The sequence below is a fragment of the Pseudomonas frederiksbergensis genome (genome assembly GCF_003732705.1).
Taxonomy (GTDB): Bacteria; Pseudomonadota; Gammaproteobacteria; order Pseudomonadales; family Pseudomonadaceae; genus Aquipseudomonas; species Aquipseudomonas frederiksbergensis_F.
The window spans coordinates 57,672-173,014 of sequence record NZ_MOBR01000020.1 but is presented as its reverse complement, the minus strand read 5'-3'; the positions used below and the strand labels follow the sequence as shown (position 1 = coordinate 173,014).

Below are 115,343 nucleotides of genomic sequence, written 5' to 3'. Positions count from 1 at the left end.
GAGGTGCCTTCGAACACGCCGAACAGGCCGAAACCGGCGTTATTGACCAACACATCGATTTGGCCGAAACGCTCGACTCCTGCGGCAATCGCGGTGTCGATGCTGGCAGGATCCTGGACGTCGAGGCGGGTCACCAAGACGTTGTCGAGGGTTGCCAGTGCTGCACCGGCGCAAGGGTCGCGCATGGTAGCGATGACGTTCCAGCCCTGGGCTGCAAACAATTGCGCGGCGGATTGGCCGAAGCCGGTGGAGGCGCCGGTGATGAGGACGGTCTGGGTCATGAGAAATTCCCGATCAAGATGATGTCCCTTGTAGGAGCGAAGCTTGCTCGCGAAGGCGGTGTGTCAGCTGGCATTGATTTGACTGAAACACCGCTTTCGCGAGCAAGCTTCGCTCCTACAGGGGATTGGTGGTGAGTTCGGGATCAAGGTAGGCGCCAGCCATCCTTCAAACAATCGGGCTAATATGGGATGAACTGATGCAGGAAACAGCACAATGCAAAAGATGGGTTTGCTGGAACTCAACGCGGTAGTCGCCGTTTCGACCCACCGCAGTTTCCGCCGTGCCGCGGATGAGCTGGGCATGTCGCCTTCGGCCATGAGCCATGCCATCGCCGCGCTGGAGCAGCGCATGGGCGTGCGGTTGTTCAATCGCACCACTCGCAGTGTGTCGCTGTCGGAGGCCGGCGAGCAGTTTCTGGCCCGGGTGCGGCCGGCGTTGCACGAGATCTCGGCGGCAATGGAAGCGGTGAACCAGTTTCGTGACACCCCGAGCGGCACCCTGCGCATCAACGCCTCCGAAGCCGCGGTGCAGATGATCATGACGCCGGTGGTGGTTGAGTTCCTCAAGCGTTACCCGGACATGCGCCTGGACATCGTCACCGACAGCGGGTTGGTGGACATTGTCGCCGACGGTTTCGACGCCGGCATTCGCCTGGCCGACAGCGTGCCCCTGGACATGATTGCCGTGCCTTGCAGTCCGCCGTTGCAGTTTGCGGTGGTCGGTTCGCCCGACTATTTCGCCCGCCATGGCAAACCCCGTTCACCGACAGACCTGGCCGGGCACAGCTGCATTCGCACGCGATTTGCCAGCGGCACGCTGTACCGTTGGGAATTCGAAAAACGTGGCCAGCAGCAGATCATCGACGTCAACGGCCCGCTGACCCTCGACAGCCATCAACTGATCGTTGACGCGGCGCTTCAGGGCGTCGGACTGGCCTGTACCAGCGAACACTCAATTGCCGGGCATCTGGCCGCCGGTCGGCTGATTCGGGTGCTGCAAGACTGGCTGCCGCCCTACCCCGGCCTGTGCCTGTACTACCCGGCCAACCGCCACGTACCCGCCGGTTTGCGCGCGTTTATTGACTTGGTTCGCGAGGTTTGCGGAAGAAAAACCGCCGAATGACGTTTTTTGCGCGTTATCTGCCGCTTTCTGCCTTGCCCTGAAGGCTTGCGTCTACGATTCTTCAAGAACAATCACAACACCAGAGAAGCCGCCATGAAAACCGTCGCCCAACTGCTCAAGTTAAAGGCCGATGAAAACCACGAAGTCCATACCATCGCCCCGCATCAAATGGTGTTGGAAGCGCTGATGGTCATGGCCGCGAAAAACGTCGGTGCGCTGCCGGTGCTGGCGAATGGCGAGGTCGTGGGCATCATCAGTGAGCGTGATTACGCGCGCAAACTGGTGCTCAAGGGGCGGTCCTCGGTCGGCACGCCAGTCAGCGAAATCATGGTGTCGCCGGTGATTACCGTGGACACCCATCAAAGCGTCGAAACCTGCATGGGCATCATGTCCGACAAACGCCTGCGGCACTTGCCGGTGGTGGAAAACGGTAAGCTGCTGGGCTTGTTGTCGATTGGTGACCTGGTCAAGGAAGCGATTGCCGAACAGGCGGAATTGATTCGACAGTTGGAGCAGTACATTCGCGGGGAATGATGTTCCCCCTGTAGGAGCGAAGCTTGCTCGCGAAAGCGGTGTGTCAGTTGCTATAGATTTGGCTGACACACCGCTTTCGCGAGCAAGCTTTGCTCCTACGGGAGGTCGCTGTAAGTTCAGGTCGGCCAATGCCTGGCGAAGACTGGCGCCAAGGTCGGATGCCGATCAATTCGCGTCAGCCAGGCATAGAACCCGGGCCGGGCGTTGCGTAAATGCTCGCGGCTGCCGGCCCAGCGCGACACCACTGCCGCCAGCACATCCAGCGCCCCCGGCGTTTCTTCGCCCAGGTACAGCTCGCCGGAAAACTCATCGGCAAACACCTCCCAACTCCAGTGCAGTCGTGCACGGGCGCCGGCCATGAGGTTTTCCCTGGACGCCTCATCCGCCTCGATCAACCAGCGCTCGGGATAGTCGATGATGCCGATGGCCGAATAGCAATTGCTGACGATGTACACCAGGCCGCGAATGGCTTGATCACGTTCTATCGGGTCGTCCGGCAACAGGCCCGACGAGGGAAAGGTCAGGCCCAAGTGAATCAGGATCGCCGCGCTTTCGGTGAGGATGCTGCCGTCGGGCAGTTCCAGGGCTGGAATCTGCTTGAGCGGGTTGAGTTTTTCCAGCGCATGCGCGGCCTCGGCAGACGCGGCCACGTCGATGAAGCGATAAGGAATCGCGCAGAGTTCGAGGGCGGCTTCGATCGCCGCCGCACCGGAATTCGGGTGTCCGTAAAGCTGATACATGTCGCGCCCTCCCGGCGATCAAACTGTCAGTCGGTAGACGGCTGGCCACGGGAGCATGTTCCCTGCCATTTGGCCGAATGATGCAGGTAAGATGCGCCATCCCGGGACGCACTGCCGACGTCCCGTTGCACACTTCAAGGAAAGAATATGCGCCAACCGGATGGCAAACCCGCCTCACTGCCTCGCGTCTATTGGTTTGTTCTGGCCTGCCTGGCCTTGGGCGGCTGCTCGCCGAGCGAACGGCCGTCATCGGCCAGTCTAGCCGGTGAACAAGGACGGGGCGGCGCGATGCTCGCCTATGAGCATGATGTGCAGTTATTGCTGCCACAAGCGCAAATCGCGCCGCGCTTGCAGGCCACCCGCGAGGCTTGCGAAACCGCGCGCTTCGGCGCCTGTAATGTGTTGCGCATCGAGCAAGGCGCCGGCCGGGCCGAGATCACCTTGCGCATCGCCCCCGTCGGTGTCGAGCCGTTGGTCGCCATGGCCGCCGAGGGCGGTGAAATGGGCCAGCGAGTCACCACCGCCGAAGACCTGGCCGATGCCGTGGACGACACCCGCCGCCGTCAGGAACGCCTCCAGGCCCAGCAACAGCGCCTGGACCAACTGGCCAGCCGCAAAGACATCAGCGTCACCGACCTGATCGCCCTGAGCAAGGAACAGGCCGGCATCGAAAACGACCTGCAAGCCCTGGCCCAGGTGGCCGCCGGGCATCAGCGCCGACTCGACACCAATCGGGTGACCCTGTCGTTCCAGCCGACCGGCGCCAGCAGTCGCTCGTCGCACCTGAGCCAAGCGTTCAGCAACTTGCTGGACAACCTGGCCGATGGCGCCGTCGACGCATTGGAAAAAGGCAGTTACGCGCTGCCGTTCCTGATCCTGGCCTTTCCGCTGTTGATGCTGTGGGTCTGGCTGTGGCGCAAGTTTGTTCGTCGGCGCACCTGAGCCAGGAGACCCTCATGCAGACACCGGCACTTCCACTGTGCAGCGCCTCGCAAATAGGCGTGCGTGAACTGACCGTCGAGGATGCAACGCTTCTGCAAGCCTTCTTCGAGGCCAATCCGGATTACTTTCTGATCGTCGAAGGTGAACCCGCGGGCCCCGACAAGGCCCGCGAAGAACTGCTCGGCGAACTGCCACCCGGCTGGAGCTTCAGTAAAAACTGGATGCTGGGCTATCAGGCCGAGGATCGTCCGTTAGTGGCGGCGTTGCAGTTCGTCTCGGACTTGCTGGCGCCGAAGGTGTGGCACATCGGTCTGTTCATCATTGCCAATGACCTGCATGGCTCTGGCATCGCGCAGACGCTGTATCGCGACGTTGAAACCTGGGCCCGCGCCAATGGCGCCGATTGGTTGCGCCTGTGCGTGGTGCGCAGCAACGTGAAGGCCGGGCGCTTCTGGCGTGCGCTCGGTTTTGCCGAGGTTCGAACACGCGAAGGGATCGAGATGGGCAGACTCAGCCATAGCGTGGACATCCTGATCAAACCGTTGAATGGCGGTACGCGTGAACAGTATCTGTCGCTGATCGAGCGTGATCGTCCCGAACACTGCGATTGATAAGCTTTGGCGAAACCTTGTGGCGAGGGGGCTTGCCCCTCGCCACAGGGATCAATCAGCCCAGTGCTGCAAAGTGTAGAACCGGCCACCGACCCCATCGGGCCCAGCCGACGACCGCATCATCAACCTCGCAATAAGTGCCTCGCGCCAACCATCATTGCCGTCGATGGTCACCATCACGTCAATGAAGTTCTCATAAAAAATCCGGGGCGTAACATCGCCTCCATACCAACCAATAAACACCCCGGAGCACACCATCATGAAACGCCAAATCCTTCTCAGCATCGCTTTCTCGGTTTTTGCAGTTAACGCTTTTGCCGCTTCTCACACCATGATCGCTGAAGGCGGCTCGGATCGTCTGATTGAAAGCCGTGTGGCTGAAGGTGGTTCGGATCGTCTGATCGAGAAACGCGTTGCTGAAGGTGGTTCCGATCGTCTGATCGAGAAACGCGTTGCTGAAGGTGGTTCCGATCGTCTGATCGAGAAACGCGTGGCTGAAGGTGGTTCCGATCGTCTGATCGAGAAACGCGTTGCTGAAGGTGGTTCCGATCGTCTGATCGAGAAACGCGTGGCTGAAGGTGGTTCCGATCGTCTGATCGAGAAACGCGTTGCCGAAGGTGGATCCGATCGATTGATCCAGAACCGCACCGCATAAATGAATGGCTTCACAGCGGTACTCAACGAAAAACCCGGCCTCATCAGCCGGGTTTTTTTATGCCTGCGAATACCGTTGGCCATGTAGCGTCTGCGAACTTTTGATGTTCAACGCCCCTTCGCCATACACCGCTGATACCGCTCATCGACCCGTTTGGCGAACCAGGCCGTTGTGAGTTTGCGGGTGATTTTCGGGCTTTCCAGCACAATCCCCGGCAACACCGCTCGGGGTAACGCCCGGCCTTCAGCCTTCTCCGCCAGGGCGAAGACCTTTTGGTAGAGCCTCGTCTCTTCGAACTCCAGGCTTTTACCCGTTTCCAATTGATCGCGAATCGTCGGATTGCGCATGCCCAGTTGCTTGCCGAGGGTGCGCACCGCCAGTTCCGTGGTGCCGGGCATGATTGAATCGTAGCGAATCAAGTCACCGTCCAGCGCCAGCGGGATGCCCGACACGCGGCTGACGGCGTTTTGAAACGCGGCATTACGGCTGGCGTACCAACCGGCATTGAAATCGGCAAAGCGATACAACGGCTGTGTGTAGCTCACCGGATAACCGAGCAAATGGGCAATGCCGAAATACATGCCGCCGCGACGACTGAACACTTCATGGCGGATCGAGCCGGTGATCGGGTAAGGATAATTGCGGGTTTCTTGCTCGGCGAATTCGATGCTGACCTGCATAGGCCCGGCGGTGTGCACCGGGTTGAATTCACCGAACAGGGTCTTGCCCATGGGCACCATGCCGATGAAGTCATCGAAAATCGCGCTCAGTTCTTTTTCACTGCGGGCGGCGTTCAGCCGGTCGCTGTAGCTTTTGCCAGTGGGCGAGCTGACCTGCAATGCACCGCTCACCAACAGGCTCGGGATATGCGCCTTGGCGGCGCGGCGGTCGATTTCGTCCCGGGCGATCTTGCCCAAACCCGGCACGGTTGGATCTACCTGAAAGGTTGATTCCTGCTCGGTGACGGCCAGCACCGCACACAGGTTTTGCGTGGTCGGCGAAATCTCCTGAGCGGCAAACGCTGCGTAGATATCCGTCGCCCAACCCTCACGGTCGACGGTTTTCGCCGGCAACAGACGCACGATCTGCGCCTTGACCTCAGCAGGCTTGCGGGCCGGTGCTTCCTGGGTCTGCCGGGTACCGCAACCGGCCAGGACCAGCAAGGCAGCGAGACTCATGATCAATCGGTGGGCGTGCATGGTGCTCCAAAAATCCGTTTAGCCGGGTTAACCATACGATCAATGGCCGGGTGCAGGCTATGACTGTGCTGATGGGCGGCTGTTCCACCCAATCCTTCAACTCAACACACAACCCTGTGGGAGCGAGCCTGCTCGCGAAGGCGGTGTACCAGTCAATACAAATGGCGACTGATCCAACGCCTTCGCGAGCAGGCTCGCTCCCACAAGGTTTGTGCAGCTTTTCCATCGTGTTCGTCCACTGATGACAAACTCATTGCAGAACGTTACTGCGAAAACATATCATTTGCGCCTGGAGTCGCATTTGCGCAAGGAGCTCCCCGCGCCGTTATCTCTTTTTCTCATCGGCGGCGCGCCGCCAGGATCGAACATGCCCACTCCAGCCCGACTCGGCGTTCCCTATCGCCCGACACTTCTCGCCCTGTTTTGCGCCCTGTCCGTCTCTGCCCACGCCGCCACCAATAATGACGATAAAGCGCTGGTGCTGGACGAAGTGAACGTCAACGCCCAAGCCCCGACCGCGACGGCTGCCCTGCCCCCGGTGTTTGCCGGCGGTCAGGTGGCTCGCGGCGGCCAATTGGGCGTGCTGGGCAATCAGGACATGATGGACGTGCCGTTCACCATGGCCGCCTACACCGAACAACTGATCCAGGACCAGCAGGCCGAAGACGTCGCCGACGTATTGCTCAACGATTCCTCGGTGCGCCAGGCGTCCGGTTTTTCCAACCAGGCGCAGATCTTCATGATCCGCGGCTTGCCGCTGACCGGCGACGATATTTCCTATAACGGCCTGTACGGCGTGCTGCCGCGGCAGATCATTTCCACCGACGCCCTGGAGCGCGTGGAAGTGTTCAAAGGCCCGAACGCCTTTATCAACGGCGTGACCCCGACCGGCTCCGGCATCGGCGGCGGCGTCAACCTGCAACCCAAGCGTGCCGGTGACGTGCCCACACGCCGCTTCACCACCGACATCAACGACGAAGGCCGCGTCGGTCAGCACCTCGATCTCGGTCAGCGCTTTGGTGAAGACAACCGATTCGGTGCACGGGTCAACCTGGCCCAGCGTGAAGGCGACACCGGTATCGATCACGAAAACCAGCGTTCGAAACTGTTCTCCATCGGCCTCGATTATCGCGGTGACGCCCTGCGTATTTCCGGTGATTTTGCCTACCAGAAAGAGCGCGTGAACGGTGGCCGCAACAGCGTGAACCTCGGCACGGCCACGCACATTCCGGATGCGCCATCGGCCGACACCAACTACGCGCCAAAGTGGGGTTTCACCGACATCGAAGACACCTTCGGCATGTTGCGCGCCGAGTACGACCTGAACGACAACTGGACGGCCTACGCCGCGGGCGGCGCCAAGCACACCCGTGAAGTCGGACGCTACAACTCGACCACGCTGGTGGGCAACGACGGTGCATCTACCACAACCGGCTCGTTCATCCCCCACGATGAAGACAACACCAGCGTCATGGCCGGCCTCAACGGCCGATTCGCCACCGGCCCGGTCACGCATAAACTCAATTTCGGCCTGGCCGGGATCTGGACCGAACAGCGCAGCGCCTACGATTTCGACCTGACCCGCTACTCGAACAACATCTACCATCCGGTGCAAACCCCATCGCCGGTCGGCAACTTCTCCGGCGGCGACCTGAGCGACCCGGGCATCGTCGGCAAAACCTTCAACCGCAGTGCGGCGGTGTCCGACACCCTCGGTTTCTTCGATGACCGACTGCTGCTGACCGTCGGCCTGCGTCGCCAGCAATTGGTGGTGCAAGGCTACGGCTACGCGCCTTACGGTTCCGGCAGCCGCACCTCCGCGTATGACGAATCGATCACCACACCGGTCTACGGCATCGTCTTCAAGCCGTGGGAGCATGTGTCGTTCTACGCCAACCGCATTGAAGGCCTGGCGAAAGGCCCGATCTCGCCACTCACCTCCGGCAACCGCGTCGTCACCAACGGCAACGAAGCGTTCGCCCCGGCCCGCTCCAAGCAAATCGAAGCCGGTGTGAAAGTCGACATGGGCACCTACGGCGCCAGCCTGGGTGTGTACCGCATCGAGCAACCGAGCGATGGCTACTCGGTGATCACCAGCGCCACCACGGCGGAGTTTGTGCGCCAGGGCGAGCAGATCAACAAAGGCGTCGAACTCAACGTCTTCGGCGAGCCGATCGACGGCCTGCGCCTGATCAGCGGCCTGACCCTGATGGACACCGAACTGAAGAACACCCAGAACGGCGCCAACGACGGCAACCGTGCCATCGGCGTACCGACCTTCCAGTTCAACGCCGGAGTGGATTGGGACGTACCGGGCCTGCAAGGCGTAGCGCTGAACGCGCGGATGCTGCGTACCGGCGGCCAATACGCCGACGCGGCGAACAACCTCAGCCTGCCAACCTGGAATCGCTTCGACGCCGGCGCCCGCTATGGTTTCAAAGTCGACCAGAAAGACATCACCCTGCGCCTGAACATCGAGAACCTGGCGAACGAGAAATACTGGGAATCGGCCCAGGCCGGCTACCTGACCCAAGGTGAGCCGCGGGTGGCGAAGCTGTCGGGCACCATCGACTTCTAAGCCCCTTCGCTCCACGAAAAGGCCCCGCAGCTTCACGGCTGCGGGGCCTTTTTGGTTGACTGAAAAAGCAAAGCCAACATAAGACCCTGTGGGAGCGAGCTTGCTCGCGATGGCGGCGGTTCAGTCACATAGATGCTGGATGTAGCGACGCCATCGCGAGCAAGCTCGCTCCCACAGGGTTTTGTATTCACAACGCTCGATTGCCCTGTCTGGACCATACTTGCCCGACACACCCCTCGGAGAATGCCCCCATGAACCGAAGTGACGTGCTGATCATCGGCGCCGGCCCGACCGGTCTGGTGCTGGCGCTGTGGCTGAGCAAGCTCGGCATCCACGTGCGCATCATCGACAAGACCTCCGCGCCTGGCACCACCTCTCGGGCCCTGGCCGTTCAGGCGCGGACCCTTGAGTTGTATCGTCAACTCGACCTGGCCGATGCCATCGTGCAGAACGGCCATCGGGTGGCGGCGGCGAATTTCTGGGTCAAGGGAGAAGCCGTGGCGCGCCTGCCGTTGACCCGCATCGGCGAAGGTTTGACGCCTTATGCGTTCCTGGAAATCTTTCCCCAGGATGAACATGAAGCCCTGCTGATCGAACGCCTTGAAACCTTCGGCATCCGCGTGGAACGCAATACCGAACTGGAAAGTTTCACCGAAACCGGCGACGGCATCACCGCGCAGTTGCGCCTGCCCGATGGCCAGGAGGAAACCTGCCAGGCCTGCTATATCGCGGGTTGCGACGGTGCCCGGTCGATCGTGCGTAAAACCCTCGACAGTGGTTTCCCCGGCGGTACCTATCAGCAGATTTTCTACGTCGCCGATGTCCAGGCCAGCGGTCCGGCGTTCAACGGTGAACTGCACGTGGACCTCGATGAAGCGGACTTTCTCGCAGTGTTTCCGTTGGCCAGCGAAGGTCACGCGCGGTTGATCGGCACCGTGCGCGATGAACGGGCCGAGCACGCCGAAACCCTGAAATTCGAAGACGTCAGCAGCCGGGCCATCGAGCATTTGAAGGTGCAGGTCGAACAGGTGAACTGGTTCTCGACCTACCGCGTGCATCATCGGGTGGCGGAGTTCTTTCGCAGCGGCCGGGCGTTTCTGCTCGGCGACGCGGCCCACGTCCACAGCCCTGCGGGTGGCCAGGGCATGAACACCGGCATTGGCGATGCGATCAACCTGGCCTGGAAACTGGCTGCGGTCCTGAGCGGCGGCGCCACCGCGAAACTGCTCGACAGCTACGAAACCGAGCGCATCGCCTTCGCCCGGCGCCTGGTGTCGACTACCGACCGGGTGTTCAGCTTCGTCACCGCCGAGGGCAAAGTTGCCGATCTGCTGCGCACGCGGCTGGCGCCGTTCCTGATCCCCAAACTGACGTCGTTCGGGGCGAGCCGGGAGTTTCTGTTCCGCACCATCTCGCAAATCACCGTCAACTATCGCGGCATGCCGCTGAGCGAAGGCGTCACCGGCCATGTCCACGGCGGCGACCGCTTGCCCTGGGCTCATGATGGCGAAGGTGACAATTACGAATCACTGAAAAACCCCACGTGGCAAGTGCATGTCTACGGCGACACCAGCGACGAAATGATCGCCTGGTGCATCGAGCATCATCTGCCGCTGCACGTGTTCGACTGGCGGCCGGCGTTTGACGCGGCGGGGTTGGCGCGCAACGGGTTTTATCTGTTGCGGCCGGATACCTATGTGGCGATTGCCGACAACAGCGCCGATCCGAAGGTGATCGAGCGGTATTTCCGCGATCATGGGATACGGCTGTTTTTTGGATCGCCCTGATTCACCTAATTCCAATGTGGGAGCGAGCCTGCTCGCGAAGACGGTGGATCAGTCGCCCTATGTATTGGCTGACAAACCGCTTTCGCGAGCAGGCTCACTCCCACAGGGGGCTGTGTCCGGCACAGCAATTGTGGCCATCACCCAACAAATGTGGGAGCGGGCTTGCTCGCGAAGGTGGCGGGTCAGTCGCCCTATGTATTGGCTGACAAACCGCTTTCGCGAGCAAGCCCGCTCCCACAAGGGATTTAGGGTGCTGGTTAGATTCCGGCCAATGCCAGATCCATCGCGAAATAGGTGAAGATCAAATCCGCCCCCGCTCGCTTGATCGCCCCAAGGCTTTCACGCACCACACGATCTTCATCAATCGCCCCGGCCTGGGCGGCGAATTTGATCATCGCGTACTCGCCACTCACCTGATACGCGGACAGCGGCAAACGCGAGGCTTCGCGGATGTCGCGGATGATGTCCAGGTAGGCGCCGGCCGGTTTGACCATCAGCGCATCGGCGCCTTCCTGTTCGTCCAGCAGCGATTCGCGCACGGCTTCGCGGCGGTTCATCGGGTTCATCTGGTAGCTTTTGCGGTCGCCTTTCAACGCGCTGCCACCCGCTTCACGGAACGGGCCATACAGGGCCGAGGCGAATTTGGTCGAGTACGCCATGATCGCAGTCTGGGTGAAACCGGCTTCGTCCAGCGCCCGGCGAATTGCCTGGACCTGGCCGTCCATGGCCGCCGACGGGGCGATCACATCAGCGCCGGCACGGGCCGCGGCCACCGCTTGTTTACCCAGGTTGATCAGGGTTTTGTCGTTGTCGACTTCGTGGTTGTGCAACACGCCGCAGTGGCCGTGGTCGGTGTATTCGCAGAAGCAGGTGTCGGACATCACAATCATCTCCGGCACCGCATCCTTGGCGATACGCGACATGCGCGACACCAGGCCGTTGTCGTTCCAGGTGTCGCTGCCGCTGCTGTCCAGATGATGGGACACGCCGAACGTCATCACCGACTTGATCCCGGCACGGGCATAACGCTCAATCTCGCCGGCCAGTTTCGACTCCGGAATCCGCACCACACCGGGCATGCTTTTGATCGGCACAAAGTCGTCGATTTCTTCTTCGACGAAAATCGGCAGCACCAGGTCGTTCAGGCTGAATTCGGTTTCCTGGAACAGGCTGCGCAGGCTCGCATTGCGGCGCAGACGGCGTGGACGTGCTTCGGGGAACTGGCTGGACATGGGTTTTCCTGAGACAAAAGTCGTAGGGGGCGAAGCTTATGCCCTGCGCGGCGCAGGACACAAACGTCAGTTCAGGAACAAACCTTTACCTGCCAGGCAACAATCCCCCTATGTGGGAGCGAGCCTGCTCGCGAAGGCGGCGGCACATTCAACATCAATGTGATTGACCCACCGCTTTCGCGAGCAGGCTCGCTCCCACAAGGATTTATGCCGAGCCTGGATCAAATGAACGACGCAGGACTACTGTGGGAGCGAGCTTGCTCGCGATGACGGCGGCACATCCAGCATCAATGTGGCGGGTCCACCGCTATCGCGAGCAAGCTCGCTCCCACAGGGGGATTGTGTCGATTTCACAAACCGGGTTACAGATTCAAAGTCCCATCAATGCAGGTCACCACCGCGCCGCCGATCCAGATCTCGTCACCGACCTGATCCACCTGAATCCGCCCCGCACGCCCCATGGTCAGGCCCTGGCTGACCACATAGGACGCCGGTGCCAACCCTTCGGCGAGCAGCCACTGGGCGATGCCGGCGTTCAGGCTGCCGGTGGCCGGGTCTTCCGGCATGCCGTCGCCTGAGATGAACGCGCGCACTTCGAACTGCGCCTCATCGCCATCACGCTCGGGATGCCACGGAGCAATAACCCCGACGGCCAAACCCAGCATTTGCGAATGATCCGGTTGCAAATCGAGCACCTGCTGCCGATCCTCGACCATCACCGTCAGCCATCCAGCGCCGTTATCGACCCATTGCGTGCGCACGATTGCCTCCGCAGCCAGACCGAGCCCGAGACGAACCCGCTCCACCACATCGGCATCCACCGGCCCGGTCCTGAGCAGCGGCGGCGCCAGGAACGCCAGCTCCGCGCCTTGCCGGCGAACCCGCACCAACCCGACGCCGCACTCTTGAATGATCTCCTCGCCCTTGGGCACGCCACCGGCCTCTAGCCACGCATGACACGTGCCCAGCGTCGGGTGACCGGCGAATGGCAGCTCTTGCAGGGTGGTAAAAATCCGCACCCGATAGTCGGCTCGCGGATCCCGGGGCTCCAGGATGAACGTGGTTTCGCTGAGGTTGGTCCAGGTCGCGAACGCCGCCATCCGCTCATCGCTGAGTTCGTCAGCGCCGAACACCACGGCCAGCGGGTTGCCTTTTAGCGGTGTTCGACTGAAGACATCGACTTGTTTGAACGGAAATGAGCGCATGGCCTTCCTTGGTTATAAAACTTACTTGGGAATTTCCAGCCCGCGGATCACCGCCGGCCGCGCCAGGAAGCGCTCCAACACGCGAGTGATGTTGGGGAAATTCTGAATCCCCACCAGATCACCGGCCTCATAGAAGCCGATCAGGTTGCGCACCCACGCAAACGTCGCAATGTCGGCGATGGTGTAGCGCTCGCCCATGATCCAGTCGCGTCCTTCCAGGCGTTTATCGAGGACGCTGAGCAGGCGCTTGCTTTCCTCGACATAGCGATCACGGGGCCGCTTGTCCTCGTAGTCCTTGCCGCCGAATTTGTTGAAGAAACCAACCTGGCCGAACATCGGCCCGATACCGCCCATCTGAAACATCAACCACTGGATCGTCTCGTAGCGCGCCGCCGATTCCTGGGCCAGCAGCTGGCCACTTTTGTCGGCGAGGTAGATCAGAATCGCCCCGGACTCGAACAGCGGCAGTGGCTGATCGCCTGGGCCATGGGGATCGATGATCGCCGGGATCTTGTTGTTGGGGTTCAAGGACATGAACGCCGGCGACAGCTGATCGTTGGTCTCGAAGCTCACACGGTGCGGCTCGTACGGCAGGCCGATCTCTTCGAGCATGATCGAGACCTTGACGCCGTTGGGGGTCGGCAAGGAGTACAGCTGAATCCACTCGGGGTACTGGGCCGGCCATTTTTCGTTGATCGGGAACGCAGAGAGATCGGTCATGGGAGCATCCACGCAGACATTGGAGCTGCTGATCATAATGTAGGTCCGGGGCGTTCTGGCGCAGAAATGTACCGGTATCCATAAATCCGCAACATCCTGTCGATAACCTTCCGCCAACCCGCCAAAGGTTGCAGCTAAAGTGCTGCGAACCTGCCGGGATCGAACCAAATGGGCTTCAGAGGACTCTGAGCAATGCCCTTCACGAAAACGGACTGGCTCAACGACATGGAAAACACCCGACGCTGGGAGCGCGGTGTAAAGGTTTGTCAGCCTTAATCGAATGCGCTGAAGAACCCATTATTCAGATGATGAACCCTTTGAAATTCGCTCAACGCTTCAAGCATCGCGCGTACATTTTCCTGCCCACGTTGTTGGCGGCCAGCGCCCTGTTCCTGTCGCTTGAGTCCAGTGAAAGCCGCGCCCAACCGGCCGATGGCACCCAGACCCTGGTATTCCTGCGCCACGCGGAAAAACCCGAAGGCGGCCTGGGCCAACTCAATTGCCAGGGGTTGAACCGCGCGATCAACCTGTCCACCTTGCTGCCGGAAAAATTCGGCAAGGCCAACTACGTATTCGCCGCCAACCCGACGCGTAATGTCGAGGAAGGTGAACTGGACAATTCCTACAGTTACATCCGCCCGTTGATGACCATCAGCCCCAGCGCGATCAAGCTCGGGTTGCCGGTGAACATCGATTTCGCGGCCAACGACACCAGCGATCTGGCGGATGAACTGCTGCACGACAAGTATCACAACTCGATCATCTACACCGCCTGGTCCCACGGTTACCTGCCCGAGTTGATCAACAAGGTTGCGGGTGACGCGGTTGGCAAGAAACAGAACATCACCGACGACTGGGAGTCCAGCGACTACGATTCGCTGTACGTGCTGACCCTGACCTGGCACAACGGCAAGGCCAGCCTGGTCAGCCACACCTATAAACAAGGGCTGGATAACGGCTCGCAGAACTGTCCTACATAAGAGGTCCCACAGGTCCCACGCATTGTAGGGATCACGTGTACGAAGGCGCTGGGCTATCATGACTTCATCTCCCCCTTGCCCGGAACCTCGCCATGTCACTCTCATCCACAGCCATCCCCGTCCGGGGCTGGTCGTTCTGGTGGAAACCCGCCCTGTTCCTGCTGGTCGCCTGCGTCGGCCTCTACTACGTCAAATGGTCGCCCTACTACCTCAAGGCCTTCGTTGCCGCTGACAACCACAGCATCGGCGCCTCGATCATCAACGACCAACAATCCGACCCCCTGATCGCCGCCCTGGCATATGCCAAGGTGTATTTCCTGGCGATCTGGAAGGCCGCGGTGCTGGCGGTGATCCTCGGCTCCTTGCTCCAGGTGTTGATTCCCCGGGACTGGCTGTTGCGCCTGTTCGGCCGCGCCGGTTTCGCCTCGACCCTGCGTGGCGGGTTGTTCGCGTTGCCGGGCATGATGTGTTCGTGCTGCGCCGCCCCGGTGGCGGCAGGCATGCGCCGGCAGAATGTTTCGGTGGGTGCGGCGCTGGCATTCTGGATCGGTAACCCGGTGCTCAACCCCGCCACGCTGGTGTTCATGGGTTTCGTGCTCGGCTGGGGCTTTACCGCGTTGCGGCTGGTGGCGGGTATCGTGCTGGTGTTTGGTGTGTCGATGGTGGCCCAGCGTATCGCCGGCCCGGAGAACTTGCCTGAAGCCGCCGTCGAGGCGGTGGTCGAGGCCCGCGAGACCGACACGCAGCCGTTCCTGTCCCGTTGGGGCCGGACGATCTGGCAGCTGTTCTGGAGCACCATTCCCATCTACATCCTGGCGGTGCTGGTGCTGGGTGCGGTGCGGGTCTGGGTGTTTCCGCACATCGATGGCGCCATGGCCAACAGCCTGTTGTGGCTGGTGCCGCTGGCGATCATCGGGACGCTGTTCGTGATCCCGACCGCCGCCGAAATCCCCATCGTGCAAACCATGATGACCCTCGGCATGGGCACTGCCCCGGCGGTGGCGTTGCTGATGACCCTGCCGAGCATCAGCCTGCCGTCGCTGCTGATGCTGCGCAAGGATTTCAACACTCGGGTGTTGGTCAGCGTGGCGCTGATGACCATGGGGATTGGGGTGATCAGCGGGTTGATCGGGGCCGCATTGCTTTAAGTAATTTGGCGCCTGTGAGGACGCCTTCGCGGGCAAGCCTTGCTCCTACAGGTTTTGCGTCGGCCGCATGATTCGGGCACGACGCATGACCTGTAGGAGCATGGCTTGCCCGCGATGAGGCCGGCAAAAACACCATCAAACCCGCTGACTGCCGCGCTCGCGCAGATACTCAAACACCGCCCCGCGCTCCCCGGCAAACTCGATCCGCGCGCCTTTCTTCTCGCGCTGAAATGCATACATCGGGTCGTAATACTCGCTCAGCAACCCTTCGATCCACCCCCGATGCAGATCCACCGCACCGTTGCGCGCCTGCTCGGCCAAGGCATCTTCCATCAACAGCAACATTCGCCGATGACGCTCCCCGCCCAGGCGCTTCTGCACGTTATTCAGGCTCTCCAGCAAGCGCTCGGAAAACAGCGCAAAACCATCCTCGCCATGCACGCCGATAAACTCGGCACACAGGTCCACCACGTAATCGCGCAAAATCCGCTCGACCCGCCCTTCCAGACTGTCTTCCAGCCAGACCATCGGAAACTGCTGCATGCCCTGAAACAACGGTAGCGGCAAGGCACAACTGCCGACCGCACGGCTTTCGTCTTCCAGCACGAATTGCTCGATGCCCCGGGCGCGTTTCTTCAACAGATCCACAGCCAGCCGGTTTTCAAAGTCGATGTTGGACGGTTGGCCCGTGGCGCGTTTGCCAAAACTGGAACCCCGGTGATTGGCATAGCCTTCCAGGTCCAGCCCGTTGCTCAGTTGCGTCAGCACTTCAGTTTTACCGGTGCCGGTCATGCCGCCGAGCAAGACGAAATCGCATTGGGCAACCGCCTGATCCGTGGTCTCCAGCAAAAACGAACGCATGGCTTTGTAGCCGCCACCGACCCTCGGGTAGTCGATGCCCGCCTCGTCCTTGAGCCACTGCTGGACGATCTGCGAGCGCAAGCCGCCGCGAAAACAATACAAAAAACCCTCAGGATGAGCCCGGGCAAAATCGGCCCAGGCCTGGATGCGCTCGGCCTTAATCTCGCCGGACACCAATTGATGCCCCAGGGTAATGGCCGCTTGCTGGCCGTGCTGCTTGTAGCAGGTGCCGATCCGTTGCCGTTCGTGGTCATTCATCAGCGGCAGATTGACCACGCCAGGGAACGAGCCCTTGAGGAATTCCACCGGCGCGCGGGCATCCATCATCGGCCGGTCGTTGAGGAAAATGTCGCGGTAATCGGTGCAGTCGATTGACATCAAAACACCTCGACCGCGTTGGTCTGTCGCTCAACCAGTTCGCCGATTGGCTCAAGGCTCAGGCCCAGTTCGGCAGCGACCGCGAGGAATTGTTCATTGCCCGCCGGCGTGACCGCGATCAGCAGGCCGCCACTGGTTTGTGGATCGCACAGCACGCGTTTATGCAGCTCCTGCAAGCGTCCGAGTTTGCTGGCGTAACTGTCGAAGTTGCGCAAGGTGCCGCCCGGTACGCAGCCTTGTTCGAGGTAATACTCGACACCCGCCAGGCGTGGCACGCGGTCGTATTCGATGCGTGCGGTGAGTTGGCTGCCGTCCGCCATTTCCACCAGGTGCCCGAGCAAACCGAAACCGGTGACGTCGGTCATCGCCGTGACGCCGTCGAGTTTGCCGAAGCGGCTGCCGGGTTTGTTCAGGGTGCACATCCAGTCGCGGGCCAGGCCGATGTCGGCGTGGCGCAACTTGCCCTTCTTCTCGGCGGTGGTGAGGATGCCGATGCCCAGGGGTTTGGTCAGGTACAGCAGGCAACCGGCGGTGGCGGTGTCGTTGCGTTTCATGTGGCGTTTTTGCACCAGCCCGGTGACGGCCAGGCCGAAGATCGGTTCCGGCGCGTCGATGGAATGCCCGCCGGCCAGGGGAATACCTGCCTCATCGCAGATCGAACGGCCGCCGCGAATCACTTCCCGGGCGATTTCCGGGGCCAGCACATTGACCGGCCAGCCGAGGATCGCAATCGCCATCAACGGATCGCCGCCCATGGCGTAGATATCGCTGATGGCATTGGTGGCGGCGATGCGGCCGAAGTCGAACGGGTCGTCGACGATCGGCATAAAGAAGTCAGTGGTCGAGACCACGCCGCGCTCGTCGTCGATGGCGTACACCGCCGCATCATCGCGCGAGGCGTTGCCGACCCAAAGCTTGGGATCGAGATTCTGCGCGCCGCTGCCGGCCAGGATCACTTCCAGGACTTGAGGGGAAATCTTGCAACCGCATCCTGCGCCGTGGCTGTATTGGGTCAGGCGAATCGGCTCGCTCATGGGGGTGCACCTTGTGGGGTCAATGCGGGCGATTCTAGCAGACCGGACGGCGGCGACTGTGAAGGCCTCTTCGCGAGCAAGCACGCTCCCACATTGGATCGCATGTGGACATAAATTCTGTGTCCACCATAGATCAACTGTGGGAGCGGGCTTGCTCGCGAAAGCGGTGTAACAGCCAAATCAGATGTTGGATGTAATGCCCTCTTCGCGAGCAAGCTTTGCTCCTACAGGGGTGGTTGCAGTTTTCGGGGCAAAAAAAACCGCCCTTGCGGGCGGCTAAAGCACTTCGACCATGATCCTCGTTTGATTCCAGAGCCGAACGCAGAGCGTCCGTTGAGGCATTCCCACGCAGAGCGTGGGAACGATCACCGCCCTTTCGGGCGGCTAAAGCACTTCGACCATGATCAGAAGCCGAGGGTGAAGCTGACGGTCATTGCATGATCTTCATTCTTGCCCGACACCTGTCCCGAGTAGCCGAGGCCGAGTTTGCCGGTCGGGCTGATCTGGAAGTCCACACCCGCTTCAAGCAGCGCGCTGTCCTTGGCAATCGGCACGCCTTGGGTGCTGAACGAGGCGCCACCATCGATAAAGCTCAGGTCGGCGTCCGGTTTGGTGTCGCCGAAGGCATGACGCCAGCCGATGGCCGCACGCGGGGTGAATTGCCCACCGTTGGACAGGGTGATGACTTTGCCGGCACGCAGGCCCAGGGTGGAGAAGGTGATGTCCTGGCTGGAATCAGCTTTCAGACGCCCTACCCCGCCTTTTTCATGCACGGTATCGCTGTCGTAGTTGACGTAGGACAGGCCGGCGAACGGTTCCAGGGCAATCCCGGCCGCTTCGACGGTGTAACCCACTTCACCGAACACTTGGGCGCTGCGGGCATCGTAATTACCTTTCAACCGGTCGTTGTACCCGCCGACGGCGACATCACGTTTGGTCTCGATGTCGTGCCAGCTGTAAGCAGCACCCAGGCGCACGGCCAAGGCGTCGAACTGCGAGTTGAGGTACGCCGCAAGGTGGTAGCTTTCAACCGTCGCGTCGGAGCGCAGGTCGTGGGCATTCAGGTCGCTACGGGTGTAACCGGCGGCCATCCCGGCACGCCATTGATCGTCGATCTGTTTATCGGTGCCGAGCATGAAGCCGCTGAGGTTGCGATCAAGTTTGGTGCTGTTGCTGTCACCATCCATCTCACCCCAGGCGCCCAGTGCACGCATCCAGCCCACCATTTCACCGTGGCAGCCACCGCTGGTCAGGCGATTTTCGCTTGGCGCCAGCGCGCGGCGAGGATCGTCAGGCCCACTGCAGGACGGCTGGCGCATGCGGTCGTTGACGGCGTCACGGATGTAACGCGAATCTTCAAGAATGGCGCTGGCGGTACTGGCGTGGATTTCCCCGGACAAGCTGTCGAACGCCGCACGGGCACCGCCAGTGCTGAGGTTGATGATTTCGGTCTGCAACGCCGCACCGGCCACGCCATTGCGGCTCAGCGCGGACGCCGTGGCCCGTTGGTTGCCCGTGGCCGCGATGGTGGCGAAGGACGTCTGGTTGCGACTGACGGCCAGATCGACTTCATTGGCGCTGTACACCAGTGATGTGTCGAGGAACGCGCGTTCCGGCAGATCGGTAGCGCTGAACGTACCGTTGACGCCGCCGCCCGCCGTAATCAGCTTATACGTGGTGTCGCCGCTGTACGGCAGCAGATTGGTCACTTGCAGAGCGCCATCAAGGGTTGCCGTACCACCCACGACCATCGGGGTGATGGTCGGCGAGGTGATGGTCAGTGCCAGCAGGCCATCCGCAGCGTTGGTCAGGTTGCCCGTGACGCTGAGGGTTTCGCCATTCGCGCCGGACGAGAACACCCCGTGGTTGACCACCGAACCGACGCTGCCGTTACCGGTTAACGCGGCACCGTGGAACACGGTGACCTGCCCGGCCAAGGTTGCCGGTGGATCACCGACGATCAACAGGCCCTGCTCGACTTCAACGGTGCCACTGAACGGATGATTACCCTCTAACAGCAGCGAACCGCTGCCTTGTTTGACCAGATCACCGGTGCCGCTGAGTACGCCGTTGAAAAAGCCGTTATTGGCCTGGGCAAACAGCACCCGCGCATTGTTGAGGATGCTGCCCTGCAGACTGGTGCTATTACCGACCAGCGTACCGCCGCTGACGGTGGTGCCGCCGCTGTAGGTGTTGGCGCCGCTGAGCACCAGGGTGCCGGAGTCGAGTTTCTCGATGCCGCCGGTGCCGACCAGAGGCGCCGAGATTTCAGTGGTGACGCCGGAGTTGATCCGCACGGCAGCCAGGCTGCCATCGGCCGCATTGATAGGGGTCAGGCTGCCATCTGCGCCCGGCACCAGGCGGTAACCGCTGTCGAGGACTTGCAACCCGGTGAAGCCCTGGTTGCCAGCAACCGTCACAGTGCCGCCCTGGCCGCCAAATACGGCGAACCGACGGGCCGAACCCTGGCTCGCCGTACCACCGGCGTCCGTCCAGTTGGTGCTCGAGCCCCAGGTGCCGTCGCCGCCGCTGATCGTGCCGTCAGCGTTGGTTTTGCCGCCGTTCCAGAACTGCACTTCACCCTGGCTGCTTTGCACCAGCAAGTTGACCTGATTGGCCAGCGCGGTTTGCAGGGTCAGGCTCGCCGGCAATACACCGCCCGGCAACGTGCCGTAGGTCAGGCCGTTGTCGGTCAGGTCGCCGCCGTAGCGGAACAGTTGATAGACGCCGGTGCCGAAGCCGCCGGCATCGCTGACGTTCAGCGTGCCGTCGAGGGTCAGGTTACCGGCGACGTTGACCACGTTGGTCGAGCTGGTCGCCGAACCGAGGCTGAAGTCCAGGTTAGTGCCCGACGCCAATGCCAGGGAGCCGAACGACAATGGCGTGACGCTGCCACCGCCAACCAGGGTTGCACCGCTGGCCAGTTGGACCGCGCCAGCGATTTGGCCCGAGCCGCCGATTTTCGCCCCGCTCGCCACGTTCACATTCGCGCTGTTGAGCGTGCCGTTGACCAGCAACGAACCGGCCTGGACATTGGTGTCGCCAGTGAGGCCGTTGGTGCCGGTAAGCAGCAATTCCCCGGTGCCGTTTTTAGTCAGCGTACCGTTGCCGGTGAGGTTGCCGGTGTAAGTGCCGTCGTTGGATTGCTCGAATACCAGCGCGGCGTTGTTGAGGATCGCGCCTTGCAGGCTGGTGGTGTTGCCGCTGGTGGTGCCGGCGTTGAGGGTGGTGCCGCCGCTGTAGGTATTGGTGCCGCTGAGCAACAGTGTGCCGCTGCCGTTTTTCACCAGACTGCCGGTGCCGCCGATCACGCCACTGAGGGTGGTGGCCTGAGTGCCGGCCAGGGTCAACTGCCCGGTGAGGTTGATGGCGTTAGCCAATTGCAGGGCTGCGGTGCTGTCCAGTTGCGCATTGCCACCGACGCCGAGTGCACCCGTGCCGATGGCGCTGTTGTTGCCGAGGATCAACGAGCCGGCATTCAACTGCGTACCGCCGGCGTAGGTGTTGCTGCCGTTGAGGGTCAGGCTCGAAGCGCCATTCTTGATCAGGCTGCCGGTGCCGCTGACGACACCACCGAGGGTCAGCGCGTTGGAACCCGCGACGCTCAACCCACCGTTCAATGCCACCGCGTTAGCCAGGCTGACCGCGGTGTTGCTGTCCAGCGTGGTGCCGTTGGCGGCGGTGAGGACACCGCTGCCCAGCGCCGCGTCATTGCCCACGACCAACGTGCCGCCGTTCAGCGCGGTGCCGCCGGTGTAACCGTTGAGGCCGTTGAGCACCAGGGTGCCGGTGTCGTATTTGCCCAGAGTGCCCGCGCCATTGATCGCCACGCCGACGGTCGCGGTGGCGTTCGGATCGACGCGGAAAGTCGCGTTGCCCAAGCCGCCATTGACCAGGGTCAGTGCGCCCGCCGTGCCGTTCACCAGGCTGTAGCCGTCGGTGACGAATTGCATGCCAGTGATGCTCTGCGCGCCGTCAACCGTGACGGTGCCCGCCGTGCCCTGGAATACCGCGAAACTGTTGGCCCAGCCCAGATTGACCGTGCCATCGACATTGGTCCAGTTGGTGTTGCCACTGGCCCAGGTGCCGTTGCCGCCGTCGATTGCGCCGTTACCGACGGCTTGCGCGCCGTCCCAGAACTGCACGGTGGTGTTCGGTGAGGTGACCAGCAGATTGACCTGGCTGCCCACGGCGGTTTGCACTTGCAGATTGCCCGGCGATACGCTGCCCGGCACGGTGCCGACGACCAGACCGTTGTCGGTCAGGGCACCGGTGTAGTTGATGATGCGATACACACCGCTGCCGAAACCGCCGATGTCGCTGACGTTGAGGTTACCGTCGAGAGTCAGGTTACCGCCGACATTGATCAGCGCATTACCGCCGCCCGACACCGGAGCACCGAGCCCGACATCGAGGTTGGAGTTGCCACTCAAGGCCAGCGAGCCCACCGACAAGGCGCTGCCGGTGGCCAGTGCGACGTGACCGCCATCGGCGACATTCACCGCGCCAAGCAGGCTGCCGCTGCCAGCCAATGTGCCGCCGTTATTGACCGCAACGTTGGCGCTGGCCAGAGAACCGCTGACATTCAGGGTGCCGCCGTTAACGCTGGTGTCGCCGGTCAGGCTATTGATGCCGGTGAGATTGAAGGTGCCGCTGCCGAGTTTATCGAGCGAACCGCTGCCGTCGAGCACACCGTCAAAGAGACTGCTGGCATTGTTGCCGCCGATGCTCAGGGTGTTGCCAGCGCCGACCAGCGCCGTGCCGGTGCCGCTCAAGCTGGCGAGGCTGCCGGACGCGCCGAGGTTAAGGCTGGTGCCGGTCCCAAGATTGACCCCGGCGTTGTTGCCCAGGGCGGTGGCGCTGGTGGTGCTCAAGCTGCCGCCGAGCACGTCGAAGGTGCCGCTGAAGGTGTTGGTGCCGCTGAGGGTCAGGTCTGCCGCGCCGTTTTTGCTCAGGGTTCCGGCGCCGCCGACGGCACCCGCCAAGGTTAGGTTATTGACCCCGGCCACGTTCAGCGCCGCGTTGACATTGACGTCGTTGGCCAGGCTGAGCGCCGAACTGTTATCCAGTGTCGAAGCCCCAGCGACAGTCAAGGCACCGGTGCCCAGTGCTGCGGCGTTGCCGAGGGTCAGGGTGCCGGCGTTGAGGGTCGTATCGCCCTGATAGACGTTGACGCCGTTGAGCGTCAGGTTCGCCGCGCCATTCTTGCTCAGGCCGCCAGCGCCGCTGATCACGCCGCCGAGGGTCAGGTCATTGCTGCCGCCCACCGCCACGCTGGCGTTCAGGCCAACGTTATTGGCCAGGCTCAGTACCGTGTTGTTGTCCAGCGTCGAGGCGCCACTGACGGTCAGGTTGCCCAGGCCCAGGCCTGAAGCATTGCCGACTGTCAGGGTCCCGGCGTTCAGATCGACACCGCCGAGGAAGCCGTTGAAACCATTGAGCACCAGGTTGGCCGCGCCGGTTTTGCTCAGGCTACCGGCACCGTTGACGGCACCGGCGAGGGTCAGGTCAGCGCTGCCAGCGACGTTGAGGTTACCGGCCAGATTGATCACGTTGCCGACGGTCACCGCCGTCGCGGCGTCCAGGGTGGTGGCGTTGGCGGCGTTCAGCGCACCGGCGCCGAGGGCCGAGTCGGAGGCCAGCACCAGGCCACCGGAAAGCAGGCTCACTGGGCCGAGGAAGCTGTTGTTGCCACCGAGGGTCAGGTTGGACCCGCCGGCCTTGACCAGACCGCCCACGCCACTGATCGCACCGTTGAGGGTCAGGGCATTGCTGCCACCGATATTCAGGTTACTCGCCAGATCGACGGCATTGCCCAGGGTGACGGCGACGTTGCTGTCCAGAGTGGTGCCCGAAGCGGTGGTCAGTACACCGCTGCCCAGTGCCGTGTTGCTGCCCACAACGAGTGTGCCGCCATTAAGCAAAGTGCCGCCGGTGTAGCTGTTGGCGCCGTTGAGCACCAGGGTGCCGCTGTCGAGTTTGGCCAGGGTACCGGCGCCGTCGATGGCGACGCTGATGGTCGCCGTGGAGCCCGGATCGACCCGGATCGCCGTATTGCCGCTGGTGCCATTGACGGCGGTGAGTTTCCCCGCCGCGCCGGTCAGCAGGTTGTAGCCGTCGGTGACGAACTGCATGCCGGTGAAGGTCTGCGGACCGAGCACCGTCACGTTACCCGCCGTGCCTTGGAAGATCGCGAAATCGCTGGCCCAGGTCTGATTGGTCAAGCCATCAACCGAAGTCCAGTTGGTACTGCCGGCACTCCAGGTACCGTTGCCGCCGTCCACCGAACCGTTTGGTATGGTCTGGCTGCCATCCCAGAAACGCAGGTTCGCGTTAGGCGCGGTCACCAGCAAATTGATCTGGTTGCCGACCGCCGTTTGCAGCGCCAGGTCCGCCAGGCTGTAGCCGATCGGGGTCGCACCGACGTTCATGCCCAGGTTCAGCAGACTGCCGGTGTAGTTGATCAGGCGATACACACCGACACCGAAACCACCGGCATCACTGACGTTGAGCAAGCCGTCCAGGGTCAGGTTGCCGCCGATGTTGAGCAGCGAGTTGGTGGACGGTGTGCCGAGGGCGACGTCCATATTGGAGGTGCTGTTCAGGGCCAGCGAACCGACCGACAGCGTGTTGCCGCTGCTCAGGCCCAGGTGACCGCCGTTGGCCACGTTCAATGCGCCCAGTACCGAACCGGTGCCGGTCAAGGTCGCGCCAGTGTTGACGTTGACATTGGCACTGCCCAGGGAACCGCTGAGGTCCAGGGTGCCGCCGTTGACTGCAGTGTTGCCGGTGAGGCCGTTGATACCGGTGAGGTTAAGGGTGCCGGTGCCGACTTTGGTCAAGCCGCCAGGGCCGGACAGGCCGCCGTCGAAGGTGCTGGTGGTATTGACGCCGCCCACCGACAAGGTGTTGCCCGAACCGATCAGCACATCACCACTGCCGCTGAGGCCGGCGAGGCTGGCATCGGTGCCCAGGTTGAGGCTGGCGCCGGCACTGACGTTGGCGCCGGAGGTGTTGCCCAGCGCCCCGGTGCTGGCGGCGGTGACGCTGCCGGACAGAATGTTCAAAGCCCCGGTGAAGCTGTTATTGCCACTGAGGGTCAGGTCGGACAGACCGTTTTTATTCAGCGCAGCGGCGCCATCGATGACGCCTGCGAGGTTCAGGTTGTTGTTGCCGGCGAAGTTCAGATCGGCGTTCAGGGTTACGGCGTTGGCCACGCTGAAGGCTGCGCTGTTATCCAGGCTCGACGTGCCGCCGACGATCAGTGCGCCAGTGCCCAGTGCCGTGCCGTTACCCAAGGTCAGGGTGCCGGCATTCAGGGTGGTGTTGCCTTGATAAGTGTTGACGCCATTGAGGGTCAGGTTGCCCGCGCCATTTTTGATCAGTTGATTGGTGCCGCTGACGACGCCGCCCAATGTCAGGTTCGAGGTGCCGCCGACGGTCAGGTCGGCATTCAGCGCTACGTTGTTGCCCAGGCTGACCGGGGCGTTGCTGTCGAGGGTCGCCGCGCCGCCGACGGTCAAACCGCCGAGGCCCAGTGCCGAGCCGTTGCCGACGGTCAGGGTGCCGGCGTTCAACGTGGTGCCGCCGAGGAAGCCGTTGGCACCACCGAGCACCAGATTGCCGGTACCGTTTTTCACCAGGTTGCCCGCGCCGTTGACCAGCCCGGTCAGGGTCAGGTCCGCGGTGCCGCCGACGTTAAAGGCACCGGCCAGGTTCACCTGGTTGCTCAGGCTCACGGCAGTGTTGCTATCGAGGGTGGTGTTGGCCGCCGCGTTCAACACACCGGCGCCCAAGGCACCACTGGCACCGACGATCAGCGTGCCGTTGTTCAGCGCCGTGGAGCCGAGGTAATTGTTGGCGTGGTTGAGGGTCAGGTCAGCCGCGCCGTTTTTGATCAAACCGCCGATACCGCTGACGGCACCGTTGAGGATCAGCGCATTAGTGCCGCCGAGGGTCAGGTTGCCGCCGAGGTTGACCGCGTTGGCCAGGGTGGTGGCGGTGCTCGCATCGAGGGTAGTACCGCCGGACGCGTTCAACGCGCCGCTACCGATTGCGGTATTCGAACCGACGATCAAGGTGCCGGCATTCAGCGCCGTGGTGCCGGAATAGGTGTTGGCGCCGGTGAGGGTCAGGCTCGAAGCGCCGGTTTTGATCAGCCCGCCCGCGCCAGCGATGGTGCCGTCGAGGGTCAGTGCATTGGCACCGCCGGTGGTCAGGTTGGCGTTGAGGGTGATGGCGTTGGCCAGGGCCAGGGCCGAGCTGCCGGTGAGCGTGCTCGCGCCGCCCACGGTCAGGGCGCCGGTGCTCAGTGCGTCGGCATTGCCGACGGTGATGCTGCCGGCATTCAGGGTGGTGCCGCCGGCGAAGGTGTTGACGCCGTTCAGCGTCAGGTTGGCCGCGCCGTTCTTGATCAACTGGTTGGTGCCGCTGAGCACGCCGTCGAGGGTCAGTTGGTTAGTGCCGCCGACGCTCAGGTCAGCGTTCATCGCAATGTTGTTTGCGATAGCGACACCGGCGCTGCTGTCCAGCGTCGAAGAACCGGCCACGGTCAGCACGCCGCCGCTCAAGGCATTGGCGTTGCCCACGGTCAGGGTGCCCGCGTTCAGGGTGGTGTTGCCGAGGAAGGTGTTGGCGCCGTTGAGGGTCAGGTTGGCCGCGCCGTTCTTGATCAGCCCGCCCGTGCCGCCGACTACGCCACCGAGGGTCAGGTTGGCGGTACCGCCGAGGGTAAGGTCACCGGTGGTGTTGACCGCGTTGGCCACTGCTACGGTGGAGCTGGCATCGAGTGTGGTGCCGGCCGCCGTGTTCAAGGTGCCCAGGCCCAGCGCCGTGTTGGAGCCGAGAATCAGGGTGCCGGCGTTCAGTGTGGTGTTGCCGGCGTAGCCGTTGTTGCCGCTGAGATTCAGCGCAGCGCTGCCGTTCTTGATCAGGCTGCCCGCGCCATTGATCGCGCCGGTCAGGCCCAGTGCCTGAGTACCGCCGAGGGTCAGGTCGCCGCCGAGATTGATCGCGTTGGCCAGGGTCACGGCGAGGTTGGTGTCCAGGGAAGTGCCGGCTGCCACGTTCAGCGCGCCCGTGCCCAGCGCGGTGTTGGAGGCCAACACCAGCGCGCCAGCGTTCAGCGAGGTCGGGCCTTGGTAGGTGTTGTTGCCGGTCAGGGTCAGGGTCGACAGGCCATTCTTGATCAAGCCGCTGGTGCCGGACACCAGGCCATTGAGGGTCAGGTTGTTGCTGCCGACGACGGTCAGGTTGCCGTTCAGCGCCACCGAGTTGTTCAGGGTCACGCCGGAGGTGGTATTGAGACTCGCCGCCGCGTTGACGTTCAGCGAGCCGCTGCCGAGCGCATTGTTATTCGCCAGGCTCAGGGTCCCGGCGTTGAGGTCGGTGCTGCCGGTATAGCCGGTGTTGTTGCCGGTCAGGGCCAGGGTGCCGCTGCCGTTTTTCGAAATACTGCCCGCACCGCTGATCAACCCCGCCAGGGTCAGGCTGCCGACACCGGACGTGCCGATGGCGCTGTTGAGCACGATGTTGTTGTTCAGGGTAATGGTGCCCGGCGCCTGCAACACGGTGGAACCGCCGAACGTCACCGTGCCGGCGCTGAACGCCTGGTTATTGCCCAGTTGCACCGAGCCGCCGTTGAGGGTGGTGTTGCCCAAATAGGTGTTGGCGCCGTTGAGAATCAGTTGGCCGGTGCCGTTCTTGGTGATGCCGCCACTGCCGCTGATCACGTTGCCGAGAGTGATGGCGTTGGTGCCCTGCAGTAACAGGCCGGCGGCGCCCACGTTGATCAGGTTGCTCAACGACAAGCCGCCGGTGCTGGCCTGCAACCCGCCGCCATTGACAGTCAGGACGCCGCTGCCGAAGGTCGCGCTGTTGTTGAACTGGGCGATACCGCCATTGAGCGTGGTGCTGCCGCTGATCAGCGGACCTTGCAAGGTCCAGGTGCCACTGTTGATCGTCAGGTTGTTGAAGTTGACGTAGTTGGCGCTCGAAACAGTGCCGACCCCGGAGGTGCCGCCGCCGATGCCGATCGGGTTTTGCAGGATCAGTGAGTTGATACCGCCAGCGCCGCCGTCGATCTGGCCGGTCGGGGCGAAGGTCAGGTTGACGCCGATCAATCCGCCCAGGGCCAGGCCGATGCCGCCACCGGCAGTGATGGTCGAACCGGTAATCGCGGTGAAGGTGTTGGTGCTGCCGTCGCCCATCGACACACCGCCGGCGATGGTGCCGGAGTTGACGAAGGTGTTGCCGCTGGCCGAGGTCTCGAAGGCCATCCGGCCGTTGATGGTGCCGGCGTTGATCACGTTGACCTGGGCGCCGCCGCGCGCCGCGACGATCGGGGTGTCGGCGGAAAACAGCGTGACGTTCAGCAGAGCCGTCGAGCCGATGGTGCCGTTGTTGACGATGTTGGTGCTGCCGCCGGCGCTGTTGTTGAGGTTCAGCGCCATGCCGTTGAGACTGGCCAGGTTGACGCCGAGCAAGTCGCCGGTGCCGCGGATGATCCCGGTGGCGGCGTTGGTGATGTTCATCACCGAGGCCCCCGCGTTGCCGATCACCGCGCCCGCGCTCAGGGCCGTCACCGCGCCGAGCAGCGCCGGGTCAATCAACCCCGAGTTGTTCAGGGTGATGTTGTTGCCCGTGAGGTTCAGCACCTGCCCGCCCAGGGTCGCGTTCAGTTGCGCCGCCGACCCGACGTTGACGGTCAGGTCATTCACCGCACTGGAAAAGGTGTTGAGGAACAGCGGCAGCGACGGCACGCCGCTACACGTCACCGTCCCGCCCGCCGTCGGACTACCGGGGGTACAGGCGGCCATGGCTTGAGGACTGAGGGTGACAAACACCCCAACGATACCGAGGCGGACAGCGAGAAAAAGAGGACAAACGCGGAAAATCGGGGCGACAACAGATCTCAAGTCCACGGGCAGTTCCTTTACGTGGTTAACCATTCTTCCTTGAAGGGCGTGCTATCCGGCCACCCTGGCCATGAATCCATCCACACGCAAATCAAGACAGCGACCGGCTGAAAAAAACCGTTTCATTCCGGCACGTTAGTTGATGGACCGGATCAGGCGCGGGTTAATTAGCATTAATACTTTCGTGCACAACCCCCCTGTGGGAGCGAGCCTGCTCGCGAAGACGCCGGCACATACAACATCGATGTACGCTGACACACCGTTTTCGCGAGCAGGCTCGCTCCCACAGGGGATTGGCGGTATTCGGGCGATGTCATTTACCTGATCAAAAGGACAGTAAAACGACGGATTTCTTCGAATTTTCATGTGATTGAAACAATTGGTATGGGATGTGCAAACGTTTGCGAGTCGCCGATAACGGCTTTTTCGCTACCTAACCGCGCAAGCCCGAAAAACCGGGCCTTCGATCCGCACGAAAAGGGACTTTCAATGCTCCGCACGTCCAGCCGCGTGACTTGCTCGCGCACCTTTGCTGTTTCTTTGCTACTGGCCAGCGTTACAGGACTACTCAGCGGCACCGTTTTGGCGCAACCCGTCCTCCCCGAAGAGTCAGCCCAGGGCGAAGCGCTTAGCCCGGAAGCCAACCCGCCGAAAAAAGGCGCGTACCTGTCGGACTGGTTCAACCAGGACCTGACGGTCATCGGCAGCAAGGACATCAGCTTCGGCCCGCAACCGGCCGACGATGTGTACCTGGAATATGAATACTTCGGGCGCAAGGGGCCGTTCGAGTTGTATGGCTACGTCGACATCCCGAAGATTTTCGACATCGGCAACAGCCATGACAAAGGCGCGTGGGACCACGGATCGCCGCTGTTCATGGAGCATGAACCGCGGATCTCCATCGACTACCTGGCCGGTCGCAGCCTGGCCGTCGGGCCGTTCAAGGAATGGTACGTAGCGTTCGACTGGATCTACGACCACGGCAGCAACACCCGCAACCGCGCCAACACGCTGTACAGCGGCCTGGGCACCGACATCGACACTCACTCGCGGGTCAATCTGTCGGCCAACTTCTACGGTCGCTACCAGTGGGAAAACTACGGCGCCAGCAACGAATATTCCTGGGACGGCTACCGCGCCCAGTTGAAATACATCGTGCCCATCAGCAGCTTCAGCAATGGCGCATCACTGACCTACATCGGTTTCACCAACTTCGACTTCGGCTCCGACCTGCACAAGGACAACCCGGCCCGCACCGCCAACGCCACCGTGGCCACCAACGTGTTGCTCTACTCGTTTACCCATTTGCGCTTCACCCTGGTCGGCCGTTACTTCCACAACGGCGGCAACTGGGAGGATGGCAGCGAGTTGAATTTCGGCGACGGCGACTTCAAAGCCCGTTCCAACGGCTGGGGTTACTACGCCGGCATCGGTTATCAGTTTTAAGCGGCAAGTTTCAAGCGACAAGCTGCAAGCGGTTTGTCATGCGTTCAGTCATGGAGATTTTTATGCACGCAATTACTCGTCTTTCCCTGTCCGTTTGCCTGGCCTGCGGCACCCTGCTTTCTTCTGCCGTTTGGGCCGCCGAAGCACCGATCCAGCCGAAAGTGATGCTGATCACCATGTTCGCCCCCGAGGCGCAGAACTGGATCGATCGCCTGGAACTCAAGCAGGAAATTCGCGTACCGGGCCTGTCCGCGGAGTACCCGAACATTCGCTGCAACACGCAGCAGGTGTGCCTGATGGTCACCGGCATGGGCCAGACCAACGCCGCGGCATCGACCCTGGCGTTGGCGCTGTCGTCGAAATTCGACCTGCGTAAAAGTTATTTCCTGATCGCCGGGATCGCCGGCATCAGCCCGAAACACGGAACCATCGGCACCGCCGCGTGGGCGCATTATCTGGTGGAATTCGGCACCCAGTGGGAGATCGATTCCCGGGACGCACCGAAAGACTGGCCGACCGGTTACATCGGCATCAACACCAAAGGCCCGAACGAAAAACCGCCGCTGGACTACAAGACAGAAGTCTTCGAACTCAACCCGAAATTGCAGGCCAAGGCGTTTGCCCTGTCGCATAAAGTCGAGCTGAGCGAGAGCAAGGAATCGGCGGCATGGCGCGTGAAGTATCCGTCGGCACCGGCCAATCTGGCGCCGGTGGTGACGAAATGCGATACGGCGGCGGGCAATACCTGGTTTTCCGGGACTCGCCTGAGCGAGCGCGCAGAAGTCTGGACCAAGTTGCTGACCGATAACAAAGGCGAGTACTGCACGACCCAGCAGGAAGACAACTCCACCTACGAAGCGCTGCTGCGCGCCAGTCGCGAAGGCCTGGTAGATGTGCAGCGCCTGGCGGTGGTGCGCGCCGGCTCCGACTTCGACCGGCCGGCGCCGGGGCAGAGTGAGGTGGATAACCTGCTCAAGTACGCGGACCAGGGCGGGTTTGTGCCGGCCCTGGAAAACCTCTACCGCACGGGCAATCCGCTGGTGCAGGACATCTTGAAAAACTGGTCGGCCTGGGAGAAAGGTGTTCCCGAAGCCTGAGGTCGACTGAAAAACGCCATCGCGAGCAAGCTCGCTCCCACAGGGTGATGTGCCGATCACACCTCCGGTGAACAACACAAATCCACTGTGGGAGCGAGCTTGCTCGCGATAGGGCCAGACCAAACAACATCAATGTGACCGATTCACCGCCTTCGCGAGCAGGCTCGCTCCCACAGGGTGATGTGCCGATCACACCTCCGGTGAATCACACAAATCCACTGTGGGAGCGAGCCTGCTCGCGAAGGGGTCAGTCCTATCAACACATCTATCGGCTATGGCAACAAAATCACCTTGTCACCACCGCCCGCATTCACCTCGGCATAACGCTCCACCCCTTCGGCCAACGGCGATTCGACCAACCCTTCCGGCAACGGCAACAAATCCTGATCGAAGAACTGGCCGAACTGATCCAGCATCGCCGCACAGGCCTGCACGCCGTACAACAACGAGTTGATCCCGACCACCGAGCCGCCCTTGCGGTACAACGCCAGCGCTGGCAATTGCACGAGGCCGTCCACCGGCGCGGCAATGATCGCGATACGACCAAACGGGGCCAGCGCCGGGACCGAGGCCGGCAGCCAGAAACCGGTGGTGTCGAAGATCACGTCAGCGCCACCGGCGTACACGGCATTCACCTGTGCGCCGAGGTCTTCGGGCTTGTCCAGTTGCAGGGTCTCAAAGCCCTGGGCTTGCAACTCCTTGACCTGCTCCACCCGCCGCGCTGCCGCCAATACCTGGGCACCACGGATTTTCGCCAGCGCCAGCGCCGCACTGCCCACGGCACCGCCGCCAATCACCAGCAAACGCGTACGGGACGTCACCAGACTGCGTTCCAGCGCATCCCACGCCGTGGTGTACGGCACGCCGAGGCTGGCGGCCTGGGCGAAACTCAAGTGAGTCGGTTTCAGTGCCACGCCATTGGCCGGCAACTTAACGAATTGCGCGTGGGAACCGTCGGCAAAAAAGCCGAGGTCGCGACCGGTGCCCCAGACGTCCTGACCGATCAACGCCTGCGGGCCTTCCACCACCACCCCGGCGAAATCCCGACCGGGAATCCGTGGCAGCGTGGTGTAGGGAAAACGCCCCAACACGTTCTTCACATCGCTGGGGTTCAGGCCTGCTGCCTTGATCTGCACCAGCACTTCATTGGCGCCGGCCACCGGGGTCGGGACCTCGACGTAGCGCAGGGAAGAGAGATCGCCGGTCTTGTCGAATTGCAGAGCTTTCATGGGCGTTTCCATTTGAATGAATAAAGGGTTTTCAGGAGAGCCAACCGGCGATCAACTGCCGGCCCATGGGCCACAACTGCTCGCCGGCGAGCATGCCCAGCAGCCCCACCAACGCGATGGCCGGGGGTGCCGGGGAGCGAAAATCCAGCGCGCCGTAGAGCAGACCGACGCCCAGGCCAATGGCCAGGGAAATGAGGTAGTTCATGACAGACTCCGTGGCACAGGGGGTATGCGAGAAGTCTAGAGAAGGGCAACGAAACCCGTCGGCCAAGGGCTTCTGAATTTCTGCCAAAACGCGGGTAAGCCAACGCCCCTGTAGGAGCATGGCTTGCCCGCGATGGCGGCGGCACATTCAGCATTGATGTGACTGACACACCGCCATCGCGAGCAAGCTTTGCTCCTACAGGGTGGGTGTTACTCCGTCAGGAATTGCGAAGGCGCCACACCCAGCTCCCGGCGAAACATGTCGCTGAAGCTGCTCGGCGAATACCCCAGTTCCCGAGCGATGGCGCTGACCGGCACGCCCTGGATCAACTCCGCCGTCGCGGTCGCCAGTTGCACCTGGCGCCGCCATTCGGCGAAGCCCATGCCGAGCCCGTCCTTGAACAGCCGCGCCAAGGTGCGCACGCTGGCCCCGGCGTTTTCCGCGTGTTGTTCGAAAGGAATATCCAGAGACGGCGCGGCCATGACGGCCTGACACAGGTTGAGCAGGCGTCGATCAGAATCGTCCGGCAACGGGATTTTCAACATTGAGCGCTTGGCCCGCTTCAGCTCCAGCAACGCCAGGCCCACCAGCGCCTCGTAATACTCCGGTGCACCGTCGTCACCCTGCTCCACCAGACCGACGATCAATTCACGCAGCAGTCCACCGACCTCGATCACCTGCACGTTGTCGTCCAGGGTCGCCGCCAGCGCCGGTCGCAGGTAGATATTGCGCATCTGCAAGTCCGACACCACGCGAATCCCATGGGGCACGCCCGGCGGCAACCACACCGCCCGTTGCGGCGGCACCACCAGCGCCTCGTGCGGAGTCTCGACCCACATCACCCCGCTCATCGCATACAGCAGTTGACCCCAGGCATGTTCATGGGGCTCGATGTACAGACCGCGCGGATAGGTGCGTGCCAGTGGTTGCACGGGCACATCGGTGTCAGTCAGGTCGGGTGGTGCGGCAAGGGCCATGGGCAAGGATCATTGGGGTTCGGGGAAACATCATGGTAACGAGGCACTCGGGTTGTCGCCAGTGACGGCCACCATCTGACAATCCGAGTGAATTTTTACCAGCGCCCGGGATCCCTCTATTACCACAGGGAGGAATACGGGCTTTATGAACAACGCAAAACTTTTCGTCATTGAATACACCCTTCATGGCGCCCCCAAGTCTTTCATTATCCGTCTGGACAAGATGGATAACGCGGAGGCCTGGCATTGGGCAAGCTGCGATGCTGGCGTGGGCCGCATCCCGCGTTTTGGCCGTGAAAAGGTGCAAAAGACCAGCAAACCGCTGGCAGAAAAATTCGGCGTCGAGAACGTCACCTGGCGACCGGCGAACTAAATGGAATAGGGAGACAAGGAGCGTCAAAACAAAAAGTGGAGCCCAAGCGGCTCCACTTTTTTTGATCCGCGGTCAGCCGTTGGCGCATTTGCAGCCCTTGCTGGAACACGCTTCACCGTGTTCGTGATGCTTGGCGCAGGCTTCGCAGCAATAGTGCTTGCCGTGACGCGCGATCGGATGTTGGCCCAGTTTGCAGGAGCATTTGGGGCAGTCGCAGGTACTTTCACTGTCGATCATGAGACGGACTCCACGGTTATGGTCGTCCGGTGCGACGCGTTCGCACCGTCTAAACAGTGTAGGAGTTCCTACACCGGGCCGCGTTATGCCTGTCGGGTGCTGCTGCGATACATGAACACCAACGCCAGCGCCAGGCACGCCATCGCCAGGATCCGGCTGCCGGACAACTCAATCGCCGGGTTGCCGAGCCAGCCAAAGTTGTCGATCAACATGCCCATGCCCAGTTGCCCGACGATCACCGCGACCGTCGCCACCGCCGTGCCGACCCGGGGCACCGCACCAACCATGACCATCATGTACACCACGCCGAACAGCGCCCCGCTGAGCTGCCATTTCGGCACATCCAAAAGACTCACGGCGTGGGCCGGTTCAAAAAACAGGATCAGCAACCCGGTGACCACCGCGCCCACCACAAAGGTCAGCAAACTGCTGCGCAACACACCAACCGTTTCCCCCAGACGCCCGTTGATCGCCGCCTGGACACTCAACACCGCGCCAGCCGCTACCACCACCGCCAACAAAATAATCAGATTCATCATCAACCCCGAGCAATCAGAACAAGTGCCGCGACAATCAGCAGCAAGGCCAGCCAACGTTCACCGTTGACCTTTTTTCGGGTGGCGCCGAACCAGCCGAAGTGGTCGATCAGCACACTCTTGCCGACCTGCCCCGACAGGATCGCGATCATCGTCATGGCGATGCCGATGTGCGGCGTGGCCAGGGTCAGCACCACCACGTAGATCGGCCCGAGAAAACCGCCGATCAACTGCCAGCGCGGCAATTCGCTCAGGGCCGGCCCTTGCTGCGGGCCGCTGAACAGCAGCAACAGAAACAGAATTGCCGAGCCGACACCGAAGATGCTCAGGGTCGCCCACAGATGCCCGACCTGAACCCCGAGCGGCCCGAGCAAACCGGCCTCCACGGACAGGCCCATACCGGCGAGGATGACCAGGGGCAGTAGCAATAGGCGCAAGCCGGGCTTGGTGGTTGGCGGTGCGCCAACGCCGACGGTATCGATTGAAGAAGATTGCATAAGAAAAACCTGCGATTGATCAGTTAAGCCATATCCCCTGTGGGAGCGAGCCTGCTCGCGAAAGCGGTGTATCAGCCAAATTGATGCTGACTGATACGCCCTCTTCGCGAGCAGGCTCGCTCCCACAGGGGGATGCGGTGTTGGAAGTGGAGCGCATTATCGGCTGGCGATCCTTTGCGATAAATGGGAGCATCCGGACAACACTTTTGCGTATCTCGCACAGCAGGACTCACCATGCACGGCCTCAACGAACTCGGATTCAAGGCACTTCGACTGTTTGTCGCGGTGCTCGACCACGGCAGTTTTTCCGAAGTCGCCCGCCGCGAGGGCCTGGCGCCCTCTTCGATTTCCCGGCAAATCCAGTTGATGGAACAGGCCCTCAACCAGCAATTGCTCTACCGCCACACCCGCGCGGTCACGCCGACAGAAGCCGGGCGGATGCTCGGGCATCACGCGCGGTTGGTGCTGGTGCAACTGGAAGAGGCCGAACAGGCCTTGCAGGAACAGCAAAGCGAACCCAGCGGACTGGTGCGCATCAATGCGCCGGTGGTGTTTGGCCAGCGGCATCTGACGCCGTGGCTGGGGCAGTTATGCGAGCGCTACCCGAAGCTGCAACTGGATATCCAGCAGACCGACAGCTACGTCGATCCGTTGCAGGAAGGCGCCGACCTGTTGTTTCGCATCGGCCCGTTGCACGATTCGAGCATGCAGGCGCGGATCCTGGCGCCCCATCGCTTTCAGGTCGCGGCCAGTCCTGCCTATTTGAAGCGCCACGGCATCCCGCAACATCCTGAAGACCTCGTTGCTCACCAATGCCTGGCCTACAAAGGTGTCACCGGCCAGCAGCGCTGGTTCTTTCGTCAGGGTCAGCAGGACTGGACGCCTTACACGGTGCGAGGCCCGATTACCGGCAACCACGCCGACACCCTGACCCAAGCCGCCGAACAGGGGCTGGGGCTGGTGATGTTTCCGTCGTGGTTGATTGGCGAAGCGGTGCGCGAAGGCACGCTGGTGCCAGTGCTGGGGAATTATCAGGTGTCCAACAGCGTTGAACCGCAGCAGATTGCCGTGCTGTGGCCGGGGAGTCGACGGTTGTCGGTGAAGGTCAGGACGGTGATTGATTTTTATGTGGAGTGTTTTGGCAGCGTGCCGTATTGGGACAGGCCGTGAACCTGTAGGAGCATGGCTTGCCCGCGATGGCGATCTCACAGACGCCATCGCGAGCAAGCTTTGCTCCTACAGGTACTGGGTGGTGTCAGATCCGGAACTGGCCAACCAATTTACCCAGGCGTTGCCCAAGGTCCGCCAGGCTGCGTGAAGTCTGCGCGCCCAACTGGGTTTCATCCGCCACGCTGTCCACCGCCACGGCAATCTGATGCACGCTGCGGTTGATCTCTTCCGCCACCGCCGTCTGTTCTTCAGCGGCGCTGGCAATCTGCGCGTTCATCGAGTTGATGGTGCCGATCAACTGCGCCATGGTGTCCAGCGAAGCCCCGGCTTCGTTGGCCTGGGCCGAGGTGCCGTCACCCGCTTCGCTGGAACGGCGCATCGCTTCCACCGCCGACTGAGTTCCGGCCTGCAAGCGGTCGATCATGCCCTGGATTTCCTGGGTACTGATTTGCGTGCGACTGGCCAACGCCCGCACTTCGTCCGCCACCACCGCAAAACCACGGCCAGCCTCACCGGCGCGCGCGGCTTCGATGGCGGCGTTGAGGGCCAGGAGGTTGGTCTGCTCGGCAATCGAACGGATCACCCCGAGCACGCTGACAATCGAAGACACGTCTTTTTGCAGGCTGTCGAGGGACACGCCGCTGGTGCGGATGTCATCCACCAACGCATGAATTTTCACGATGCTGCCGGCCACCACACGTTTGGCGGCCTGGCCTTCAGCGTCGGTTTGCTGGGCAGCGACGGCGGCGTTTTGCGCGCTCTTGGCCACTTCCTGGGCGGCGGCGGACATTTCGTTGATCGCCGTGGCGACCTGGTCCGTTTCATGACGCTGACGCTCCATCGCCTGATCCGAACGCTGGGCCTGATCGGACACCTGATTCACCAGCCCGGTCAGTTGCGAAGTCATTTCAGTGATCTGGCGCACCAGGCTGTGGATCTTGTCGACGAAGCGGTTGAACGAGCCGGCCAGTTGCCCGAGTTCGTCTTCGCTGGTGATGGTCAGGCGCCGGGTCAGGTCGCCCTCGCCCGCTGCGATGTCGTCGAGGTTGGCTTTCATCAGGTTCAGCGGTCGCAGAATCGCGTTAGCCAGCAACATCCCCGCAGCAGCGATCACCAGCAACACCACCACGGCAATCCCGACGATGCTCAGCACCACGCCTTCCATCCGTTCGGTGACCTTGGCCTGGACCAGCGCCACCTGAGCTTCGATGCCATCGAGGTTGACCGAGGTGCCGACCGCCATGTCCCACTTGGGCAGGTATTCGGTGTAGCCGAGTTTGGGCACCAGCACCTGAGTGTTGCCGGGCAATGGCGAGCTGTATTCCAGATAGTGTGTGCCGTCCTTCGCGACTTTCACCAGGTCGCGATTGACGTAGACACCGTTCGGGTCACGGTTGTCCTTGAAGCTCTGGCCCACGCCGTCCGGGCTGTTGGACTTGAACAGGCGCACGGTGTTGGAGTCGTAGCCGAAGAAGTAGCCATCCTTGCCGTAGCTGATGCTCGACAGCAACTTGACCACTTGGGCCCGCGCGGCGTCATCGCCAGGGGCGGCGGCATCATAAAGCGGTTTGATCGCGGTCATGGCCACGGCGACGTAACTTTGCAGGGTGGCCTTGGCGTCGTTGAGCAGGCTCTGGCGGGTTTCCTCGACCTCCTTGCGCGCCTGTTCCTGAAGAATGAACAGCGTGGTCAGGCTGATGACTAGCGCGAAGAGCAACACCGGGAGAACGGCAAGGGACAGGACTTTAGCCTTCAGGCTCATGCGCATGACGGTTCACTCTTTTGATTTTATTGGCGTGGTTAAAGGCTTTAACGGCAGGCCAGATCAAAAGTTGAATCATCGGACACCACAATCCCCTTGTAGGAGCGAGGCTTGCCCGCGAAGGCGGCGGCACACTCGACATCTATGTGTCTGACACACCGCTTTCGCGGGCAAGCCTCGCTCCTACAGGGGATCGGTGATCAGAGGACCATCGCCGCCACCCAGCCAAACGCCAGCAGCGGCAGATTGTAGTGCAGGAAGGTCGGGACCACGGTGTCCCAGATGTGGTGATGCTGACCGTCGATGTTCAGGCCGGAGGTCGGCCCCAGGGTCGAGTCCGAGGCCGGCGAACCGGTGTCGCCCAAGGCACCCGCGGTGCCGACGATGCAGACGATCGCCATCGGGCTGAACCCCAGTTGCACACACAGCGGCACGAAGATCGCCGCCAGGATCGGCACGGTGGAGAACGACGAACCGATGCCGATAGTCACCATCAACCCCACCAGCAGCATCAGCAGCGCACCAATGGCCCTGCTGTGATCGATCCACGCCGCCGCGCTTTCGACCAGCGTGCGCACTTGCCCGGTGGCCTTGAGCACTTCGGCAAACCCGGACGCGGCAATCATGATGAAGCCGATCATCGCCATCATCTTCATGCCTTCAGTGAACAGGTCGTCGGTTTCACGCCACTTCACAATCCCCGACGCCGAGAAAATCAGAAAACCCGCCAGGGCACCGATGATCATCGAGTCCAGCAGCAACTGAATGATAAACGCCGCCGCGATGGCCAATCCGGCCACGCACAGGGTCAGCGGGTTGTAGGCGACACTGACTTGCTCCACCTGCTCAATCTTCGCCAGGTCGTAGACGCGTTTTTTGCGGTAGCTGAAGAACACCGCCACCAACAGGCCGAACACCATGCCCATGGCCGGAATCGCCATGGCGTGCATGACGTTGATCTGGCTGATGTCGACGCCGCTCTTGGCGACGTTGGCCAGCAGGATCTGGTTCAGGAAGATATTGCCGAAACCCACCGGGAACACCATGTACGGAGTGATCAGGCCAAACGTCATGACGCAGGCGATCAAGCGGCGATCCAGTTGCAACTTGGTCAGCACATATAAAAGCGGCGGCACCAGCAACGGAATAAAGGCGATATGTATCGGCAGAATGTTCTGCGAAGCGATGGCCACCACCCACAGCAAGCCGATCAACAGCCACTTGACCGAACCTCCGCCGTTGGCGTGCTGGCGGTCGACCATTGCCAGGGCCTTGTCCGCCAGGGCATGGGCCAGTCCGGACTTGGCAATCGCCACTGCGAAGGCGCCGAGCAAGGCGTAGGACAAAGCCACCGTCGCCCCGTTACCGAGGCCACTGTTGAAGGCTTTGAGTGTTGCGTCGATGCCCAGACCACCGGTCAGGCCACCCACCAGCGCGCCGACGATCAGCGCGATCACCACATGCACGCGGGACAGGCTGAGCACCAGCATGACGCCAACCGCGGCAATTACAGCATTAATCATCGTTACCTCTGGGCAAGCGGAATGAGCTCCGCCGGCAGTCTGCGAATCGCCGCCAGCGAAATAAGGAATGGGTTTTATTAGAGGGCGCGCACTGTGCCGCACAGAGGCGTCGGTGTCAAAGCGCACGGGGCCCGGAAATGTGTAACAGCTTGCGATCATCGAAGCACCGCACTCTGTAGGAGCAAGGCTTGCCCGCGATGGCGCCCTTGAAGTCGTCATCGCGGGCAAGCCTTGCTCCTACAGGTCTGATTTGTCCTTAAGAAAGGTGATTGGCGGCCGTTACAGTGCAAAGTCTCAGATAAATATCGAATAAGGACGTCTCTCCATGTCGCTCAGACAACTCTCCATCCAATGGAAAATCACCCTGCTGGCCGGGCTGTGCCTGGCGGGTATCGTGACGCTGCTGGTGGGTCTTTCGCTGTATCGCATGGAGCACAGCTCCGCGCTGGTGAAAGCGTCGAGCATGGAGATGCTCACCGAATCCGCCCAGGCGCGGATCGAGTCCCAGGGTGAAAACCAGGCGCTGGGGATTCGCCAGCAGTTCATGGACGCCTATCAATATGGCCACGGCTTTTCGCGGCAGGTGCTGTTTCTGCGCGATCAGGCCGAAAAGCGTTTTCTCGATGCCTTCGACCTGCGAGAAGACCTGACCCGTCAGGTCAAGTCGGCGCTGCAGGCCAATCCGGAGTTGCTTGGCCTGTCCCTGGTATTTGAAGCCAATGCGCTGGATGGCAAGGACGAACTGTTCGCCGGCCAGGCTGAACTTGGCAGTAACGACAAGGGCCGCTTCGCCCTGTACTGGTCGCAACCGACGCCGGGCAAAGTGACGTCCATGGCGCTGCCGGAAAGCGACATGGCCGACATCAGCACCGGCCCCAGCGGCGAGGCGGCCAACGCCTGGTTTACCTGCCCGCGCACCACGCTCAAGCCGTGCGTGATCGAACCGTACTTCTATGTAATCGACGGCCAGAACGTGCTGATGACCAGCATCGTGTTCCCGCTGATGGTCAACGGTAAAGTCATCGCCTCGCTGTCGGTGGACATCAACCTCAACAGCCTGCAAGCGGTCAGCCAGGGCGCGAGCAAAAAGCTCTATGACGGCCAGACCAGCGTCAGCATTCTCAGCCCGGCGGGCCTGCTGGCCGGTTACAGCCCGGATGCGAGCAAACTCAGCCAGCGTTTGGATGTTGTGGATAAAACCAACGGCGCCGAGCTGATCCGTAGGCTTTCCGCCAGCAGCAAGACCGAAAGCTTGCACAGCAACGAGCAGTTGAAAGTGCTGTCGCCGTTCCAGCCGATTCCGGGCGGCAAGTCCTGGGGTGTGTTGCTCGACGTGCCGGAGAAAGTCCTGGTCGGTCCGGCCGAAGCGCTGAAAAAACAACTGGATGAAAGCAACCGCGCCGGCACGTTGGTCGAACTCGGCCTGGGCGTACTCGCCGCGCTGATCGGCCTGCTGTTGGTGTGGTTGATGGCCCGCAGCGTGACCAAACCGATCCTCGGCGTGGCGCATATGCTGGAAGACATCGCCAGCGGCGAAGGCGACCTGACCCGGCGCCTGGCCTACGACAAGAAGGACGAACTGGGCCAGTTGGCCGGCTGGTTCAACCGCTTCCTCGACAAGCTGCAACCGATCATCGCCGAGGTGAAACGCTCGGTGCAGGACGCCCGCAGCACGGCGGATCAATCCTCCGCCATCGCCACCCAGACCAGCGCCGGCATGGAGCAGCAATACCGTCAGGTCGATCAGGTGGCCACCGCCTCCCACGAAATGAGCGCCACCGCCCAGGACGTCGCCCGCAGCGCGGCCCAGGCGGCGCATGCAGCGCGCGATGCGGATCAGGCAACCCGTCAGGGCCTGACCGTGATCGACCGCACCACCGCCAGCATCGGCAACCTCGCTGCCGACATGAGCGCGGCGATGGTGCAAGTCGAAGGCCTGGCGGCGAACAGCGAGAAAATCGGTTCGGTGCTGGAAGTGATCCGCGCCATTGCCGAGCAAACCAATCTGCTGGCGCTCAATGCGGCGATTGAAGCGGCCCGTGCCGGTGAAGCCGGACGCGGCTTTGCCGTGGTCGCCGATGAAGTGCGCAACCTGGCGCGGCGTACTCAGGAGTCGGTCGAGGAAACCCGTCAAGTGATCGAGCAGTTGCAGAGCGGCACCCAGGATGTGGTCAGTTCGATGAGCAACGGCCATCGCCAGGCTCAGGGCAGTGTCGAGCAAGTCGGCCAGGCCGTGACCGCGTTGCGTCAGATTGGCGATGCGGTGACGGTCATCAGCGACATGAACCTGCAAATCGCCAGCGCCGCCGAGGAACAAAGCGCGGTGGCCGAAGAGATCAACAACAACGTGGCGACCATTCGCGACGTCACCGAATCGCTGTCGGGGCAGGCCAATGAATCAGCGCGGGTCAGCCAGTCGCTGAACAGCCTGGCCAACCAGCAGCAGAGCTTGATGGATCAATTCCGGGTTTGACCCAAGATGATTGATCGTTCCCACGCGCTGCGTGGGAATGCAGCCCGGGACGCTCCGCGTCCCAAGAGCGGACGCGGAGCGTCCATTGAGGCATTCCCACGCAGAGCGTGGGAACGATCGAACACCGCAATCCCCTGTGGGAGCGAGCTTGCTCGCGAAAGCGGTGTGACATTCAGCAAGGATGTTGGCTGATGCATCGCCTTCGCGAGCAGGCTCGCTCCCACAGGTTCTGCGCCCTACTGGGTTTTAGAGGTCGAGTGGATATTTGCGCGAAGCTGATTATGCTTCTAGGAGCAATCCGACGATATAAGCCCCAGGGCCTGGGTGCGGCAACACGGGTATTTTGAGGTGCTCCGGCCTACAACAAGCGCAAGACGGAGAACACCCATGGCCACAATCGACACCACCACCACGGGAATGGGCAGTGCGCCCCACCACGGCATCACCAAGGAGGAGCGCAAGGTCATTTTCGCCTCGTCCCTGGGCACCGTATTCGAGTGGTACGACTTTTACCTTTACGGCTCCCTCGCCGCGATCATCGCCAAGCACTTCTTCGCCGGCGTCAACGAGACCACCTCCTTCATCTTCGCCCTGCTCGCCTTCGCCGCGGGTTTCGCCGTGCGGCCGTTTGGCGCCATCGTGTTCGGCCGATTGGGCGACATGATCGGGCGCAAGCACACGTTCCTCATCACCATCGTCATCATGGGTATCTCCACAGCCGTGGTGGGTTTCCTGCCCGGCTACGCGACCATCGGCGTGGCGGCGCCAGTCATCCTGATCACCCTGCGCCTGCTGCAAGGCCTGGCCCTGGGCGGTGAGTACGGCGGCGCGGCGACCTACGTCGCGGAACATGCACCGAAAGGCAAACGCGGCTATTTCACCTCATGGATTCAAACCACCGCGACCCTCGGTCTGTTCCTCTCACTGCTGGTGATCCTCGCCTGCCGTACCGCTCTGGGCACTGAAGCCTTCGAGGCTTGGGGCTGGCGGATTCCGTTTCTGCTGTCGATCCTGCTGCTGATTGTCTCGGTGTACATCCGCCTGCAACTCAGCGAGTCACCGGTATTCCTGAAGATGAAAGCCGAAGGCAAGTCCTCCAAAGCGCCGCTGACCGAATCCTTCGCCCGCTGGGACAACCTGAAAATCGTGATCATGGCCCTGCTCGGCGGCACCGCCGGCCAGGCCGTCGTCTGGTACACCGGGCAGTTCTATGCGCTGTTCTTCCTGCTGCAAACCCTGAAGATCGACCCGCAGACCGCCAACCTGTTGATCGCCGGCTCGCTGCTGATCGGCACGCCATTCTTTGTGATCTTCGGCAGCCTGTCCGACCGCATCGGGCGCAAGGGCATCATCATGGCAGGCTGCATCCTCGCCGCAGCGACCTACTTTCCGATCTTCCATGCGCTGACCCAGTACGGTAACCCCGATGTGTTCATCGCCCAGGAAAGGAACCCGGTCACGGTGATCGCCGATCCCGACCAGTGCTCGTTCCAGTTCGACCCGGTGGGCAAGGCCAAATTCACCAGTTCCTGCGACCTGGCCAAGACCCTGCTGGCGAAGCGCGCGATCCCCTACAAAAATGACAAGGCTGAACCGGGCACCGTCGCTCAGGTGCGCATCGGCGACAAGGTGATCCCGAGCTTCGAAGGCTCCAGCCTGCCGGCCGCTGACTTCAAGGCGCGCAACGACGCCTTCACCGCCACCCTCGGCACCGCGCTCAAGGATGCCGGTTACCCTGAAAAGGCTGACCCGGCCAAGACCAATTACCCGATGGTGTTGCTGTTGCTGACCATCCTGGTGATCTACGTGACCATGGTCTACGGCCCGATTGCGGCGTGGCTGGTGGAACTGTTCCCGGCGCGCATCCGCTACACCTCGATGTCGCTGCCCTATCACATCGGCAATGGCTGGTTCGGTGGGTTCCTGCCGACGGTGGCGTTTGCGATGGTGGCGGCTACCGGGGATATCTATTACGGGTTGTGGTACCCGATTGTGATTGCAGTGATGACGGCCGTGCTGGGGATTTTCTTCATGCCGGAAACCAAGGATCGGGAGATTCATCACACCTAAATGACGTTTCCCCGTAGGAGCAAAGCTTGCTCGCGATGGCGGTTTCAAGGACGCCATCGCGAGCAAGCTTTGCTCCTACAGGGGGAGAACGTGGAATTCGGGTCAGCGCTTGGGCAATTCGATCACGACTTTCAACCCGCCCCACTCGCTTTCCTGCAACAGCAGCGTCCCGCCCCAGGTGTCGACGATGTCGCGCACGATGCCCAGGCCCAAGCCATGCCCGTCAGTCTGTTCATCCAGCCGTGTGCCGCGGCTGAACACCTGGGCGCGCTGGTCTTCGGGAATGCCCGGGCCGTCGTCTTCCACGCTCAGCTCAAACTTTTCAGGCATTTCGACCACGTTCAAGCGAACCTCGGCGTCCGCCCATTTGCAGGCGTTATCCAGCAGGTTACCGAGCAGTTCCAACAAGTCCTCGCGGTCCCAGGGCAGTAGCAAACCGGCCGGCGCACGGTAGCTCAGCTCAAGGTGTTCACCGTGGATCATGTTCAACGTGGCCAGTAACCCCGGCAGTTCGGCATCGCAATCAAACAACACTCCCGGCAACGCATCGCCGGACAATCGCGCGCGATTGAGTTCGCGGTTGAGCCGTTGCTGGACCTGTTCAAGCTGTTGCTGGATGACCTTGCGCAGCTCCGGGTGAGCATCGAGTTTTTCGCTGGAGGCCAGGCTGAGCAACACCGCCAGCGGGGTTTTCAAGGCGTGGCCGAGGTTGCCCAAGGCGTTGCGCGAACGCTTGAGGCTGTCTTCGGTATGGGCCAGCAGATGGTTGATCTGCGCCACCAGCGGCTCCAGCTCCACCGGCACCTGATCATCCAGTTGTGAACGCTGGCCTTGTTGCAGTTGAGCGATCTGCTCGCGGGCCTTTTCCAGCGGACGCAAGGCGCGGCGCACGGTGATCCGTTGCAGCAGCAGAATCAGCAGCAACCCCGCCAGCCCGAGCCCGAGACCGACTTGCTGCATACGCAGGAAACTCTGACGCACGGGCGTGTAATCCTGAGCCACGCTGATGGAAATCGACTGGCCGAGCCGTCGATAGTCCGACCGCAAGATCAGCAGCTGCTGGCCTTCCGGGCCCAATTGCAGATTGCTGTGCAACCCGGCGTGATCCAGCCGCGGCAGTTCCTGGTCCCACAACGAACGGGAGCGCCAGTGGCTGTCGGCAAAATCAATGCGAAAGTAATGCCCGGAAAATGGCCGCTGATAGGCCGGGGCCAAGTGTCGCTCATCCAGCTGCAGGCCCTGAGGCCCCCGCACCAGTGCTGCCAGCAGGTTTTCACTGTCGTTGCGCAGCCCGGCTTCGAGGTAGCGCTGCAAGCCCATTTCGAACAGCCACAAACTGGTTTGCGCCAGCACCAGGCCGACGATCACCATCACGCTGATCAGCCCCAGGCTCAAGCGGCGCTGGATCGACCTCACTGGGCTTGCCCGCCGAACAGGTAACCCTGGCCGCGACGGGTTTCGATCACGCTACGGCCAAGCTTGCGCCGCAAGTGGTTGACGTGAACTTCGAGCACGTTGGAATCGCGCTCGGTTTCACCGTCGTAGAGGTGTTCGGCGAGGTGACTTTTGGAAAGGATTTGCTCGGGGTGCAGCATGAAGTAGCGCAGCAAACGGAATTCAGCGGCGGTGAGCTGAATGTCGGCGCCGTCGCGGGTCACGCACTGGCGACCTTCATCCAGATGCAGCCCGGCGGCCTTGAGCGTCGGCTGGTTGGCCTGGCCGTGGGAGCGGCGCAGCAACGCCTGGACCCGCAGGTGCAGCTCTTCGGGGTGAAAGGGTTTGCTCAGGTAATCGTCGGCGCCAGCCTTGAGCCCTTCGATCCGCTCGGCCCAGGAATCCCGCGCGGTGAGGATCAGCACCGGGGTCGACAAACCGCCGGCACGCCATTGGGTCAGCACCTCAAGCCCCGGCAAACCCGGCAGGCCGAGGTCGAGGATGATCAGGTCATAGGGCTCGCTGCTGCCCTGGTACACCGCGTCGCGCCCGTCGGCCAGCCAATCCACGGCGTAACCCTGGCGGTTGAGGCCGGCCATCAATTCGTCGGCCAGGGGCACGTGGTCTTCCACCAGGAGCAAACGCATCGGTCAATCTTCCTTGTCTTTCAATAAACGGCCGGTTGCGGCCTCGATGTCCAGCTCGCGGACCACGCCTTCGGTGGTCAACAACTCGACTTCATAAATGTAGACGTCGTGTTTTTCTTCAAGCTCGGCTTCCAGCAACTTGGACCCGGGATAGCGGTCCAGCGCCTGTTGCAGCAGTTGCTCGAGCGGCAGGATCACGCCCTGCTGACGCAGGCGCAGGGCTTCGTCCTGATCCAGGTCGCGAGCCATGACCACCGAGCAAAATGCCAGAAGCACCAGCGTCATGCGTGAAACGGAAAGCACCTTCATTACGTATCCTGATGATCCTTGAGAACCTGCCCGCTGACAGCGTCCAATTCCAGGTCCCACTCAATGCCCTGCGGGTCGCGCATTTCCACCTGATAGATGTACTTGCCGTACTCTTCTTCCAGCTCGGTTTCGGTAATTTTGGAACCGGGGTGTTTGGTGAGTGCGGTGGCGTTGAGTTTCTCGAAAGACACAATGGTACCAGCGTCGCGCAGTCTCAGGGCTTCGTCGGGGCCCAGGTCACGGGCGTGGGCGAGGCTGGCGGTCATGGCGATGATGGACGCGGTGAACAGGGCAGTCAGGGTTTTCATGGGGTGTCTCCGTATTTTTTTATGTGTTGCGTACGGCGTGCACCTTAACGGGGCGAACTTAACTGAAACTGAATTGCCATCATTGGTCATGACAACACCCCACTCTGCCCTGCATGAAACCCCTTGTGGGAGCGAGCCTGCTCGCGAAAGCGGTTTATCAGTCGATGCTTACGTGGCTGATACACCGCTTTCGCGAGCAGGCTCGCTCCCACAGGGGAATGGTGGGTGTCTATAATCCTCGGCTTGCCAGACATCGAGACCGGTATGACTGCTATCCACATCAAGTTCCCGTCCCTGACCCTCAAGGCCGGCCCGCGGGCCTTTGCGCGCATTCGTGAAAACGGCCTGAGCGCCGCTGACGTCGGCACACTGCCGGGCGCCGCCGGTGGGCCCAAGGCGTTGGGGATTCAAGGTCTGGACCTGGCGCTGTTCGGCGAATGGCTGCCGGCGGCACCTCGTGAACGCTCGTTGATTGGCGCCTCGGTGGGTTCCTGGCGGTTCGCCAGCGCGTGTCTGCCGGATGCCGCCGAAGGCATTCGCCGGCTCGGTCATCTGTACACCGAGCAGAACTTCGACAAGGGCGTGACCATGGCGCAAATCAGCCAGAGCTCCCGGCGCATGCTCGATGAGCTGCTGGACGGCCGCGACGCCACGATTCTGGACAACGCCCATTACCGACTGAACATCATGGTGGTCAAAAGCCACGGCCTGCTCGCCCACGACCATCGCGGGCGCCTCGGCCTGGGCCTGTCGTCGGTGATCGCCGACAACCTGCGGGGTCGCGCGCGGCTGTCGCGGCATTTCGAACGGCTGATCATCCACGACCCGCGCCTGGCGCCGCCGGTCAATGCGTTGAATGACTTTCCGTCGCGCTTCGTTGCGCTGAATGCCGGCAATCTGCGCCAGGCCCTGCTGGCGTCGGGCTCGATCCCGATGGTCATGGAAGGCGTGCGTGATTTGCCCGGTGCCGGCGCTGGAACATTTCGCGACGGCGGTCTGCTGGACTATCACCTCGACCTGCCCTACAGCGGCAACGACATCGTGCTCTATCCGCACTTCACCGACCGGGTCATTCCGGGCTGGTTCGACAAGACCCTACCGTGGCGCCGCGCCTGCACTACGCGCTTGCAAGACGTGCTGTTGCTGGCGCCATCGAAGGATTATCTGGCGCGCCTGCCCTACGGCAAACTGCCGGACCGTAACGACTTCAAGCGCTTTATGGGCGATGCCCCGAGCCGCCAGAAATACTGGCGTGCGACGATGGAAGAGAGTCGCCGCATGGGCGACGAATTTCTCGAACTGGCTGCCAGCGGTCGCCTCGGCGAGCGCTTGCTGACCCTTTAGTCAGTGTTTTGCCCGGCGCTCTGGTAAACTCGCCGCCTGCCCACATCGCCGCGGCGATCGCCACCTGACAGAGCTGAAAATCACTGTGGAAATCTTCAAAGAGTTTACGTTCGAATCCGCCCACCGCCTGCCCCACGTACCGGAAGGCCACAAGTGCGGTCGCCTGCACGGTCACTCGTTCAAAGTGGCGATTCACCTCAGTGGCGACCTCGATCCGCATACCGGCTGGATCCGCGATTTCTCGGAAATCAAGGCGATCTTCAAGCCACTCTACGAGCGCCTCGATCACAACTACCTGAACGACATTCCTGGCCTGGAAAACCCGACCAGTGAAGTGCTGGCCAAGTGGATCTGGACCGAGTTGAAGCCCCTGCTGCCGGAACTCAGCGCGATTCGTATCCACGAAACCTGCACCAGCGGCTGCATCTATCACGGTGAGTAACAACACCTGATCGAGAAGAACCACCGGCGACGGTGGTTTTTTTATGCCTGTCGTTTCTTGCTGACGCCGAGTACAGTCAGGCCCCATCCTTGGCCCAAAGGAACCCGTCTCATGTCGCTGCTTATTCGCCCCGCTACGCTTGAGGACATCGCGCAGATCGAGGCCATCGTCGAGGCGGCCTATTCGCCTTACATCGAGCGCATCGGCCGCAAACCCGCGCCGATGCTGGATGACTACGCCAGCCAGGTACTGGCCCGGCGCGTCCATGTCCTCGCGCAAGAAAAGACCCTCAGCGGTTTCGTGGTGCTGATCGACACCGAAGAGTACTTGCTGCTGGACAACATCGCCGTCAACCCGGCGGTCATGGGCCAGGGTTTCGGCCGGCAGTTGCTGGACTTCGCCGAACGCCACGCCCTCGACGCGGGTTACCCCTCGATCCGGCTCTACACCAATGAAGCCATGCGCGAAAACATCGCGCTGTACCTGCGCCGGGGGTATGTCGAAACCCACCGGGTGGAAGAAAACGGCTTGCGCCGGGTGCACATGCGCAAAGCACTGAGCTAAAAAACACCTGAAAACCCTGTGGAAGCGGGCTTGCTCGCGAAAGCGGTGGATCAGTCAATATTGATGGTGGCTGACACGGCCTCTTCGCGAGCAGGCTCGCTCCCACAATTGTTCTTCAGTGGCCGCAGAATCAGTATTCGACACAAATCCCCTGTGGGAGCGAGCCTGCTCGCGAAAGCGGTTTGTCAGGCGCATTGATGCTGGATGTACAGACGCCTTCGCGAGCAAGCCCGCTCCCACAGGGGGAAATGCGTTTCGTCAGTTGCTGCATCCGTTATCTTTTGCCTATGCTCTTTGGCTCTTCCCGCCAAGAGGACACCCCCATGACTGACTGGCCTCTGCCTCAAACCTATCGCTTCAACGGGCATTCCGTTCGTTACGCCGTGCGGGGCGACGGTCCGCCGCTGGTGTTTGTGCATGGCACGCCCTTTTCGTCTTATGTGTGGCACCGGATCGCACCGCATTTCATCACCACGCATCGGGTGCATTACTTTGATTTGCTGGGGTACGGGCAATCCGCGCAACCCGACAGCGATGTGTCCCTCGGCGTACAAAACGAACTGCTGACGCAACTGCTGGAGCACTGGGGCCTGGACAACCCGGACGTAGTGGCCCACGACTTCGGCGGCGCCACCGCCCTGCGCGCCCACCTGCTCAACGGCAAAAACTACCGCAGCCTGACCCTGATCGACCCGGTGGCACTCACGCCCTGGGGCTCGCCGTTCGTGCAGCACGTGCGCCAGCATGAAGCGGCGTTCAGCGGATTGCCCGATTACATTCAAAGGGCCATCGTGCCGACCTACATTCGCGGCGCGATCCAGCGCGAAATCCCCGACCATGAATTAGCACCCTATGTGCAGCCATGGCTGGGGGAACCGGGGCAAGCAGCGTTCTACCGGCAGATTGCGCAGATGGATGAACGCTATACCCAAGAAGCCGAAGGGCTGTACCCCACGATTCGCTGCCCGGTGCAGATTCTGTGGGGCGAGGATGATCAGTGGATTCCCATCGAGCGTGGACGCGCCTTGCATGGAATGATCCCAGGGTCCCGTTTCCATGCCATTCCCAATGCAGGGCATCTAGTGCAAGAAGATGCGCCGGAAGCGATTGTCGCGGCGTTGCTGAGGTTTCTGTAAAGATGATCGTTCCCACGCTCTGCGTGGGAATGCAGCCCGGGACGCTCCGCGTCCCTGCCGAAGCGGACGCGGAGCGTCCATTGAGGCATTCCCACGCAGAGCGTGGGAACGATCATCACTACGGTTTCTACCGCAGCACTCATCCCCCTGAAGAAACCCAATCACCTGTGGGAGCGGGCTTGCTCGCGAAAGCGGTGGATCAGTCAATATTGATGTCGGCTGACACTCTGCCTTCGCGAGCAAGCCCGCTCCCACATGGGTCTTGTGCCCCGTCAGTTGCACCGCTTTCGCGCCCAACTCCCCCGCCTCGTCTATAAATAACCCCACCACCGCGCACCTGGCACGACCACTGCAACCCTCATCCGCGTCTCTCATCCAGCAAGGAACGCCCCATGACGCAGAACGACCCCGGTAACGATTACCCCCTCAGCGAAGTCCCGATGCACGCCCGCAAGGGCCTCGCCTCCACCGCCATGGTGCTGCTGGGTTTCACTTTCTTCACCGCGACCATGTTTGCCGGCGGCAAGCTCGGGGTGGCGTTCGGTTTTGGCGAGATGATGGCGGTGATCGTCGTCGGCAATCTGCTGCTGGGCATCTACGCCGCCGGACTTGGCTACATCGCGTTCAAGAGTGGCCTCAACTCGGTGCTGATGGGCCGTTTCTGTTTTGGCGAAGTGGGCAGCAGGCTCAGTGACTTGATCCTCGGCTTCACCCAGATCGGCTGGTACGCCTGGGGCACGGCGACGGCTGCGGTGGTGCTGGGCAAGTATTTCGAACTGGACGAAGGCACGGTGCTCGGGCTGATGGTGTTGTTCGGGATGGTGTTTTGCGCCACGGCGTATGTCGGTTATCGCGGGTTGGAGATTCTGTCGTACATCGCGGTGCCGGCGATGATGTTGCTGCTGATGCTGTCGATGTGGGTCGCGACGGTAAAGGTCGGCGGGCTCGACGGTTTGCTCGCCGTGGTGCCGACCGAGACGCTGGATTGGTCGACGGCCATAACCTTGGTGTTCGGCACTTTCGTCAGTGGCGCGACCCAGGCCACCAACTGGACGCGGTTCTCCCGTTCGGCGCGGGTCGCGGTGCTGGCGAGCCTGATCGGTTTCTTCGTCGGCAATGGCCTGATGGTGCTGATCGGCGCCTACGGGGCGATCGTCTATCAGCAGCCCGACGTGGTCGAAGTGCTGCTGTTGCAAGGCTTCGCCATGGCGGCGATGGCGATGTTGCTGCTCAATATCTGGAGCACCCAGGACAACACGATCTACAACTTCGCCGTCGCCGGGTGCAACCTGCTGCGCACCGGCCGACGCAAAACCGTGACCCTGGCCGGCGCCGTGATCGGCACGTTGTTGGCGCTGCTGGGCATGTACGACATGCTGGTGCCCTACCTGATTTTGCTCGGCACGGTCATTCCTCCGATTGGCGGTGTGATCATGGCGGACTTTTTCTTTCGTTATCGCGGTCAATATCCTCGTCTGGCCGACGCTCGCCTGCCGGCCTTCAACTGGTCCGGCCTGAGCGCTTATGCGGTCGGCACCGTGGCCGCGTTCAGCTCGCCGTGGCTCGCGCCGCTGGTAGGCATTGCCGCAGCCGCGCTAACGTATGTGATATTGACCGGCGTGCTGGGTGTCCGCACTGCCGATGCTCCACTACAAGATCTCTAAAAGGATTCGCCTGATGCACATCATCAACGCCCGCCTGCGCAACCAAGAAGGCCTGCATGAGTTGCACCTGGAAAACGGCCTGATCGGCAACATCGCCCGGCAGACCGAAGCCCCGACCTTGGGTCCCGATGACCTGGACGCCGGCGGCAAACTGGTGGTGCCGCCCTTCGTCGAGCCGCACATTCACCTCGACGCAACGCTGACCGCCGGCGAACCACGCTGGAACATGAGCGGCACGCTGTTCGAAGGCATCGAATGCTGGGGGGAGCGCAAGGCCACCATCACCCTGGAAGACACCAAGACCCGCGCCAAGAAAACCATCCAGACCCTGGCCGCCCACGGCATCCAGCATGTGCGCACCCACGTCGATGTCACCGATCCGACCCTGACCGCGCTCAAGGCGATGCTCGAAGTGCGCGAAGAAAGCCGCCACTTGATCGACCTGCAAATCGTCGCGTTCCCCCAGGAAGGCATCGAGTCGTACCGCAACGGTCGCGAGCTGATGGAAGAAGCGATTCGCATGGGCGCCGATGTGGTCGGCGGTATTCCGCATTTCGAGTACACCCGGGACCAGGGCGTCAGTTCGGTGAAGTTCCTGATGGACCTGGCCGAACGCACCGGTTGCCTGGTGGACGTGCATTGCGACGAAACCGACGACCCGCACTCACGCTTCCTCGAAGTGCTGGCCGAAGAAGCCCGCAGCCGCGACATGGGTTCGCGCGTCACCGCCAGCCACACCACGGCCATGGGCTCCTACGACAACGCGTACTGCGCCAAATTGTTCCGGTTGCTTGGGCATTCCGGGATCAGCTTTGTCTCCTGCCCGACCGAAAGCATTCACCTGCAAGGGCGCTTCGACAACTTCCCGAAACGCCGTGGCGTCACCCGGGTTAACGAATTGCTCGAAGCGGGGATGAACGTGTGTTTCGGCCAGGATTCGATCGTCGACCCGTGGTATCCCCTGGGCAACGGCAACATCCTGCGCGTACTCGAAGCCGGCCTGCATATTTGCCATATGCTCGGTTACCGCAACCTGCAAAGTGCGCTGGATTTGGTGACCGACAACAGCGCCAAGGCCATGGCCTTGGGGGATCGTTATGGACTGGAGCGCGGGCGGCCAGCGAACTTGCTGATTCTGTCGGCGGACAGTGATTACGAGGTGATTCGCAGCCAGGGTCTGCCGCTGTATTCGATTCGCGGGGGTGAGGTGTTGATGAAGCGGCAGATGCCGGTGGTGGAGTGGGCGCAACAGGTTTGAATTTTCGCTGACTGGGCGGGCCTCTTCGCGGGCAAGCCTCGCTCCTGTAGGAGCGAGGCTCGCCCGCGAAAGCGATCTTGAATTCACCCCATCAACCGCGCCGTACCAAACAACCTCACCCGACTCAATTCCCCACCCTGCTCTTCCAGCAGAATCGGCGCGGTCCCGCCGGGCATGACCACCTTCACTTCACCGGCCTTCACCCAACCCACCCGCCAAGCCGCGCACGCCACCGCACTGGCGCTGGTGCCCGACGAGGCGGTTGGCCCTTCTCCGCGCTCGAACACCCACGCGACGATTCGGCCTTCTGACTCAAGCCTCGCCCATTGCAGGTTCACCCCCGCCGCACAGGGCTGCCCTGCCCCAGCCGGCATGGCATAGGCGATGCGCATCAGCCCTTCGGCCAACCCCGGTTCGCGCATCTGTTCATTGCTCGGCAACGCCTCGGCATCGGTCACCAGCGTCACGCAATGGGGATTGCCGATTCGCACAAACTGGCTGCGCGTCCAGGCTGAATTGAGTGCTGACAGTGGCGGCACGTGGCTGATGTCGTGACCGTTCAATGTTGCGCTTTCGACCCCTTGAGCGCCGACCGCTTGCGGCCCCAGCGCGGGCTTGCCCAGGTCCAGCCAGAAGCCGTGTACGCCATCGACCTCGGCCGGTTTCACGGTCGTTTCTACCGGTGACAGCGCATCGCTTTTGTCGTGATGAACCCGCAGCACGCAACTCTCATCGCTCGGCAGCAACCCTTGCTCACTGAGGGCCTGGGAGAAAATCGTCAGGCCGTTGCCACTGCGCTCGGCCAGGGTGCCGTCGGTGTTGACGATCAACAGATCAAACGGAGGCGCCGCTTGAAACGGGCCGACCAGCAGGCCGTCGCAACGATGGTCCTTGCTTCCGGGCGGCTGTGTACCGGGCGCCCAACCGCAGAACGCCTCGATGGCTGATAACGCCCAACGTTCCCGGGTTTGTGCGGCGTGACTGGCATTTTCGGGCAGCTCGATACCGTCGTGGCGCACTGCATCAGGCGATACGACAGCGTAAATATTGCCCCGGGCATCGTAAAACGGTGTCATGGATCGGTCCTGAAATCGGCGTGAAAAGTGCCTGTACTGTAAGCATCAAAGTCCGGTGATGAAATACCGCCCCGGCGTCACCCCGAACGTGCGACGGAACATCGCAATAAATGCACTCACGTTTTCGTAGCCCAGTTCCAGCGCAATGGTCGTCACCGGCTCGCCCGCCGCGAGCAACTCCAGCGCCCGCAACAACCGCGCGCGCTGGCGCCAGTGGCTGAAGGTGAAGCCGGTTTCGCTGATGAAGCGTCGGGCCAGGGTTCGCGCCGACAACCCGCCCCACTGCGCCCACTGCTCCAGTGAGCGGTTGTCCGCGAGATCATCGACCAGCGCCTGAGTGATCCGGCGCAAGCGCAGATCATCAGGCAGCGGCAACCCGAAAGGCTCCATGGGCAATGCGGCGATTTCATCGAGGATGAGTTGGCCGATCCGTTCCTGACGCTGATCCCGTGCGCCCTCGTCCCAGGTGGCGGCCCGGTCCACGGCTTCACGCAGTAAGCCCGAGGTGGCGATGATGCACGGCTGTTGCGGTAACCCGACACAGGCAGGCGCCGTCACGTAGACGCTCCAGCCATGGAACGGACCGTGGGAGCGCAAGCCGTGCAGGCAGTCCGGCGGAATCCACACCGCGTGAGTGGCCGGCACTACCCAATGATGATCCGCCGCGTCCACCGACAACAACCCGCGCCGCGCCCCCAGCAATTGGCCGCGGGCATGCTGGTGCAAGGCGCTTTGGCGCTCGACGGGGCTGTCCAGCGTGACAGCGATCACCCGCGCAGCGGTCGAGGACTGTGCCAGCTCGGTGGATATCAGGGGTTTAGTCATTGGCAGCTTCACGTTATTGAATGACCCGAATAAGGCAGCTTAGCCATGAACGGCGCTTTAGGCTGAGCACTCATTCAACAGGAGTTACCGATATGCGCGCCGAAGACCTGCTTCCCGACGATCTCAACCAAGGCCAATTCAATGGCACCACAGTGCGCAAAGGCACGGTCGGGGCTTTTCTGATCAATGCGCGGGTGCTGGCCGACCCGGATGCCGGCGACGAACAACGGCGTCAGGCCGAGCAGGACATTACGGAGGCCTTGCCGGCGCTGCGGGCGCTGGGCTTGTTCGAGATTCTGCAAGTGCGAGACGAACGCCTGCGTCAATTGTGCGAACGCCGCTGACACCCGCGCTCGCGATTAAGGGCCGGGCTGTGCAAGGATGTCAGCCTGCCTGACCGCGAACCGCTGCGGACGCTGATCGAACCTGACCGGTAAGTCACTGTCCCTTGGGTACGCGACGTTTTTTGCCAAGGATCGATATGACCAACCTCAACACCCCCATCTCATTTGTTCCCGGACGCCTGGAACAGATGTCCACCCGCATCGCCTTTTTTATCGCCGGCCTTGGTATTGCAGCGTGGGCGCCGCTGGTGCCTTACGCCAAGGCGCGTGCCGGGCTGGATGAAGGAACCCTCGGTTTGTTGCTGTTGTGCCTGGGGGTCGGGTCGATTCTGGCGATGCCGGTTGCGGGACTCCTGGCCACGCGTTTCGGCTGTCGTCGGGTGGTGAGCGCCGGGGTGTTGCTGATTTGCGCAGCGTTGCCGTTGTTGGCGACGGTGTCATCGATTCCAGCGTTGATTGCCACGTTGTTCATGTTTGGCGCGGGGTTGGGCACGGTGGATTCGACGGTGAACCTGCAAGCGGTGATCGTCGAGCGAGCCAGTGGCAAGACCATGATGTCGGGGTTCCATGGCTTGTTCAGTCTGGGCGGGATCGTCGGCGCGGCGGGTGTCAGCGCCCTGCTCGGCCTGGGTGTTTCGCCGCTCGGCGCAACGTTGGTGGTGAACGTGATACTGATCGTGGCGTTGCTGAAAGCGGCGCCGCATCTGCTGCCTTATGGCAGTGAGAGTTCCGGGCCAGCGTTTGCCGTGCCCCATGGCATCGTGCTGTTTATCGGCATGATGTGTTTCATCGTGTTCCTGACTGAAGGCGCGGTGCTCGACTGGAGCGCGGTGTTCCTGGCGTCTGAGCGCGGAATCGATACGGCGTATGCCGGGCTGGGTTATGCGGCGTTTGCGCTAACCATGACCGCCGGGCGTTTGACCGGGGACGCGATTGTGCGGCGCCTGGGCGCGACCAAAGTGATGGTGTTTGGTGGGCTGACGGCGGCGGTGGGCCTGGCATTGGCGACATTCGCACCGACCTGGGAGGTGGCGCTGGTGGGTTATGCGCTGGTCGGAGCGGGTTGCTCGAACATCGTGCCGGTGCTGTACACCGCCGTGGGCAAACAGACCGTCATGCCGGAAAGCATCGCCGTACCGGCCATCACCACCCTCGGCTACGCAGGCATCCTCGCCGGGCCTGCACTGATCGGGTTCGTCGCCCATGGCAGCAGCTTGAGTTTTGCGTTCGGGTTGATGGCGGTGTTGCTGGTGGCGGTGGCCATTGGCGGGAAAGTGTTGAAAGTCTGAACAGCTTCGCGAGCAGGCTCGCTCCCACATTCGATCTCTAGTCGTACACAAAAATGCGGTGTTCACAGCAGACCCCTTGTGGGAGCGAGCTTGCTCGCGATGAGGCCGACACCGACAACATTAATGTCGCCTGATACACCGCCATCGCGAGCAAGCTCGCTCCCACAGGGGATTTCTGGTGAACACGGTATTTGTGTTCGGCGCAGATCCTATGTGGGAGCGAGCTTGCTCGCGATGAGGCCGACACAGCCAACATTAATGTCGCCTGATACACCGCCATCGCGAGCAGGCTCGCTCCCACAGGGGATTTCTGGTGAACACGGTATTTGTGTTCGCGCAGATCCTATGTGGGAGCGAGCCTGCTCGCGAATGAGGTTACCGCGGTCTATCAGAACCCGACGCTAGCCTGCACAAAGAACGTGCGCGGTGCGCCGACGTAGATGCCGGAGTTGTTGTCGCTGGAGCGGGTGAAGTATTGGTGGTCGAACACGTTTTTCACCCCGGCGCCAAGTTTCAGATTCGAGAGTTGCGAACCGAAGTCATAGCCCCCACGTACGTTCCAGGTCACGTAGCCCGGCATGTCGCCGTACTGCCCGTCAGCGCTGCCGTCAGTGATGTAGTTGCCGGTGAAGCTGCCATCGGCGTTCACGCCCGTGCCCGGCGAGTGTTGCTTGGACTGGGCGAAACCGTCGATGTTGTAGGTCCAGCGATCGATGTCGTAACGCAAGCCGACGGTGGCCACCTGACGGGAATAGAACGGCAAGTCACGGCCCTTGAAACCCGGGATCTCGCCTTCATACGTAGCGCGGGTATAGGTGAAACCGGCGTTGGCCGTCAGGCCGTCGAGCCGTGGGTCGAGCGCGGACATGTCGTAATGCACCGACGCTTCCAGGCCCTGGTGCTTGGTGGCGCCGAGGTTGGTCCAGCCCACATCGTTGCTGATGTATTGCAGTTCGTCATCGAAGTCGATGTAGAACAGCGTCACTTCCCCGCCCCACACGTCATCGTTGTAGCGCGTGCCGATCTCGTAGGTCTTGGCCTTTTCCGGGCTCAGGCCGTTGGCGGTGCTGTCACCCGAACCGCCCTGGCCGAGCTGGAAATATTGCAGGCTGCCGAACGAGGTTTCGTAGTTAGCGAACAGCTTCCACGCGTCGGACAAGTGATACATCACGCTCAAGGCCGGAAGCGGTTCGTTGCTTTCGATGCTGCGGTTTTTTTCCGGGACGCGTTTGCCAGCGGTATCGAGTACCGCGCGGTCGTGCCAGTCAGTGCTGATATGTTCGAAGCGGATACCCGGCGTAATGGTCCAGTTACCGACGTCGATTTTGTTATCGAGGTACACCGAATTGGCCTCGGTGCCACCGGTGCGATCCTGGAACACATGGCCGTCAGACGTCGGCGTGATCACCGGTTGGTTATTCACCAGCGCCACGCGGCTCGACTGCTCGTGCATCGCTTCTTTCAAGTAGCGATAACCGACGCTGACTTCCTGGGTGGTCGGGCCGACATCGAACACATGAGACACCCGCGGCTCGACACCCAGGGTGTAGTAGGACCGTGGATAAGAGCTGAGGGTTTTCTGATCGCGGGCGGCGATGGTGCTGCCACGGAAACTGTCCGTGTAGTAAGTCAGCACCTCGGCCTGGGTACGATCATCAATCTGCCGCGCCCACTTGAACGAGACATCTTTGCGGCGCCCGGTGAAGTTGTCGTAGTCGCGGTCGGACTGGAACGGACTGGCGTCGTACTGCTTCTGGGTCAGGCCGCCGGGCATGTCGGCGCTGGCGTCGTAGTAGTGGAAATTCAGGCTGAAATCGTCAACGTCGGTCGGCGCCCAGTGGGTCTTGAGGATCACGTCGTCGATGTCGTTGCCGTTGTTGCTTTCGCGGTAACCGTTGCCATTGACCCCGGTGTACAACAGCGCCACGCCCATGCCATTGTCAGCGGTGCCGCCGACAAATGCGGTGTCGATGTGTTTCCAGCCACCGTGCTGGGAGGTTTCCAGGGTCGTGCCGATTTCACCGGTGGCTTTCTCCGGGATGGCGCGGGTGACGAAGTTGATCACCCCGCCGACGTTCTGCGGCCCGTAACGCACGGAACCGGCGCCGCGCACCACATCGATGCTGTCGAGGTTGCCCGAGGAAATCGGCGCCATCGACAGTTGCGGCTGGCCATACGGGGCGAATGCAGCGGGTACGCCGTCGATCAACACCGTGGAGCGCGGCGACAGGCGCGAGGTCAGGCCCCGCACGCCGACATTCAGCGCGATATCACTGCCGCCGGTGCCGTTGGCGTCCTGTACTTGTACGCCCGGGACGCGACGCAGCACGTCGCCGACGTTCATCGCGCCCTGTTCGATCATCGCTTCGCGACGGATCACCGTGCGGGCGCCGGGGTGGTTTTGCACCACGGCGGCATCGGCGTCACCGAGCCAGTCGCCGACCACTTTGATATCGGTCACACCCAGTTCCAGCGGGCCGTTGGACGCGGAGGTCGGCGCCGGGGTCAAGGTCACGGAGCCTTCATCGATCTGATATTCCAGACCGCTGCCCTGCAGCAATTGGCGCAGGGCCTGTTCCGGGGACAGGTTGCCGTCCACCGCCGGGGCTTGTTTGCCGGCGACCAGTTCCGGGCTGAAAAAAACCTGTAGCGACGTTTGCTGACCGAGCTGACTCAAGGCCTGGCCCAGCGGCTGCGCCTGGATGTGAATCGCATCGGCGGCGAACGCCTGGGGCAGCGCGGCGCTGACAGCCAATGCCAGAGCCAGCGGCAACCAAGGTGATTTGTTGTTTTTAGCGGTGGTTTCTTTCACGTCGAACGTTGTCCTGTGGATCGCAAGAATACGCGGCTGTTAATGCAAACCAGTTGCAGTTGGACAAGAAGACGAAGAACTCGAAAAAAACCTGAATCTATCGCGCAATTATTTCCTGACTACCGTCAGAAAGCGTGCGCACGGCCACCGGCAGAATGCTCGGCAAGGCTTTCAGCAGCGCATCGGTGTTGTCGGAGTTGAACACGCTGGTCAGGCGCAGATTGCCCACTTTGTCGTTGCCGACCGTGAGTGGCTTCTCCCGATAGCGCGACACTTCGGCAGCGACTTCGGCCAGGCTGGCGTTGTTGAACACCAGTTTGCCGCTGCGCCAGGCCGTCAGTTCCTGCGGGTTGACCGCGTAAGCGGCGGCCACCTTGCCCTTGGCATCGATGTGCGTACCGAGGCCAGCGGTGAGATTGATGAAATCGGCGCCGTACCCCTGAACCTTGACCGTGCCCTGCTCCACCGCGACCTTGGTTTGCGTCAGGTCCCGGCGCACATCGAAGCGGGTGCCGGTGACCGTGACCTGGCCGTTGCCCGTTTCGACCACGAAGGGTCGGCTGGTGTCGTGCTCGACGCTGAACATCGCTTCGCCTTCGGTCAGCTCGATGCCGCGACGATGCTTTTCAAACCGTACCTGCACCCGGCTACGACTGTTGAGATCAATCATCGAACCATCCGGCAACGCCACATGCTGACGCTCGCCCAACGCCGTGGAAAATTCTGCGGTGTAGGTCGCCGGGTGATTCAAACCGCTGAACAAACCCAGGCCAAGCGCCACCGCCAACACACTGGCGGCAACCGCGTAACGCACCAGCGGACGTCGTTTGCGACGTTCCGGCGCGGCTTCACACAAGGCTTGCAGACGCTTGGCCGGCAACAGATCGGCCGCCGTCCACAAGCCCTGGAGCAGTTGAAATTCATCGCGGTGCTGCGGGTGTTCATGCAGCCAGACTTCGAAACGCCGATGTTCTTCAACGTCCACCGCCGGCTCCTGCAAACGCACAAACCACCGTGCCGCCTCGTCGCGAACCGCTGTTTGCCCGCACGCGCAATCACGAGTATCCATCATGGAAATTCCTGTTTGGCCGGGGATGTAAATGGGAGATGACGGCACACCTCTCTGTAGGAGCTGCCGAAGGCTGCGATCTTTTGCGCGGCACCGCAAATCATGACTGCGCCCCATCCAGACGATCCCGCAGGTGCCGCAGGGTGCGGATCATATATTTTTCCACCATGTTCTTGGACAGCCCCAACCGCTCGGCGATTTCCGCCTGGGTCAGGCCTTCGATCTTCTGCCAGACAAACACCTTGCGGCAGTTAATCGGCAACTCCGTGAGCGCCCGTTCAATGGAATCGGCCAACTGGATCGCATGCATGAAATGCTCCGGGTCGCCGGACGACGACACACTGTGATCAATCGCCTCGGACTCCATGGCGCCCCGCCGATCCTCACGCCGATAGCCATCCACCGCAATGTTGCGCGCGGTCTGGTGCAAATACGCCCGAGGCTGCTCCACCGCCGCCGAATCCGACTCAAGCACCCGCACGAAGGTGTCGTGGGCCAGATCCTCAGCCTGCTGACGATTTCTCAGGCGACGGGTCCAGGTGCCGATCAACTCTTCGTAATGCTCGAAAAAGCCGTGGGTGCGGGGCAGCTTGGGGGTCATTACGGTGTGCTGTGGGAGGAAGGCGTGAATAGTAATGCTTCCTATTAAGCCCGGCAAATCATTCCTTGGAGGGTCGATGAAGGGTCGCCACCCTTGGACGCCACAGCGCTGCACCACCGCCACAGTCCTTGATCATTCCCCCACGCAACTCGTCGTAATCCATCAATCCCCACCCTTCCCCTCCCCCTAAATTAACTCCCAGAACAAGCAGCCGTGCCGTGCGGCCAGTCACTGTGGAGATCGTCCCCATGCAAAACTTCCAGACCCGCAAACAGCAAAGCCCCGTCGAGGGTTGGGATCGTCAGGACCCGGAAGAAGCGTTCACCCTGCCCTCGCGTTATTTCTTCGACGAGACGCTGTTCAAGGCTGAGCGCGACAATATTTTCATGCACGCCTGGCACGTGGCCGGGCATGTCAGCGAGTTCGCCGAGCCGGGTCAGTACGTGGTGACGGATCTGTTTGATCAGAGCGTGGTGGTGGCGAGGAATCGTCAGGGTCAGATTCATGGGTTCCACAACGTTTGCCAGCATCGCGGCAATCGCTTGCTCGAAGAGCGGCGCGGTACGACGGGCGGCGTGGTGCGCTGCGCCTATCACTCGTGGTGCTACGAGATGGACGGGACCCTGCGCGGTGCGCCCCGTTGCGACAAGATGAAGAACTTCGAGTTGCAGCAGTTCAATATCCCGCAAGTTCGCACTGAAGAATTGGGTGGCTTCATCTACTTCAATCTCGACCCGGCGGCGCCATCGTTGCGGGACATGTTCCCGGGTGCCGATGAAGAGATGCGTCGTGTATTTCCGAACCTGGCGAACATGCGCCTGATCGAGGAGCAGGACGTGATCGTGCCGGCCAACTGGAAGGTGATCATGGACAACTCCATCGAGGGCTATCACTTCAAGTTGTCCGGGCCGTGCCACATCGATCTCGCCAAGCTGATCGACTTCAAGGGCTATCAGTTGACCAAACGCGACAACTGGTGGACCTACATCGCCCCGGCCAACCTCTCGGTGACCGAAGCTTACGGTGTGCCTTTGAAACCCGAAGTGAACCCCGACGAATGCTTCTTCAACATTGGCATGTGGCCGAACAACACCTTCTACACCTTCCCGTTTTCGGAGTTTCTGGGCTCATTCATCATGATCCCGCTGGACGCCGAGCGCTCGCTGCTGCGCTTTGGTTATTACTCCAACAATGGTGAGACGGCGGCGGTGAGTGCGTCGTGCATGAAGTGGATGAATGAGGATCTGGGACCGGAAGATATCGCGCTGAATATCTCGGTGCAGAAAGGCCTGCATTCCCTGGGTTACGACCAGGGGCGCTACATGATCGATGCCCAGCGCAGCAATGAAAGCGAGCACTTGGTGCATCACTTTCATAAGTTGGTGTTTAACGGGATTCATGGGCCGAGCAGCCTCTGAGCCAAGCACAATCCCTGTGGGAGCGAGCCTGCTCGCGAAAGCGGTGGGTCAGTCAATATCAATCTTGAATGATCGATTGCATTCGCGAGCAGGCTCGCTCCCACAGGTTGAATGTCGTTATTTTTAGTGGAGCACAGCAAACCATGGCCGATCATGAGTTTGATTACCTGATTGTGGGCGCAGGGTCAGCGGGTTGCGTGTTGGCCAATCGTCTTGGCGAAGACTCCACCGCACGGATTCTGGTCCTGGAAGCCGGCCCTGCAGACCAGAGCTGGACCATCGACATGCCCTCGGCCGTGGGCATCGTGGTCGGCGGTACGCGCTACAACTGGAGCTACAGCTCCGAGCCGGAACCGTATCTGGACGGTCGCCGGATTGGCACGCCGCGCGGCCGGACGCTGGGCGGTTCGTCGTCGATCAACGGCATGGTCTACATCCGTGGCCATGCTCGGGATTACGACGGCTGGGCCGAGCAAGGTTGCGCCGGTTGGAGCTATCAAGCGGTGCTGCCGTACTTCAAACGCGCGCAAACCCATGCCGAGGGCGCCGACGATTACCGAGGCGCGACGGGGCATCTGCACGTCACCCCCGGCGATACGCAAACGCCGTTGTGCGCGGCGTTTCTGGCGGCGGGTGCCGAGGCCGGGTACGGCTTGAGCAGCGATTTGAATGGCTATCGCCAGGAAGCGTTCGGGCCGGTGGATCGCACGACTCGCAACGGGCGGCGCTGGAGCACTTCGCGAGGGTATTTGAGCGAAGCGCTGGCGCGGGGCAACGTTCGGGTGGCTACTGATGCGTTGGCGTTGCGTATTCTGTTCGACGGCCAGCGTGCGGTCGGAATCGAGTACGAGCAGAACGGCAAGACGCATCAGGCACACGCCCGCCGCGAAGTGTTGCTCACCGCCGGGGCAATCAATTCGCCGCAGTTGTTGTTGCTGTCGGGCATTGGTCCGGCGGCGGAGTTGCGCGACCTCGGCATTAGCGTGCTTCACGACCTGCCCGGCGTCGGCAAACGGCTCAACGATCACCCGGACACGGTCGTGCAGTACCTGTGCAAAAAACCGGTGTCGCTCTATCCCTGGACCACCGCGCCGGGCAAGTGGTGGATCGGCGCCCGTTGGTTCGTCACCCATGACGGACTCGCGGCGAGCAATCATTTCGAGGCCGGGGCATTTATCCGCTCGCGCGCTGGTGTCGAGCATCCCGACCTGCAACTGACCTTCATGCCGCTGGCCGTGCAACCGGGCAGTGTCGATCTGGTGCCGGGACACGCGTTCCAGATTCATATCGATCTGATGCGCCCCACCAGCCTGGGCAGCGTCACCTTGAACAGCGCCGACCCTCGACAACCGCCGCGCATCCTGTTCAATTACCTGAAAACCGAGCAGGATCGAGCCGACATGCGCGCCGGCGCACGGCTGGTGCGCGAGATCATCGAGCAACCGGCCATGGCTGCTTTCAAAGGTGAAGAACGGGTCCCCGGCCCCCAGGCGCAAAGCGACGAAGCGCTGGATACGTGGGCCAGAAACGTGACAGAAACCGGCTACCATGCCAGCGGCACCTGCAAGATGGGCCCGGCGAGCGACCCGGAAGCGGTGGTCGACCCACAATTGCGGGTGCACGGCCTCGACGGCTTGCGGGTAGTGGATGCCTCGATCATGCCGGTGATCGTCAGCGGCAACACCAACGCGCCAACGGTGATGATCGCGGAAAAGGCCAGCGACCTGATCCGTGACCTGCCACCGCTGGCGGCACTGGATGCGCCGGTCTGGATTCATCCGCAGTGGCAGACTCGACAACGATAGAGATCGCTCATGAATGATCAGTCGTCCAACAGCCCGCAAACCCGCTTCACTTGGCGGCGTGGCGATGTCGCGCCGTTGCGGGTCGCGGTGTTGTTGCTGCCGTCGTTTTCCAACTTCGGCCTGGCGGCGGTGCTGGAGCCGTTGGCGATTGCCAATTGGCTGACTCAACGGCAGCTTTTCGAATGGTCACTGCTGTCCCTGGACGGCGAACCGGTGCAGGCCAGCAATGGCTTGAGCACCGTGGCCAATGACGGTCTGCGCGCTGATCAGGGTTTTGATGTGTGCCTGGTGATCGCCAGTTTCGATGTGCACAAACACAGCCGCAACCTGGCGCTCAAGAGTTGGCTGCGCAAACAGGCGTTGTTCGGCGCGGTGTTGATGGGCGTGGAAACCGGCACTGAATTGCTCGCCGCCGCCGGGGTACTCGACGGTTACGAAGCAGCGGTGCACTGGGACAATCTTCAGGGGTTTCAGGAAAGCTATCCACGGGTCCACGCCAAGCCGCAGCTCTACACTCTGGAGCGTCAACGCATGACCTGCGCCGGCGCGACCACCACGCTGGACATGCTGTTGGGCTGGATCGGCCAAAGCGTCGACAGCGACTTGTCCCGGGAAATCGCCATGCACCTGTTGATGGGGCATGTGCGGGCACCGGCGGACAATCAACTCGACGGCGGCCCGGGCAACACCGGGATGTACGGCAGCAAGATTCGCCGGGCGGTGCAGTTGATGGAAAAAGCCCTGGAGGAACCGCTGGATTGCGAGGCGATTGCCAGTCAGGTCGGGCTCTCGCGGCGGCAACTGGAGCGTCAGTTCAAACATCAAACCGGCTTGTCGCCACTCAAGTACTACATCACCTTGCGCCTGGCCAAGGCCCATAGCTTGCTGCAACAAACGCACCTGAGCGTTGCACAAGTGGCGGCGTGTTCAGGCTTTGGTTCGCTGGAGCATTTCTCCCGCACCTACCGCGCCCGCTTCGGCTGCCCGCCCAGCGAAGACCGCAGCCAGGTCTTTACCGCCCCGGTGATGCGCCAGCCCTTGAGCAAGGAACGGCGCCCGGCCGAGGCGGACTGATTTACAGCCGATAGCCCGGTTCTTCCTCGTTCAGAATTTCCATCAATGCGTTGAAATGTTTGTCGGCAAAGCCCGGGTAATCCAGCCATTGCCGGCAAGTCTTGCGTGCGATCTCGTCACTGGCGATGCGCAACTCGCGACCAGTGGACAGCGCGGTGATGTAGGTCTCGCAGGCGCGTTCGAAGTAGTACAAATCATCGAACGCCTGGGCGATGCTCGGTGCCGCCACCAGCAGGCCGTGGTTGCCCATCAGCAGGATCGGTTTGTCGCCGAGCAAGTGACTGACCCGCTCCGCCTCCTCGCCCAATCCCATACCGTCGAAACCGTCATCTATCGCCACGCGCTCGAAAAAACGCATCGCGTTTTGCTCGATCGGTGGCAACCGCGAATCGGTCAGACACGCCAGTGCCGTCGCGTATTTGGAGTGAGTGTGCAGGATGCAACGGGCATGCGGCTGATTGCGGTGCAAGGCGCTGTGCAAGGCCCACGCGGTGATGTCCGGCGCGTCGGGGCGGTCGAGACTGGCCGGGTCATCGGCGTTAACCAGCAGCAAGTCACTGGCCTTGATCCGCGAGAAATGCTTGCCATACGGATTGATCAAAAACTCTCGACCGTCCCCCGACACCGCCACGCTGAAGTGATTGGCGATGGACTCGTGCAAGTTCAGCCGCGCCGCCCAGCGAAAGGCGCAGGCCAGGCGAATTCTCAGTTGCTCGACAGGTTGATTCATCGTGTGCCCTCGGCGTGGTGGATCGGCTTTTGCGCAGTGTAGAGAGACGCCGCGCCGGCACTTGATGGGAAACGACATTGGCTGCCGTTATTTCGCGGCGTCACTGCCGTGGGAAAACGGCATGGTTATGCCGCGTTTGATCAAGAGCCCCCTCACCGCCCCCGCCATAGTGACCGTCACGACCCACTTGGCTGGAGACATCGATGGTGCAGATTCCGTTGTTCATTGCTGGTGTTTGGCAAGCGCCGCAACAGGCGCGTTTTCGCGAGGTGATCAACCCGGCGAACGAGGAAGTATTGGCCCAGGTGGCGGTGGCCGGGCCAGTCGATGCGGCGTTGGCGATCAGTGCTGCACGCCACGCCTTTGATGAAGGCCCATGGCCGACGATGCCCGTCACCGAACGCGCCCAATTGATGCAACAGATCGCCGGGTTGATCGAGCAGGACGCCGAGCATCTGGCGCGTCTGGAAACCCTCAACGCCGGCAAGACCCTGGGCGAAAGCCTCGGTGACGTCGGCAATGTGGTCGCCACGTTTCGCTTCTACGCCGCCCTGCTGGAAACCGAAAGCGCCAACGTCAACAGCCACGCACCGGCCCATGTCATCAGTTTCAACCAGCGCGAACCGGTGGGCGTTTGCGCGTTGATTGCGCCGTGGAATTATCCGCTGCTGCAAGCGGTGTGGAAGATCGCCCCGGCCCTGGCCGCCGGCAACACCGTAGTGTGCAAGCCCAGCAGCCTGACGCCGATGACGGCTCACCGTTTGACCGAATTGCTCGCTGAAGCAGGTTTGCCGGCGGGGGTGTTCAACCTGCTTTGTGGGCCCGGCGATATCGGTGAATTGCTGGCCGCCAGTGCTGACGTGGACCTGGTGTCGCTGACCGGTGGCGCCGGGGCCGGCGGCAAGGTGATGCGCGCCGCCACCGGTAATTTCAAGCGCGTGGCGCTGGAGTTGGGGGGCAAGAATCCAAACATCATATTCGCCGATGCTGACTTCGACGTGGCGCTGGATCAGGCGTTGAACGCGGTGTTTTTCAACGCGGGGCAAATCTGCTCGGCCGGTTCGCGGTTGTTGGTGGAGGACGGGATTCATGATCGATTTGTCGAGGCCTTGCAAAAGCGCACCCTGAAGATTCGCCTCGGTGACGGTCTCGATCCATTGACGCAAATGGGCCCGTTGATCTCTGCCGGCCAGCGCGATCTGATCCTGACGATGATTGCCGGCGCTGTCGAACAAGGTGCGACGTTGCTGGCGGGCGGCACGATTCCCGAGCAGTTCGAACGGGGCTTTTGGCTGCGCCCGACCTTGCTCGGCAACGTCCGCGCCGACATGCGCATCGCCCGGGAGGAAATCTTCGGTCCGGTCATCACCGTCGAGCGCTTCAGCGGCGAAGCCCAGGCGCTGCAACTGGCCAATGACACGCCCTACGGCCTGGCCGCCGGAGTCTGGACCCGGGATCTCGGCAAAGCCTATCGCATGGCCAAGCGGCTGCGGGTCGGCACGGTGTGGATCAACGACTACAACGCCGCGTTCCCCCAGGCGCCGTGGGGTGGCTTCAAGTCCAGCGGCATCGGGCGTGAACTGTCCCGCGCCGGACTCGATGAATTCACCGAACTCAAGCACATCTACCTCAACACCGAACCGGCGTCGTTGAACTGGTTCGGGGTTGAGCCGTTGACTGAAGATCACTGAAGGACTGAACACATGCAAACCATGTGGGAGCGGGCTTGCTCTCACAGATTCTCAAGCACCCTCACAGGTTTTTGCTTCACCCATAACAACAAGACCGCCACACCCAAACCGCTGCCGACGTTTCCCCTTGAGGAGTTGATCTTATGAAAGCCTTGCTCTTGCTTGCGTCTCTAACCCTGCCCTTACTGGCCCAGGCAGCGGAACCCGAATCCTGTGCCACGGTGCGTTTTTCCGATGTCGGCTGGACTGACATCACCGTCACCACCGCCATCACCAGCGAGGTGCTGGAGTCCCTCGGCTACACCACCAAAACCACCCTGCTCTCCATCCCCGTGACCTACCGCGCCCTGGCATCGGGCAAGGACCTGGACGTGTTCCTCGGCAACTGGATGCCCACCACCGAAAACGACATCAAACCCTTCCGCGACGCCGGCACCGTGGAAACCGTGCGCGCCAACCTGCACGGCGCCAAGTACACCTTGGCGGTGCCGGATTACGTATACGACGCCGGGCTGCACGACTTCGCCGACATCTCCAAATTCAAGGACAAACTCCACGGCCAGATCTATGGCATCGAACCCGGCAACGATGGCAACCGCCTGATCCAGAGCATGATCGACAAAGATGCGTTCGGCCTCAAAGCTTTCAAAGTCGTGGAGTCCAGCGAAGCCGCGATGCTCTCGCAACTCAAACGCGCCACCCGCAAAAATGAATGGATGGTGTTCCTCGGCTGGGAGCCGCACCCGATGAATACGCGGAACAAGATGAAATACCTCAGCGGCGGCGATGAATACTTCGGCCCGAATTTTGGTCAGGCAACGGTGTATACCAACGTGCGCAAGGACTATCTGAAGGAGTGCAGCAATGTCGGCAAGTTGCTGCAGAACATGGAGTTCAGCCTGGCCATGGAAAATCAATTGATGGATGCGGTGCTGAATCAGAACCAGAAGCCAAGGGCGGCGGCAAAGGCTTGGCTGAAGGCAAATCCGAAGGTGCTGGAGGATTGGCTGGTGGGGGTGAGTAGTCGGGATGGGCAGGATGGGGTGAAAGTGGCCAGCGCCAGGTTCGCGGCTCAGTAACACAGGATACTTCTTTCGAAGGAGCGGCTAAAAGTCGCTCCTTCGAAACTCCTCTCACAATGCTTTGAGCATATGTTGAATGGCTTTGTGACCAGATTTTGGAGCCTCTGTAAAAAAATCTGCAATTCGAGCCGCAAACTTTTGAGTATCTTGAAAAGACTCGTTCATGGTCAACGCCGTGTCATTGATCGAGACCATGACATAAGCACTCTGACCATTGCCGATAAAACCAATAGAGGCGTGATCATTGCCATGATGCAAGATGACTAGAAGAGAGTCTCGGGTAATCGGACACTTTTCCACCTCCCATTCCGGCGGTTCATTTCGATCAAAAACCTGGGCAAGCCTGGAAAAAAATGAAGCCCTTTGCATCGCCTTACTGTGTAAATGCTGCTTCGCTAAAATCAGAACTTTGCTCCAGGCATCGACATCATAAGCAACATTATTCTGGCGATCATTGCATTCACTTGCAGGCGATTCGGCAACTTTTGCACCTGAGCAAGGAGCAGCCACTGCAGATGCGTACTTAAAGCCACTGGAAGAAAACATATCGGCTTGGTATCTGCACAGAAAATCCTGAACTGTTGCAGCAGCAGAACCCAACCTCGGAAAAAGATCTTCGGCACCCATTGGCAAATCATCGTAAAGATCATCCACAATCAACGGCTTTGAGGATCGATCAAGCGGTGCGCCATCATTTGTCCAGGGAGTCTTCTGCCGCTCGGCATGCCGCTTGTCAAATTGTTCCAGCAATGAAACAAGCTGATCCCGCTGAACAGGATCGTCCATTATTTCAGTCATCAGCGCCGCAGATGCTTCATATCCACTTTGCGTTTCCAAATCAGCACTAAACCCCTTCATCTCGCGAAGCGCAAAGGCAAGTTCAGCTTTTGAAAGTTGAGGCCTGGCATCAGTCATAAAATTTACTCTACCTCCCGGCAGTCCTTAGTGCAAAGCGCTGCCGCGACCGCCTAGCGCCGATGATCATAGAGAGCAGAAAATGCCTGGGCGTCTGCTCCGGTGAAGTGGAAATATTCATCAGGACGCCTCCTGCGCCAGATCGCCGTAACGATTCCATTTTTGGGCGATAGCCTACGCATCTTGCAGCTGGAGGTGTAAAAGTCGACGAGTTTCCGGCCTCCATTGGGATCGGCATGTAGTAACAGCGCGCCGTCATCACCCTCGTCCAAAGCAGCCTGAATCGTGCAATCGATCAAAGCCTTGGCCACACCACGAATGGTTGGTTGACGCAAGAATTGTTCATATAGCTCAGCCGGTGCATCGGATAGATACCACGTAAAAGCGCGTTGCCGCTCTACTCCCTGGACATTGCAATGAAGCTTGGGAACAAGCGAAAGCATGCCGATGGGAAATTTTTGCTCGCCCTTCGATACGACAACACACATCGCCTTCCCTTTTTCGGACGCATTACCTGGCATTCGGGTGAGGTAGTTGTGGATGGCGACGAGCTTCAGGTAATTCGGCCATCGCCATCCGACATCAGCTCGAACTTTCTGACTCGCAAAGCCTTCGTGCGAGTAATGGTTATCAACGATAGGTTGAACCGTCTCGTGCCACTGCCTGGCAAGCGCTTTAGTCATCGGCACGACACTGACCTTCACTTGGAACGGGATCCCTGAGGCATCGCTGGCGAGCAGTGATGCGATGGGCCGCTGTAGCGGCATAAGCGAGCTTCCTTGCATGTGGAATTAGCGTTTTTTTTTTAGGGTTCGACTTACTGCCTTTCAAGCTAGCACAGGGATTTGAACGACGCGTCTGGCGGCATTTTTCAGAATATTTCTGATGCTTTGAGGACGAGCTCCGCAAATGCAAGACGAGTCCTACGACGTTTACATTTATTAAACAATTAGTCAGTTTTTACGCCAGACCAGCAGCAAGGCCAACGCACCGCACACCATCAACGTTTCGCCCAACGCCTGAAACCACCCGACCAGCATCAGCCCAGCGCCGATCAACAGGTAATACATCAAGCCAAACAGCGCGCCGGCCGTGCCCAGTCGGTCACCGTAATTGGCCAGGGCCGAGCCGAGAATGTTCGGGATTGCCATGCCGAACGCCAGCACCACCAGCAGCATCGATAACACAAACAATCCGCTGTCTTGCAGCAGCCACACGCCGATGCCGCCGAGCAATGCCACGCCCGCCGCAAGACGGATCAGGCGCAATCCCGTGAACCCTTTGCGCAACAACCGTTTATTCATCCAGGCGCCAAGACCGGAGCCCAGGGCCAGGATCACACCGCTATAGCCGAACAGTTGCCCACTCAGTCCCAGCCGCTCAAACATAAAAGGACCGAGGCTGTAGTAGCTGAACAAGGCAATGTTGAACAACGCGACCAGCAGCGTCGAACGCCAGATGTCCCGATCTTGCAGCATGCGCCTCAGGGTCTCGAACAGGCTGGCGCTAATCAGGTGTTGCGGACGGGTTTCCGGCAGGGTTCGCCAGCACCATAGCCACAAGCCCAGGGACAATAGCAACAGACACCCGAGCACACCTCGATAACCAAAGGCGTGCACCAGGCTCGCCCCGCTGAACAAGCCGAGCGCCGGGCTGGCCGCCAGCGCAATGCCCATCAGCGAAAATACCTGAGCCAGTTCGGCGCCCTGGAAGCGATCGCGCAACAGGGTTTGCGTCACCACCGAGCCCACCGCAGCGCCGAATGCCGCCAGCGCCTGGGCCATCAACAGGCCATTGAAGGTGCTGGCCTGCAACGCCAACATCGACGCACCAACGTACAACGCCAAACCGACAAGCATGGTAGGTCGCCGCCCGATGCGGTCGCACACCCGCCCCCACACCACCACGCCAAACGCAAAGGCCAGGAAATACACCGACAGGGTTTGCCCCGCCGCTTGCGGGCCGACGCCAAAGGCTTGGCCGATATCCGCCAACGCCGGGCTGTAGAGGGTTTGGGCGATCTGCGGGAACATCAATAACGCAATCGCCAGCACCAACAGGTTTCGTGAATTCATCACAGCATCACTCTTCAATAGAAACTGGCGAAGAGTTTAAGAAGCGCTGACTGACGTATTATCCAAACTCTGTCACTTTATCGTTGAAATCGGACATCTTCATGGCCTGGCTGGAATCCCACGTCACCTTCGACCCTGATCGCTACCCGGCGAGTGTCATCGGCATTGCCTCGCAACTCGGCGACCACGATTCCGGCCTGCATCAACATCAGCGCGGGCAACTGCTGTTCACCCGCCGGGGCTGCATGCGCATCACCCTCGCCCAGCAGTTGTGCTTGTTGCCACCCTCCCGCGCCGCGTGGATTCCCTCGGGCGTGGCCCACCGCGCGGTGATGCAGCGCAGCGTGGACTATCGATCGATTTACCTGACGCCAGCGTTGTGTGTCGACCTGCCGCAACAGGTCTGTGTGATTGAGGTGAGTCCGCTCCTGCGCGCCGTGCTGGAGCCGATGGCGCTGGCGGATTTCGCCACCGATTGGCAGCAGGGCAAATCCGCCCATCTGCTGGGCTTGTGCCTGAGCGAAATTCGCGAGGCCGCGCAGCAACCGATGCTCCTGCCCTTGCCCTGTGACAAACGCCTGGCACCGTTGCTGGCGACCCCCGAACGCCTGCCGCCGGAACTGCAGGTGCTGGAACGGCAGATCGGCGCCAGCGGACGGACCATCGGCCGCATCTTCCAGCGCGAAACCGGTATGAGTTATCAGCAGTGGCGCCAGCAATGGCGATTGATGCGTGCCATGGAACTGCTCGCCACCGGTCGCAGCCTCTCTTACAGCGCGTTCGACCTGGGATTTGCCAGCGACAGCGCGTTTATCGCGTTCTTCAAGGACATGACCGGCGTCACACCCGGCAACTGGCTCAAATAAGCACCTGACGATCGGCAGCAAAAATAAATTGCAAGCAAATATGACATGCGTCATATTACAGCCGTAATAAAGACCCTCCCAACAGGTATTTCTCCATGACCAGCATGCCCACCGTTGAACCCGACCTGGCTATCCCGGTGACTGCCAAGCCGCCCGTGCTCAAGCGTCTGCTGTTGCTGACCGTGGCCATCGCGGCGCTGGTCGGCATCGGGTTGTACGGCGCCCACTGGTGGAGCGCCGGGCGTTTCCTTGAAGAAACCGACGATGCCTACATTGGTGGCGACGTTACGGTGATCGGGCCAAAAGTCGCGGGTTATATCGAAGAAGTGCTGGTCACCGACAACCAGAAGGTCAAGGCCGGCGATGTGCTGGTGCGCCTGGATTCGCGGGATTACCGCGCCAACCTGGCCAAGGCTGAAGGCGCGGTCGCCGCCGAAGAAGCGCTGCTCGCCAACCTCGATGCCACCGAGCAATTGCAACACGCGGTGATCGGCCAGGCCCGCGCCGGGATCGATGCTGCCGGCGCCGAAACCGCCCGTTCCCGGGATGACGATGCGCGTTACAAAAAACTGGTCGGCAGCAATGCCGTCTCGGTGGAAAGCGCCCAACGCGCTAATGCTACGTTCAAGACCGCCCAGGCCATCAGCGCCCGGGCCCAGGCCGAGCTGCTCGCTTCCCAGCGTCAACTGGACGTGATCGAAACCCAGAAACAACAAGCCCGCGCCGCGCTGATGCAAGCCAAAGCCGAGCGTGATCTGGCGCAACTGAACGTCGGCTACACCGAACTCAAAGCCCCGGTGGACGGCGTGGTCGGCAATCGTCGGGCGCGGGTCGGTGCTTACGCCCAGGCCGGTTCGCAATTGCTGTCAGTGGTGCCATCCAGTGGGCTGTGGGTCGATGCCAATTTCAAGGAAGACCAACTGGCGCGTATGACATCCGGTCAGCGGGTGATCATCCGTGCCGACGTGCTGTCGGGCCAGGTCTTCCACGGTCATCTGGACAGCCTCGCCCCGGCCAGTGGTGCGCAGTTCAGTGTGTTGCCACCGGAAAACGCCACCGGCAACTTCACCAAAATCGTCCAGCGGGTGCCGGTGCGCATCGTGCTGGATCCGGCCGATGGCGTGCTCGGCCATTTGCGTCCGGGGCTGTCGGTGACCGCTGAAGTGGACACCCGCGCTGACGAGAAAACCCCTGCCGTGGCCAGCGCACCATGAGCACCATCGCCGCTCCCGCGCAGCCGTTCAATGTCGCGGACATGGCGACGGCGACCAAAGTCTTCGCCTTCGCCAGCATGTGCATCGGCATGTTCATTGCGCTGCTGGATATCCAGATTGTCTCCGCCTCGTTACGCGACATCGGCGGCGGGCTCTCGGCCGGCACCGACGAAACTGCATGGGTGCAGACCAGTTACCTGATCGCTGAAATCATCGTGATTCCGTTGTCGGGTTGGCTTTCACGGGTGTTCTCGACCCGTTGGTTGTTCTGTGCTTCGGCGGTGGGTTTCACCTTGGCCAGCCTGCTCTGCGGCGTGGCCTGGAACATCCAGAGCATGATCGCCTTCCGCGCCCTGCAAGGCTTTCTCGGCGGCTCGATGATTCCGCTGGTGTTCACCACCGCATTCTTTTTCTTTACTGGCAAACAACGGGTGATCGCCGCCTCGACCATCGGCGCCGTGGCGTCCCTGGCGCCGACCCTGGGCCCGGTGATCGGTGGCTGGATCACCGACATTTCGTCCTGGCACTGGCTGTTCTACATCAACCTGGTGCCAGGGATTTTCGTCGCCGTGGTCGTGCCGATGCTGGTGAAGATCGATCAGCCAGAACTGTCGCTGCTCAAGGGCGCCGACTACATCAGCATGGTGTTTATGGCGCTGTTTCTCGGCTGCCTGGAATACACCCTCGAAGAAGGTCCGCGCTGGAACTGGTTCAGCGACAGCACGATCCTGACCACTGCGTGGATCAGCGGCCTCGCCGGCCTGGCCTTTATCAGCCGCACGTTGTACGTGGCTAATCCGATCGTCGATTTGCGCGCCTTGAAGGACCGCAACTTCGCCCTCGGCTGCTTCTTCTCGTTCGTCACCGGGATCGGCCTGTTCGCCACGATTTACCTGACGCCGCTGTTTCTCGGTCGGGTCCGTGGCTATAGCGCACTGGACATTGGTCTGGCGGTTTTTTCCACCGGGGTGTTCCAGATCATGGCGATTCCGCTGTACGCCTTTATGGCCAATCGCATCGACCTGCGCTGGATCATGATGACCGGTCTGGGGCTGTTCGCTTTATCAATGTGGGATTTCAGCCCGATCACCCATGACTGGGGCGCCAGGGAATTGATGCTGCCGCAAGCCTTGCGTGGGATCGCCCAGCAACTTGCGGTGCCGCCAGCGGTGACCCTGACCCTGGGTGGCCTGGCGCCGGCGCGGCTCAAACATGCTTCGGGGTTGTTCAACCTGATGCGTAACCTGGGCGGCGCGATTGGCATTGCAGCGTGTGCAACCATCCTCAACGACCGCACCAACCTGCACTTCACGCGGTTGGCCGAGCATCTGAACAGCACCAACGAAGCGCTCAACCAGTGGCTGTCCCAGGTCGGCAACAACTTCGCCGCTCTCGGTCAAAGCGGTGACGCCGGTGTCACCGCCAGCCTGCATCAACTCTGGCTGCTGACCTACCGCGAAGCCCAGACGCAAACCTATGGCGACGCGTTTTTGATGATCATGGTCTGCTTCATTATCGCCACGGCGATGGTGCCCTTGATGCGCAAGGTGCAACCACCGGCCGCGCCGTCAGCAGACGCTCATTGATCAGGCTTGAGGCATTTTGCGAAAACCAATCGCCAGGCGGTTCCAGGCGTTGATGGTGGTGATGGCCACGGTCAGGTCGACCATTTCCTTGGAGCTGAACTCGGAGACCGCCAGTTCATAGTCTTCGTCCGGGGCGTGGGTCTGACTGATCAGGGTCAGGGATTCGGTCCAGGCCAGGGCCGCACGTTCACGCGGGGTGAAGAACGGCGTTTCACGCCAGGCCGACAAGGTGGCCAGGCGACGTTCGTCTTCACCGCCCTTGCGGGCATCGGCGCTGTGCATATCGAGGCAGAAGGCGCAGCCGTTGATTTGCGACGTGCGCAGCTTGACCAGTTCGATCAGGTTCTTTTCCAGCGGCAGCTTCGACACGGCGGTTTCCAGGGCGATCATGGCTTTGAGGGCGTCTGGGGAAGCGGTGTAGAAATCAATACGAGGTTTCATGGTAGGGCTCCGTCACAAGTGGGTGTGGAGCTAAGTTAAGCCCACCCATGGCTTCGACAAATAGCCAATATTCGAGAAGACGAGGAGGCCATTGAAGGGCCGCCCCAAAAACCTGTTATCGGGCATTGGCGACTATAGATTTCTGATCGGTCCGGGATTTGTTGCGGGGCTGACATTGCTTTCGCGGGCAAGCCTCGCTCCTACAGGATTTGTGTCGTGCCGACATTTCGCGGCAAATAGCTAACCTGTAGGAGCGAACCGCGTAGCGGCCATTCACGCGCGATTTCTAAGCCACTGCAAAAACCCCTTCTTCTGCACCGCCACCGGCTCGTCCTGGGTCAAGGTCCGCGCCTTGTGCAAACGGAAATCCAGCAAGGCTTTCATGGCATCGTTGATGTCGTGACGCGCGTCCAGGCACGGCTTGAGGTAGGCCTTTTCGATGCGGTACAGGGCACAGAAGGTCTTGGCGGTAAACGCGGCGGGCACCGAGGTATCGGACAGGATTCCGGCCTCGCCAATCACCTCGCCTGGCCCCATGCGCCCGGATTCAAACGGCGCACCGTGACGCATCAGGGTCACCGAAATGACCCCCGATTCGATGATGAACAAATGATCGCTGACCTCCCCCGCCGCCAGGATCGTTTCGCCGGCGCGGAAGGTTTGCAGGGTCATGTTCTGGCTGAAGGTTTCTTTTTCTTCCTGGCGCAGGGTCGAGAAAATCGTCGAGCTTTCCAGCAGCGCCCGTGGCCGGGACACGTTGCTCGGCGGGTTGGGTTCCACGCTCGACAGCAGATTGATCCCGGACGCCTGTAAGTGCCGGTACGCCAGGTCGAACAGCAGATTGCGCACGGTGCGCTTCTGGTCCATCGAGGCGACAAACCCGCTGATTTCGTATTCCATCCCGGCGCTGCTGGAGCTTTTCAGGGCGACATTCGGCGCGGGATGATCCAGCAGCAAACGACAACCCTGCATCGCCCGTTCCAGGGCTTCGACCACCGTGTTCGGCCGCGCGTGGGGGCTCAGTTGCAGGCAGATGGACACGCCGAACATGTCGCTCGGCCGGCTGAAGTTGATGATCTTGGCCTTGGCCGCCAGGGAGTTGGGAATCACCGCCAGGCTGCCCTGGGCGGTTTGCATGCGCGTGGCACGCCAGTCGATGTCGGTGACCCGGCCTTCGGTGCCGTCGATGGAAATCCAGTCATCGATTTGATAAGGCTTGGTGGTGTTCAAAACGATGCCGGAGAACACGTCGCTGAGGGTACTTTGCAACGCCAGGCCGACGATGATCGCCACCGCACCGGAGGTGGCGAGAACGCCTTTGACCGGCAGGTCGAGTACGTAAGCCATGGCCGCGATAATCGCGATCAGGAAAATCACCGCACCGAGCAAATCCTGGAGCAGGCGCCCGGTGTGCCCGACCCGTTGCATCATCACCGCGCCGATCAGCACCGTCAGGGTTCGCGCGCCGAACAACCACCAGCCGATCTGCAAACCGGTGGCGGCCAGGTGCAGCGGCACGTTGTCGGCCCAGGGCGCCGGTTCCAACGGGTTCAGGCCTTCGTTGAACAACAGGACGCTGAACAACGCGAAAATCACCAGCCGCACGACCAGTTTCCAGTTGCTGCCGTTGGTGCTGATCAATCGCCATAGCCCAAGATCAATCAGGATCAGGGCCAATGCGGCGAGCAGCGGGTGATCGGTGAGCAGTGACAGCATCAAGCAACTCCAGCAAGGGCCAATGGCGCGAAGATCTCACACATTGGGCACAGTGTAGGAGCAAATTGATTTCTCAAGAACAACCCAAAACAACTGTGGGAGCGAGCCTGCTCGCGAAGAGGCCGTGTCAGTCAATATCAATATCGACTGATACACCGCATTCGCGAGCAGGCTCGCTCCCACATGGGGTTGTGGTGCTGCTGGGTTTAGCTGCTCATGCGCCCAAACCGTCCCGATTGATAATCAGCAAACGCCTGGTGGATTTCCTGCTCGCTGTTCATCACAAACGGTCCATGACCGACGATGGGTTCGTCAATCGGTTCGCCGCTGAGCAACAACACCACCGCGTCGTTATTGGCTTCCAGGCTGAGTTGATGCCCGTCGCGTTCAAACAGCGCCAATTGCCCTTCCCGTACAAGCTCCAGGCCATTGACCTGCACCGTGCCGCGCAGCACCACCAACGCGGTGTTGCGACCTTCGTGCAAGTCCAGCGTCAGCAATTTGCCGGCGTTCAGGCGAATGTCCCAGACATCGATCGGCGTGAAGGTGCGCGACGGCCCGGTCTGGCCATCGAACTCACCGGCGATCAGGCGCAGATTACCGGCGTCGTCCTTGAGCGGGATGTTCGGGATGTCGCGGTCGAGAATCGTCTGGTAACCGGCGTCGGCCATTTTGTCCTTGGCCGGCAGGTTGACCCACAGCTGAACCATTTCCAGGGTGCCGCCACGTTTGGCGAAATCGTCGGAGTGGAATTCCTCATGGATGATCCCCGAGGCGGCGGTCATCCATTGCACATCGCCAGGGCCGATGGTGCCGCCACTGCCGGTGGAGTCGCGGTGCTGCACTTCGCCGTCGTAGACGATGGTCACGGTTTCGAAACCGCGATGGGGGTGCTGGCCGACGCCACGCCGTTCGGTGGTCGGGGTGAATTCGGCGGGACCGGCGTGATCCAGCAGCAGAAACGGGCTGATGTGTTTGCCCATGGTGTCGTAGGAAAACAGCGTGCGAACCGGGAAACCGTCGCCGACCCAATGGGCCCGTGGACTGGTGTAGATACCGATGATGTTTTTCATCGCGCCTCCGAAATAGGTGGGTGAAGCATGAACCCAGCTTAAATCTGATACCAATCCGGCACTAGCCGGCAAAAACCGTCCTCATCGTTCTACCAGCGAGACGATGTTCGCATTGTGCCTATAAAACGCCAGTAGCCAGGTTTTTACTTCGGACATAACATCGATTCAAATTACAGCCGTAATATCCGCCTGAGGACTTGTCGACTTGCATGATTCTTGAGGCGCGGGGGTAAGGCTTTGGACCGCGGTGCGGCCTTCGCGGGCAAGCCTCGCTCCTACAGGGGTTTTGCAAACATCACAAAACCATTGTAGGAGCGAGGCTTGCCCGCGAAGAGGCCAGACCAGCCCCTCCCATTTCACCAGCCCGCCTCCATTCATGACTTCCGGTAAACATTGACTTGACCCACCCGCGGTTTTTCTCAAGGCCATCGGCGCGGATACTCGTGCCCATTCCCACTGCAACCCTGGAGTCATCAATGTCTATTCCCGCATTCGGTCTTGGTACGTTTCGCCTGCAAGGCCAGGTGGTCATCGATTCGGTGAGCACCGGTCTTGAACTGGGCTACCGGGTCGTCGACACCGCGCAGATCTACGAAAACGAAGCCGAAGTCGGCCAGGCCATCGCCGCAAGCGGCATCGCTCGCCAGGATCTGTTCATTACCAGCAAAATCTGGGTCGCCAACTTCGCCAAGGATCAACTGATCAACAGCCTTAAACAAAGCCTGCGCAACTTGCAGACCGACTACCTGGACCTGACGCTGATCCACTGGCCGTCCCCGGAAAACCAGGTGCCGGTGGAAGAGTTCATGGGCGCCCTGCTCGAAGCCAGGCAAATGGGACTGACCCGCCAGATCGGCGTGTCCAACTTCACCGTGGACTTGATGAAACAAGCCATCGCCGCCGTCGGTGCCGAAAACATCGCCACCAACCAGATCGAATTGCACCCGTACCTGCAAAACCGCAAGGTCGTCGAATTCGCCCAGAGCCAGGGTATCCAGATCACCTCGTACATGACCCTGGCCTACGGCGAAGTGCTGAAGGACCCGGTGATCCAGCAGATCGCCGAGCGTCTTCAGGCGACACCGGCGCAAGTCACCCTGGCCTGGGCCATGCAACTGGGTTATGCGGTGATTCCTTCATCGACCAAACGCGCCAATCTGCAAAGCAACCTGCAAGCCCTCGACCTGACCTTGAGCGAAGCCGACATGGCCCTGATCGCCGGTCTGGATCGTGGCCAGCGCTTGACCAGCCCTAAAGGCATCGCCCCGCACTGGGATTGATCGTCAGCGCTGGCCGAGGCTCTGGTCCAGGCGCGTCATGGTTTGCTGCAAACGCTCGACAGCGATGTCGATCAGTGCCACGCGACCTTCGGCGCAAGCCTGTTCCAGTTGCTCGCAACACTCGATCAGCCGCACTGCCCGGACCATCCGCGCACCGCCCTTGATGCGGTGCGCCAGGTTCTGGAGGTCCTGGCGATTGCCCGCCGCGTGCGCCTGCAGCAACTGCTCGCGATCCTCGCGGTTGGTCACCGCCAGATCGTGCACCAGGCGATCGATCAACGTGCGGTCGCTGCCGACGTAGCGCTCCAGGCCACTCAGGTCGATGACGGCTTCAGATGGTTCTTCCCGGGGCGATTCGCCGGCAAACCTGGCCGCCAGCCAGGCACTCAAATCCCCCAGACGAATCGGTTTGAACAGGCAATCATCCATCCCGGCTTCCAGGCATCGCCATTTTTCCTCGGGCTGGGCATTGGCGGTAAATCCAAGAATCGGTGTCGCCGGCAAACCCTGAGCCTGTTCCTCATCACGGATCGCCATCGCCAGTTCATAGCCACTGAGGACCGGCATGTTGCAGTCGGTGATCAATACGTCGAATGGCTGTTTGCGCCATTGCTCCAACCCCTGCGCGCCATCCTCGGCCTCCAGCACCCGATGCCCCAGATAACTCAACTGCCGGGACAACAGCAGGCGATTGGGCGGGTAATCGTCGACCACCAGAATCGTCAACGAGCGGATCGGCAACGGCATTTCGCTCAACGGCACGGCGCTGGGCTGCAACGGCGGCAGGACGGGCACATCCAGACTGACCTCGACCCGCGTGCCCCGACCGAGTTCACTGTGCAGCCGCAGCCGCCCGCCCATCATTTCGCACAAGGAACGGCTGATCACCAACCCCAACCCGGAACCGCTGCGCCCGGATTGCGGGTTGTTGCCCGCCTGGACGAACGGACTGAACAGCCGTTGCTGGTCGGCGACGCGGATCCCGATGCCGCTGTCCGCAATGATCACGGTCACCGCCAGATGACCAGACACGCCAGGCGCCACCCGCAGGGTCAGACTCACTTCACCCTCTTCGGTGAACTTGATCGCGTTGCTCAACAGATTCGACAGCACTTGCTTGAACCGCAGGGGGTCGATCAACACATCGCGGTCGCTGTGCTCGTCCAGCTCAACCCGCCACCCCAATTCCTGCTGACGCGCCAGGCTTTCGAAAACCCGGCACACCGACTCCGTCAGCTCGCGCAAATTAGCCCGTTCCGGCGCCAAGGACAAATGCCCGGACTCGATGCGGGCGATGTCGAGGATATCGCCGATCAACATCAACAGTTGCTGCGCGGAGCTGGACGCCACTTCAATGGCAAAACGATCAGTCACGCCCTCTTCCGAGCGCTTCAGGGCCAGTTCGAGCATGCCGATCAACGCGTTCATCGGCGTGCGGATTTCATGGCTCATGGTCGCCAGAAACGTGGTTTTCGCCCGGTTGGCGTCGTCGGCGGCGTCCTTGGCATCCTGCAATTGCTGCAGCCAGCGCTGGCGCTGGCGAATCTGCCGGCGTTGCCAGCCGATCCAGCCCAGCGCCAGCAACAACAAGGCGCCAGCAGCGGCGAAGCCTTGCAGGATGACTTGGCGATGTCGCAGCCAATAGCTGTCATCCACCATCAAGTCATTGCTCCAGCGGGCCACCAAATCGTCCATCTCCTGGGGCGAGATGCTCAGCAACGCCTTGTTCAGGATCGACTGCAATTCCACGGCGCCATGCGCGGTGGCCAAGGAGATGAGTGCCGGTTCATTGCCCACGGTACTGTGGATCTGCAATCGGTCGCGGTAGTGCCGGACAATCAGGTACCGGGTCAAGATCAGTGAACTGACTGCCGCGTCAGCCTGCCCCTTCACCACCAGCTCCAACCCCTGGGCCGGGCTTTGCACGTCCACCAGGCGGATGCCCGGTACCCGCGCCAGAATAAACCCGCGCAATGGCTGACTGTGATTGATCGCCAGACGTTTGCCCGCCAGGTCGTCCAGGGTCTTCGGGCTCTGCGCGGTGGCGGCGCTGACCAACACGAAGGGATTGCTCAGGTAAGCGCGGGTGAAGCGCAAATCAGCCTCGCGCTCGGTGCTGGGAATGATCGCTGGCACCAGGTCAATTTCGCCCGCCTTGAGTTGCTGGATCTGTTGATCCAGTGAACGACTGCGTTGCACCTTGAAGTTCAAGCCGCTGCGCTGGCTGATCAAGTTCAACAACTGCGCCGTCAACCCGCTGAACCGACCTTGGGCATCGACAAACGTCAGCGGCGCGAAATCGTCGACGACGCCCACCGTGAGCGTCGGATGCCGCGCCAGCCAACGTTGTTCACCGGGGCTCAAGCGCACGCTCTGCTGACCGGAGTGATTGGCCCGGCCGGCACTCCAGCGTTGCTCGATGGCTGCGCGCTGATCCATGGGAATCGCTGCCAGCGCCTAATCGACAATGCCCGCCAGGCGCGTATTGCTGCGGGCCAGGGCGAAGCCGAACGGGTTGGCGTCCAGGCCGGAGGGCCCGGCCAGGTGAACGTTGTTGAGGTAGTTATTGTTGATCAGGTAATTGGCGCTGATGAAGTCGCCCAGGTACACATCGTCCTGACCGAACGCCACGGCGCCGAGGGCTTCGAGCGTCGAGGCATACAGGTGCAGGTGCGCCTGGGGGTAGAACGCTTCGACGCTGGTCGCCCGCAAATAATCGTCAACCATGGCAATGCGTTTGCCCGCCAGATCGTCGGGCATGCGTTCGTCCAGTCGGGTGACCAGCATCGGCTGGTCTTCGGCGTAGGCCCGGGACCTGATCAGGTCGGGATCGGCCACCTCGAAATTGTTTGATGTCCCGAGCAGGTCCAGCTCATCGCGTTTGAGCGCCTGCATCGCTTCCTCGCGCGTGCCGAAACGCAGTACCTCGACCCTGACGTGCAGCAGTTGCGCCAGCAGATCGGCGTAGTCGGCCGTGATGCCTTCCAGTTCATCGTGGTTGCGCGTCACCTCGAACGGCGGGTAGTCCGGCCCCGAAACACCGAGGCGCAAGACCCGCTTGTTGCGCAGCCATTGCCAGGCCGTTTCGTCCAGTTGGACGTCGTATCCGTCCACTGTCGAGCGTCCGAGCAGATGCAGGGTTTGTGGCTCGCCCGCCATCACCGCCGTGACGTGCAGCACCGTGAACAGCATCAGCGCGATCAGGCACGCACGCACGGTCTGGCCCACTCAAATCAGACGATTGCGTTTGGCGAAATCGCGCAAGTGCACCGCCGAATGCACCCCGAGTTTTTCGATCAACCGCGTCTTGTAGGTGCTGACGGTCTTGTGGCTCAGGTACATCAGCTCGGCGATTGCCTTGTTGCTCAGACCGTTCGCCAGGTGTTGGCAGATCGTCAGTTCGCGATTGGAGAGCGAGTCGATCATCTGTTTTTCACTGCTTTGCAGATTATCCAACGGCGAAGGCAACCGGCTGAAATAGGTATAGCCGGCCATGAGCGCCTGGATCGCTTTGTGCAACAGGCTCAAGTCATTGGTTTTCGAGACATAGGCCAAGGCCCCGGCACGCATACAACGCTCTTGAAAAAACAGCGGGTCCAGGGACGTAAAGATCAGCACCCGGCACGCGAACTCACTGAGCCGGATACGCTCCAGCACCTCCAGCCCATCGAGCCCCGGCATGATCAGGTCGAGCACTAGCAGATCGGGGGCATGATCGCGAAGCATTGCCATGACCTCGTTACCGCTGGCCACCTCGTAAATCCGTTTGAAGCCCTCCTGTTCAAGAACAATTTTGACTGCGGCCCGTACCACCGGATGATCGTCCACAATCAGCGCTGACTTCATGGCAACTCCCTGTGCAAATGACATGATTGCGCAACGACTACACCGGGAGCGGCCCGGTGTAGACGCAACGGCTGCGCAATGACTTTTGCATGGGCCAACAGGCAAAACCACCTGTCAGATCTGACAGTTCCGACGAATGGTCATCATTGAGTCGTCACTCATCTGTAGGAGCAAGGCTTGCCCGCGATGAACGATGACGCGGTCCCGTTCAGGATCGAGGTGCGTCTATCGCGGGCAAGCCTTGCTCCTACAGTGGGGGATTTATTGCCAGCCAAACCGGCGGATATAGAACCCCTTCACTGCCTGCGTCAGGCCCATGTACGCCAGCAGAATCACCGGCAGGAACACGAAGTACAGCGATGGCAGCGCCTGCAATTTGAAGTAGTGCGCGAACGGGCCCATCGGCAGGAAGATACCGATCGCCATGATGACCCCGGTCATGATCATCAACGGCATGGCCGCGCGGCTTTGCAGGAACGGGATCTTTGGCGTACGGATCATGTGCACGATCAGTGTCTGGGTCAGCAACCCCACCACAAACCAGCCGGACTGGAACAGGGTCTGGTGGTCCGGGGTGTTGGCGTCGAACACGTACCACATCAGCGCAAACGTGGTGATGTCGAAGATCGAACTGATCGGGCCGAAGAACAGCATGAAACGCCCGACATCTGCCGGTTGCCAGCGTTGGGGTTTTCTCAGCATTTCTTCATCGACGTTATCGAACGGGATGGCGATTTGCGAAATGTCATACAGCAGGTTCTGCACCAGCAGGTGCATCGGCAGCATCGGCAGGAACGGGATAAACGCACTGGCCACCAGCACCGAGAACACGTTGCCGAAGTTCGAGCTGGCGGTCATCTTGATGTACTTGAGCATATTGGCGAAGGTCCGGCGCCCTTCCAGCACGCCCTCCTCCAGCACCATCAGGCTCTTTTCCAGGAGGATGATGTCGGCCGCTTCCTTGGCGATGTCCACCGCGCTGTCCACGGAAATACCAATGTCAGCCGCGCGCAACGCCGGAGCGTCGTTGATGCCGTCGCCCATGAAACCGACCACGTGGCCGTTGCCCTTGAGCAAACGCACGATGCGTTCTTTGTGCGACGGCGTCAGTTTGGCGAAGACGTTGGTGGTTTCCACGGCTACGGCCAGTTCGGCATCGCTCATGCGCTCGACGTCGTTGCCCATCAGCAGGCTTTGTTGTTCCAGGCCGACTTCGCGGCAGATCTTGGCGGTCACCAGTTCGTTGTCGCCGGTCAGCACTTTCACGGCAATGCCGTGGGCCGCCAGTGCACGCAGGGCCGGCGCGGTGCTTTCCTTGGGCGGATCGAGGAACGCCACATAGCCGATCAGGGTCATCTGCTGCTCATCGGCGATGCTGTAAATCGCCTGATCCTTCGGCGTGTGCCGCGCCGCCACCGCCACCACGCGCAAGCCTTCTTCGTTGAAAGACGCGGTCACTTCACGAATCCGCGCCAGCAGGTCATCGGTCAGTGGCTCGTCGTTGTCGCCATGACGCACCCGGGTGCAACCGGCGAGAATTTCTTCCACCGCGCCTTTGCACACCAGCAAGTGATGCGCTTGATCATGCTCGGCCACCACCACCGACATGCGCCGCCGGGTGAAATCGAACGGCACTTCATCGACCTTGGCAAACGCCGTGGCCACTTCCAGTTCGCGGTGTACCTCGACGTGTTGCAACACCGCCACGTCCAGCAGGTTTTTCAGGCCGGTCTGGTAGTAGCTGTTGAGGTAAGCCATTTCCAGCACGTCATCGGACTCTTCACCCCACACATCCACATGCCGGGCGAGGAAGATTTTGTCCTGGGTCAGGGTGCCGGTCTTGTCGGTGCACAGCACGTCCATCGCGCCGAAGTTCTGGATCGCGTCCAGGCGCTTGACGATGACTTTTTTGCGCGACAGGAACACCGCGCCCTTGGCCAACGTCGAGGTGACGATCATCGGCAGCATTTCCGGGGTCAGGCCCACGGCGATGGACAGCGCGAACAGCAGCGCCTGCATCCAGTCACCCTTGGTGAAACCGTTGATGAACAACACCAGCGGCGCCATCACGAACATGAAGCGGATCAGCAGCCAGCTGACTTTGTTCACGCCATTCTGGAACGAGGTGGGCGCGCGGTCGGTGGCGCTGACCCGCTGGGCCAAGGCACCGAAATAGGTGCTGTTGCCGGTGGTGAGGACCACCGCGATGGCCGAACCCGACACCACGTTGGTGCCCATGAACAGGATGTTGTCGAGGTCCAGCGGGTTACTGGTGTCGCGGTCCTGTTGGCGCGGGAATTTTTCCACCGGCATGGATTCGCCGGTCATCGCCGCCTGGCTGACGAACAGGTCCTTGGCGCTGAGCACCCGGCAATCGGCGGGAATCATGTCACCGGCCGACAACACGATCAGGTCACCGGGCACCAGTTGTTTGATCGGCAGCTCGATGCGCTGCGCGCCCTGACGCATGACGGTCGCGGTGTTACTCACCATCGCCTTGAGCGCATCAGCCGCCTGGTTCGACTTGGCTTCCTGCCAGAAGCGCAGCAACGTCGAGAGCACCACCATGGAGAAAATCACCACGGCGGCCTTGATGTCTTCAGTGAACCACGACACCGCCGCCAACAAGGTCAGCAACAGGTTGAACGGGTTTTTGTAGCAGTGCCACAGGTGCACCCACCACGGCAGCGGCTGCTCATGCTCGACTTCGTTGAGGCCGAATTGCTCGCGCAGGGTATCGGCTTCGGCTTCGCTCAAACCATCGCTGTGACTGCCGAGGTTGTCCAGCAGTTGACCGGTGTCGCTGTTTGCGGCGGACACCAACGTCTGCGCCAGGGTGGGCGGTACTTCACGGCTGACCGTGGTGTCGTTGATGCTTTCCAGCAACGCCAGGCGACGGAAGTGCCGGGCGATGTGGCGGGTGCGCAGGAATCCGGCGAAGAATTCTTTGAGCAAGGTCAGGTTCATGGCAGTTGCCCCCCAGGGTCAGCCGGGAAACCGTCGAGCAGGCGCGTCGAGTCGCCGCGATGACGACTGGCAAGTCGAACATCACGCACGGTTCAGCGTCGATGAGAGGGACGTCGGGTATCGGGCCGCCACTGGCCGCGATCGGGATGCCGCTACTCGCTTTTCAGCAAGGTAACGGCAGAAAAAAACTGCGCGTTAGCTTGCCGAGAAAATGCCGGTTACCGAAACCGGCCGACTACTGTCACTCGAACAAGTACCCACTGTGGGTCTCCGCTATTGATGAAAACGCGCGAAGCTTACGCCCCGATTTCTGGAGAGTAAACGATGCTTGGGCGAGTGCCGGGGGAATCGGCGGGTTCTTCAGGAAGGGTTCAGGATGATCGTTCCCACGCTCCGCGTGGGAATGCAGCCCGGGACGCTCCGCGTCCCTTTATAAAGCGGACGCGGAGCGTCCGTTGAGGCATTCCCACGCAGAGCGTGGGAACGATCAGGGTGGGGGTTAGCTGGCAGTGGCCAACAACACATCCATCACCGACCGCCCATGCCCACGGGACTCGCCATGGTCATACAGCGACCCGGCAATTTCATCGGCGCGAATCGGCAGGATCGACAGCAAGGTGTCGCTCAAACCGTGGCTGGCCTGGCAGAAGCCCTGCATGTAGATGCCCGCCTTGCAGCGTTCGTCGGTGATCAGTTTGTAGTTGCGATCGACCTCGAACTCGCCCAGGTACTGTTCCAGCGGCGCCAGCAGTTTGCGGTGCATCTGGCGCTCGTAACCGGTGGCCAGGACCACCGCGTCGTACTGCCGAACCGTGACTTCGCCCGTGGCGTTGTTGCGCACCGCCAGTTCGATCCCGCGCTCGGTGGCGGTGGCTTTTTCGATAGTGGTGAGAGTGCGGAACGCGTGGCGGGCGATCCCGGACACCTTCTGGCGATAGAAGATGCCGTAGATGCGTTCGATCAGGTCGATGTCCACCACCGAGTAGTTGGTGTTGTGGTACTCGTTGACCAGGCGTTCACGCTCGCTGCTGGCCTGCTGGAACACCAGGTCAGTGAACTCCGGCGAGAACACTTCGTTGACAAACGGGCTGTCGTCCGCCGGTTTCAGGGCCGAGCCGCGCAGGATCATGTCCACTTGCACCGACGGGAAGCTGTCGTTCAAGTCGATAAAGGCTTCCGCCGCGCTCTGCCCGCCGCCGATGATCGCAATGCTCATCGGTTGGTTGTTCACGCACGGCTGCTTGGCCATTTGCGCCAGGTACTGGGAGTGGTGGAACACGCGGCGGTCATCCTTGAGCGCCTTGAACGCTTCGGGAATGCGCGGTGTACCGCCGGCGCTGACCACCACCGAACGGGTGGTGCGCACATGTTGCTGGCCCTGGGTATCGCGGGAGATCACACGCAGGGCTTCGACCTGCTGGTTGTGCAGCACCGGCTCGATGGTCAGCACTTCTTCACCGTAGCGGCTCTGCTCGGTGAACTGCCCGGCGACCCAGCGCAGGTAGTCGTTGTACTCCATGCGGCACGGATAGAACGTGCCCAGGTTGATGAAGTCCACCAGGCGCCCGTGATGCTTGAGGTAATTGACGAACGAGTATGGGCTGGTCGGGTTGCGCAGGGTCACCAGATCCTTGAGGAAGGAAATCTGCAACTCGCTCTGGGTCACCAGGGTGTTGCCGTGCCAGCGATAGTCGGCCTGTTTGTCGAGAAACAGTACATCCAGCTCACCCTGGTTCGGTGCACGCTCTTGCAGAGCGATGGCCAGCGCCAGGTTCGAAGGGCCGAAACCGATGCCGATCAGGTCGTGAACGGTGGGCGATGCAATTGCCTGTGTCATTTCCAGTGTCCTCTGGATGAACCCCGGAGCAGCGGGGATAAAGCCTGGGTGACCTGACCGGCCTGAGGCAGGACAGCAGATCGTCTGTTGAGTAGGGACGAGGACAATGAAAAAAAATTTAAGCGCAAGGGATCAATGGGCGTCCCACTGCTTGATGCGCACCCGGCAATGTTTCATGGCATTGACGATGTGCTTCTCCACCAGCGCCCGGGAAATGCCCAGGTGCTCGGCGATCTCGGGGTGCGACAGGCCATCGATCTTGCGCAACAGGAAGCTCTCACGGCACAGCTTCGGCAGTTCCGCCAGCGCGCGCTGGAGCATGGCCAGGCGTTGGCCGTGGTCGAGGCTGGTGTGGGGCGAGGGGGTGAAGAAGCGCTCTTCGTTGTCGAGCACTTCCAGGGATTCGACCTGGCGCAGGGCATTGCGTCGATGGTCGTCGATCACCAGATTGAGGGCGGTGCGATAGAGGAATGCCCGGGGCTGCTCGATCGGCGTATCACTGGAACGCTCCAGTACCCGCAGATAAGCGTCATGCACCACATCTTCGGCCACCTGACGGTTGCCCAGCTTGGCGTTCAGGAAACACACCAGCTCGCGATAGTAGTTTTCCAACATGACTCCCGGCCGCACGAGGTGCGGGTTCTGTCCTTGAACCAGATCCGCAACCACCGAATGGGCAGTGGCAGGATGGTGGCAATTTAAGTCGCGTAATTTATAGTAATTCTCATATAGATTTAAAGTGCTGTTTCGATTTGCCCGATAAATAGTCCTGCTCTATACCTGTAACTCTGTGTGTCCGCGCTTAAATTCCTCCCTGCACTCCTCGTTTACAGGACAGCTCCCCGTGTCTGTCGGCCTTCCGACAGCGCTCGGCTGTCGCCTTGTGTTGCGCGCCAGTTGAGCGACGGGCCGATTTTCTTTGGCCGGAACCCTGCATGAAACGTCCCCGACACACCCGACGCGCCCTGCTTGTAGCCCTTTGTCTGATCCCCGTCATCGCCGTCGCGGCCTGGCAGATCCTCCCTCCTGGCCGCGATCAATTCGCCACGGTCCAGGTGACCCGCGGCGACATCGAAAGCAGCGTCACGGCACTGGGCACTCTGCAACCACGGCGTTATGTCGATGTCGGCGCCCAGGCGTCGGGGCAGATCCACAAGATCCATGTGGAAGTCGGCGACGTGGTCAAGGAAGGCGACCTGCTGGTGGAAATCGATCCGTCCACCCAACAGGCCAAACTCGACGCCGGGCGTTTTTCCATCGACAACCTCAAGGCGCAACTTGAGGAGCAAAAGGCCCAACACGAACTCGCTCGGCAGAAATTCCAGCGCCAGCAGAACCTCGCCGCCGGCGGCGCGACCCGGGCCGAAGACGTGCAGACCGCCCAGGCCGAACTGCGTGCCACCCAGGCGCGCATGGACATGTTCCAGGCGCAGATCCGCCAGGCCCAGGCCAGCCTGCGCAGTGATCAAGCCGAACTTGGCTACACCCGCATTTACGCGCCAATGAACGGAACCGTGGTCGCCCTCGATGCCCGGGAAGGCCAGACGCTCAACGCCCAGCAGCAGACGCCGTTGATTCTGCGGATTGCAAAACTGTCGCCGATGACGGTGTGGGCCGAAGTCTCGGAAGCGGACATCGGCCACGTCAAACCCGGCATGAACGCCTGGTTCACCACCCTCAGCGGCGGCACCCGGCGCTGGAGCAGCACCGTGCGGCAGATCTTGCCAATCCCGCCCAAACCCCTGGACCAGACCAGCCAGGGTGGCGGCAGCCCCGCCAGCTCGAGCAAAAGCGGCACCGGTCGCGTGGTGCTGTACACCGTGCTGCTCGACGTCGACAACACCGACAACGCCTTGATGGCAGAAATGACCACCCAGGTGTTCTTCGTTTCCGATCAGGCGAAAAACGTCCTCACCGCACCAATTGCCGCGTTGCAGGGCGGCACGCAGGCCGACACTCAAACCGCACAAGTCGTCGCAAAAAACGGCGCCATCCAACAACGGACAGTACGCACCGGCATCAGTGATCGCCTGAACGTGCAGATCCTCGATGGCCTCGACGAAGGCGATCACCTGTTGATTGGCCCGGCTGACGGGAGTGGCGGCTGAATGCAGACGCCTTTGATCGACCTGCAAGACATCCGCAAAGCCTACGGCGGCGGTGACGCTCCGCAAGTTCACGTATTGCGCGGCATCGACCTGGCAATCCATGCCGGCGAATTCGTGGCGATTGTCGGGGCTTCCGGCTCCGGCAAATCGACGTTGATGAACATCCTCGGCTGCCTCGACCGGCCGACCTCGGGCGAATACCGCTTCGCCGGGGAAAACGTTGCCGGCCTGGACAGCGATGAACTGGCCTGGCTACGCCGCGAGGCGTTCGGCTTTGTGTTCCAGGGCTATCACCTGATCCCGTCCGGCTCGGCCCAGGAAAACGTCGAGATGCCGGCGATTTACGCAGGCACCCCGGCCGCAGAACGCCACGCCCGCGCCGCCGCCCTGCTCGACCGCCTCGGCCTGGCCACGCGCACCGGCAACCGTCCGCATCAACTCTCCGGCGGCCAGCAACAACGGGTGTCGATTGCCCGCGCCCTGATGAACGGCGGCCACATCATCCTCGCCGACGAACCCACCGGCGCCCTCGACAGCCACAGCGGCGCCGAGGTCATGACCTTGCTCGACGAACTGGCGAGCCAGGGCCACGTGGTGATCCTGATCACCCACGACCGCGAAGTGGCGGCCCGCGCCAAACGCATCATCGAAATCCGCGATGGCCTGATCATCCACGACAGCGCCCACGACGATCCCAGCGCACAAACCTCGGCCAACCCCGGCGCGTTGCAAGCCGTGGACCTGCGCAAGCGACTGACCGAAGGCGCCGAGGCCACCGGCGCCTGGAAAGGCGAACTGGTGGATGCGGTGCACGCGGCTTGGCGGGTGATGTGGATCAACAAGTTCCGCACCGCGCTGACGTTGCTCGGGATCATCATCGGCGTGGCGTCGGTGGTGGTGATGCTGGCGGTCGGTGAAGGCAGCAAGCGTCAGGTCATGGCGCAGATGGGCGCGTTCGGCTCGAACATTATTTACCTCAGCGGCTCGGCCCCGAACCCGCGCACACCGCCCGGCGTCATCACCCTGGACGACGTTGCCGCGCTGGCCAGCCTGCCGCAAGTGCGACGGATCATGCCGGTCAACGGCGCCGAGGCCGGCGTGCGTTTCGGCAACGTCGATCACCTGAGTTACGTCGGTGGCAACGACACCAATTTCCCGGCGATTTTCAACTGGCCGGTGGTTCAGGGCAGTTACTTCACCGAGGCCGATGAAAAAACCGGCGCAGCAGTCGCGGTGATCGGCCACAAGGTGCGCAGCAAATTGCTCAAGGATGTCACCAATCCCATCGGCCAGTACATCCTGATCGAAAACGTACCGTTTCAAGTGGTCGGCGTGCTCGCGGAAAAAGGCGCCAGTTCCGGCGACTCCGACAGCGACAACCGCATCGCCATTCCCTATTCGGCGGCCAGTGTCCGATTGTTTGGCACCCACAACCCCGAATACGTGGCCATCGCAACCGCCGACGCACGCAAGGTCAAGCAAGCGGAAACCGCGATCAAGCAGTTGATGTTACGTCTGCACGGCGGCAAGCAGGATTTCGAATTGACCAACAACGCGGCCATGATCCAGGCCGAAGCCCGGACCCAGAACACCCTGTCGCTGATGCTCGGCTCGATTGCCGCGATCTCGTTGCTGGTGGGCGGTATCGGCGTGATGAACATCATGCTCATGACCGTGCGCGAACGCACCCGCGAGATCGGCATTCGCATGGCCACCGGCGCCCGTCAGCGCGACATCCTGCGCCAGTTCCTTACCGAAGCGGTGATGCTCTCGGTGGTCGGCGGCCTGGCCGGAATTGCCCTGGCGCTGATCGTCGGCGGCGTGCTGGTGCTCAGCGAAGTGGCCGTCGCGTTTTCGTTGATGGCGGTGCTCGGCGCCTTTGGCTGCGCCCTTGTTACCGGTGTTGTCTTCGGCTTCATGCCGGCCCGCAAAGCTGCCCGGCTCGACCCGGTCACGGCCCTTACCAGTGAATGATCGACCTATGAAGCCGCCATTGAGCCTGTTGACCCTCTGCCTGCTGCTCAGCGCGTGCGGCAGCCCTGCCCCGCGCCCGGACAGCGGCCTCACGCCGCCCGCCACGTGGCAATCACCCCACAGCGATAACGCCGCCCGCAGCAATGCGCAATGGTGGACGCAGTTCGGCAGTCCGCCGCTGGATCGCCTGATCGAACAGGCCCGAGTGGGCAGTTTCGACCTCACGGCGGCGGTCGCCCGGGTGCGTCAGGCCCAGGCGGGAACGGTGATTGCCGGTGGTTCTTTGCTGCCGGAAATAAAGGCTACGGGGAACGCCAACCGGCAGAAACTGCTGCGTGGCAAAGGCTACAGTCAGCTCGATGCCGACAGTAGTAACAAAGCCGTGGATTACTTCGACGCCAATCTCAGTGCCAGTTACGAAATCGATTTCTGGGGCGGCAAGCGTGCGTCCCGGGACAGTGCGCAGTTCGGGCTCAAGGCCAGCGAATTCGATCAAGCCACGGTGGAGCTGACGTTGCTCAGTGGTGTGGCCAACAACTACAGCAAAACCTTGTCGTTGCGCGAGCAGCGGCGCATCGCCGAACTCAACCTGGCCAACGCCCAAAGTGTGTTGAAACTGGTGCAGACCCGCTTCGATTCCGGCTCGGCCACGGCCCTGGAACTGGCCCAGCAAAAAAGCCTGGTCGCGGCGCAGCAGCGGCAATTGCCGACGGTGCAGCAGCAAGCTGATGAATCGCTGATCACCCTCGCCGCCCTGCTCGGCCGACCGGTGCAGGAACTGGCACCAATCGATGAATCTTTCGACCACCTGCAATGGCCCGTGATCGGTGCGGGCGTGCCCAGCGAGTTGCTGAGCCGGCGCCCGGACATCGCTCGCGCCGAAGCGCAACTGGCCGCCGCCCGGGCCGACGTCACCGTCGCCCGCGCCGCCATGCTGCCCGCCCTCACCCTCAGCGCCAACATCGGCTCGGGGGCCAACAGCGTGGGCGACATCATGCGCAGCCCGTTTTACAACCTCACCGCCGGCCTGGTGGCGCCGATCTTCAACAACGGCCGCCTCGGCGCCGAACGCGACAAAGCCACGGCACGCCAGGAAGAACTGCTGCAGGCCTATCGCGGGGCGATCATCAATGGCTTCGCCGACGTCGAAAAAGCCCTCAACAGCATTCGCGGGCTGGATGAACAACGCCAATGGCAACGCGAAGAACTGAGCCAGGCGCAAACCGCGTTCAACATCGCCCAAAGCCGCTACCAGGCCGGCGCCGAGGATTTGCTAACAGTGCTGGAGACACAACGCACGCTGTACGCGGCGCAGGATTTGAACGTGCAACTGAAGCTGTCGCGGTTGCAGGCCAGTATTGCGTTGTACAAGGCGTTGGGTGGCGGCTGGCAGGCGCTGTGAGGGTGGTGGATGTGGGACCGCCATCGCGAGCAAGCTCGCTCCCACAATTGATCTTTGGTGTACGCAGATACCGCGCTCACTGAAGATAAAAATGTGGGAGCGAGCTTGCTCGCGATGAGGCCATCAGACCTACCCTTTTTCGTCGACTGACAGACCGCCATCGCGAGCAAGCTCGCTCCCACAGGGGAACTAGGGCGCTCGCAAATGCTGCGCTCACTGAAGATCAATTGTGGGAGCGAGCTTGCTCGCGATGAGGCCATCAGACCTACCCTTTTTCGTCGACTGACAGACCGCCATCGCGAGCAAGCTCGCTCCCACAGGGGAACTAGGGCGCTCGCAAATGCTGCGCTCACTGAAGATCAATTGTGGGAGCGGGCTTGCTCGCGAAGGCGGAGTGTCAGGCGAAATTATTGTTGGATGTGCCGACGCTTTCGCGAGCAAGCCCGCTCCCACAGGGGGTTCAGGGTGAACACAGCATTTTTGAACACCCGAGATCTATTGTGGGAGCGAGCCTGCTCGCGAATGAACGATAAAGCCGTCGTCAGGCCTGCCGCTGCTTGATCTTCAAATGCCTTGCATACCACGGCCGTTGCGGCACGCGGCGGAACAGGTCGGCGAGTTTCTTTTCGTCGGTGCCGAAGGTGATGCGCAGGGCCAGCTTCATGGTTTCGGGGTCCATTTCCACCGACTTGCCTGCCTTCAATCCCGGCGTGGTGCTGCAACCGTGGGTGCTCGGGCCGAGCCAGGGGTCGTCCACTTCGACGAAGCGGCCCGGGGCGAACCACGGCACACCATTGACCTCCAGCCGCGTGACTTCTCCCGGATGAAAGCGCTCGTGGGCGCGGAACCAGTCTTCCAGGCGATCATCGATCCAGCCGTGGAAATGCCAGAACACCGGACTCACGTGGGATGAAAACGGGTCGCCCAAGAAGTCATTTTCCGGCCCGAACCAACGCGCGGAAAAGTCTAAGGGATCCCTGGCGAACGGCACCGGCTGACCATTGGACGGATCCCGTGGCACCGACGCCCAGCGCATGTGCAGCCAGTCATGCAAGCCCAGTTCGACTTCCGAACCGAACTGCCCCAGGGTCAACTTCGACAGATAACGCGGGTCGCGGTACTGCGATTCCCATACCTGGAAATTACTGTGATACGTCTCGGCGGTCTTGATGTCGCTGACCCACTGGGTGTATTCGGGATCCTCGCCGGCCAGCCAGGTCGGCGGCAGAGAAGCCCCGTCGTGGTTGTCGAAGTAGCGGGCAAACCCCTGGCGATCACGCTCAAGCTCAGGTTGCGGCATCGGGAAGCTCGGCCAGGACGGCAGGTCCTGCATCGAACGCGCCGTGGCCAGCATGTGCCGGTGCATAAAGAAAAAGTCGACGCCCGAACCATTGCGATCCTTCTTCGGCCCCCGGGCATCGCGCTCCTTGTCCCGCGGACCAGGTTGCCAGCCAATACCGCGCAACGCCCCGCGCTTGTCTTCGGAGAGCGTGTGCCATTTGTCCCGCGAGGCATGCCAGAGCTGATGGAACAAGCGATGCTCCGGAGAAATCAGCCACGCCAGCAGCGTCGGGTTCAAACCGGTACGCTCCCGTGCTTCAGGAAACAGGCGTTTGTGCGCGACAAAGCGATTGTCCAGCGCCGGCAAACCGAGGGGACGGTCCAGCCGCAGGATCCGCCCACTGAGCGTGCCACTGCCGGCATTGCCGAAATCAGCCCAGACCTCATCGAGAACGACCGACAATTCATAGGCCGGCGCGCCATTGGGCGATTGCGTATCCACCAGGCGCCAGTACATCTCACCAGGCTTGGGTGACACCAGATCACCCATAACCCGATAACGCGGTTCATCTTCGCCACGCAACTGCTGCGCGGTGTCCAGATAGCCGCGCAAACCGCGCCCGCGCTGGGCGACGTCGAGCAACAGCTCCAAACCTTGCAGCGGCAAACCGTCGAGGCCTGCCTGCGCGCCCTCAAAGCGAATATCCCAGACACCCCGCAACGAGTTCGCCAGATGCTGACCCGTGGTATCCGCCAGGTCGACCGTCGCCTCACCCGGAGTGATGGTCGGATCCGGTTTCGTCCATTCGCGATGCCCATAAAAAGCCGCAGGCACGGCGGCGCCGGTCAGCGCCAGGCCCGCCATGAACCATCGTCGAGAAATCGTCATTGCCCTACCTGTGTCAGCCATGAAGCAGGCTTTATCCAAGCTAGAACGTTCATCCACCAGACAAATTTAAGAGCTTCGCGGGCAAGCCTCGCTCCTACAGAAATCACATCAATCCTGTAGGAGCGAGGCTTGCCCGCGAAGAGGCCCGAACATCCACCTAAATTTCCCCGCCAGCCACTCGTTCTTCCCAGATAGCAAAGGCCCCTGCGCCTGCACTTCGACGGCGAACCTGACTGAGATGGCAATGACAAAACCACGTTCGAAAAAGGCTCTTTACATCGGCCTGCCGCTGGCCCTGGCGATCAGCGCCGGTGCAGGCTTTGCCGCTTGGGATTACTGGTTCAAGGACAACCCCGGCTACCCGGTCAAGGTGATGAAACAGGCCGAGGAGCTGCACGAACGCATGCTGTCTTTTGATAGCCACGTCAGCCTGATGCAGAACTTCGGCACCCAGGGCAACGAAGCCGACAAGGATGGCAAAGGCCAGTTCGACCTGGTCAAGGCCAATCGCGGCCACCTCTCCGGCGCGGCCCTGACGATTTTCGGCTGGCCGGAAATCTGGAACGGCGCCAACGCGCCGCACAAGCCCACCGCCGGGTTCGTCGAAGAAGCGCGCAACCAGCAAGAGATCCGCTACAAAATCATCACCGGCATGGTCCGCGACTTCCCCAATCAAGTCGCCATCGCCTACACCCCCGACGACTTCCGTCGCCTGCACGGTGAAGGCAAGTTCGCCATTTTCATCAGCATGCTCAACGCCTACCCGCTGGGCCATGACCTGAGCCTGCTGGACCTGTGGACGGCGCGCGGCATGCGCATGTTCGCGTTCAGCTACATCGGCAACAACGACTGGGCCGACTCCTCGCGCCCGCTGCCATTTTTCAACGACTCGCCAGACGCCCTCGACGGCCTCTCGGACCTGGGCAAGCAAGCGGTGCATCGCTTGAATGACCTGGGGGTGATCATCGATGTGTCGCAGATGTCGACCAAGGCCCTGGAGCAAGTCGCGCAACTGAGCCGTACACCGCTGGTGGCGTCGCACTCTGCACCACGGGCCATGGTGGATATCCCGCGTAACCTCACGGACAAAGAACTGCAACTGATCAAAAACAGCGGCGGCGTGGTGCAGATCGTCGGCTTCTCGCAGTACCTCAAACCGCTATCCCAGCCGACCCAAGACAAGCTCAACGCACTGCGCCAGCGCTTCGACCTGCCACCCCTGCCGAACCTCGCGATGGCGCTGATGCCGGGTGACCCGATCATCTCCGCCTGGTCCGAGCAGAAGTTCGGCCAGTACGCCAGCGGCCTCTACGCGATCCTCGAAGAAGAGCCCAAGGCCAGCCTCAAGGACCTGGGGGATGCCATCGAATACACGGTGCGCAAAATCGGTATCGATCACGTCGGCATCAGCTCTGACTTCAATGAAGGCGGCGGCGTCAAAGGCTGGGAGAACGTCAGTGAAATCCGCAACGTGACCGCCGAACTGCTGTCGCGCGGCTACTCCGAAGCGGACATCACCAAGCTCTGGGGTGGCAACTTCCTGCGGGTCTGGGATCAAGTGCAGAAAGCCGCCAAACCCGCGTTGATTTCGCAGCAGGACACAAGCAAACCATGAGTGATCGTCGAACCTTTTTGAAACAGGCCGGCATCCTCGCCGCTGGCCTGCCGCTGACCGCCGGCCTGCCCTCCACCGCCAGTGCCACAGCAAAAGTGCCCGCGTCCGGGGACAAATGGGCGCAACTGCGTCAACTGTTCGACCAGGATCCGGCCTATCTGCATTTCTCCAATTTCCTGATCACCTCGCACCCCAAACCCGTGCGCGATGCCATCGAGATGCACCGTGCCGCCCTCGATAAGAATCCCGGTCTGGCGATGGATTGGGACCTGGGCGTGATCGAACAGCGCGAAGAAGACGTCCGCGTGTGGGCCGGTCGCTACCTGCAAGCCAATGCCAAGCAGATTGCCCTCACCGGCAGCACCACCGAAGGTCTGGCGATGATCTACGGTGGCGTGCACGTACGCCCGGACCAGGAAATCCTCACCACCGTCCACGAACACTACGCCACCCACACCATTCTCGACCTGCGCACCCAGCGCGACGGCACCAAGGTGCGCAAGATCAGGTTGTTCAAGGATCCGCAGACAGTCACTCAAGCAGAAATCCTGACCGCCATCGACCAAGCGATCAAACCCGAAACCCGCGTCCTGGGCATGACCTGGGTGCAGTCCGGCAGCGGTGTGAAAACCCCGATCGCGGAAATCGGCGCCCTGGTGGACAAACACAACCGCGACCGCGCCGACCAGGACCGGGTCATTTACCTGGTCGACGGCGTGCACGGTTTTGGCGTCGAGGACCTGAGTTTCCCAGCCATGAATTGCGACTTCTTTATCGCCGGCACCCACAAATGGATGTTCGGCCCGCGTGGCACCGGCATCGTGTGCAGCCGCAGCCAAGAGGTCAAATACGTCACGCCGATCATTCCGACCTTCTCCGAAGCCACGGCTTTTTCTACGACCATGACCCCCGGTGGTTACCACGCGTTCGAACACCGCTGGGCCCTGAACGAAGCCTTCAAATTACATTTGCAACTGGGCAAGGCCGACGTCCAGGCGCGCATCCACGCCCTCAACAGCTACCTCAAAAAACGCCTGCAAGCACACCCGCAAATCGAACTCGTCACACCCCTGAGCCCCGAGCTGTCATCGGGCTTCAGCTTCTTCCGGGTCAAGGGCAAGGACAGCGACAAGATCGCCGCCTACCTGATGCAAAACAAAGTGGTCGCCGATGCGGTGGAGCGAGACGTCGGCCCGGTGGTCCGCACCGCACCGGGGCTGCTCAACACCGAAGCCGAAATCGACCGTTTCATGGCGTTGCTCAGCACACAGCTCGGCTAAGCATGCGAACGCAATCCCCTGTGGGAGCGAGCCTGCTCGCGAAGAGGCCATTAGATTCAACATCAATGTTGCCTGTTAAACCGCCTTCGCGAGCAGGCTCGCTCCCACAAGGGCCCCCTTTGCAGTGGCTGGTGCCAGCCCCACCCGACTCCTTTTACCTTTGTATCGAGAGAGATGATGAACAGTGAGCCGCGTAGTTTTTCCATGAAGACGCTCCCCGCTCTGGCTTTCGCCGCCGTGGTCGCTGGCCTGCTGCCAGGCCTCGCCCAGGCCGCCGCGCCCACCCCACCGGGCAAGGTGTTCAAGGACTGCAAGGATTGCCCGGAAATGGTCGTGCTGCCCACCGGCACGTTCACCATGGGCACCCCGGAGGATGAAGTCGGTCGCGAGCCGGATGAAGGCCCAATGCACCCGGTGACGTTCGCCAAACCCCTGGCCATCAGTCGCTTCCAGGTCCTGGCCGGCGAATGGGACGCCTACCTGCACGACACCGGTTACGTGATGCCCGACGGCGATACCCGTCCGGGCCGCGAGTGCAAGGCCGGCGTGCCGCGCTACGAGCGCACGGCCAAGCATCCGGCGGTGTGCATGGACTTCAACGAGGCCAACGCCTACGTCGCGTGGCTGTCGAAAAAATCCGGCAAGGCCTATCGACTGGTCAGCGAATCCCTGCGCGAGTACGCCTCCCGCGCCGGCAGCACCGGGCCGTTCCCCTTCCCGTTCGATGAAGGCAAGGAATACAGCATCGCCAAGCACGCCAACACCTACGGCGCGGCCGATGGCTACAACTTCACCGCGCCGGCGGGCAGTTTCCCGGCCAACGCCTTTGGCGTGTACGACATGCACGGCAACGTCTACGAGTGGACCGCCGATTGCTACAACGAAAACTACGTCGGCGCGCCAAGCGACGGCAGTGCCTGGCTGAGCGGCGACTGCAAGGTCAAGCGCATCCGTGGCAACGACTGGGGCGAAGCGCCGGTGTTCTCCCGTTCAGGCAACCGCAACGCCACCTACTCCGATACCCGTGGCGACTGGCTGGGCTTTCGCGTCGCCCGGGATCTGTGAGGCTCCCACCTCCGGTCGCATGACCTGCAACAAACCCGTGAGCGGCTAAATCGTCGCTCACGGGTTTCGTCTTTTAAGCAGCCAAACTCTTGAACCTTTGCCCTTAGCGGCACTTGAAACGGAAACTTCCATGACCTCAAAATCCCGCGGAGCCTTCAGTGAAGTCCTGGGCCTGCTCAGGCCTTTCCGGGTCATCGTTGCGGTGTCGATCATGCTCGGCATGCTCGGTGGACTCAGCATCACCGCGTTACTGGCGACCATCAATGACGCGTTGAACGCCGCCAGCACCCCGTCACCCCATGTGGTGGCCACGTTTATCGGCCTGTGCGCGGTGGCGTTGCTGACGTCGATCCTGTCGGACATCGGCACCAACCATGTCGGGCAACACATCATTGCCGGGCTGCGTAAATCCCTGGGGGAAAAAGTCCTGCTGGCACCGATTGAACAGATCGAGCGCTTTCGCAGTTATCGACTGATTCCGGTGCTGACCCATGACGTCGACACCGTCAGCGATTTCGCGTTTTCCTTCGCGCCGCTGGCCATTGCCTTCACCGTCACCCTGGGCTGCCTGAGCTACCTGGCCTACCTGTCGCTGCCGATGTTTGCCGTGTTGATGGTGGCCCTGGTGATTGGCACCGCGCTGCAATACGTGGCCCGGTCCAAGGGCATCAAGGGTTTCCTGGCCGCGCGCGAAGCCGAGGACGAACTGCAAAAGCATTACAGCGCGATTGCCGCCGGCGCCAAGGAACTGCGCATCCATCGTCCGCGCCGCCAACGCATGTTCAGCCAACGCATCGAAGGCACCGCCGACTTCATCTGCAACACGCACATCCGCGCGGTCAACACGTTCGTGGTGGCCAAGACCCTGGGCTCGATGCTGTTTTTCGTGGTAATCGGCCTGGCGCTGGTCCTGCAATCGCTGTGGCTGGGCAACGATAAAGCGGTGCTCAGCGGGTTCGTGCTGGTGCTGCTGTACATGAAAGGCCCGATGGAATACCTGATCACCACCCTGCCGGTGGTCAGCCGCGCCAACATTGCATTCAAGCGCATCGCCGACCTGGCGGAGCAATTTTCCTCACCGGAACCACACCTGCTGCTCAGCGACAAAGATGCGCCGAAACCGGTGGTCGAACACCTGGAATTGCGCGACGTGCACTTCGCCTTCCCGGCCGTGGACGGCAGCAAACCCTTCGCCCTCGGGCCGGTCAACCTCTCTATTGCCCAAGGCGAGATCGTGTTTATCGTCGGCGAGAACGGCGGCGGCAAGACCACGCTGATCAAGCTGCTGCTGGGGCTCTACGCGCCGCAGGGGGGTGAAATCATCCTCAACGGCAAACCGGTGTTGGCGCATAACCGCGACGACTATCGTCAGTTGTTCACCACGATTTTCGCCGACTACTTCCTGTTCGATGAACTGGTGCAGGGCGAGCAGAACGTTCCCGAAGACGCCAACCGTTACCTGGAACGCCTGGAAATCTCGCACAAGGTGAGCATCCGCGATGGCGCCTTCAGCACCACCGACCTGTCCACCGGCCAGCGCAAACGCCTGGCCCTGTTGAACGCCTGGCTGGAAGAACGCCCGGTGCTGGTGTTCGACGAATGGGCAGCGGACCAGGACCCGGCCTTCCGGCGGATTTTCTACACCGAGCTGTTGCCGGAACTCAAATACCTGGGCAAGACCATCATCGTCATCTCCCACGACGACCGTTACTTCGATGTCGCCGATCAACTGGTGCGGATGGAGGGCGGGCGGGTCGTCGCGCAGAAGCAATCGTTGACGGCGGTCTGATCACGTTCTCTGCCCCTACCTGTCAATCCGCCGGAGCGCCCGCGTTCCGGCCGTTACCCACTGAATGTTTTACCCGTGTGGGCGCGATGTCCGGCTAAAGCCGTCAGCGCCCAAGCGGTCGCCGACGACGAGAGACCGATGAACGACATGATCGATGATGATTTACTGGCGCTGCTGCTGGCCGATGCCGGTGATCAACCCCAAGGCATCGCCGCCCGCACGCAAAATACCCCGGCGCCACTCTCCTTTGCCCAGCAACGGCTATGGTTTGTGCAGCAATTTTTACCGGACAGTGCCGCTTACAACTTGCCGCGGGTGATGCGCATCACCGGCGCGTTGCCGGCGCAGCGTCTGGAAATCGCACTGAACCGAGTGCTTGACCGTCACGACATCCTGCGCACGGCGTTCCGCGAGATCGACGGCGTGGCCATGCAGGTCGTCGATGATCAGGCGCGACTGGTGCTCGGCCAGGAAGACCTGTGCGAACTGGCCGACGCAGACCGCGCCCGGCAGATCGCGCTGCGCATCGAGGCCCAGGCAAACACGCCGTTCGACCTGCGCCAGGCGCCGCTGATGCGCGCGACCTTGCTCAAGATCGGCGCCGATGAACACCTGTTGCTGATGAACATGCACCACATCGTTTCCGATGCCTGGTCCAACGCGATCCTGATGCAGGACCTGAACCGCGCCTTCGCCCAGGCCGGTGACGCAAACGCCCCGCCGCTGCCGCGTCCGCCGATTCAATACGCCGACTACGCCGCCTGGCAACGCGGTGATTATCTGCACAGCGCGTCTTGCGCCAACAGCGCCGACTACTGGCAAAACTACCTGGGCACGCCGTTGCCGACCCTGGATTTGCCGGTGGATTTCCACCGCAGCGCGCAACACCGCCATCCGGCCGGCAAGCATGCGTTCGAACTGCCGGGCTCACTGTCGGCGGCCCTGAACCGCTTCTGCCAGCAACAGGGCTTGTCGCCTTTCGTGGTCGCGCTCGGGGCCTGGCAACTGTTGTTGAGCCGCTACAGCGGTCAGCGCGACTTTACCGTCGGCGTGCCGAATGCCACGCGCAATCGCAGTGAAACCCAAGGACTGGTCGGTTTCTTTGTCAGCAGTCAGGTGTACCGCGTACGCCTCGACCCGATGCTGTCCGCCAGCGACTTTCTGCACCGCCTGCGTCGTGAATCCCTGGCCGCGCTGGACCATGCGGATTACCCGCTGGAGCTGAGTTTCGATGCCCTGCAATTGCAGGCCAGCGCCCAAGCCAATCCGCTGTTCCAGGTGTTGTTCAACTGGCGCACCGACAGCGGCGAGCCTGGAGCCATCGATCTGGACGGACTGGCGCTGGAGTTTCTTGACGCGGGGTCGAGCCAGGCCAAGTTCGATGTGTCGCTGGACGTCGCGTACTCGCAACACGGGGTTGCCGCGAGCCTGGAATACAGCCGCGATCTCTACACCCCGGCGACCATCGAACGCCTGGCGCGGCATTGGCAGAACCTGCTGCAAGGCATCGTTGAGGATTGTTCGCAGCGGATTGGCGAATTGCCGCTGTTGGATAGCGATGAGCAAAACGTGATGCTGAAGGATTGGCATCGTGTGGTTGAGCACTCCGCGCAAGCGCCGTGTGTGCAGCAGCGCATTGCTGCTCAGGCGGAACAGACGCCGGATGCGGTGGCGTTGATTGTCGGCGGCGATTGTTTGACCTATGCGCAACTGGATGCTCGCGCCAATCAGCTCGCGAATAAGCTGATCGAAGCGGGGGTTGGCCCGGATCGTTTGGTGGGCATTTCCGTCGAGCGCAGCGTGGAAATGATTGTCGGCTTGCTGGCGATCCTCAAGGCTGGCGGCGCGTATGTGCCACTCGACCCGGCGTACCCCGAGGATCGGCTGGCCTACATGATTGAGGACAGTGGCCTCGAATTGCTGCTGACCCAATCTCATCTGCAAGGGCAGTTGCCGATTCCGGCCGGGCTCAATACCTTGCTGCTGGATCAGCCGCCAGCGTGGCTGGCGGCGTATCCGCAGACTTGCCCGACGGTGGCGCTGAATGGCGAACACCTGGCGTACGTGATTTACACGTCGGGCTCCACCGGTAAACCGAAAGGCGTGATGGTGCGCCACGCCGCCCTGTGCAATTTCGTCGAAAGCATGGTCCATCAGCCGGGCATCGCCGCCCAGGACCGCATGCTGTCGCTGACCACGTTTTCGTTCGATATTTTCGGCCTGGAAATCTACGGCCCATTACTGGCCGGTGCCCGCGTGGTGCTGACCGGCAAGGACGTGCATCAAGATCCGCAAGCCGTGCTCGAACTGATCGAGCGCCACGGCGTGACGGTGTTGCAAGCCACACCATCGACCTGGCGCATGCTGCTCGACCACGAGCAGGCGTCGATCCTCGCCGGCCGCAGCTTTCTGTGTGGCGGTGAAGCGCTGCCGCAGGAACTGGCCCAGCGCATGCTCGCGTTGTCGCCGAAAGTCTGGAACCTGTATGGCCCGACCGAAACCACGATCTGGTCAGCGCTGCATCCGTTGACCCGCGAGAACACTCAGCCATACCTCGGCAAACCGATCAACAACACCGCGCTGTACATTCTGGGCAGTGATCTGGAACTCAACCCGATAGGCGCACCGGGTGAATTGCTGATCGGTGGCGACGGCCTCGCTCGCGGTTATTTCCAGCGTCCGTCGCTGACCGCCGAACGCTTTGTTCCGGACCCGTTTTCGTTCAGCGGTGAGCGTTTGTACCGCACCGGCGACCTGACCCGTTATCGCGCCGAGGGCGTGATCGAGTACATCGGCCGGATCGACCACCAGGTGAAAATCCGTGGTTTCCGCATTGAACTTGGCGAGATCGAAGCCCGTTTGCTGGCCCTCGACAGCGTGCGCGAAACCGTCGTAGTGGCGCAGGACGGCCCGACCGGTCCGCAACTGGTGGGCTACGTGGTGGCGGCGGCTTCTTACGAAGATGAAGCCGCGTTGCGTGCCGAACTCAAGGCCAGCCTCAAGGCCGAACTACCGGAATACATGGTGCCCGCGCACCTGTTATTCCTGGCGCAATTGCCCCAGACCCCCAACGGCAAGGTTGACCGCAAAGCCCTGCCACTGCCGGATCTGAGCCAGTCCCAGCGCCCTTACATTGCCCCGGTGACGCCGCTGGAAAACGCCCTGGCCGAACTCTGGCAGGAAGCGTTGCAGGTCAAACGTGTCAGCCTGGATGACAATTTTTTCGAACTGGGTGGCCACTCTATCCTGGCGATTCAATTCATCTCGACACTGCATGCCCGCCTCGGCATAAAACTGGCGTTGCAACAGATGCTCGCTTACCCCACGGTCGAAGAGCTGGCCAGGTTCATCGCCCTGGAGCATCAGCAAAACGCGCAATCGGTCGTCGCGCTGAATGCCTCGACAGCCTCGGCTCCCGGGCTTTTCTGCCTGCACCCCAGTGGCGGCATCGTGTTTTGCTACCAGCCACTGGCGAAGAAACTCGCGCCCCACGCCAAAACTTTCGGCGTGATGCACAAGGGCTTTGCCGACAAGGCGTCCAGTGCACAGACCTGGGCCGAGATGATCGCCGATTACAGCGCGCAGATTGTCGAGCAGCAGCCACACGGGCCGTATCGGCTGATGGGTTGGTCGTTGGGTGGCGCTATCGCCATGGACATCGCCGCCCGGCTTGAACAGCAGGGTCGCGAGGTGAGTTTTCTGGGTTTGGTCGACACCAACGTGCCGGAACGTGACCTGCCCGCCGACCTGCCGCGCAAGCCGCTGGAAGAAGACAACCCGAACCACCTCAGCGCGCAAAGCGAACTGAAAGCGGCGCTCGAAGTGTTCACCCTGATGTTCGCGCATCTGGAGCCGGCGGCGGTGATTTTCATCGCCCAAAACCCGACGGCCGACCTCAAGGCGTTCTATCGCTGGGCCAGCGAACAGACCGCCACCGAGGAACAGGAAATGATCGCAACCCTGGACGGTATCAAGCAGGAGATCATGAACGCCCAAGCCTTTGCGATCCACGAACGGCTGGTGGCGGCGTTCGAAGAATTCTCGCTGCCACGGCTTAAAGTCCAGGCCAGTTGCTGGTGGTCGCTGTCGCACAAAACCCTGGAGCAAGTGCTGTTTTCGGAACAACTGCTCAGGGACCACAACGCGACAGGCCAGTTGCACACCTCAATCCACACCCCACTGCCCCACCGCAGCATGATCTACGCCGAGTCGCTGCTGGAGTCGTTTACCGACGTGTTCCTCGGTGGCCAAGGTGAGTCATCTAGCTGAGTGCAAAAAAACCAGTGGGAGCGAGCTTGCTCGCGAAGGGGCCGTGTCAGCCGACATTCGTGTAGCTGACACACCGCATTCGCGAGCAGGCTCGCTCCCACAGGAGACAGCATTGGCCGCAAATCTTGTGAACGACACTAAACAATTGTGGGAGCGGGCTTGCCCGCGAAGAGGCCGTGTCAGCCGACATTCATGCAGCTGACACACCGCCTTCGCGAGCAAGCTCGCTCCCACAGGGGACAGGTGTTGACTACAAAATTTGTGAACGACACTAAACAAATGTAGGAGCGAGGCTTGCCCGCGAAGAGGCCGTGTCAGCCGACATTCATGCAGCTGACACACCGCCTTCGCGAGCAAGCTCGCTCCCACAGGGGACTGGTGTTGACTGCAAAATTTGTGAACGACACTAAACAAATGTGGGAGCGAGCCTGCTCGCGAAGAGGCCGTGTCAGCCGACATTCATGCAGCTGACACACCGCTTTCGCGAGCAGGCTCGCTCCCACAGGGGACAGCATTGGCTGCAAATCTTGTGAACGACACTAAACAAATGTGGGAGCGAGCCTGCTCGCGAAGGGGCTGTGTCAGCCGACATTCGTGTAGCTGACACACCGCTTTCGCGAGCAGGCTCGCTCCCACAGGGGACTGGTGTTGACTGCAAAATTTATGAACAACACCCAACCAATGTAGGAGCAAGGCTTGCCCGCGAAGAACGATGACGCGGTGTGTCAGGTCCGACGCCTTCGCGAGCAAGCTTCGCTCCTACACCGGCGTGTGGTTATCCAGTACGCGATTCGCCGCCATTTCACCCATCAGCAGCGAGCGATGCAACACCAGCATCGTTTGGCGTCGCGGGCCGTCCGTCAGCTCGACGAGATCGTTGACCATCGCACGGGCCGATGACAGCGCTTCGTAGATCTCAACCAGCAACGTTTCGTCATCCACCGCTGCGTCGATGGTGTAGAAGGTGCCGGAACTGCGGGGCGGTATCTGCGTTTTCGTCGCCCCGGGTTTGAAGTAGAAGCTGAGCGCACGGTCGGCCGCCAGTTTCATTTTCTTGGGATCAAGTTCAAAAGCGGCGTCGAGCGGTTCTGGAACGGTATTCGGGGGGTTCGGTGTGACTTTGAACATAGATAAAACTCCATCGCAAATTTTGAGGAGCCATCACCTTCGCTACCAAACGACTGGGTGGCGGCCATGCATGGGTTGGTAGACCGGTCGCGACAGAAAACCCGGCGCCCCCGAAGGAGCCCCACGCATGACCACCATATAAAGCAAGTCCCAAAAACAGGGCTGCATAAGGTGTTGCCATACGACTATCACGACGGGCTACCAAACCCGATCACTGTTTTGCAGTGACCCGGAAACGATATAGCCCACCCCAAAGCCGCACAAGCCGGCGGATTCTGGCGTACGCGTAGGTAACGACGCAAGGCGTTGTAGCCGCTTATGACGTAACACCGAGTGTCTTTAAACAGTCGTCGTTAAACATGTTTATTCGCTGCGCCTGATCTGACGCCTTCGCGAGCAAGCTCGCTCCCACAGGGGAACTGTGTCGGTCACAAATCTTGCGAACGACACCAACCAACTGTAGGAGCGAGGCTTGCCCGCGAAGGCGGTATGTCAATGACGATGATGTCGACTGACACGCCGCTTTCGCGGGCAAGCCTCGCTCCTACAGGGATCTGCGCCAACCACAAATCCCTGCGAACGACACCCAAACCAATGTGGGAGCGAGCCTGCTCGCGAAAGCGGTGGGTCAGGCGACATGGTTTTTGGCTGTGCCGACACCTTCGCGAGCAGGCTCGCTCCCACAGGGGCCGGTGGCGGTCACAAATCTTGCGAACGACACCAACCAACTGTAGGAGCGAGGCTTGCCCGCGAAGGCGGTATGTCAATGACGATGATGTCGACTGATACGCCGCTTTCGCGGGCAAGCCTCGCTCCTACAGGGATCAGCGCCAACCACAAATCCCTGCGAACGACACCCAGACCAATGTGGGAGCGAGCCTGCTCGCGAAAGCGGTGTGTCAGGCGACATGGTTTTTGGCTGTGCCGACGCCTTCGCGAGCAGGCTCGCTCCCACAGGGGGCTGCGGTGGCTGGACGGCTTTGGATGGGAATTGGCCCATGCCCCTTCAAATGGACATGGGCCAGTTTCAGCGGGGGGATGAATCAGAACTGCGGGGTGTATTTCACGCTGAACATCACGTTGCGTGGGTCGCCGTAGTTGTTGTTGCCGTTAAGCTGGTTGTAGGCCGCCGCGAAGTAGGTCTTGTCAAACAGGTTGTTGGCGTTCATCGCCAGTTCGATTTCCGAGGTGAGCTGGTAGCCGACACGGGCATTCCACACGGTGTAACCCGGAACGTTGACGGTGTGGTCGAAACCGACCGTGCGGGTCTGTGCGGTGAAGCCCAGGCCAGTGCTCACACGGCTCCAGTCGCCGGTCATCTGGTAATTGCCCCACACGCGCAGCATGTGTTTAGGCGTCCACCAGCTGAAGATTTTGCCTTCGTTTGTTGGGTCGTCGAGGTACTTGGTGGTGTTGTAGGTGTAGCCGGCGAACAGTTGCAGGTTGTCGGTCACTTCACCGCTGATTTCAGCGTCAAGGCCCTGGCTGCGCACTTTGCCCGAGGCTGTCGAGCAGTACCAACCGTCGCAGGTTTGTGCACCTGCCGTGTTGAGAACGGCGCGGTTTTCCTGGTCGTAACGGAACAGGGCCACGGAGGTGTTGATGCGGCCATCCATCAACTCGCCTTTCAAACCAATCTCGTAGTTAGTGCCGATGATCGGTTTAAGCACCGAACCGGCGGTGTCGCGTTCGGTTTGCGGGGTAAAGACGTCGGCGTAACTGGCGTAGACCGACCATTCACGGCTCAGGTCGTAAATGATCCCGGCGTAAGGCGTGACTTCACCGGTTTCGGTGGAGGCGCTGTTCTGATCGTCGGTAATGCTGGTCGGGGTTTCGATCTGGGATTTGTAGCTGTAGTCGTACCAGCTGACCCGCGAGCCGAGCACCAGGGTCAGATCGTCAACAGGCTTGACCCGCCAGTTGCCGTACAGGCCTTTTTGGCGGATGTCGTATTTGCTCGGGAAGCCGCGACCGCCGGGGGTGTTGACCAAACCGTCGTAGCTGATTTCCGGGCGGTCGTGATTAATGTCGAAGATGTTGTCGCTGCTGGCGTTGAAGGTCCGGGCGTATTTGTCGTCCGAGGTGTATTTGGAATAGTTGCCGCCCAGCATGACTTCCTGCTGCATGGACAAGGCTTCGAACTTGCCGGTGACGTTCATGTCCAGCGCGACTTTGGTGGAGTCCATGTCCGTGACGAAGTCGGCGTACTGGATACCGGTGCCATCAGGGCGGATGCCGGAGCCGGTGGTTTGCGTCCGCTGGTTCTTCGCTTTGTTGGTTTCGGTCATATGCACGGCGCCGACCTTGAAGGCCCAGTCGTCGTTGAAACGGTGTTCCAGATCGGTGTAGATCGTGGTGACGTCGATGTCCGAGTGGTTCCACTTCGCCCCGGTGTACGTGCTGCGCGGCAGGTCGATGGGTTTACCGTCGGAGTAACGCGGGAAGCCGCGCACGTTCGCCCGGGATTCGCCGCTGGACTGGCTGACCGCCACGCCCACGGTGGTGGCTTCGCTCAGATCGAAGTCCAGCGCGCCGTACAGCGAGGTGGTTTTGTACCATTCGGAATCGACGAAGGTGTGGGTGTCGTCCTGGTCGGCCACGAAGCGGCCACGGATGGTGCCGTTCTGGTTCAGCGGTCCGCCGGCGTCCAGTTGCAGACCGTAGTGATCCCACGAGCCGGCCTTGCCGGTCAGGGTCACGGTCGGTACAGCCTGACCGCGTTTACGCACCAGGTTGACCGCGCCACCCGGGCTGCCGGTGCCTTGCAGCAAGCCCGACGCGCCGCGCAGCACTTCCATGCGGTCGAAGAAAATCAGGTCCTGGGTGGCCCAGTTGCCCAGTGCGTAGGTGTTGCGCGGGATCGGCACGCCGTCGTACTGCCAGTCATCGATCTGGAAACCGCGCGACGACAGGATCAACCCCCGGCCGACGCCTTGGGCACCGACCAGACCGGTGGTTTTGTTGGCCGCGTCCTTGAGGTCGACGATGTCCTGATCGTCCATTTGCTTGCGGGTCATCACCGTGACCGACTGCGGAATTTCCTTGAGGGTGTGGGTGCCCTTGCCGATGGTTACGGCATTCGAGGTGTAGGAGTTGGACCCTTCGGTGGTCGCGCTCAGCTGTTGCGCGTTGACGGTGGTGGCGCCCAGTTCCAGACCTTCGGTCGAACTGCCGCGTACCAGCATCAGCGTGTTGCCTTCAAAGCTGAAATGCACGCCGGTGCCCTTGAGCAACTGGGCAATCGCCGCTGCGCTGCTCAACTTGCCGCTGACGCGGGTACTGCGCAGGCCGGCCATGTCATCGGCGTTGTAGATCACCTGTTGATTGGTCTGCGCGCCAAACGCTTGCAGCGCTTGAGGCAACGGCTGGGCAGGAATGTTGAGGGTGAAGTCTTCGGCATGGACCTGCGCGCTGAGCGGCAGCAGGCACGCCATGCCCAGACCGGCCAACGAGCGACGCGAGCGCAGGGATCGGGCAATGACCAACGCCTTGAACAGAGGTTTCAACTCATGAATTGCTGACATCGTGCTCTCTATTATTAGTCGAAATGGATAGGACCCATGGGCAACCGAGTGCCCTGCCGCTGCCTGGACCTGTGAACCGCTTGCGACACCGCAAGTCGATGACCGGCCCCTCCCCGGGCTCGATCGTTTGTCCGGGCAGCGGTAAATAAGGTGTACAGCTGGGAAAAACTGAACCCTGTGGCTACCCTGCCCGGCTCGATTTGTCTGCTTACGTAAGTAAGACGTAGCACCGTACAAAAACCGGAATGAGTTTATTTATCATTCACGTTAAAACTCAAAAAAAGGCCGACGCTTTGGGGGTCGGCCATTTTCTAAACCTGAAACCACTGAAAATCCCCTGTGGGAGCGGGCTTGCTCGCGAAAGCGGTCTGTCAGTCACATCGTCGTTGGATGTCCGATCGTTCCCACGCTCTGCGTGGGAATGCATCCCGTGACGCTCTGCGTCACATACAGAGGCGGAACGCGGAGCGTCCCTGGCGGCATTCCCACGCAGAGCGTGGGAACGATCAAAACCACTGAAAATCCCCTGTGGGAGCGGGCTTGCTCGCGAAAGCGGTCTGTCAGTCACATCGTCGTTGGATGTGGCACCGTCTTCGCGAGCAAGCTTCGCTCCTACATTGGGTCTGTGGTGAACACTGGTTTTCCGATCGTTCCCACGCTCTGCGTGGGAATGCATCCCGTGACGCTCTGCGTCACATACAGAGGCGGAACGCGGAGCGTCCCTGGCGGCATTCCCACGCAGAGCGTGGGAACGATCAACAACACTCCCCTGTAGGAGCAAAGCTTGCTCGCGAAAGCAGTCTGTCAGTCACATCGTTGTTGGATGTGATGCCGTCTTCGCGAGCGAGCTTTGCTCCTACAGGACTGCACGGGGCTCAACCGTTTTTGCGCAGCCTTGGCGTTTTGCAGTTGCCGGGCTTTTTCGGTGAGCAGGGCTTTTTCTTCGGGGCTCATGTTGTCCAGGCGCAAGCGCGCCTGGGCGATTTTCTCCAACTGGCCGGGGCTGCTTTCCCGAGCGCGCAATGCCGCCGCCAGACCCGCCACCGTCGGATGGTCAAACACCACGCCCGGCTGGATTTCGCATTGCAGCAACTTGCGAATGCCGGCCACCAGTTTGATCACCAGCAAGGAGTGGCCCCCGGCGGCGAAAAAGTCGTGGTCGATGCCCAGACGCTCAACCCCCAGCAACTGCGCCATGCGCGTTACCAGCAATTGCTCAAGCGCATCGCGAGGCTGCTGGCCTTCATCGTCAGTCGAGGTGGCCGCGAGTTGTTGCAACGCCTTGCGGTCAACCTTGCCGTTGGCCAGTCGCGGGAAGCGCTCGATCAACTTCAAGTGCTGCGGCAGCATCACGCTAGGCAAACGCAGCGCCAGCTCATCGCGAACGGCATCCAGCACCATCGCCGAAGCCACCTCATGCGCGACGATGAACGCGAGCATCCCGTCTTGCGCGGTCTGACCCGGCAACACCAACGCCTGGGCGACCTGCGGCAGACGCAGCAACTCGGCTTCGATCTCGGCCAGTTCGATGCGGAAACCCCGCACCTTGACTTGCTGATCGCGCCGACCGTGCAATGCAATCGCCAGATCCGGGCGATAGCGCGCCAGGTCGCCGGTGCGGTACAGACGTTCGTCAGGATTGAACGGGTTCTGAATAAACACGTCCGAATCGGCCTCGACATTTACATAGCCACGGCACAACTGCGCGCCACTGATGTACAACTCGCCCAGCACACCCACCGGCGCCAGTTGCAGGTGGTCGTCGAGGACAAACACCTGATTGTTGCCCAACACCTGGGACAGCACGCCGGCGTCCGGCACCGCCACATCAAGGCGCAGCGGATGAACCAGCACACCCACCGTGGCCTCGGTCGGGCCGTAGTGATTGAACACCCGGCAATCGCTGCGCAAACCGGCGATCCGTTGCACCAATGCCGGAGCAATCGGCTCGCCGCCCAGAACCAGCGTTCGCGGCAGTTGCGCGCGCTCGCTGTCGAGCAGTGCGGCCAGGTGCGACGGCACGATCTTCAGGCAATCAATCGCCTGCTGTTGCAGGAATTCGGCAAACAAACTGCCGTCCTGCATCTGCTCATCACTGGCCACATGCAGCGTTGCGCCGTTGAACAAAGCGCCGAACAGCGCGGTGTTCCCCAGGTCCGCCGCCACCGTGGAGGTGAAGCCGAACTGCTTGCACTGCTCCAGCGCCAACGCCTGACTGACGTGAGCGGTGTAGTTGAGCAATTGTTGATGCTCGATCACCACGCCTTTCGGCACACCGGTGGAGCCGGAGGTGAACAGCACGTACGCCGCGTGATCGCCCTGTGTTTCGAACGCGATGGCCGACGTGATCGCCGGAGCCGATTGCAGCACGCGGTCCACGGTCGCCAGGGGCAACGGATGATCGTGCCATTGCGCGATGTGCGCGGCGTCCACCAGCAGCAACGCAGCGCCGGCCTGTTCCAGCATCAAGGCCTGACGGGCCTGCGGCCATTGCGGGTCCAGTGGCAGGTACGCCGCGCCGATGCGCCAGGCTGCGAGCATGGCAACGACCAGCTCCGCCGAACGCGGCAAGGCCAGCGCGACGATTGCGCCCGGTGCCAGGCCTTGGGCTTTCAGTGCCTGGGCCAACGCCTCGACGTTAGCCTGCAATTGCCCGTAACTCAGGCGTTGATCGCCGTCAGTCAGGGCAATGGAGTCCGGCGTGGTCCGGGCAAAATCCTCTATCCGCTGCGGCAGGAATCGACCATCGGCCAACGCCTGCACGGGCGGGTTGATCGAGAGCAAACGCTGTTGCTCGGCGGCCGCCAATACGCTCAGTTGGCCGAGTTCGGCGTGAACATTGGCGACGATGTTGGCGAGCAATACCCGCAACTGCGCCAATAATCCTTCCATCGCCTGAACCGAATAGCGGGACGGGTTGTAATGCAGGTGAAGCGCTTGGGCGCTGCCCGCCTCGTCCGTTTCCAGTTCAAGCATCAATTCAAACAGCGCTTCGCGCACTGTCGAACGCGGGGTCCATTGCAGATCAGCGGAGGTCACGGCCTGAGTGGCCCGGCAAACCGCAAAACCATACGCCGGGCGAGCTGCCACCGGGGCCAGTTCAGGCGACCAGTATTCCTGCCAGGTGCGGTGCTCATCCAGACGCGCCGCCAACTCGGTCACCCACGTGCTGAACGCTGCATTCGCCGTCAGCGACAGGTTCAGCGGCAGGGTTTTCGCGAACACGCCCACGGCATCGCTGAAGTATTCGTAATCTTCGCGGCTGTCATGTCGCACACCGACCAGCACCTGCTCATGCCCGCTCAGGCGTCCCAGCAGCAACCACCACGCGGCTTGCAGCACTACGCTCGGCGGTTGCTCCAAAGCACCGGCCAACTGTTGCAAACCGGGTTCGAGGGCGACCGTCAGCGAGGCACTGGCCGACGACAATGCCGGGGCCGGATCGCGATAGGCCAGCCACGGCGTACTCAGATCAGGCTCCGCGCCTTGCAAGTGTTCCTGCCAGTAGATGCGCGCGCCGGCCGCGTCCTCGTCCAGCACCACTTCACTGCGCCATTCCAGGTACTGGGTGAATTCACCGCGCTCTTCGTCGTCCGCCGTTGCCTGTTGTTCATAGGCCTGCACCAACTGCTGATACAGCAAGCGCACGCCGCTTTCATCGAGACTGTGCCGGGCCAGGCCCAACACCAGTTGCCATTGATCATCGGCCAGACGAAAAAGCACCGCTTGCGCGCCTTCGGATTCTGCGACGACAAAAGAACG

The 115,343-nt window shown here is 61.3% G+C and carries 81 protein-coding genes and 2 pseudogenes (2 of these 83 cut by a window edge); 41 read left to right on the top strand and 42 right to left on the bottom strand.

Translation table 11 applies throughout. The features are described 5' to 3' along the window. On the bottom strand, nt 1-281 hold the 5' end (the start) of the coding sequence (locus BK667_RS22090; RefSeq protein ID WP_123598894.1) for an SDR family oxidoreductase. It extends 553 nt beyond the left edge of the window; only the first 281 of its 834 coding nucleotides appear in the window; it begins with the start codon at nt 279-281; its stop codon lies beyond the left edge, outside the window. 214 nt (nt 282-495) lie between these two features. Between BK667_RS22090 and BK667_RS22085 the strand changes: the two genes are divergently transcribed. Both BK667_RS22085 and BK667_RS22080 read left to right on the top strand, forming a co-directional pair. Continuing rightward, nucleotides 496-1,404 carry a LysR family transcriptional regulator gene (locus BK667_RS22085; RefSeq protein WP_123598893.1) on the top strand — a complete coding sequence of 303 codons (909 nt, stop codon included), beginning with the start codon at nt 496-498 and terminating at the stop codon, nt 1,402-1,404. Nucleotides 1,405-1,497: 93 nt separating this feature from the next. Beyond that, entirely contained in the window at nt 1,498-1,938 is a 441-nt protein-coding gene (locus BK667_RS22080) for a CBS domain-containing protein (protein WP_123598892.1), read from the top strand. 116 nt (nt 1,939-2,054) lie between these two features. Here BK667_RS22080 and BK667_RS22075 read toward each other — a convergent pair whose 3' ends face one another. Further along, entirely contained in the window at nt 2,055-2,678 is a 624-nt protein-coding gene (locus BK667_RS22075; RefSeq protein ID WP_123513706.1) for a glutathione S-transferase N-terminal domain-containing protein, read from the bottom strand. A gap of 147 nt (nt 2,679-2,825) precedes the next feature. On the opposite strand from BK667_RS22075, the gene BK667_RS22070 reads away from it, so the two are divergent. From BK667_RS22070 to BK667_RS22055, 3 genes are all read left to right on the top strand, one after another. Continuing rightward, the gene (locus tag BK667_RS22070) at nt 2,826-3,620 is read left to right on the top strand and encodes a DUF4349 domain-containing protein (RefSeq protein WP_123598891.1); all 795 of its coding nucleotides are present in this window, start codon (nt 2,826-2,828) and stop codon (nt 3,618-3,620) included. 14 nt (nt 3,621-3,634) lie between these two features. Then, nucleotides 3,635-4,231, top strand: coding sequence for a GNAT family N-acetyltransferase (locus BK667_RS22065; protein WP_123598890.1), 597 nt, complete (start codon nt 3,635-3,637; stop codon nt 4,229-4,231). A gap of 259 nt (nt 4,232-4,490) precedes the next feature. Further along, on the top strand, nt 4,491-4,886 hold the full coding sequence (locus BK667_RS22055) for a hypothetical protein (protein ID WP_123598888.1): 396 nt from the start codon (nt 4,491-4,493) through the stop codon (nt 4,884-4,886). Nucleotides 4,887-4,993: 107 nt separating this feature from the next. On the opposite strand, the gene BK667_RS22050 is transcribed toward BK667_RS22055, so the two are convergent. Then, nucleotides 4,994-6,085 (bottom strand): DUF1615 domain-containing protein, encoded by a 1,092-nt coding sequence (locus BK667_RS22050; protein WP_123598887.1) that lies wholly within the window; start codon nt 6,083-6,085, stop codon nt 4,994-4,996. A 367-nt stretch (nt 6,086-6,452) separates the two neighbouring features. On the opposite strand from BK667_RS22050, the gene BK667_RS22040 reads away from it, so the two are divergent. Both BK667_RS22040 and BK667_RS22035 read left to right on the top strand, forming a co-directional pair. Beyond that, nucleotides 6,453-8,663 (top strand): TonB-dependent receptor, encoded by a 2,211-nt coding sequence (locus BK667_RS22040; protein ID WP_123598885.1) that lies wholly within the window; start codon nt 6,453-6,455, stop codon nt 8,661-8,663. A gap of 251 nt (nt 8,664-8,914) precedes the next feature. Continuing rightward, complete coding sequence (locus tag BK667_RS22035; protein ID WP_123598884.1) at nt 8,915-10,450, top strand: FAD-dependent oxidoreductase; 1,536 nt, start codon at nt 8,915-8,917, stop codon at nt 10,448-10,450. A gap of 257 nt (nt 10,451-10,707) precedes the next feature. Here the strand turns inward: BK667_RS22035 and hemB are convergent, their stop codons facing one another. The 3 genes from hemB to BK667_RS22015 form a co-directional block, all read right to left on the bottom strand. Then, complete coding sequence (gene hemB, locus BK667_RS22025) at nt 10,708-11,682, bottom strand: porphobilinogen synthase (RefSeq protein WP_123513725.1); 975 nt, start codon at nt 11,680-11,682, stop codon at nt 10,708-10,710. Between the two features lie 362 nt (nt 11,683-12,044). Next, nucleotides 12,045-12,887: a PhzF family protein gene (locus BK667_RS22020; RefSeq protein WP_123598882.1), complete on the bottom strand. Its 843-nt coding sequence runs from the start codon at nt 12,885-12,887 to the stop codon at nt 12,045-12,047. 21 nt (nt 12,888-12,908) lie between these two features. After that, nucleotides 12,909-13,607: a glutathione binding-like protein gene (locus tag BK667_RS22015; protein WP_123598881.1), complete on the bottom strand. Its 699-nt coding sequence runs from the start codon at nt 13,605-13,607 to the stop codon at nt 12,909-12,911. A gap of 305 nt (nt 13,608-13,912) precedes the next feature. Here BK667_RS22015 and BK667_RS22010 point away from each other — a divergent pair, with 305 nt between their 5' ends. Together BK667_RS22010 and BK667_RS22005 are read left to right on the top strand one after the other, a co-directional pair. Beyond that, nucleotides 13,913-14,587, top strand: coding sequence for a histidine phosphatase family protein (locus BK667_RS22010; protein WP_123598880.1), 675 nt, complete (start codon nt 13,913-13,915; stop codon nt 14,585-14,587). Nucleotides 14,588-14,679: 92 nt separating this feature from the next. After that, entirely contained in the window at nt 14,680-15,735 is a 1,056-nt protein-coding gene (locus tag BK667_RS22005) for a permease (protein WP_123598879.1), read from the top strand. A 135-nt stretch (nt 15,736-15,870) separates the two neighbouring features. On the opposite strand, the gene mnmH is transcribed toward BK667_RS22005, so the two are convergent. The 3 genes from mnmH to BK667_RS21990 form a co-directional block, all read right to left on the bottom strand. Beyond that, nucleotides 15,871-16,974, bottom strand: a complete 1,104-nt coding sequence (mnmH, locus tag BK667_RS22000) for a tRNA 2-selenouridine(34) synthase MnmH (protein WP_123598878.1) — start codon at nt 16,972-16,974, stop codon at nt 15,871-15,873. Further along, on the bottom strand, nt 16,974-18,008 hold the full coding sequence (gene selD, locus BK667_RS21995; RefSeq protein ID WP_123513734.1) for a selenide, water dikinase SelD: 1,035 nt from the start codon (nt 18,006-18,008) through the stop codon (nt 16,974-16,976). The genes mnmH and selD overlap by 1 nt, the downstream gene beginning before the upstream one ends. Nucleotides 18,009-18,412: 404 nt before the next feature. After that, nucleotides 18,413-28,957 (bottom strand): autotransporter-associated beta strand repeat-containing protein, encoded by a 10,545-nt coding sequence (locus BK667_RS21990; RefSeq protein ID WP_185058259.1) that lies wholly within the window; start codon nt 28,955-28,957, stop codon nt 18,413-18,415. A 456-nt stretch (nt 28,958-29,413) separates the two neighbouring features. Here BK667_RS21990 and BK667_RS21980 point away from each other — a divergent pair, with 456 nt between their 5' ends. After that, a complete protein-coding gene (locus tag BK667_RS21980; protein ID WP_123513740.1) occupies nt 29,414-30,370 on the top strand; it encodes a nucleoside-specific channel-forming protein Tsx in 957 nt (318 codons plus the stop codon). Nucleotides 30,371-30,432: 62 nt separating this feature from the next. After that, the gene (locus BK667_RS21975) at nt 30,433-31,467 is read left to right on the top strand and encodes a purine-nucleoside phosphorylase (protein WP_123598875.1); all 1,035 of its coding nucleotides are present in this window, start codon (nt 30,433-30,435) and stop codon (nt 31,465-31,467) included. 272 nt (nt 31,468-31,739) lie between these two features. Here the strand turns inward: BK667_RS21975 and BK667_RS21970 are convergent, their stop codons facing one another. From BK667_RS21970 to BK667_RS21960, 3 genes are all read right to left on the bottom strand, one after another. Next, entirely contained in the window at nt 31,740-32,696 is a 957-nt protein-coding gene (locus BK667_RS21970; protein ID WP_123598874.1) for a quinone oxidoreductase family protein, read from the bottom strand. A 31-nt stretch (nt 32,697-32,727) separates the two neighbouring features. Beyond that, complete coding sequence (locus BK667_RS21965) at nt 32,728-32,901, bottom strand: DUF1427 family protein (protein ID WP_123513746.1); 174 nt, start codon at nt 32,899-32,901, stop codon at nt 32,728-32,730. A gap of 209 nt (nt 32,902-33,110) precedes the next feature. Next, nucleotides 33,111-33,878, bottom strand: a complete 768-nt coding sequence (locus BK667_RS21960; RefSeq protein WP_123598873.1) for an AraC family transcriptional regulator — start codon at nt 33,876-33,878, stop codon at nt 33,111-33,113. Nucleotides 33,879-34,023: 145 nt separating this feature from the next. Here BK667_RS21960 and BK667_RS21955 point away from each other — a divergent pair, with 145 nt between their 5' ends. Then, entirely contained in the window at nt 34,024-34,251 is a 228-nt protein-coding gene (locus tag BK667_RS21955) for a DUF6555 family protein (protein WP_123516283.1), read from the top strand. A gap of 72 nt (nt 34,252-34,323) precedes the next feature. Here the strand turns inward: BK667_RS21955 and BK667_RS21950 are convergent, their stop codons facing one another. The 3 genes from BK667_RS21950 to BK667_RS21940 all read right to left on the bottom strand — a co-directional run bounded on the left by BK667_RS21950 (nt 34,324) and on the right by BK667_RS21940 (nt 35,521). Next, on the bottom strand, nt 34,324-34,488 hold the full coding sequence (locus tag BK667_RS21950; protein WP_123516281.1) for a metallothionein: 165 nt from the start codon (nt 34,486-34,488) through the stop codon (nt 34,324-34,326). A gap of 83 nt (nt 34,489-34,571) precedes the next feature. Next, nucleotides 34,572-35,027 carry a DMT family transporter gene (locus BK667_RS21945; protein WP_123516279.1) on the bottom strand — a complete coding sequence of 152 codons (456 nt, stop codon included), beginning with the start codon at nt 35,025-35,027 and terminating at the stop codon, nt 34,572-34,574. Next, nucleotides 35,027-35,521, bottom strand: coding sequence for a DMT family transporter (locus BK667_RS21940; protein ID WP_123516277.1), 495 nt, complete (start codon nt 35,519-35,521; stop codon nt 35,027-35,029). Before BK667_RS21940 ends, BK667_RS21945 begins: the two co-directional genes overlap by 1 nt. Nucleotides 35,522-35,755: 234 nt before the next feature. Here BK667_RS21940 and BK667_RS21930 point away from each other — a divergent pair, with 234 nt between their 5' ends. Beyond that, nucleotides 35,756-36,691: a LysR family transcriptional regulator gene (locus BK667_RS21930; RefSeq protein WP_123598872.1), complete on the top strand. Its 936-nt coding sequence runs from the start codon at nt 35,756-35,758 to the stop codon at nt 36,689-36,691. An 85-nt stretch (nt 36,692-36,776) separates the two neighbouring features. On the opposite strand, the gene ctpM is transcribed toward BK667_RS21930, so the two are convergent. Continuing rightward, the gene (ctpM, locus tag BK667_RS34170; protein ID WP_511261943.1) at nt 36,777-38,453 is read right to left on the bottom strand and encodes a methyl-accepting chemotaxis protein CtpM; all 1,677 of its coding nucleotides are present in this window, start codon (nt 38,451-38,453) and stop codon (nt 36,777-36,779) included. Between the two features lie 200 nt (nt 38,454-38,653). Next, nucleotides 38,654-39,973: a Na+/H+ antiporter family protein gene (locus BK667_RS21920; protein ID WP_185058264.1), complete on the bottom strand. Its 1,320-nt coding sequence runs from the start codon at nt 39,971-39,973 to the stop codon at nt 38,654-38,656. 328 nt (nt 39,974-40,301) lie between these two features. On the opposite strand from BK667_RS21920, the pseudogene BK667_RS34045 reads away from it, so the two are divergent. The 3 genes and pseudogenes from BK667_RS34045 to BK667_RS21905 all read left to right on the top strand — a co-directional run. After that, nucleotides 40,302-41,591 (top strand): annotated as a pseudogene (locus BK667_RS34045) (methyl-accepting chemotaxis protein); the annotation flags it as partial. 102 nt (nt 41,592-41,693) lie between these two features. Further along, complete coding sequence (locus tag BK667_RS34040; protein ID WP_375539182.1) at nt 41,694-42,449, top strand: methyl-accepting chemotaxis protein; 756 nt, start codon at nt 41,694-41,696, stop codon at nt 42,447-42,449. Between the two features lie 387 nt (nt 42,450-42,836). Next, entirely contained in the window at nt 42,837-44,519 is a 1,683-nt protein-coding gene (locus BK667_RS21905) for an MFS transporter (RefSeq protein WP_123598869.1), read from the top strand. A gap of 102 nt (nt 44,520-44,621) precedes the next feature. On the opposite strand, the gene BK667_RS21900 is transcribed toward BK667_RS21905, so the two are convergent. Genes BK667_RS21900 through BK667_RS21885 form a run of 4 tightly spaced genes read right to left on the bottom strand, consistent with a single transcriptional unit; the run spans nt 44,622 to nt 47,217 of the window. Continuing rightward, nucleotides 44,622-45,935, bottom strand: a complete 1,314-nt coding sequence (locus BK667_RS21900) for a sensor histidine kinase (RefSeq protein WP_123598868.1) — start codon at nt 45,933-45,935, stop codon at nt 44,622-44,624. After that, on the bottom strand, nt 45,932-46,600 hold the full coding sequence (locus BK667_RS21895) for a response regulator transcription factor (protein ID WP_054051582.1): 669 nt from the start codon (nt 46,598-46,600) through the stop codon (nt 45,932-45,934). The genes BK667_RS21900 and BK667_RS21895 overlap by 4 nt, the downstream gene beginning before the upstream one ends. Before the next feature lie 3 nt (nt 46,601-46,603). Next, complete coding sequence (locus BK667_RS21890; RefSeq protein ID WP_123516261.1) at nt 46,604-46,909, bottom strand: PepSY domain-containing protein; 306 nt, start codon at nt 46,907-46,909, stop codon at nt 46,604-46,606. Next, nucleotides 46,909-47,217, bottom strand: a complete 309-nt coding sequence (locus BK667_RS21885; protein WP_123516259.1) for a PepSY domain-containing protein — start codon at nt 47,215-47,217, stop codon at nt 46,909-46,911. Before BK667_RS21885 ends, BK667_RS21890 begins: the two co-directional genes overlap by 1 nt. Before the next feature lie 264 nt (nt 47,218-47,481). Here BK667_RS21885 and BK667_RS21880 point away from each other — a divergent pair, with 264 nt between their 5' ends. The 6 genes from BK667_RS21880 to codA all read left to right on the top strand — a co-directional run bounded on the left by BK667_RS21880 (nt 47,482) and on the right by codA (nt 53,625). Next, entirely contained in the window at nt 47,482-48,561 is a 1,080-nt protein-coding gene (locus tag BK667_RS21880; protein ID WP_123516257.1) for a patatin-like phospholipase family protein, read from the top strand. 85 nt (nt 48,562-48,646) lie between these two features. After that, nucleotides 48,647-49,003 (top strand): 6-carboxytetrahydropterin synthase QueD, encoded by a 357-nt coding sequence (gene queD / locus BK667_RS21875; protein ID WP_123409926.1) that lies wholly within the window; start codon nt 48,647-48,649, stop codon nt 49,001-49,003. A gap of 111 nt (nt 49,004-49,114) precedes the next feature. Beyond that, nucleotides 49,115-49,567: a GNAT family N-acetyltransferase gene (locus BK667_RS21870; RefSeq protein WP_123516255.1), complete on the top strand. Its 453-nt coding sequence runs from the start codon at nt 49,115-49,117 to the stop codon at nt 49,565-49,567. A 323-nt stretch (nt 49,568-49,890) separates the two neighbouring features. After that, nucleotides 49,891-50,703 (top strand): alpha/beta fold hydrolase, encoded by an 813-nt coding sequence (locus tag BK667_RS21860; RefSeq protein ID WP_123598867.1) that lies wholly within the window; start codon nt 49,891-49,893, stop codon nt 50,701-50,703. A gap of 392 nt (nt 50,704-51,095) precedes the next feature. After that, nucleotides 51,096-52,367 (top strand): cytosine permease, encoded by a 1,272-nt coding sequence (codB, locus tag BK667_RS21850; RefSeq protein WP_123598866.1) that lies wholly within the window; start codon nt 51,096-51,098, stop codon nt 52,365-52,367. A 13-nt stretch (nt 52,368-52,380) separates the two neighbouring features. After that, entirely contained in the window at nt 52,381-53,625 is a 1,245-nt protein-coding gene (codA, locus tag BK667_RS21845; protein WP_123598865.1) for a cytosine deaminase, read from the top strand. Nucleotides 53,626-53,708: 83 nt separating this feature from the next. Here the strand turns inward: codA and BK667_RS21840 are convergent, their stop codons facing one another. Beyond that, nucleotides 53,709-54,701, bottom strand: coding sequence for a diaminopimelate epimerase (locus tag BK667_RS21840; RefSeq protein ID WP_123598864.1), 993 nt, complete (start codon nt 54,699-54,701; stop codon nt 53,709-53,711). A 45-nt stretch (nt 54,702-54,746) separates the two neighbouring features. Beyond that, the gene (locus BK667_RS21835; protein ID WP_123598863.1) at nt 54,747-55,526 is read right to left on the bottom strand and encodes an AraC family transcriptional regulator; all 780 of its coding nucleotides are present in this window, start codon (nt 55,524-55,526) and stop codon (nt 54,747-54,749) included. A 92-nt stretch (nt 55,527-55,618) separates the two neighbouring features. Here BK667_RS21835 and BK667_RS21830 point away from each other — a divergent pair, with 92 nt between their 5' ends. Beyond that, entirely contained in the window at nt 55,619-55,870 is a 252-nt protein-coding gene (locus tag BK667_RS21830) for a hypothetical protein (RefSeq protein WP_123598862.1), read from the top strand. Nucleotides 55,871-56,007: 137 nt separating this feature from the next. Beyond that, nucleotides 56,008-57,159: an MFS transporter gene (locus BK667_RS21825; protein WP_123598861.1), complete on the top strand. Its 1,152-nt coding sequence runs from the start codon at nt 56,008-56,010 to the stop codon at nt 57,157-57,159. A gap of 388 nt (nt 57,160-57,547) precedes the next feature. Here BK667_RS21825 and BK667_RS21815 read toward each other — a convergent pair whose 3' ends face one another. From BK667_RS21815 to BK667_RS21805, 3 genes are all read right to left on the bottom strand, one after another. Next, entirely contained in the window at nt 57,548-59,971 is a 2,424-nt protein-coding gene (locus BK667_RS21815; protein ID WP_123516239.1) for a TonB-dependent siderophore receptor, read from the bottom strand. Between the two features lie 97 nt (nt 59,972-60,068). After that, entirely contained in the window at nt 60,069-61,043 is a 975-nt protein-coding gene (locus BK667_RS21810) for a FecR family protein (RefSeq protein ID WP_123598860.1), read from the bottom strand. Between the two features lie 97 nt (nt 61,044-61,140). Then, nucleotides 61,141-61,641 carry a sigma-70 family RNA polymerase sigma factor gene (locus BK667_RS21805; protein ID WP_123516236.1) on the bottom strand — a complete coding sequence of 167 codons (501 nt, stop codon included), beginning with the start codon at nt 61,639-61,641 and terminating at the stop codon, nt 61,141-61,143. Nucleotides 61,642-61,889: 248 nt separating this feature from the next. On the opposite strand from BK667_RS21805, the gene BK667_RS21795 reads away from it, so the two are divergent. From BK667_RS21795 to BK667_RS21785, 3 genes are all read left to right on the top strand, one after another. Next, a complete protein-coding gene (locus tag BK667_RS21795; protein WP_123516234.1) occupies nt 61,890-63,059 on the top strand; it encodes an aromatic ring-hydroxylating oxygenase subunit alpha in 1,170 nt (389 codons plus the stop codon). A 143-nt stretch (nt 63,060-63,202) separates the two neighbouring features. Beyond that, nucleotides 63,203-64,864, top strand: coding sequence for a choline dehydrogenase (locus BK667_RS21790; RefSeq protein WP_123598858.1), 1,662 nt, complete (start codon nt 63,203-63,205; stop codon nt 64,862-64,864). 9 nt (nt 64,865-64,873) lie between these two features. Further along, nucleotides 64,874-65,938, top strand: coding sequence for a GlxA family transcriptional regulator (locus BK667_RS21785; RefSeq protein WP_123598857.1), 1,065 nt, complete (start codon nt 64,874-64,876; stop codon nt 65,936-65,938). Between the two features lies 1 nt (nt 65,939). On the opposite strand, the gene BK667_RS21780 is transcribed toward BK667_RS21785, so the two are convergent. Then, nucleotides 65,940-66,668, bottom strand: coding sequence for a class II aldolase and adducin N-terminal domain-containing protein (locus tag BK667_RS21780; RefSeq protein ID WP_123598856.1), 729 nt, complete (start codon nt 66,666-66,668; stop codon nt 65,940-65,942). A gap of 203 nt (nt 66,669-66,871) precedes the next feature. Here BK667_RS21780 and BK667_RS21775 point away from each other — a divergent pair, with 203 nt between their 5' ends. Continuing rightward, nucleotides 66,872-68,359 (top strand): aldehyde dehydrogenase family protein, encoded by a 1,488-nt coding sequence (locus tag BK667_RS21775; RefSeq protein ID WP_123598855.1) that lies wholly within the window; start codon nt 66,872-66,874, stop codon nt 68,357-68,359. A gap of 143 nt (nt 68,360-68,502) precedes the next feature. Then, the gene (locus BK667_RS21770) at nt 68,503-69,438 is read left to right on the top strand and encodes a choline ABC transporter substrate-binding protein (protein ID WP_123598854.1); all 936 of its coding nucleotides are present in this window, start codon (nt 68,503-68,505) and stop codon (nt 69,436-69,438) included. 54 nt (nt 69,439-69,492) lie between these two features. Here BK667_RS21770 and BK667_RS21765 read toward each other — a convergent pair whose 3' ends face one another. From BK667_RS21765 to BK667_RS21755, 3 genes are all read right to left on the bottom strand, one after another. Continuing rightward, entirely contained in the window at nt 69,493-70,356 is an 864-nt protein-coding gene (locus BK667_RS21765) for a hypothetical protein (RefSeq protein WP_123516222.1), read from the bottom strand. A 53-nt stretch (nt 70,357-70,409) separates the two neighbouring features. Then, nucleotides 70,410-71,123 (bottom strand): hypothetical protein, encoded by a 714-nt coding sequence (locus BK667_RS21760; protein ID WP_123598853.1) that lies wholly within the window; start codon nt 71,121-71,123, stop codon nt 70,410-70,412. A 186-nt stretch (nt 71,124-71,309) separates the two neighbouring features. Beyond that, nucleotides 71,310-72,431, bottom strand: coding sequence for an MFS transporter (locus BK667_RS21755; RefSeq protein ID WP_123598852.1), 1,122 nt, complete (start codon nt 72,429-72,431; stop codon nt 71,310-71,312). A gap of 101 nt (nt 72,432-72,532) precedes the next feature. Here BK667_RS21755 and BK667_RS21750 point away from each other — a divergent pair, with 101 nt between their 5' ends. The 3 genes from BK667_RS21750 (at nt 72,533) to BK667_RS21740 (ending at nt 76,097) form a co-directional block, all read left to right on the top strand. Continuing rightward, complete coding sequence (locus BK667_RS21750) at nt 72,533-73,297, top strand: AraC family transcriptional regulator (protein WP_123598851.1); 765 nt, start codon at nt 72,533-72,535, stop codon at nt 73,295-73,297. A 95-nt stretch (nt 73,298-73,392) separates the two neighbouring features. Further along, nucleotides 73,393-74,511: an HlyD family secretion protein gene (locus tag BK667_RS21745; RefSeq protein ID WP_123598850.1), complete on the top strand. Its 1,119-nt coding sequence runs from the start codon at nt 73,393-73,395 to the stop codon at nt 74,509-74,511. Beyond that, complete coding sequence (locus tag BK667_RS21740; RefSeq protein WP_123516212.1) at nt 74,508-76,097, top strand: DHA2 family efflux MFS transporter permease subunit; 1,590 nt, start codon at nt 74,508-74,510, stop codon at nt 76,095-76,097. The genes BK667_RS21745 and BK667_RS21740 overlap by 4 nt, the downstream gene beginning before the upstream one ends. Here the strand turns inward: BK667_RS21740 and BK667_RS21735 are convergent, their stop codons facing one another. From BK667_RS21735 to BK667_RS21725, 3 genes are all read right to left on the bottom strand, one after another. Then, nucleotides 76,098-76,538 carry a carboxymuconolactone decarboxylase family protein gene (locus BK667_RS21735; RefSeq protein WP_123516210.1) on the bottom strand — a complete coding sequence of 147 codons (441 nt, stop codon included), beginning with the start codon at nt 76,536-76,538 and terminating at the stop codon, nt 76,098-76,100. It abuts the gene before it with no gap. A gap of 273 nt (nt 76,539-76,811) precedes the next feature. Then, the gene (locus BK667_RS21730; protein ID WP_123598849.1) at nt 76,812-78,254 is read right to left on the bottom strand and encodes a mechanosensitive ion channel family protein; all 1,443 of its coding nucleotides are present in this window, start codon (nt 78,252-78,254) and stop codon (nt 76,812-76,814) included. 206 nt (nt 78,255-78,460) lie between these two features. Next, the gene (locus BK667_RS21725; RefSeq protein WP_123598848.1) at nt 78,461-79,327 is read right to left on the bottom strand and encodes a pirin family protein; all 867 of its coding nucleotides are present in this window, start codon (nt 79,325-79,327) and stop codon (nt 78,461-78,463) included. 476 nt (nt 79,328-79,803) lie between these two features. Between BK667_RS21725 and dkgB the strand changes: the two genes are divergently transcribed. Further along, entirely contained in the window at nt 79,804-80,607 is an 804-nt protein-coding gene (dkgB, locus tag BK667_RS21720; RefSeq protein ID WP_123516204.1) for a 2,5-didehydrogluconate reductase DkgB, read from the top strand. A gap of 3 nt (nt 80,608-80,610) precedes the next feature. Here the strand turns inward: dkgB and BK667_RS21715 are convergent. From BK667_RS21715 to BK667_RS21695, 5 genes and pseudogenes are all read right to left on the bottom strand, one after another. Further along, nucleotides 80,611-83,835, bottom strand: a pseudogene (locus BK667_RS21715) (transporter substrate-binding domain-containing protein). Further along, nucleotides 83,836-84,453 (bottom strand): response regulator transcription factor, encoded by a 618-nt coding sequence (locus tag BK667_RS21710; protein ID WP_123516202.1) that lies wholly within the window; start codon nt 84,451-84,453, stop codon nt 83,836-83,838. It lies immediately after the preceding pseudogene. 261 nt (nt 84,454-84,714) lie between these two features. Beyond that, nucleotides 84,715-87,420: a magnesium-translocating P-type ATPase gene (gene mgtA / locus BK667_RS21705; protein ID WP_123598847.1), complete on the bottom strand. Its 2,706-nt coding sequence runs from the start codon at nt 87,418-87,420 to the stop codon at nt 84,715-84,717. Between the two features lie 499 nt (nt 87,421-87,919). Beyond that, entirely contained in the window at nt 87,920-89,257 is a 1,338-nt protein-coding gene (locus BK667_RS21700) for a lysine N(6)-hydroxylase/L-ornithine N(5)-oxygenase family protein (protein WP_123598846.1), read from the bottom strand. Between the two features lie 132 nt (nt 89,258-89,389). Then, the gene (locus BK667_RS21695) at nt 89,390-89,872 is read right to left on the bottom strand and encodes a sigma-70 family RNA polymerase sigma factor (RefSeq protein WP_123516197.1); all 483 of its coding nucleotides are present in this window, start codon (nt 89,870-89,872) and stop codon (nt 89,390-89,392) included. A gap of 320 nt (nt 89,873-90,192) precedes the next feature. Between BK667_RS21695 and BK667_RS21690 the strand changes: the two genes are divergently transcribed. Genes BK667_RS21690 through BK667_RS21680 form a run of 3 tightly spaced genes read left to right on the top strand, consistent with a single transcriptional unit; the run spans nt 90,193 to nt 94,741 of the window. Then, nucleotides 90,193-91,365, top strand: coding sequence for an efflux RND transporter periplasmic adaptor subunit (locus BK667_RS21690; RefSeq protein WP_123598845.1), 1,173 nt, complete (start codon nt 90,193-90,195; stop codon nt 91,363-91,365). Continuing rightward, nucleotides 91,366-93,339, top strand: coding sequence for a MacB family efflux pump subunit (locus BK667_RS21685; RefSeq protein WP_123598844.1), 1,974 nt, complete (start codon nt 91,366-91,368; stop codon nt 93,337-93,339). Nucleotides 93,340-93,346: 7 nt separating this feature from the next. After that, complete coding sequence (locus BK667_RS21680; RefSeq protein WP_123598843.1) at nt 93,347-94,741, top strand: efflux transporter outer membrane subunit; 1,395 nt, start codon at nt 93,347-93,349, stop codon at nt 94,739-94,741. A gap of 541 nt (nt 94,742-95,282) precedes the next feature. Here BK667_RS21680 and pvdP read toward each other — a convergent pair. Then, a complete protein-coding gene (pvdP, locus tag BK667_RS21670) occupies nt 95,283-96,911 on the bottom strand; it encodes a pyoverdine maturation tyrosinase PvdP (protein WP_123598841.1) in 1,629 nt (542 codons plus the stop codon). A gap of 244 nt (nt 96,912-97,155) precedes the next feature. Here pvdP and pvdM point away from each other — a divergent pair, with 244 nt between their 5' ends. The 5 genes from pvdM to BK667_RS21645 all read left to right on the top strand — a co-directional run bounded on the left by pvdM (nt 97,156) and on the right by BK667_RS21645 (nt 106,929). After that, on the top strand, nt 97,156-98,526 hold the full coding sequence (pvdM, locus tag BK667_RS21665; RefSeq protein WP_123598840.1) for a pyoverdine-tailoring dipeptidase-like protein PvdM: 1,371 nt from the start codon (nt 97,156-97,158) through the stop codon (nt 98,524-98,526). Further along, nucleotides 98,523-99,806, top strand: a complete 1,284-nt coding sequence (pvdN, locus tag BK667_RS21660) for a pyoverdine-tailoring periplasmic protein PvdN (protein ID WP_123598839.1) — start codon at nt 98,523-98,525, stop codon at nt 99,804-99,806. Before pvdM ends, pvdN begins: the two co-directional genes overlap by 4 nt. Nucleotides 99,807-99,983: 177 nt before the next feature. Next, nucleotides 99,984-100,871: a dihydropyoverdine dehydrogenase gene (gene pvdO / locus BK667_RS21655; RefSeq protein WP_123598838.1), complete on the top strand. Its 888-nt coding sequence runs from the start codon at nt 99,984-99,986 to the stop codon at nt 100,869-100,871. Between the two features lie 130 nt (nt 100,872-101,001). After that, a complete protein-coding gene (locus tag BK667_RS21650) occupies nt 101,002-102,660 on the top strand; it encodes a cyclic peptide export ABC transporter (protein WP_123598837.1) in 1,659 nt (552 codons plus the stop codon). A 138-nt stretch (nt 102,661-102,798) separates the two neighbouring features. Then, nucleotides 102,799-106,929, top strand: coding sequence for a non-ribosomal peptide synthetase (locus tag BK667_RS21645; protein WP_123598836.1), 4,131 nt, complete (start codon nt 102,799-102,801; stop codon nt 106,927-106,929). A gap of 759 nt (nt 106,930-107,688) precedes the next feature. Here the strand turns inward: BK667_RS21645 and BK667_RS21640 are convergent. The 3 genes from BK667_RS21640 to BK667_RS21615 all read right to left on the bottom strand — a co-directional run. Then, nucleotides 107,689-108,057, bottom strand: coding sequence for a DUF6124 family protein (locus BK667_RS21640; protein ID WP_123598835.1), 369 nt, complete (start codon nt 108,055-108,057; stop codon nt 107,689-107,691). A gap of 1,043 nt (nt 108,058-109,100) precedes the next feature. Continuing rightward, nucleotides 109,101-111,581 (bottom strand): TonB-dependent siderophore receptor, encoded by a 2,481-nt coding sequence (locus BK667_RS21625; RefSeq protein ID WP_123598832.1) that lies wholly within the window; start codon nt 111,579-111,581, stop codon nt 109,101-109,103. A gap of 804 nt (nt 111,582-112,385) precedes the next feature. After that, nucleotides 112,386-115,343: the 3' portion of a non-ribosomal peptide synthetase gene (locus BK667_RS21615; RefSeq protein ID WP_123598831.1), read on the bottom strand. Its footprint extends 336 nt past the window's final position; only the last 2,958 of its 3,294 coding nucleotides appear in the window; the start codon falls outside the window, past its right edge — the gene reads right to left on this strand; the stop codon is at nt 112,386-112,388.

What these genes read in the sequence shown, in the direction of transcription:
- selD (WP_123513734.1), bottom strand. Translation starts at nt 18,008, where the DNA reads ATGAGCGAGCCGATTCGCCTGACCCAATACAGCCACGGCGCAGGATGC.
- pvdM (WP_123598840.1), top strand. Translation starts at nt 97,156, where the DNA reads ATGACAAAACCACGTTCGAAAAAGGCTCTTTACATCGGCCTGCCGCTG.
- BK667_RS21690 (WP_123598845.1), top strand. Translation starts at nt 90,193, where the DNA reads ATGAAACGTCCCCGACACACCCGACGCGCCCTGCTTGTAGCCCTTTGT.
- BK667_RS21785 (WP_123598857.1), top strand. Translation starts at nt 64,874, where the DNA reads ATGAATGATCAGTCGTCCAACAGCCCGCAAACCCGCTTCACTTGGCGG.
- mnmH (WP_123598878.1), bottom strand. Translation starts at nt 16,974, where the DNA reads ATGTCAATCGACTGCACCGATTACCGCGACATTTTCCTCAACGACCGG.
- BK667_RS21775 (WP_123598855.1), top strand. Translation starts at nt 66,872, where the DNA reads ATGGTGCAGATTCCGTTGTTCATTGCTGGTGTTTGGCAAGCGCCGCAA.
- BK667_RS21700 (WP_123598846.1), bottom strand. Translation starts at nt 89,257, where the DNA reads ATGACACAGGCAATTGCATCGCCCACCGTTCACGACCTGATCGGCATC.
- BK667_RS22040 (WP_123598885.1), top strand. Translation starts at nt 6,453, where the DNA reads ATGCCCACTCCAGCCCGACTCGGCGTTCCCTATCGCCCGACACTTCTC.
- BK667_RS21950 (WP_123516281.1), bottom strand. Translation starts at nt 34,488, where the DNA reads ATGATCGACAGTGAAAGTACCTGCGACTGCCCCAAATGCTCCTGCAAA.
- BK667_RS22035 (WP_123598884.1), top strand. Translation starts at nt 8,915, where the DNA reads ATGAACCGAAGTGACGTGCTGATCATCGGCGCCGGCCCGACCGGTCTG.
- BK667_RS21750 (WP_123598851.1), top strand. Translation starts at nt 72,533, where the DNA reads ATGGCCTGGCTGGAATCCCACGTCACCTTCGACCCTGATCGCTACCCG.
- BK667_RS21695 (WP_123516197.1), bottom strand. Translation starts at nt 89,872, where the DNA reads ATGTTGGAAAACTACTATCGCGAGCTGGTGTGTTTCCTGAACGCCAAG.
- BK667_RS22075 (WP_123513706.1), bottom strand. Translation starts at nt 2,678, where the DNA reads ATGTATCAGCTTTACGGACACCCGAATTCCGGTGCGGCGGCGATCGAA.
- BK667_RS21760 (WP_123598853.1), bottom strand. Translation starts at nt 71,123, where the DNA reads ATGCCGCTACAGCGGCCCATCGCATCACTGCTCGCCAGCGATGCCTCA.
- BK667_RS22020 (WP_123598882.1), bottom strand. Translation starts at nt 12,887, where the DNA reads ATGCGCTCATTTCCGTTCAAACAAGTCGATGTCTTCAGTCGAACACCG.
- BK667_RS21625 (WP_123598832.1), bottom strand. Translation starts at nt 111,581, where the DNA reads ATGTCAGCAATTCATGAGTTGAAACCTCTGTTCAAGGCGTTGGTCATT.
- hemB (WP_123513725.1), bottom strand. Translation starts at nt 11,682, where the DNA reads ATGTCCAGCCAGTTCCCCGAAGCACGTCCACGCCGTCTGCGCCGCAAT.
- BK667_RS21680 (WP_123598843.1), top strand. Translation starts at nt 93,347, where the DNA reads ATGAAGCCGCCATTGAGCCTGTTGACCCTCTGCCTGCTGCTCAGCGCG.
- BK667_RS22085 (WP_123598893.1), top strand. Translation starts at nt 496, where the DNA reads ATGCAAAAGATGGGTTTGCTGGAACTCAACGCGGTAGTCGCCGTTTCG.
- pvdO (WP_123598838.1), top strand. Translation starts at nt 99,984, where the DNA reads ATGAACAGTGAGCCGCGTAGTTTTTCCATGAAGACGCTCCCCGCTCTG.
- pvdP (WP_123598841.1), bottom strand. Translation starts at nt 96,911, where the DNA reads ATGACGATTTCTCGACGATGGTTCATGGCGGGCCTGGCGCTGACCGGC.
- BK667_RS21805 (WP_123516236.1), bottom strand. Translation starts at nt 61,641, where the DNA reads ATGACCCCCAAGCTGCCCCGCACCCACGGCTTTTTCGAGCATTACGAA.
- BK667_RS21990 (WP_185058259.1), bottom strand. Translation starts at nt 28,957, where the DNA reads ATGGTTAACCACGTAAAGGAACTGCCCGTGGACTTGAGATCTGTTGTC.
- BK667_RS21685 (WP_123598844.1), top strand. Translation starts at nt 91,366, where the DNA reads ATGCAGACGCCTTTGATCGACCTGCAAGACATCCGCAAAGCCTACGGC.
- BK667_RS21895 (WP_054051582.1), bottom strand. Translation starts at nt 46,600, where the DNA reads ATGCGTTTGCTCCTGGTGGAAGACCACGTGCCCCTGGCCGACGAATTG.
- BK667_RS21975 (WP_123598875.1), top strand. Translation starts at nt 30,433, where the DNA reads ATGCACGCAATTACTCGTCTTTCCCTGTCCGTTTGCCTGGCCTGCGGC.
- BK667_RS21780 (WP_123598856.1), bottom strand. Translation starts at nt 66,668, where the DNA reads ATGAATCAACCTGTCGAGCAACTGAGAATTCGCCTGGCCTGCGCCTTT.
- BK667_RS21905 (WP_123598869.1), top strand. Translation starts at nt 42,837, where the DNA reads ATGGCCACAATCGACACCACCACCACGGGAATGGGCAGTGCGCCCCAC.
- BK667_RS21770 (WP_123598854.1), top strand. Translation starts at nt 68,503, where the DNA reads ATGAAAGCCTTGCTCTTGCTTGCGTCTCTAACCCTGCCCTTACTGGCC.
- codA (WP_123598865.1), top strand. Translation starts at nt 52,381, where the DNA reads ATGCACATCATCAACGCCCGCCTGCGCAACCAAGAAGGCCTGCATGAG.
- BK667_RS21810 (WP_123598860.1), bottom strand. Translation starts at nt 61,043, where the DNA reads ATGATGGATACTCGTGATTGCGCGTGCGGGCAAACAGCGGTTCGCGAC.
- BK667_RS22065 (WP_123598890.1), top strand. Translation starts at nt 3,635, where the DNA reads ATGCAGACACCGGCACTTCCACTGTGCAGCGCCTCGCAAATAGGCGTG.
- BK667_RS21790 (WP_123598858.1), top strand. Translation starts at nt 63,203, where the DNA reads ATGGCCGATCATGAGTTTGATTACCTGATTGTGGGCGCAGGGTCAGCG.
- BK667_RS22080 (WP_123598892.1), top strand. Translation starts at nt 1,498, where the DNA reads ATGAAAACCGTCGCCCAACTGCTCAAGTTAAAGGCCGATGAAAACCAC.
- BK667_RS21645 (WP_123598836.1), top strand. Translation starts at nt 102,799, where the DNA reads ATGAACGACATGATCGATGATGATTTACTGGCGCTGCTGCTGGCCGAT.
- BK667_RS21970 (WP_123598874.1), bottom strand. Translation starts at nt 32,696, where the DNA reads ATGAAAGCTCTGCAATTCGACAAGACCGGCGATCTCTCTTCCCTGCGC.
- pvdN (WP_123598839.1), top strand. Translation starts at nt 98,523, where the DNA reads ATGAGTGATCGTCGAACCTTTTTGAAACAGGCCGGCATCCTCGCCGCT.
- BK667_RS21755 (WP_123598852.1), bottom strand. Translation starts at nt 72,431, where the DNA reads ATGAATTCACGAAACCTGTTGGTGCTGGCGATTGCGTTATTGATGTTC.
- mgtA (WP_123598847.1), bottom strand. Translation starts at nt 87,420, where the DNA reads ATGAACCTGACCTTGCTCAAAGAATTCTTCGCCGGATTCCTGCGCACC.
- BK667_RS21830 (WP_123598862.1), top strand. Translation starts at nt 55,619, where the DNA reads ATGCGCGCCGAAGACCTGCTTCCCGACGATCTCAACCAAGGCCAATTC.
- BK667_RS22055 (WP_123598888.1), top strand. Translation starts at nt 4,491, where the DNA reads ATGAAACGCCAAATCCTTCTCAGCATCGCTTTCTCGGTTTTTGCAGTT.
- BK667_RS21840 (WP_123598864.1), bottom strand. Translation starts at nt 54,701, where the DNA reads ATGACACCGTTTTACGATGCCCGGGGCAATATTTACGCTGTCGTATCG.
- BK667_RS21890 (WP_123516261.1), bottom strand. Translation starts at nt 46,909, where the DNA reads ATGAAGGTGCTTTCCGTTTCACGCATGACGCTGGTGCTTCTGGCATTT.
- BK667_RS21885 (WP_123516259.1), bottom strand. Translation starts at nt 47,217, where the DNA reads ATGAAAACCCTGACTGCCCTGTTCACCGCGTCCATCATCGCCATGACC.
- BK667_RS21860 (WP_123598867.1), top strand. Translation starts at nt 49,891, where the DNA reads ATGACTGACTGGCCTCTGCCTCAAACCTATCGCTTCAACGGGCATTCC.
- BK667_RS21870 (WP_123516255.1), top strand. Translation starts at nt 49,115, where the DNA reads ATGTCGCTGCTTATTCGCCCCGCTACGCTTGAGGACATCGCGCAGATC.
- BK667_RS21930 (WP_123598872.1), top strand. Translation starts at nt 35,756, where the DNA reads ATGCACGGCCTCAACGAACTCGGATTCAAGGCACTTCGACTGTTTGTC.
- BK667_RS22005 (WP_123598879.1), top strand. Translation starts at nt 14,680, where the DNA reads ATGTCACTCTCATCCACAGCCATCCCCGTCCGGGGCTGGTCGTTCTGG.
- BK667_RS21960 (WP_123598873.1), bottom strand. Translation starts at nt 33,878, where the DNA reads ATGGCCCTTGCCGCACCACCCGACCTGACTGACACCGATGTGCCCGTG.
- BK667_RS21650 (WP_123598837.1), top strand. Translation starts at nt 101,002, where the DNA reads ATGACCTCAAAATCCCGCGGAGCCTTCAGTGAAGTCCTGGGCCTGCTC.
- dkgB (WP_123516204.1), top strand. Translation starts at nt 79,804, where the DNA reads ATGTCTATTCCCGCATTCGGTCTTGGTACGTTTCGCCTGCAAGGCCAG.
- BK667_RS22070 (WP_123598891.1), top strand. Translation starts at nt 2,826, where the DNA reads ATGCGCCAACCGGATGGCAAACCCGCCTCACTGCCTCGCGTCTATTGG.
- BK667_RS21955 (WP_123516283.1), top strand. Translation starts at nt 34,024, where the DNA reads ATGAACAACGCAAAACTTTTCGTCATTGAATACACCCTTCATGGCGCC.
- BK667_RS21965 (WP_123513746.1), bottom strand. Translation starts at nt 32,901, where the DNA reads ATGAACTACCTCATTTCCCTGGCCATTGGCCTGGGCGTCGGTCTGCTC.
- BK667_RS21880 (WP_123516257.1), top strand. Translation starts at nt 47,482, where the DNA reads ATGACTGCTATCCACATCAAGTTCCCGTCCCTGACCCTCAAGGCCGGC.
- BK667_RS22050 (WP_123598887.1), bottom strand. Translation starts at nt 6,085, where the DNA reads ATGCACGCCCACCGATTGATCATGAGTCTCGCTGCCTTGCTGGTCCTG.
- BK667_RS34040 (WP_375539182.1), top strand. Translation starts at nt 41,694, where the DNA reads ATGGAGCAGCAATACCGTCAGGTCGATCAGGTGGCCACCGCCTCCCAC.
- BK667_RS21765 (WP_123516222.1), bottom strand. Translation starts at nt 70,356, where the DNA reads ATGACTGATGCCAGGCCTCAACTTTCAAAAGCTGAACTTGCCTTTGCG.
- BK667_RS21735 (WP_123516210.1), bottom strand. Translation starts at nt 76,538, where the DNA reads ATGAAACCTCGTATTGATTTCTACACCGCTTCCCCAGACGCCCTCAAA.
- BK667_RS21640 (WP_123598835.1), bottom strand. Translation starts at nt 108,057, where the DNA reads ATGTTCAAAGTCACACCGAACCCCCCGAATACCGTTCCAGAACCGCTC.
- BK667_RS21795 (WP_123516234.1), top strand. Translation starts at nt 61,890, where the DNA reads ATGCAAAACTTCCAGACCCGCAAACAGCAAAGCCCCGTCGAGGGTTGG.
- ctpM (WP_511261943.1), bottom strand. Translation starts at nt 38,453, where the DNA reads ATGAGCCTGAAGGCTAAAGTCCTGTCCCTTGCCGTTCTCCCGGTGTTG.
- BK667_RS21945 (WP_123516279.1), bottom strand. Translation starts at nt 35,027, where the DNA reads ATGATGAATCTGATTATTTTGTTGGCGGTGGTGGTAGCGGCTGGCGCG.
- BK667_RS22010 (WP_123598880.1), top strand. Translation starts at nt 13,913, where the DNA reads ATGATGAACCCTTTGAAATTCGCTCAACGCTTCAAGCATCGCGCGTAC.
- BK667_RS21940 (WP_123516277.1), bottom strand. Translation starts at nt 35,521, where the DNA reads ATGCAATCTTCTTCAATCGATACCGTCGGCGTTGGCGCACCGCCAACC.
- BK667_RS22015 (WP_123598881.1), bottom strand. Translation starts at nt 13,607, where the DNA reads ATGACCGATCTCTCTGCGTTCCCGATCAACGAAAAATGGCCGGCCCAG.
- BK667_RS21835 (WP_123598863.1), bottom strand. Translation starts at nt 55,526, where the DNA reads ATGACTAAACCCCTGATATCCACCGAGCTGGCACAGTCCTCGACCGCT.
- BK667_RS21710 (WP_123516202.1), bottom strand. Translation starts at nt 84,453, where the DNA reads ATGAAGTCAGCGCTGATTGTGGACGATCATCCGGTGGTACGGGCCGCA.
- BK667_RS21745 (WP_123598850.1), top strand. Translation starts at nt 73,393, where the DNA reads ATGACCAGCATGCCCACCGTTGAACCCGACCTGGCTATCCCGGTGACT.
- BK667_RS21740 (WP_123516212.1), top strand. Translation starts at nt 74,508, where the DNA reads ATGAGCACCATCGCCGCTCCCGCGCAGCCGTTCAATGTCGCGGACATG.
- BK667_RS21725 (WP_123598848.1), bottom strand. Translation starts at nt 79,327, where the DNA reads ATGAAAAACATCATCGGTATCTACACCAGTCCACGGGCCCATTGGGTC.
- BK667_RS21825 (WP_123598861.1), top strand. Translation starts at nt 56,008, where the DNA reads ATGACCAACCTCAACACCCCCATCTCATTTGTTCCCGGACGCCTGGAA.
- codB (WP_123598866.1), top strand. Translation starts at nt 51,096, where the DNA reads ATGACGCAGAACGACCCCGGTAACGATTACCCCCTCAGCGAAGTCCCG.
- BK667_RS21980 (WP_123513740.1), top strand. Translation starts at nt 29,414, where the DNA reads ATGCTCCGCACGTCCAGCCGCGTGACTTGCTCGCGCACCTTTGCTGTT.
- BK667_RS21730 (WP_123598849.1), bottom strand. Translation starts at nt 78,254, where the DNA reads ATGCTGTCACTGCTCACCGATCACCCGCTGCTCGCCGCATTGGCCCTG.